The sequence below is a fragment of the Haemophilus sp. THUN1692 genome, assembly GCF_059704395.1.
Genome location: NZ_AP046579.1, coordinates 288,357 through 403,699, shown reverse-complemented (window position 1 = coordinate 403,699; position 115,343 = coordinate 288,357). Strand labels below are relative to the sequence as shown.

Genomic DNA, 115,343 nt, shown 5'->3' with positions numbered 1-115,343 from the left:
TGATCTTAACAAAGAAAAGAATTTTATTGTATTACATCAGAGAGGTTCACATGGTCCTTATGCTGAATACCTAACCGAAGAAGAAAAAATATTTAAAGATGGTTCACCATTAGATAATTATGACAGCACAGTATACAATACAGATCAATTAATCCAGAAGGTATACAATTATCTAGAAAAACGTGGAAAAGACGATTATATTCTAATATATACTTCAGACCATGGACAATTTGTCACAAAAAATCATTATAACCAAGGAACAACAGCGGAAGATCAATATCTTGTACCAGTATTTATTTATACAAAAAATGAAAAGCTCCAACAAAAATTAAAAGAATTCGATCAGTGTAAGCGATTATTCCATCAACAACTTTCAACTTTAGTTATCAATATTATGGGATTTGATATGCCTATATCTAGTTGTGAAAATGGTGTCATTAATTCACACATGATTACTGGTGATTATGGCTATCTTTCTGTTAAACCAGCAAATCCACCAGCTTTTATTAATCCTAATAGAAAATAATACTTTATCTTGATAAAAAGTTTAAATTGAAAAAATATTAAAGAAAGCTCAGTAGATATTTCTGCTGAGTTTTTTTATTCAGAAAAAACGCTCTAAAAGTGCGGTTGATAATTCAAAGATAAAAAACCGAACCCAATCGGATTCGGCTTTAATTATGTTGTGTTTGATAATTATTCTTTATGTATGATTACTTACGCCAGTTCCGCACGTAATTTTTTGGTTACATCCACCATCACTTTTAGTTGGTCAATAGTTTCTATCCAACCACGTGTTTTTAAACCACAGTCTGGATTTACCCATAAGCGTTCTTTTGGAATGACATTTAATGCTTTGCGTAATAAATGTTCTACTTCCGTTGCCGTTGGTACACGAGGGCTGTGAATATCGTAAACGCCTGGGCCAATATCATTTGGATATTTGAAATCTGCAAATGCCGTTAATAATTCCATATCTGAACGCGAAGTTTCGATGGTAATCACGTCTGCATCTAATGCCGCAATGGCAGGTAAGATATCGTTAAACTCGGAATAACACATGTGAGTGTGAATTTGCGTATCATCTTGCACGCCCATTGAGCTTAAACGGAATGCTTCGCCCGCCCATTGTAGGTATGCATCCCAATCTGCACGTTTAAGTGGTAGCCCTTCACGAATTGCTGGCTCATCGATTTGAATGACTTTAATGCCCGCTGCTTCTAAATCTAACACTTCATCAGATAACGCTACGCCGATTTGTTTACATACGGTTGAACGTGGAATATCGTTACGCACAAATGACCATTGTAAAATAGTCACAGGGCCTGTGAGCATTCCTTTCATTACACGGTTTGTGAGGCTTTGTGCATATTGAGACCAACGCACTGTCATTGGCTCTGAGCGAGTCACATCACCGTAAATCACTGGTGGTTTAACACAACGTGAACCGTAGCTTTGCACCCAACCAAATTTAGTGAATGCGAAGCCATCTAATAATTCCCCAAAGTATTCCACCATGTCGTTACGCTCTGCTTCGCCGTGGACTAACACATCTAAATCTAATTCTTCTTGGCGACGTACCACATATTCAATTTCTTTTTTCATTGCCGCTTCGTAATCTGCAAGAGATAACTCACCTTTTTTGAAACTTGCACGGGCGTGACGAATTTCGGTCGTTTGTGGGAATGAGCCAATGTTTGTAGTTGGCAGAAGCGGTAAATTTAACCACGCATTTTGCTTAATAATACGTTCTGCAAATGGCGATTTACGTTGATCCGCACCTTTTGGCAAGTTTGCTAAACGTTCTGCCACTTCAGGACGATGAATTTCTTTTGAGGTTGCACGTGCATCTGCTGCCGCTTGGCTTGCATCTAATGCTACTTGTACAGACGCTCTGCCATGATTTAACGCTTGTTTTAATACGTTTAATTCTTCCACTTTTTGTAGCGTGAAAGATAACCAGCTATAAAGTGCGGTATTTTTTTCTTTTAATTGTACTTCCACTTCTAAATCAAATGGGGTGTGCAATAATGAACAGCTTGGTGCAATCCATAAACGCTCACCTAATTTTGCTTTTAATGGCTCCAATACATCTAACACTTTGTTTAAGTTTGCACGCCAGATATTACGGCCTTCAATCACACCAGCTGATAACACTTTGCTGTAATCTTCAAAGGCTGCAAGTTGTTCTGGCGCACGCACTAAATCTAAATGCAAGCCTGCAACAGGTAAGGCTTTTAATAATTCAGCGTGTTCTGCAACTGAACCAAAATAAGTGGCTAATAATAATTTTGCGTTCACTTTGCTTACTTCAGCGTAAACAGATTTATAAGCTTCAACCCATTCTGTAGGTAAATCCAATGCTAATGCCGGTTCATCAATTTGAATCCACTCCGCACCTTCAGCCACCAATGCGTTTAAGATTTCAACATAAACAGGCACTAATTGATTTAACAAATCGAAACGGTTAAATGCTTCGCCTTTTTCTTTACCTAACCATAAGAATGTTAATGGGCCAACAATCACCGGTTTGAAGTTTAAACCTAAGGCTTTTGCTTCACGGATTTGATTTACATAATGTGCTGGATTAGCTTTGAATTGTGTATTTTTATGAAATTCTGGCACAAGATAGTGATAGTTGGTATCAAACCATTTGGTCATTTCAATTGCGAATTGATCTTTGTTACCACGCGCAAGTTGGAAATATTGATCAAGGGTTAAATTTTGGCTATCAAAACCAAAACGAGCAGGAATTGCCCCTGTTGCCACTTGTAAATCTAAAATATGATCGTAGAACGTGAAATCGCCCACCGCAACGAAATCCGCATTCGCCGCTACTTGATGTTTCCAGTTTTTTTCACGCAACGCTTTCGCTAAATCTAATAAATCTTGCTCGGCTAATTCTTTACGCCAATAACGTTCTTGTGCAAATTTTAATTCACGTTTTGCCCCTACACGAGGAAAGCCTAAGATGTGTGATGTTGTCATAATAACTCCCATTTTAAAGTAATCTTCTTAATCATTTAGACGGCTAAACGTCTGTACGGGTATAGAATGCGTCATCTCAATATATTATGCAAGCTTATTATTTTCTGAATTTGTATGAAATAAATTAATATTAAAACCCCATATAAAACAAAGGGGCATATTAAATGCCCCAAAAACTATTGCAAAATTTACCGCACTTTTATGCGTTTTTATCCTTATGCTGAATTTCTTTTATTACATCGCCAATTAATCGACCAAAATCAACAGCATTTTTAGAAGTAATAACAGGCTGTCCCGTTTCTTGTTCTAGCGTCTCTTTCGCAATTTTTGCGACATTGCCTCCCCTTTTAGCGACTCTTTTATTTTCTTCAAAACCTTGAGGATTTGATGTATTAGCAATATCTTTGGTAGCGGTTTCCGCAAGCATATTTAAGATTAATTCAGTGGTGGACATATTGTCTCTTAAATTTTGTTTTTTCAGCCCTTTAAAATCTTTATATTCTCTTGTCGTCATTCCACTCCATGCTTTAGAGATTTCATTGGTAAGAATGGCATATTCTTTCCCTTCAGCTACGCCATGAGCTTGCCAAGTATCTGTAAGCTCTTTTCTTACTTGTATGGCTTGCAGCCTTTGATTAATCCATTCTCGGCTGTAACCTTTTTGAAGATAAGTTTCTAAGGCTCTATCAATGGTTAATTCAGGATCAATGATTTCATCAATTCTTTCTTTACCGACTTCAGCTAACCACATTTTGAAAGGTTCCGCTTTAGGTGAGGGAACAGATTGAATAATACGGAAAATACCTTGCATATCAGCAACATCAGTTTTGTACATTTTACCGTCTTTAGGTGATTTCATTTTCAGTTGGTTACAATATGTAACCGACTCACTTCCTTCATCTTTCAATCTCTTTTTCAATACTTTCCAATAGTTATTTGGATTTTCACTCTCAGTCAAAACCCCTACTACATCCACCACAGAAAAATACCATTCTTCTTTTTCATTATCCCAAATAGAACGGACTTCATTTCCTTCAAATAATTTAATTTTATTATCCAAACTAATTTTCCTTTTAATCTGTAGCAACTCAACTTACTGTAACGCTTTCTCAATTTTTTCAAATAAATCTTTTGAAAGATTTTCTACAATGCTTAGGCGTTCTAAAGCACGTTTCATCAGCGTTTGACGTTGGGCATCAAAGCGAGAAAAACGAATTAATGGCTCGATTAAGCGCGCAGCCACTTGTGGATTACTTTCATTTAAACGGATTAACACATCCGTTAAGAAACGATAGCCAGCTCCGCTTACATTGTGGAAGGCTTTTAAATTGTGATTTGCAAAGCTGCCTACTAATGCACGTAAACGGTTTGGATTGTTGAAGTTAAAACTTGGGTGATCCATTAATAACTGAATAATTTCCAATACATTTTCATCTGGGCGAGTGGCTTGTAATGCAAACCATTTATCCATCACTAATCCATCCTGTTGCCATTTTTGTTCAAAATCAGCTAATAACGCATCTCTACAAGGTAATGCCGCTTTAGTTGCAACACTTAATGCAGCCAATGTATCTGTCATATTATTCGCATTATTGTAGTGTTTTTGTACTAGGTTGTTGCCCAAATTGGTATAAGCCAAATAAGTTAAGCAAAGATTACGCATTGCACGCAAGGCGATGTCTTGTTGCGTAACTTGATAATCATCAAGACGAATATGGGTATAAACACGCAAGAAATCATCTTTTAACGATTCTGCAATTTGCGCTTGCATAAATGCTCTTGCGGCTGAAATGCCATCAGGATCGATAGTTTTGAAACCTTCCGCAAATTCCATTTCTTTTGGAAGGGTGAGAATTAAGGTTGCCAGTTCAATATCTTTCTCATAATGGTTCAGAACATAAGAAAGTGCGGTCAACATTTCAGGCGAAATTTCTAGTGGCTCGCCTTGTTGGAAACGCACAACATTACGATGTAATTCTTGCGTAAATAACATTTGTGCCGCATCCCAACGGATAAATTGATTATCTGCAAATTTCAGCAAGCCTAATAACTGCTCGGTTTTGTAATCATAATCCAGTTTTACCGGCGCGGAGAAATCACATAACAATGCTGGAATTGGGCGACCATAAATGCCATGAAACTCGAAGACTTGGTCTTTTTCAGTGACATTTAATACATCACTCAACAATTCACCATTATGTTGTAGCATTTGTTTCGTGCCATTCACATCATAAAGCGCCACTTTTAATGGAATATGTAAATTCACTTTTTCCATTTGATCTGCGGTTGGCGGAGTGGATTGAGAAACCGTTAAACGATAAGTATGCGTTTTTTCGTCATAAGCATCGCTAATCAATAATTCGGGTGTACCCGATTGGCTATACCAACGGCGGAACTGGTTTAAATCGAGGTTATTTGCCCGTTCCATCGCAGAAACAAAGTCTTCACAGGTTGCCGCTTTGCCATCATTTTCAGCAATATAACGCTGCATCCCTTTTTGGAAGCCTTGCTCCCCTAATAAAGTGTGCAACATACGAATCACTTCTGCCCCTTTTTCATATACGGTTACGGTATAAAAATTATTCATTTCAATCACTTTTTCAGGGCGAATTGGGTGTGACATTGGGCTTGCATCTTCGGCAAATTGCACAGTGCGTAAAAATTTCACATTATTAATACGATTCACCGCACGCGAACCTGTATCTGAAGAAAATTCTTGATCACGGAAAACCGTTAAGCCTTCTTTCAAACTTAATTGGAACCAATCTCGGCAAGTAACACGGTTACCTGTCCAGTTATGGAAATATTCGTGCGCAATCACGCTTTCAATGGCAAGATAATCCTCATCTGTTGCCGTTTGTGGATTGGCTAATACAAATTTAGAATTAAAAATATTCAACCCTTTATTTTCCATTGCACCCATATTGAAGAAATCGACAGCAACGATCATATAAATATCTAAGTCGTATTCTAAATTAAAGCGATCTTCATCCCATTTCATCGCTTTTTTCAAACTTTCCATTGCCCAAGTTGCACGGTTAAGACTACCGCGATCCACATAAAGCTCTAACGCAACTTCACGGCCACTTTTAGTAATAAATTTATCTTGTAATAAATCAAAATCCCCTGCCACTAAAGCAAATAAATAGCTTGGTTTTGGGAATGGATCATTCCATTCCACCCAATGGCGACCATCTTCTAATTCGCCACTTGCAATGCGATTGCCATTAGAAAGTAAGTAAGGATATTTAGTCTTATCTGCCGTAATTTTGGTTGTGTAACGCGCTAACACATCAGGGCGATCAAGCATAAAAGTGATTTGACGGAAACCTTCCGCCTCGCATTGCGCACAAATACCCTCGCCAGACTGATACAATCCTTGTAATGAAGTGTTTTCGGCTGGTACAAGGAAGGTCACAATTTCAAGTTCAAATTCTTCCGCACTTTTGCCTTTTAAATCGAGCGTTAAACTCTCGCCATCTTGTTGATAGGCGGAAAATGGCTCACCATTAAATTTAATAGAAGAAAACTGGAAACTATGCCCATCTAAACGTAAAGAAGTCGCTTCATCATTTAAGCGTTGGAATTTTGTGGTTGCCGTCACCACAGTATGTTTAGGATCGAGTTGAAAATCTAAATAAATGTCTGTGATCGTAAAATCAGGTTGTTTGTAATCTTTTCTATATTTTGCTTTAGCTAACATAATTTGACCTATTCTTATAAAAATTATGCTTAGGATAAAATTTTATCCTTAAAGTTGCAATGGTATTTTCCTATAAAACCCATTTGACAAACGTTTGCTTAATATATGTAAGATGGCTATTCTACACCACGTTTTTAATTAATTGTAGGGTGGGCTTCAGCCCACCTTCTACCTCGCCTTGGTGTTTATTAAAAGATAAAACGCAATGGAATGTTTTGTTGTAGGCGACAAATTACTAATTAACGAACTTGCGCCTCGTGTACATAACAGTGGGCATTGGACACAACTAGGATGTGCTATCAGTTAATTTGAATTACATTTACGTGCGCTACTTGATTTGCCAAAGCCTGAATTACAAATTTTTGCCCCAAGTGTGATGGTGAATTTAATCGGCACAAACCATAACCCAACATGGCTTAATACACCTTTTGCACAACTTCATTGGTATGGTAAAGAAGTGAGAGCTGGGCGTAAAGTTGAGCACCTCAATCTTTCCCATCCTAATAAAGCGGTCATTATTCAACAATTAGAAAAACTTCGCGCTGAATTACCGGAAGATTATCAATCGGGATTAAATTGGACGATTGAAAAACATAAAATAATGTAAAAAATGACCGCACTTTTTTATGAATATTTAAAAATATCAAAGTGCGGTTAATTTTTATAAAAATCTTTCTTGATAAAATAAAACGGCTGAAGTATAAAATTATCCACCACACAACACATACATAAGGAAAAGCTATGTTTGAACATATCAAAGCGGCACCAGCCGATCCCATCTTAGGCTTAGGCGAAGCATTCAAATCCGAAACTCGCGAAAATAAAATCAATTTAGGCATTGGCGTTTATAAAGATGCGCAAGGTACAACCCCAATTATGCGTGCGGTAAAAGAAGCCGAAAAACGCTTATTTGATAAGGAAAAAACGAAGAATTATCTGACTATCGATGGTATTGTGGATTATAACGAACAAACAAAAGCGTTACTTTTCGGTAAAGATTCTGAAGTCATCAAATCTAATCGTGCGAGAACAGTACAAAGTTTAGGCGGAACAGGCGCATTACGCATTGCGGCAGAATTTATTAAACGTCAAACCAAAGCACAAAATGTTTGGATCAGCACACCAACATGGCCAAATCACAATGCTATTTTCAATGCTGTGGGCATGACGATTCGTGAATATCGCTATTATGATGCTGAACGTAAAGCCCTTGATTGGGAGCATTTACTCGAAGATTTAAGCCAAGCAAGCGAAGGTGATGTGGTGCTTTTACACGGCTGCTGCCATAACCCGACTGGTATTGACCAAACCCCTGAACAATGGCAAGAATTAGCCGCACTTTCGGCTAAAAATAGTTGGTTGCCACTCTTTGACTTTGCTTATCAAGGTTTAGCCAATGGCTTAGATAAAGATGCTTACGGTTTACGTGCTTTTGCGGCAAATCATAAAGAATTATTAGTGGCGAGTTCATTCTCGAAAAACTTTGGTTTATACAATGAGCGTGTAGGTGCCTTTACGCTTGTGGCTGAAAATGCAGAAATTGCTTCCACCTCTTTAACACAGGTAAAATCAATTATTCGTACACTCTACTCTAACCCTGCATCTCACGGTGGCGCAACGGTCGCAACCGTATTAAATGATCCACAACTTCGTCAAGAATGGGAAAATGAATTAACTGAAATGCGTGAACGTATCAAAAAAATGCGTCATTTATTCGTTCAGTTATTAAAAGAATACGGTGCAGAACAAGATTTCAGCTTTATCATGGAACAAAACGGTATGTTCTCTTTCAGCGGTTTATCACCTGAACAAATTGATCGCTTAAAAGAAGAATTTGCGATTTATGCTGTTCGTTCTGGTCGTATCAATGTGGCCGGTATCACTGAAGATAATATTCGCTATTTATGTGAAAGCATCGTTAAAGTACTTTAATTAACGCAATCAGACAGCCAATAATGGCTGTCTGATATTTTTATACATTTTCAGTTAATTCATCTATACTTTGTACAACCCGATATTCCAAATCAGCGTAATCTCTATGGAGATGTTCAAAATTCTTTCTGGCATAAGCAATTTTCATTTGTTCTGAAGGATCCAACTTGCTTTCATCCACACCACGTTGAATACCCTTACTGGTATTTTTGGTTTCCGCCACAAAGTAAACTTTATTCTGCCCTTTAAATACTACTGCCCAGTCGGGATTATAATTCCCCAATGGCGTTGGAATTTTAAAATTTTTCGGTAACTTAAAATAAAACTCGACACCTTCACTGCTTTCACAATGGCGGGCAAACGTATTTTCCGTGTTGGAATCTAGGGCAATATAGCCCTCATAAATGGTTTTTGATTGATTACTCACAGAAAAACTGTATTGATTAAGATAAAACTCAAAATCCTTAAATAACGTCATTTCATAGGTGCGATCCGCAATGCGGTGATATTCCACACCATCCGCCATAATTTGACTTAACGCTTCATTAATTTTTTCTGCAACCAAATCAATAAAACGTTGTGGATTATGATAAATCTCAGCCAATCGTTTTGATTTTTGCAAAATACGGCAAATGGTTTGACGGGTTAGCCCGGTTTTCTTCTGTAATTCACCCAACACATCGGGAATATCCCAGTGAGTTTTTGAGGTTACCTGATTGGAAGAACGATATTCTGTCGTCACACCTTTTTCATTAATCGCAAAGGCGACCTTTTCATGTCGAATTTTCACCTCATCAATACGTGGCATTTTGACCAAATTTTTGACCGCACTTTCGATCAGATCATCCTGTGAAAAATTGACCCGATAAGTCGTTTGGTGCTTAATGCGTTCCCAAATTGCGGCAAATTCAGGGTGTTGGCTAAAATCTTTGCGATAACGCACATATTTTCGATCCAGCTTATTTTTAATTTGTCTCTTATCGAAAGACACACCGCAATCTTCTTCAATTTCCCGTTGTAATTTGGTCGCAAATTCCTCATAGCTTTCATTGGCAATCACTGTCAGGATATTTTTATCCCGATCATGACTTCTTACACCAAACCGGTTCACTGGCAGGCGCAATCCACGTCCAATTTCTTGTCGTTTTTTAATTTCCGAATGGGTATCGTTCAACGTACAAATTTGAAACACATTCGGATTATCCCACCCCTCACGCAAAGCAGAGTGAGAGAAAATAAAACGTAATGGCTTATCCAAAGACAACAAGGTTTCCTTATCCCGCATAATTAAATGATACATGTCATTATCCGCCTGTGTCGTGCCGTTGGTATCTTTCAAGACGCCTTTTTTATCTTTGGAAAAATAACCTTCATGCACGCCAACGGGGTCTTTTCCATGGGTTAATTCACGATAAATTTCCTCAAACCATTGATAAAATTTGCCGTCGTTTCGGTAGTTATCCACTTTATCAATAAAAAATAGCGACAATACTTTAATGCCTAATGGATTTAAGATTTTTTCCTTGCGTAAATGTTCTTCTATTGTGCGACGAATTTGCATTTTTTGAATGTCATCTTTCAAGAGAGAATTATCAACGCCTTTCGTCACTTTTAATCCGCCAGAAAACTCAATCTGTTGTTCCTCAACATTCATTCCTTCCAAAATATAACCACTGCGATAAACTTCATTTTGTCTGGAAAGATCAAATAAGTCTTGATTCGGCTTAACAGTGACGACTTTCTTCTTCATCGACTTATCATTTACCAAGATTTCCACTTTTGCCGACCAACTTTTCGTGCCTGCGTTAATTTCTTTTAACGCCACATAAGCGCCATTCACATCATTATCCGCCAACACACTATCCACTTCGATTTGCTTCACTAAGCCTAATTCATACGCCTGCACGGGATTGAGGCTAAAAATCGGGTTATACGCGTTTTTATGAGTTGCCGAATAGCGCAGAGTGAATAAAGGATTGAGACTTGCGATAGCATGACGGCGAATATCCGTTTCCATATTCTGCGGTTCATCAATAATCACTATAGGATTGACGTTTTGGATATAACGAATGGGCGCATCGCCACTTTCATTTTGTGTATTAATCACATTGCTTTCTTTGGCAAAGGCATCAATATTCATCACCAAAATTTCAATATGATTGCCGGTAGCAAAGGCTTTTAAGCGGGAAAGTTGATTGCTTTTATACTCATATTTCGGGTTCACGCTCGGGTTATCAAACAAGGTGGCAAAGTGGCTACGCGTTGTTTCCAAGGTATGCAATACGCCCTCACGAATAGGCACGCTAGGCACCACAATCACAAATTTCTGCCAACCATATTGACGATTCAATTCAAAAATCGTGCGCAAGTAAACATAGGTTTTCCCCGTGCCGGTTTCCATTTCTACGGTAAAATTTCTACCCTGTTCCTCAATTAAAGTGCGGTAAAAATTAAACTTGTTTTGTTGCTTAGCCAAGTTTTGTTGTAGCTGTTCATCATTAATTTGTAACGGCAAATTCGCCACGAAACGCATATCATTCTGCGCTTTCAAACCGAATTCCGTTTGCTGATTAGGCTGTCCGATGAACAAATCCACCGCAGCTTGAATCGCATGCATTTGGTAATCCAAGGCTTCAAATTGAAGTTCCATTTTGCCTCCTTAAAGCACAAAGAAGGCAATGCCTGCATCATTCATTTGCAACTCGGCATTTTTCTTTAAGGCATCATCGCCATTAAACAACGAATCTAACGTCACGACCTTTTTCGGCTGGACAGAAATCACCTGATCCAATAAATCCGCACTCAGGGTTTCAAGCAACAAGGCAAACTGTTGCCCGCTTTCATCACTCACCCAAAACACCTGATTTTCCGACCGCACTTTTGCCGTTAATTTCAAGCCCAAGCGTAATAAAATTTCATAAAGCATGGCGTTAGGTGTTGCCTCTTTCCGCACAGGATCGACAAACAATTCGATTTGCTGCGCTAAATTTTCTGCTGAAGGCGATTGCCATTGTTTAAAGTAACTGTCAGTCAGTTTGAACACTTTAAAACCAATATCCAGTTGTTTGTCAGGATAATTTTCGGCAATTTGTTTGCCTGCTCGGCGGATGCGTTCTTTAGAAATTTCAGCAATATTTTTAAAACTCGCTTTAAAGGCTTCGGATTTTTCATCCATGACTTCCGGGAGTTGCACGCAAATAAAACGACGATTGCCGTTATCTTCGGCGTTAAGTTGCATCACGGCGTGGGCAGTTGTACCGGAACCCGAGAAGAAATCGAAAATTAGTGAGTCTTTATCTGATCCAATACTTAATAGGCTTTTAATCCATGATACAGGTTTAGGAAAATCAAAATATCGTTTCTCAAACAGCGCCTCTACCTCTAAACTTGCCCGCTGATTTGTACCATATTCAATTCCCCAGAAGTCATTTGGGATTTGTCCTTTACTATCAGATAGATAAATTTTTCCATAAGGTTGCTCATCTCCACCACTCGTCCAGTAAATCAGATTATTCTCTTCTAATGCTTTAAACTGTTCAGCATTGATCATCCAAGGACCAGTTAGTATTTTTCCTGATGTAGTTTTAACAGGATATGAATGTCGCCCTCTTGTTTTATGCAACAAAATATTACGTCTAAATTTTCCCTTTTCATCTGAATAACGATATTCTTTTATGGCAGATTCTAATAATGGCAATCGGCCTAATACCATGTTTTCTAAATTTTTTGCATACAGAAGAATATATTCCTTAACCTTTGCCATATTACCAATATTGGATTGATTATCTGTTCTTCGCCATGCTATTTGCCCAACAAAATTCTCCTCCCCAAACACCTCATCACACAATAACTTCAACTGAGCTTGTTCATTGTCATCAATGGAAATAAAAATGATACCGTCGTCTTTCAGCAAATTCTTTGCCAAATGCAAACGGGGGAGCATCATATTTAGCCATTTGCTGTGGAAGTGCCCGTTTTCTTTATTGTTTCTTTTAAATGCCAGTTTGAGCTTGCCTTCCTCATCTAATTCGCCGCTTTGTTCCTGATAATCTTTAAGATCTTGCTTGAAATTGTCGTTATAAACAAAATCATTACCTGTGTTATAAGGCGGATCGATATAAATCATTTTGATGCTATTGAAATAGGATTTTTGTAACACTTTCAACACATCCAGATTTTCCCCTTCAATAAAAATATTTTCAGTGGAATCAAAGTTGACACTTTCCATAGGTTGCGGTGTGAGAGTTTTGCAAGTTTGTGCTTGTAATATGCGATAGGCTTCCGATTTCCCCGCCCAGTTCAACATATAACGCTCCGGCTCGGTGGTGATATGTTCAGAAAAAAGTTGTTGGAATTTTTGAAAATCAATTTGCTCTTCGCAAAAAATTTCAGGTAGAAGTAATTTGAGTTGCGTTAATTTAATGGATAGGTTATCCAAGTGCTGTGCTGTGCTGTGCTGTGCTGTGCTGTGCTGTGCTGTGCTGTGCTGTGCTGTGCTGTGCTGTGCTGTGCTGTGCTGTGCTGTGCTGTGCTGTGCTGTGCTGTGCTGTGCTGTGCTGTCAAGCATGGTAATTGGTCCTTTCTTGTAAATCAATAAAAATTTATTTTATAGTGGTTAATTTACCACTTCTCTAACGCTTCTTTATCGCTTTCTCTCGCTTCAATCCAACGTTCACCTTGATGGGTTTGTTCTTTTTTCCAGAACGGCGCTTTAGATTTTAAGAAGTCCATAATAAATTCATTAGCATGGTAGGCATCACCTCGGTGAGCAGAACTAATACCCACTAAAACGATCTCATCGCCAGTCTGTAAAAGTCCAACACGATGAATCACCGACACTCGTTGGATATCCCAACGGGCTTTTGCTTGTTCTACAATTTCACGTAAAGCTTTTTCTGTCATCGCGGGATAATGTTCCAGATATAAGCTAGATACCTCATCACCTAAATTAAGATCGCGAACTTTACCCACAAAAATAACCGTTGCGCCAACCGAATTTTGCTCAGATAGCCATTGGTAAACGGCATTTTGATCAAAAGGTTGTTCTTGTACTGAAATTTGAATATCCGTCATTTAGCCCCCTGTTACCGGTGGGAAAAATGCAATTTCATCGCCATTTTTCACCGCACTTTCTAACGGCATCAAAGTTTGATTAATCGCAACTAAAAGTTTACCTTTTTCCAGTGCCAATGCCCACTTATCGCCTTTTTGAGCAAGATGTTCACGCACCGCTTCCGCAGTGGCAAAATCGCCTTCAAGCTGAATTGAATCTTCACCAATTAATTCTCGAGTTTGAGCAAAAAATAAAACATTTAACATCTTATTTTTCCTCCGCAATAAAATGGCCAGATTTTCCACCGCTCTTTTCTAACAGGCGAACATGCTCAATCACAATATCTTTTTGTACGGCTTTACACATATCGTAAATGGTTAAGGCTGCTACGCTTGCTGCCGTTAATGCTTCCATTTCTACACCTGTTTTTCCGGTTAATTTACAAAGAGATTGAATACGAACTTGATTGGTTTCAAGTAACGGTTCTAAATTCACTTCTACTTTAGAAAGTAACAATGGATGGCAAAGCGGGATAAGTTCCCAAGTACGTTTTGCCGCTTGAATACCTGCAATACGTGCTGTAGCAAAAACATCGCCTTTGTGATGTTTGCCTTCCACGATCATGGAAAGAGTTTCTTTTGACATAGTCACAATGGCTTCAGCACGAGCTTCACGAACGGTCTCTGCCTTTGCAGAAACATCCACCATATTGGCTTCGCCTTGAGAATTGATATGCGTAAATGTAGTCATAATAAAATAAAGTGCGGTTAAAATATTGAATGTTTTACATGTGTGACAAAAGCAAAATAAGTGAACAGTAAAAGTCACCTATTTTCTTTTAGCCACCGATAGAAGCTAAATGATTTCTTACGCCACTATCACCGATATGCAAATAATGATGTTCACGTTTGCCTTGCAATGCAGAAAAAATACGTGCTTGCAAAATATCTTGCTGTTCATGGGATTGCAATAAATCACGTAATTCAATGCCTTCTTCGCCGAATAGACAGAGATGAAGTTTGCCCTTCGCTGATACTCTGAGACGATTACAGCTTGCGCAGAAATTCTTCTCATAAGGCATGATTAAGCCAATTTCGCCTGCATAATCAGGATGCGTGAATACTTTAGCAGGTCCATCAGTATGGGATTTGTGTTGCAATTGCCAACCGTTTTGCAGCAATTTATCAGCTAAGACTTGTCCTGAAAGATGGAATTTATCAAAGAAACTATCCATTTCGCCCGTTTGCATGAGTTCGATAAAGCGCATTTGAATTGGGCGATCTTTCACCCAAACAAGGAATTGCTCAAACTCTTTGTCATTCAAATTTTTCATCAAAACTGAATTGACTTTAACTTTGTTGTAGCCTACTTCAAATGCACGATCGATACCACGCATCACGTCATCAAATTTATTGATACCTGTAATTTGATGGAACATTTTAGGATCTAAGCTATCAACACTGACGTTAATGGACGTAATCCCTGCTTTCTTCCAATCAGCCACATCTTTTGCCATGCGATAGCCGTTTGTCGTGACAGCTAATTGACGGATTCCATCAATATTAGCAATACTTTCAGCAATAGAAATAAAATCTTTGCGTAAAGTCGGTTCGCCACCCGTTAAACGAATTTTCTCTGTGCCCATTTCAGCAAACGCTTGAGCAAGATGGGTAATTTCTTTTAAGGTTAAGAAACTTGGTTTGTTAGCTTCGGGTTGATAACCACCAGGTAAACAATAGGTACAACGAAAATTACACTGATCGGTAATCGACAGTCGTAGATAGTAATATTGGCGTTGGAAAGGATCGACTAAGCGAGACTCTCCTACGTTCTTGATAGGAATGGATTGCATTTTACACCTTTCTAAATATGGAGAGGATAAACCGTTTCCAGCGTATCCCTGAATAACATACCGCGTTATTGGCTTGCCGCCGTATTTCTATGAAACTTAGGCCAAACAAGCTCGGAGTTATGCGTTAAATTTGATTTAACGTCATTCTAAAAGATTTCACTTCATAAACACAATCAATAATATTGATGAAAATCAGTATTTTCCTAAATTCTTAAAAATCAATTATATAAAAAAATACATAATGAATTTAAAGCGGGCTCATTAGTGATAATTAATCCTATTTATGTAAATAACCATCAATTTTGAGCTGATTATTATGAGGTATTTTTATTGATTTAAATCATAATTTAATCAATAAATAAATCGCCCTACTTTTCATAATCAGAAAAGTATCCTACCATTTTTATCGGATTTATTTTTACTTAATCAATATAGGAGTGATTTATGTCTTTTGCCCAACAAAAACTTAGCGAACTCGCTGTTTCAATTCCAGGTGCAACTAAAATTTTTCGTGAATATGATTTAGATTTTTGCTGCGGAGGTTCTGTATTATTAGAAGTCGCAGCACAACAAAAGAATCTTAACCTTGCTGAAATTGAAAAACGTTTAACTGATTTACAACAAAGTAAAGCAGAAAATAATGATAAAGATTGGACTTCAGCATCTTATGCAGAGATGATCGATCATATTATTACTCGTTTTCATAATCGCCACCGTGAACAACTCCCTGAACTAATTACATTGGCGGAGAAAGTAGAAAATGTACATGGTGATCGTGATGATTGCCCTGTCGGCGTAGCCGCACAGTTAGAAAAAATTTATGCTGAACTTAGCCAGCATTTAATGAAAGAAGAACAAATTTTGTTCCCTATGATCAAAATGGGGAATTATGCTATGGTCTCAATGCCAATTCGTGTAATGGAAATGGAACACGATGAAGTAGGGCAAGATGTGGAAGTGATCAAATCGCTTACTAATAACTGCACGCCACCAGCAGATGCTTGTTTCAGTTGGAAAGCCTTATATAGCGGTATCAATGAATTTATTGATGATTTAATGCACCATATTCATTTGGAAAATAATATTTTATTTCCACGTGTATTAAACGAAAAATAATTCAATTTTCATCAAAAAATAACCGCACTTTAATCTATTTCGAAAAACAAACTAAAGTGCGGTCATTTCCACAAAAATTTTGAGTTGGTCGATAAGCCGAGTTCTGTCGTGGACAATCATTCCTCTAGGCGACAAATTACTCTGCCGCTCAAGCAACCTACCCGAATCCTGAGCGGGCCACTCATTGGATTCCTATTTGGTCTTGCTACGAGTGGAGTTTACCCTGCTGCCAACCGTTACCGGAGGCACGGTGCGCTCTTACCGCACCCTTTCACCCTTACCGTTTACACGGCGGTCTGCTCTCTGTTGCACTGGTCGTCGGCTCACGCCGCCCGGACGTTATCCGGCACTCTGCCCTGTGTAGCTCGGACTTTCCTCTCGTTTACTTATCACACTAGGTCGTATAAATACGGTTAAGGGCTTCAATAAACCAGCGATTGTCTAACCAACTCGGCGCGTAGTATAGGGGCAATCATTAGTGCGGTCAATAAAATCCCCAATTTTTAGATATTGCTCATCAATCTTATAAACAATAATGCCTAATTTTTCATTCGTATTTTTTTATGATTCCGCTAAAATAGCGCCAATTTCAACTGCTCTTTTAGGAAGAAGAATGAACTATCTAAAAATTGCACAGGATTCCCTTTCAGTGGAAAGTAACGCACTTTTGCAACTTAGCCAACGTTTAGGCGAGGATTTTAATCAAGTCGTAGATTTAATTCTTGCTTGCGAAGGACGATTAGTCATCGGCGGGATAGGGAAATCTGGTTTAATCGGCAAAAAAATGGTGGCTACATTTGCCTCTACGGGCACCCCAAGTTTCTTTTTACATCCTACAGAAGCCTTCCACGGCGATTTAGGTATGTTGAAACCAATTGATATCGTGATGTTAATTTCCTATAGCGGTGAAACCGATGATGTCAATAAACTGATTCCAAGTTTAAAAAATTTTGGTAATAAAATTATTGCCGTGACGAGTAACAGAAATTCCACGCTCGCACGCCATGCAGATTATGTTTTAGACATTATTGTTGAGCGTGAAGTGTGTCCAAATAACCTCGCGCCAACAACATCCACACTTGTAACGCTGGCACTTGGCGATGCACTCGCCGTATCGCTCATTACTGCACGTAATTTCCAACCAGCTGACTTTGCCAAATTCCATCCAGGTGGCAGTCTTGGTCGTCGTTTATTATGTAAAGTGAAAGATCAAATGCAAACTCGCCTACCAACAATTTTACCCACCACCAATTTTACTGACTGCCTCACAGTCATGAATGAAGGGCGAATGGGCGTTGCCTTAGTGATGGAAAATGGGCAACTTAAAGGCATTATCACAGATGGCGATATTCGCCGCGCACTTACAGCCAATGGTGCAGAAACGCTGAATAAAACAGCCAAAGACTTTATGACAAGTTCACCAAAAACTATTCATCAAGACGAATTTTTATCAAAAGCAGAAGACTTTATGAAAGCGAAAAAAATTCACTCGCTAGTCGTTGTTAATGATGACAATCACGTAGTAGGTTTAGTGGAATTTTCAAGCTGAGGAATCCCAATGCAACAAAAATTAGAAAATATTAAATTTGTCATTACTGATGTAGACGGCGTACTCACCGATGGACAACTTCATTATGATGCCAATGGTGAAGCTATCAAAAATTTTCACGTGCGTGATGGTTTAGGCATAAAAATGCTGATGGATGCGGGTATTCAAGTGGCTGTGCTTTCTGGTCGCGACTCCCCTATTTTACGTCGTCGCATTGCCGATCTTGGTATTAAATTATTCTTTCTTGGCAAACTTGAAAAAGAAACCGCTTGTTTTGATCTCATGAAACAAGCAGGCGTCACTGCCGAGCAGACCGCTTATATTGGCGATGATAGCGTAGATCTCCCCGCTTTTGCTGTTTGTGGCGCATCTTTTGCTGTGGCTGATGCCCCTATTTATGTGAAAAATGCCGTTGATTATGTACTTTCCACCCATGGAGGCAAAGGTGCTTTCCGTGAAATGTCAGATATGATTTTACAAGCGCAGGGAAAATCGTCTGTGTTTGATAGTGCCCAAGGTTTCCTTAAATCAGTGAAAAACATGGGGCAGTAATAACTCATTCGTCAATATTATTGCTTAATAAAAAATAAAGTGCGGTTAATTTTCAAGGTGTTTTAAAATCTCTCAAAAATCAACCGCACTTTTATATTTATAATGTTCCTATACTTTGATAGCTTATTCTTTTAACAAGACTCTTTCCTAAAATACTCATAGAACTGCGGTAAGAGTTGGGTAATCAAATTCAATTGCTGATACGGTAAACTAAAGACGGCACGTTCTTCTGCGGTCATCTCTTGTTTTTCCAATTCTTTTAAATGTGTTTCGATACTTTCTTGCTGTTGGTTAAAAATAGCTTCGGGTATTTCTTCAATGTGTTCTAAAGTATAGATAATTTTCTTTGCCACAGGATAAAAACCAGATAAAAACTGTGCGGTCTGTTGCAAATTTTTCATTCTGTTGCGATAAGCGCCAAGGGCCGAAATATAGCTTAATAGAGAATAATTAAGCTTGAGCAAATCAAAACCTTTCTGTAAATATGCCTTGTATTTTACTGGCTCATTATTCATATTAGAAAGTGTTGTACTCAGTGCGGCCGCATATTGATGCGCATTGCGACGTGCTATGCGATATTTAAGATCGTCACTTTTACCAAATTGTAATTGACTAATAATATGCAATAAATACACCGCATCACTACGCAATGCTTGATGGCTCACTTTATCAAGTTGCAAATATTTCCAATCTGGCCATAAGTAAGATACGGCAAACCATGAAATCGCGGTACCAAGTAAAGTATCGAGTAAACGAGGCATTAACGCGGCTGCCGTATCGAATCCCATGACATCAAAACTCAGCAAAACTTGTAGTGTAATGAAAAAGGTTGAAAAACTATAATTATTACTACGGAAGAAAAAGAACAGCGTACTTGTAAGCACCACAAGACCCAGTTTTAGTTCTAAGGTTGGATTTAAATAAGGTAATAATGACCCCACCACTACACCTAATATCGTACCAATAATGCGCTGACGTAAACGTACTTTAGTTGCAGAATAGTTTGGCTGACACACAAATACAGTGGTCAATAAAATCCAATAACCAAGATTAAATTGGAAAAACTCAACAATTGCACAGCACAGAAATACCACAATAGATAAGCGTACTGCATGACGGAACAACGGTGACTCAAAAGTAAAATGGCTAAAAATCACCGCACTTATATTTTTTAACCCAGTGATTTGTTCCGTATGAATTTGAGCCAATTGTTCTGTATCCGTCGTTTCTTGTGCCAATTGGCGAAGTTGCCAGTTGATGCTTTGTAAATTATCTAACAAAGTTTGGATATCAATCAGTTCATCTTGATCATTGAGATGTTGTGCTCGATATAGATCAAAGGAATGCAACGTGCCTAAAAGTGCACTTTCGACACGTTCATTAAAATGATAAGGTTTATTTTCACGCAAACTCGCCATGATTTCTTTACAGGATTGTGCTTGTAGCTCTAACAAACGTTGAATACGGAAAATCAAATCTGTATTTTTTAGTTTTTCCGTTATTTGTTGATAATCAAAATGCATAGAATTGGCGCGCTCATGAATGTCTTGTGCGGCAAAATAGTAACGTAACATTCTCTGAGTGCAAGGATGGCGATGTTGCCCTCTAATACGGTAAAAAAGTGCGGTACGCACAATATTAAATGTCGTGACAACATTCGCATTTTTCATCGCAAAATTGAGGTGTTTTTTTTCAATCTCAGCCACTTCGTCAGGATCAAAAAAACAGGATTTAGTATCTAAATATTCGCCCAACGCACAAAACGCTTTAGCGACACTTTCTTGCACGGGGCGATTTGGGAAAAACAGGTAAACAATCAGAGTCACCACGCTATACAGCAATGTACCGCATAAAATCATTACGGGATTAATAAACCATACATTTCCTTCTGGCACATAAGTCAGCGTGGTATAAAGCGCAACCACTAATGAACCAAACGCAATCGTACTATAACGCTGCCCCACGGCGCCAATCATGGTGAAAATAAATGTCAGCACCGTCATTAACACAATATATTGGATAGGCTTACCAATATGTAACTGAACAATAAAGGATGAAATAGAAAAGGCAATGAGCGTGAAAAATATGTTTTTCAATCGTCCAGTTAAACGGTTATCCAAATCCACTAAAGCACCTGCCATAATCCCTAGAATCAAAGGCATTGATTGCGAAGAAATATCAAAAGCCCATATTCCTACTGCCGCAATATTTACGGCAATAAAAATAGGAATCGCAGCGATTACTTTGGCATTTAACCGAATATTCATTTCAAATCCTTATCAAAATAGAAAAGTGAGCAACAAGGCTCACTTTTTATGTATAAAGTGCGGTAATTATTTATGGGATTTTGCCCAATTTAAGAAACGTGTTTGAGTTTCTTTATCAGCTTGTTGGAACCAATATTGAAGCTGTTGTTCTGCAATGTTTTCACCTTGAACAACCACTTTACCTTTATTCGCTTTTGCATTGCTTGCTGGAGTAGCGACCATTGGACTAGCAGCTGTGGTTGTAGCAAATGCAGCAACAGATGCAGTTGCACCAGACGCATTATATTCAGCAAGATCATTCACCACATTAGCACTTGGGAATAAACCTTCTTGTTTTAACACATCCACTTTTGCTGAAAGCGTATTACCAGATTTTGTTTTTACGATAATGCTTGGCATTTCATTGAATTTATCACCTTCTGAATGACCACGAATAGCTGGCGCCGAAATAACAAGATCCTCAGCATTACCTTGGAATGTGACGATTACTGGGTTAGATTCAAAAAGAGTTTGATTAGATCCAGAACCAATAATTTCACTTAAACGAACAACAACCTGATGGTTTTGAGTGTCATTCACAGCAAAGGTTTTAGCATCCTTCGCAAGAGATTTAGATGCCTTTTGACCATCAATGGCTAAAAGCTCAAGGTTAGATGAAGTAGAAACCATGCCAGCAAAAGTCGCTGTGCTAGCACATAATGTTGCAAGACCTAATACAACAGCACGTAATTTCATAATTACTCCTTTTTATAAATGAAAATGAAATCGTTCCTTATGCTATGCTAAATCAGCAGAAATGAAAATAAAAAAAGTAAGAATTAGTTTAAAAAATCTTTGTTGTAATAGCACAAATAGTCACAATATTTTATTATGCTGATGTCTAGACTAATCACGACTAGTATCAAGCACAATGTAATCTATAAAATATCAATAGGAGTAACAATGTTAAACGATATTTTAACTGGCTATGGAATTTTTATTCTGGAAATTTTGACAATTTTATTACTCATTCTTGCTATTGTTGGTTTGGTGATTTCTTATCGTCAACATAACAAATCTAAAATAGGGGAATTAGAAATTAAAGATTTATCTGAAGAATTTGATCATCAAGTTCGTCTATTGCGTGATTTTAATCTTTCAGAAGAAGAGCTAAAACAGCAAGCTAAAGCAGAGAAAAAAGCTGAAAAACAAAAGGCAAAAAAACGTAAAGAGAAATTAAAAAAAGGTGAAACCTTAGATGACGAAAAGAAAAGCTGTGTGTATGTCTTAGATTTTCATGGTGATATTTCAGCATCAGAAACGACCGCACTTCGAGAAGAAATTTCAGCCATCTTAAAGGTAGCAAAATCAGAAGACGAAGTATTATTACGTTTAGAAAGCCCGGGCGGTATTGTTCATGATTATGGGTTTGCAGCCTCTCAGTTGTCTCGTTTGAAACAAAAAGGCATAAAATTAACCATCGCTGTAGATAAAGTCGCGGCAAGTGGCGGTTATATGATGGCTTGTGTAGCAGATAAAATTGTATCTGCGCCTTTTGCTGTTATTGGTTCTATCGGCGTCGTAGCACAAATCCCAAATGTTCATCGTTTATTGAAAAAACATGATGTTGATGTGGATGTGATGACAGCGGGTGAATTTAAGCGCACAGTAACTGTATTAGGTGAGAATACCGAAAAAGGCAAACAAAAATTTCAACAAGAGTTGGAAGAAACACATCAATTATTCAAACAATTTGTCTCACAAAATCGCCCTTGTGTAGATATTGATAAAATTGCGACAGGGGAACATTGGTTTGGCCAACAAGCTATCGACTTGAAATTAGTCGATGAAATTTCAACCAGTGATGATTTAATTTTAGAAAAAATGAAAGAAAAAGATGTAGTAAGCGTGAAGTACCGCTTGAAAAAATCCTTGATAAAAAAATTAGGTCATCAAGCTGAAGAAAGTGCGGTAAATATTGTTCATCGTTATACTACAAAGCGAGCAAATGATTTTATACATTAAATATAGATATCTTTACATTCCTTTACAAAAAGAGGGCTAATTTACTGATTTTATTATTTACAAGGCGATTTTTTGCCATTAGTATATGCGCTCGAAACTTTAACAGTTTTGTTATATTTAATTCGTAAAGTTTAGTTATGCCCTTTTAGGGTTTCTAACAAATAAAAGGTAAAACCAATGAAATTATCTCGTATTTTATTATCAACAGTTGCTATCGCAACTGCTGCAGCTTGTGGCAACTTAAGCAAAGTGACTGACGCAGGCACTCCAGAATATAAAGACGTAAATGGTGAACAAGTACCTCAATTAGTATGGCCTAAAATTGATTCTGCGACCTTCAACCACGATGGTAGCCAATTCGGTAGTTGGCCAAATTGGGATAACGTACGCATGATTGAAAATGGTATGAACAAAGACCAAATTCGCCAATTAATTAGTAATCCACATTTTACAGAAGGGTTGTATGGCGTGTCTGAATGGGATTATGTATTCAATTATCGTGAAAACGGCACCCATAAAATTTGTCAATATAAAGTATTATTTGACAAAAATCATAATGCGCAAAGTTTCTTCTGGTATCCAAACGGTTGTAACGGAAATTCAGCATTCAATTTGAGTGGCGACTTCTTATTTGATTTTAACAAAGATACTTTAACAGCTCAGGGGAAGAAGGTAGTTGATAGTGTTGCATCTCAATTAAAATCTACTGGAGCTAAAGAAGTTAAGGTTGCTGGTTATACAGACCGTTTAGGTTCTGATGCTTACAATTTGGATCTATCTCAACGTCGTGCAAATACCGTTAAAGCTCGTTTAGTTGAAGATGGTGTGAATTCTCTGATTACTGCTGTGGGCTATGGTAAAAATCCGCAAGTGAAAGCTTGTGAGGGTGTTAATGGACAAGCGTTAAAAGATTGTTTACGTCCTAATCGTCGTGTTGAGATCACTGCCTCTGGTTCTGAATTAAAACTACAAGAAGGTGGAAAATCTAACGGTGGTACTCAAGGTCCAACAAAACTATATCAAAAATAATTGATATTGAACTTCAAACAGTACGCTACTCACATAAGTCAAGTTGAGTATCATTATTCAAATATTACGCAGCTAATAGTTTAAATGATTAGCTGCGTTTTTTATTCATATCTAATAAAACGTGAAAATCTCAATTTTCTCTTTCTCCTACCCCAAATTTTCTATTGTTATCACACCTATAAATGAGGATAATAGCCCACTTATACACAAGGCAGAAAGCAATGACACACTATATTTTATTAATTATCAGTACTGCACTGATTAACAACTTTGTATTGGTGAAATTCTTAGGACTTTGTCCTTTTATGGGCGTATCCAAAAAAATTGAAACCGCAGTGGGAATGGGGTTAGCAACAATGTTTGTATTAACCGTCGCCTCCCTTTGTGCATATTTAGTTGATCATTATATTCTTGTTCCCTTAAATGCTACTTTTTTACGCACATTAGTATTTATTTTGGTTATTGCCGTAATTGTACAATTTACCGAAATGGTGATAAATAAAACTAGCCCAACACTGTATCGTTTACTTGGAATTTTCTTGCCTTTGATAACCACAAACTGTGCAGTTCTTGGTGTTGCATTATTAAATGTAAATCTTGCTCATAATTTAACGGAATCTGTCATTTATGGTTTTGGTGCATCTCTTGGGTTTGCACTTGTATTAGTGCTTTTTGCTGCACTTCGTGAACGTCTTGTCGCGGCCGATGTACCTTTAACTTTCAAGGGTTCATCTATCGCACTTATCACAGCTGGTTTAATGTCTCTCGCATTTATGGGATTTACAGGACTAGTGAAATAATAAAATGATCTATCTTTTAATGGCTATTACCATTTTGATTTTATTTATTGGGTTCTCTCAATATTTTTCAGGAAAAAGAAAGAAATAATGACCCTTCTATTCATCGTAATCACTTTACTCGCTTTAATTTTCGGTGCGATTTTGGGCTTTGCTTCACTTAAACTCAAAGTTGAAGCTGATCCCATTGTGGAAAAAATCGACTCTATTTTGCCACAAAGCCAATGCGGACAATGTGGTTATCCAGGCTGCAAACCCTATGCTGAAGCTATTTGCAATGGAGATGAAATCACAAAATGTATTCCTGGCGGTCACCCTACCATTGTAAAAATTGCAGAGATTTTAGGTGTTGATGTGCCTGCTATGGACGGCGTAGAAGAACCTATCGAGAAAGTCGCTTTTATTGATGAAAATATGTGTATTGGCTGCACGAAATGTATCCAAGCCTGTCCTGTTGATGCCATTATTGGTACAAATAAATTCATGCATACGATCATTCCAGATCTCTGTACTGGTTGTGAACTTTGCGTTGCGCCCTGCCCGACAGATTGTATCTCAATGATTCCCGTGAAAAAAAATATCGATAATTGGGTTTGGAAGTTTGATGCAAAATTAGTCATTCCAGTAATGAATGTAAATGGTACTGAGAAAAAATTGGTTGTGGGGGAATAAATGGCGGACGTATTATCTCGTTTCAATTCCGGTAAATTATGGGATTTCAAAGGTGGCATTCACCCGCCTGAAATGAAATCACAATCTAATTCACAACCATTACGTCATCACCCTTTAATCACGGATTTTTACATTCCTCTTAAACAGCACGCAGGAACAATAGGTAACCTTTTAGTAAAGGAAGGCGATTACGTATTAAAAGGTCAACCTTTAACGCAAGGCGATGGCTTGCGTATGCTACCCGTTCATGCGCCAACTTCAGGCACAATCAAATCGATTAAACCTTATGTCGCTGCACATCCGTCAGGTCTTGATGAACCAGCAATTCATTTGCAAGCAGATGGCTTAGATCAATGGCTAGCGCGTAATCTTATTGATGATTTTTTGACACTCTCGCCGGAACAACTCATTAACAAAATCTATCAAGCGGGTATAGCTGGCTTGGGCGGTGCAGTATTTCCGACTGCCGCTAAAATTCAATCAGCAGAGAAAAAAGTTAAACTCTTAATTATCAATGGTGCAGAATGTGAGCCTTATATTACTTGTGATGATCGTCTTATTCGTGAACGAGCCGATGAAATCATTGAAGGCATTCGTATTTTGCGCTATATCCTACGACCTGAAAACGTAGTCATTACCATTGAAGATAACAAACCTGAAGCAATAGAGGCAATCCGCAAAGCGCTACAGGGAGCAAATGACATTAGCATTCGAGTGATTCCAACAAAATATCCTTCGGGTGCCGCAAAACAGCTTATTTATTTGCTTACAGGAATAGAAGTGCCAAGTGGTGCACGTTCTTCTAGTATTGGCGTACTGATGCATAATGTTGGTACAGCCTTTGCAATTAAAAGAGCGGTGATAAATGACGAACCTTTAATTGAACGAGTGGTCACCCTTACTGGTGATAAAATTCCTGAAAAAGGTAATTATTGGGTTCGACTTGGTACACCAATTTCTCAAGTATTGACGCACGCGGGTTATCAATTTGATGAACGTTATCCAGTGTTTGCGGGTGGCCCAATGATGGGATTGGAACTTTCAAACCTCAATGCACCAGTGACAAAAATTGTCAACTGCTTGCTTGCACCAGACTATTTTGAATATGCAGAACCAGAGCCTGAACAGGCTTGTATTCGCTGTTCTAGCTGTTCTGATGCCTGCCCAGTCAACTTGATGCCACAGCAACTCTACTGGTTTGCGCGTAGTGAAGATCACAAAAAATCGGAAGAATACGCCCTCAAAGATTGTATCGAGTGTGGGATTTGTGCCTACGTATGCCCAAGCCATATTCCGCTGATTCAGTATTTCCGCCAAGAAAAAGCAAAAATTTGGCAAATCAAAGAAAAACAGAAAAAATCGGATGAAGCCAAAATTCGCTTTGAAGCCAAACAAGCGCGAATGGAACGTGAAGAACAAGAGCGTAAAGCACGTTCACAACGTGCAGCAGAAGCACGTCGAGAAGAATTAGCGCAAACCAAAGGTGAAGATCCTGTTAAAGCAGCACTAGAACGCTTGAAAGCGAAAAAAGCCAATGAAACAGAATCAAAACAAGTTAAAACGATTACCTCAGAAAAAGGGGAAGTTTTACCTGATAACGCTGATTTAATGGCACAACGTAAAGCTCGTCGTCTGGCTCGTCAGCAAGCGGAATCTCAAGTTGAAAACCAAGAACAACAAACTCAACCAACCGATGCGAAAAAAGCAGCAGTTGCAGCCGCACTTGCTCGAGCAAAAGCGAAAAAACTTGCACAAGCAAATGAAACCGCTGAATCAGTCTCAAATACTCAAACCGTAGAAAGTGCGGTAGAAAAAACAGACGAAAATTCAACCGCACTTGATCCGAAAAAAGCATCGGTAGCTGCAGCGATTGCCCGTGCAAAAGCGAAAAAACTTGCGCAAGCAGGAACAACAGAATCAGTTCCAAGCACTCAAGCCTTAGAAAGTGCGGTAGAAAAAACAGAAGAAAATTCAACCGCACTTGATCCAAAAAAAGCGGCGGTAGCTGCAGCAATTGCCCGTGCAAAAGCGAAAAAACTTGCACAAGCAAATGAAACCTCTGAATCAGTCTCAAATACTCAAACCGTAGAAAGTGCGGTAGAAAAAACAGACGAAAATTCAACCGCACTTGATCCGAAAAAAGCAGCGGTAGCTGCAGCGATTGCCCGTGCAAAAGCGAAAAAACTTGCGCAAGCAGGAACAACAGAATCAGTTCCAAGCACTCAAGCCTTAGAAAGTGCGGTAGAAAAAACAGAAGAAAATCCAACCGCACTCGATCCGAAAAAAGCAGCCGTAGCCGCGGCTATTGCTCGAGCAAAAGCAAAGAAATTGGCAAAAACACAAGCAACATTAGAAAATAATCAGGAATAAAATAATGTTTAAAATGGTTAGCTCTCCTCATACTCATTCGGGGAAACTCACTGCGCGTATTATGCTTTGGGTAATGTTGGCAATGATGCCAGCTTTTTTCACGCAAATTTACTATTTTGGGTTTGGCGTGGTGTTTCAATCTGTATTAGCCATTGGTACAGCAATCATTGCGGAATTTATTGCAATAAAATTACGCGGTAAAAAGCCATTAAATTATCTTTCAGATTTCAGCATATCCCTGACTGCTTTAATTTTGGCAATGGCTATTCCACCTTATGCACCTTATTGGGTCATCATCATTGGAACACTTTGTGCAGTTTTATTAGGTAAACAGGTTTATGGTGGCTTAGGACAAAATCCATTCAATCCAGCGATGATTGGCTATGTAATTCTTCTAATTTCATTTCCGTTACAAATGACAACTTGGATGCCACCAATTAATTTATTACAGGAACCACCGACTTTTTCAGATGCGTTTTCATTAATATTTTCAGGTTTAACCACTGACGGATTTACACTTTCACAACTTACACATAACATTGATGGCATCACCCAAGCAACACCTTTGGATAGCGCAAAAATTTTCTATAAAAGTCACACTCAATTAAATGATTTTTATGAATTAATTAAACTGCCGATTTTTATGGGTAATGGAACCGACTTTGCTCAAGGCTGGTGGCAAGTCAACGTGGCTTTCTTAGCGGGCGGAATTTTCCTTATTTTAAAACGTGTCATTCATTGGCAAATTCCAGTGGCGATGCTTGTCACCTTTTTCTGTTTAGCCACTGCAACCGCTTTTACTGGCTTCACGCATTTAAGTGCGATTAGCCAACTCGTGAGTGGCGCAATGATGTTTGGCGCATTTTTTATTGCGACAGATCCTGTCACAGCTTCCATTACACCACGAGGAAAAATTATTTTTGGCGCATTAGTGGGGTTATTTGTCTATCTCATTCGCTATCACGGAAACTTTCCAGATGGTGTAGCATTCGCAATTTTATTAAGTAATATTTGCGTTCCACTTATCGATCATTACACGCGTCCACGAGTATCTGGTTATCCAACAAAAGGGAAAAAATAATGGGTACAGTAAAAATCACATCGCGTTACGGCATATTGTTAGGCTTTGTCGCCCTACTCTGCACAACAATTTCTGCGGGTATTTTTTTCCTAACAAAAGATAAAATTGACGCGGTGATGGCGGCACAACAACGAGAATTACTTTTACAGGTCATTCCACAAGATTATTTCAATAATAATTTGCTAGAAAGTGCGGTTATCCCTCAAGATAAAAATTTGGTGGGCATTCAGAAAATTTATTTTGCGAAAAAAGATGGAAATATTTCTGCCTATGCCTATGAAACCACTGCACCTGATGGCTATTCTGGCGATATTCGTTTGCTTGTGGGATTAGATCCGAAAGGTGAAATATTAGGTGTACGAGTAATCGAACACCATGAGACTCCTGGCTTAGGCGATAAAATTGAACTCCGTATTTCCAACTGGATTCTAAATTTTACTCATCAATCGATTAATGAGCATAATTTGAGCGAATGGACGATAAAAAAAGATGGCGGAAAATTTGATCAATTTTCTGGTGCAACTATTACACCTCGCGCAGTGGTGAATCAAACTAAACGATCAGCATTAATCATGCTAAATAACCAAGCCTTGTTACAACAGCTTTCAACACAAGTGAAATAATATGACAGATTTAACTGAAAAAAATACCGCACTTGAAGAAGAACAGATAGAAAGTGCGGTTGAAAATCAACAAAAATCCATGTGGAAAGAAATCTTTGCTCAAGGAATTTGGAAAAATAATCCAGCGGTTGTCCAATTTCTCGGGCTCTGTCCGCTGTTAGCGGTGTCTAGCACCGCCACCAATGCACTTGGTTTAGGTTTAGCGACAATGCTTGTGCTCACTTGCACAAATACGGTTATTTCGCTTTTCCGTAAATATATTCCGAATGAAATCCGCATTCCAATCTACGTGATGATCATTGCGACAACAGTAACTGTTGTTCAACTTTTAATGAATGCTTATACCTATACGCTTTATCAATCACTTGGGATTTTTATTCCACTCATCGTTACCAACTGTATTGTGATTGGTCGAGCAGAAGCATTCGCCTCAAAAAACAGCTTACTCCATTCCGTTTGGGATGGGTTTTCAATGGGATTAGGAATGACGCTTAGCTTGACAGTACTTGGCGCATTGCGTGAAATCATTGGGCAAGGTACAGTTTTTGATGGCATTGAAAATCTATTTGGCGAACAAGCGAAATTTTTAACGCTCCATATTAACCATACAGACAGTAGTTTTTTACTTTTCATTCTGCCTCCAGGCGCATTTATAGGATTAGGCTTGCTCCTTGCAATAAAAAATCAAATTGATAAATAAGATGAATAAATTAAAAAGAATCGAAATATTAACCCGATTAAGAGATCAAAATCCCCACCCGACCACAGAATTACAGTATAATTCGCCCTTCGAATTATTAATTGCGGTAATTCTATCGGCACAAGCAACTGATAAAGGCGTAAATAAAGCGACAGAAAAACTATTCTCTGTTGCAAACACGCCACAAGCGATTTTAGATTTAGGATTAGATGGTTTAAAAAGCTATATCAAAACTATCGGGCTTTTTAATAGCAAAGCAGAAAATATTATCAAAACCTGCCGCGATTTAATTGAAAAGCACAACGGTGAAGTGCCTGAAAATCGCGAAGCCTTAGAGGCATTAGCAGGTGTGGGCAGAAAAACAGCCAATGTTGTACTAAATACGGCATTTGGTCATCCAGCCATTGCGGTAGATACCCATATTTTCCGTGTATGCAATCGAACTAATTTTGCACCGGGTAAAGACGTGGTAAAAGTGGAAGAAAAACTGCTTAAAGTCGTACCTGATGAATTTAAAGTGGATGTTCACCATTGGTTAATTTTACACGGGCGATACACTTGTATAGCACGTAAACCTCGTTGTGGCTCATGCATTATTGAAGATCTGTGTGAATATAAAGAAAAAATTGAGTTTTAATTTTTGCGGTAAAACACTCTAATTATTTACCGCACTTTTATTAAAAATAGGATAAAAAATGACAACAAATAATAAACAGCGACAAACTTGGTCAAGCCGCCTCACTTATGTCATGACGGTCGCAGGCGCAACTGTCGGCTTCGGTGCGACTTGGCGTTTCCCTTATCTTGTGGGGGAAAATGGTGGCGGTGCTTACGTTCTACTTTTTTGTATCGCAATGATTGTAATCGGTATCCCAATGATTTTAGTTGAAAACGTGATAGGTCGCCGCTTACGTGTAAATTCCATTGATGCATTCGGCGATAAAATTCTCGACAAAGGAAAAGGCATTTCTAAATATTGGAAAATATTAGGTTATATGGGCTTACTCGGCGCATTTGGCATTATGGCGTATTATATGGTGCTTGGTGGTTGGGTTATTTCTTATATTATCAGCCTAATTAGCGGTACATTAGACATTTCAACCCCCATCACAAAAGACATTGCCAAAAATTTCTACGATCTTTATATCGGTAATAGCCCTTATGAAATTATGTTGTACACCTTCTTATTTGTTGTGGTGAATTACATTATTTTAGCTAAAGGTATCATTGGCGGAATTGAGCGTTCTGTAAAATATTTAATGCCATTGCTATTCATCTTCCTCATTGGAATGGTTATTCGCAACGTAACATTACCTGGTGCAATGGAAGGAATTACATTCTATTTAAAACCAGATTTCAGAAAAATTACGCCACAATTATTTATCTTCGTTTTAGGTCAGGTATTCTTCGCATTAAGCCTTGGTTTTGGCGTATTAATTACCCTTTCCAGTTACTTAAATAAAGAAGAAAACTTAATCCATACCGCAGTGATTACAGGTTTCACCAACACAATTATTGCTGTACTTGCGGGCTTTATGATCTTCCCATCACTTTTCACCTTTGGGATTGAACCAAACGCCGGCCCAACTTTAGTATTCCAAAGTTTACCTATCGTATTCTCTCACTTATGGGCGGGTAAATTCTTTGCAATTATTTTCTTCGGCTTATTATTAATTGCTGCGCTAACTACTTCTATCACAATTTATGAAGTGATCATTACCGCATTACAAGAAAAGCTCAGAATGCGCCGTGGCAAAGCGATTGTATTAACCCTTGGTGGAATTTTTGTCTTAGGTAATATTCCAGCAATTTTAGGGGATAATGTATGGAAAGATGTTACCATTTTTGGCAAAAGCATTTTTGATTTCTATGATTATATTAGTGGAAATATTCTCTTTATGCTGACCGCACTTGGTTGTGCTGTTTTCGTTGGTTTCGTATTAAAAGATGAGGCGAAAAAAGAACTTTCTCCGACACCTGACTCAACATTCACTAAAATCTGGTTTAACTATGTGAAATTCGTTGTGCCAGTGATTATTTTAGTCATCTTTATCAGCAACCTATTCTAAAAAAGAAAAACCGAGTCTTTACTCGGTTTTCTTTTTTTAAAGGAAATGTTTATAAAAATATTTGTGCCTTTAAGCCAATTCGCTGCCCTTCTTTTATAACATTTTCTAACCGCACTTTGAATCCATGTAATTCCGCAATTCGCATGACAATAGAAAGCCCTAAACCACTGCCCTTTTCATTTTGCCCAGCTGGACGATAAAAACGCTGACCAAGTTTTTTCAAATCTTCAGGTTCAACGCCACCGCCATTATCTTCAACAATAACCTGAGAGGATGCTATTTTCACTGAAACGGTTGTATCTTCAGAACAATACTTAATGGCATTATCGAGTAAATTTCTAAACATCAATGAAACTAAAATTGGTTGCCCTTGTTTTGACTTTGGTTCAGATTCTTTCTCAAAAGCCAACGTAATTTTACGCTTTTCTGCCACAAAATAACGATCTGCGATCAGCGATTGAATGATGCCTTCCCAATCAATAGGCTGTAATTCTTCCAATTCTTGTAAATTATCCAGTTTTGAAAGGGTCAATAGTTGTTCAATTAACTGCGATGCACGATCAATCCCTTGTGTTAAATGCAAAAGTGCTTGTTCTCGTAATTCGCTATCATCACCAGCCAGTTGAGCAACTTCGGTTTGAATACGCAGTGCCGCCAATGGACTACGTAATTCATGGGCTGCATCAGAGGTAAAACGACGTTCGCGTTGTAACATAGCCGAAGTGCGGTCAAAAAATTGATTTAAATTTTTTACTAAGGGTAAAATTTCAACGGGTAGCCCCTCAGTATTCAGTAATGACAGATCACCAGATTTTCTCGTTCGTACTTCTTGGCTTAAACGTTTAATCGGTCGAAGTTCTTTATGAATCAACCATCCTAAAACAATAATCAAGATAGGCAAGCTAGCAAACCAAATCCACATTTGCCCAAAGATCATTTCTTCAATTAAATCTTCACGGTAGTCAAGCTCTTGCCCAACGGCAATAATCAAATTTCCATTTGCTACAGGCTGCAGAAAATACGCCATTCATCGTCATCATTCAGCATATAGCCTTTCGCAAAGCCAATTTCATTATCAAACACAAAATTATCGCCATTACGCCCATCTGTTAATAAACGTTTTCCATCCTTAGAAAAAATAGCAAAAGCCAATGCGTCATCATCATAGTTTTTTTGAACGAATGTGGCTGGATTTTATTAATATTTTCCACATGCTCTAACAGAATATGACTAAGATCTGGATTGGCAAGACGTTCAGCAAAAAGAATTTGTTGGGCATCGAAAACATCATTCACTTCACTACGCACCTGCCACCATGCGACAGCAGTAGATACGCCCCACACAAAAAGTGCGGTGAAAGAAAGAACAGAAATAAGACGAAAACTTAAACGTTTGTTTTTCATTTATTGGGTTACTCCCAACGCATATCCAACTCCGTGAACTGTTCGAATAAATTGCTTACCTAATTTCTGACGCAAATTATAAATATGCACGTCTAACGCTCCGCTGCTAATTTCTTCATCCCAGCTTGATAATTTTTCTTCAATAGATAAGCGAGACAATACGCGATCTTTATTCAGCATAAATAATTCAAGCAATTTATATTCACGGCTTGTTAAAGAAATAGGTTGATTATTTAGCCAAACAGAACGCTGATTTGGATCGAGTTTAACGCTTGCGTGCTCAATCACCGAATGATTATGGCCATAACGACGACGAATCAGTGCTTGCAAACGCGCCGCAACTTCAGCCAAAGCAAAAGGCTTGCAAAGGTAATCATTTGCACCACTTTGTAAACCTTTAACACGTTCATCTAAGGTATCTCGGGCAGTCAAAATCAATACGGGTACATCTTGATGTTTGGAACGCCATTGTTGTAATACCTCTAATCCATCAAGTTTAGGCAATGTCAAATCCAATACCACCGCATCATAAGGCGCAAACGCTAAGGCATCCATTCCTGTTTTACCATCTGTAAACCAATCCACCGTAAAACCAAGTTTAGTTAAACCAATCTGTAAACCATTGCCGATTAGATTATCGTCCTCTATCAATAAAATTCTCATAAAAATTGACCGCACTTTATAAATAAAAACAGCGAGCTAATGCTCGCTATCTTCAAAGATAATTATTCTGCTTTTTCGATACGCAATACATCAAGTTCTGCTTTCTCAAATACCTCGTTATCCAATTTTCCATAAATTTTCACTTTATCCTTTGAATCTACGTTTAAACCATTCCAAATGCGTTTTTTGATTTCAATCTTGATTTGCCCAGTCCCATCAGTAAACCAGAATTCATCGTCATCAATTTGTTGTGTGATATTACCCACTAAAGTGATCATTGAATTATCTGCCGCAGATAAAGCTTGTTTTACACTAATTGCTGAAGGGGTTGCTTGTTGAAAACCGCCTTGAGCATTTCCGCCATTAAAACCTGCAAATGCAGAAGTGGTTGCTAATACGAAGATTGTTGCTAATGCAAATTTTTTCATAATGTTTCCTTTTTAAGTCAGTTAATTTCAAGCACCATTGCTTGGATGTACGTATTAAAACAAATAAATCTTAAGAAAAGATTAAGAAACATAAAAAAAACTAAATTTTTTTAATTTAGTTTTTTCATAAATTAAAGTTTATTTAGCTGCTCAATAGATGGTGCGTAATAATAAGCACCCGTTACAGCCTTAGTAAAACCTAAAATGCGGTCAGTTTTTCCGTCTTTTTCACCAAACATATTCAGCAACTGTTGTTCAATGTTATAAAGCGTTGCACAGTAAGCAATAAAGAATAATCCGTGCGTACCGCTCGCCGTACCATAAGGTAAACTCTGACGTAAGATTTTTAATCCCTTGCCATTCTCTTTTAAATCTGTACGACCAACATGAGAAGTATCTGCCTTATCTTCCATTTCTACGCTATCCGTTTTGGTGCGTCCGAACACATTTTCTTGTTTTGCTGTATTTAATTTTTCCCATTTAGCGAGATTATGTTCATAACGTTGAGTAAACACATAACTCCCATCTTTATCATTGCCATTTGAAATTAAGGCAACTTCTGATCGTTGTGCATCCTTTGGATTTTCAGTTCCGTCAATAAAACCAGTGAGATCTCGTTCCTCCACCCAACGGAAACCATGAATTTCTTGCTGAACATCAGTAGCTTGAGCAAAAGCATTCACTGCAGCTTGTGCAACAGAAAAATTAACATCAGGGCGTAACGATTGAATATGTACTAAAAGATCAGTTTGTGTACTTGGCGCAGTTAAATCACCTTTTCCTAAAGTGATAAAAGGTTTAAGTTCTGGTGCATCCTGCCCACCAAGGGTTTTCCAAGCTTTATCGCCGAAAGCAACTACTGCTCCCAAACGTGCATCGGGATAAGTTTGTTGAAGCTGTTCTAAGCGAGTAAGGAATTGGCGAGCCGCCGCTGGAATCTGAGAATAATCTGAGATATTTGCTTCTAAAAATACGCCTGCTTTGCAACCATCAAGCAAAATACCAGTTTGTGCTGTCATAAAAATCTCCTAAAAGGACAATTGGAAAACGCTTGCATTATACATAATGTCATTAAAAAATCTTAAATATTCAAATAAAACTTGATCTAAGTAGCAAAAACTCAAATTTATTGTTGAGATTTTTTCTCATTAGATATATCTTTCAAATACGAATAGATTTCATTTATAAAGTTATTAGTTCTATGCCGTACCTTTTACGTTATATCAGCATATCTTTACTATTTTTATTTTCTCAAGCAGTCTTTGCCGATAACTATCAAAAATGGGTAGATGACATCACTCAACGCTTGAATCACACCGAACAACTTCTTAAAGAAAACAAAATTGATGATGCCAAAACCGAAGTACAAATGGCTTATTTTGAAGTATTTGAAAATTTAGAAGGCCCCATTCGAATTAATTTTTCTGCGCAAAAAAGCTATCAAATGGAAGCCACTTTTGGTGAAATTCGCAAAATGATTGGCGAAGGTAAACCAATGAATGAGGTTCAAGCCAAAATCAACGGTTTAAAAAAGGAATTACAAGAAGTTTTACCTTCTCTTGTTGAAGGGCATCAACTCAATGCTGATAGTCAGCACGGCGTTTATGATAATCAAGCCATCAAACCTTATTGGCAACAAAGTTTCAAAACCATTGATGATCTCGTCGCACAAGCCATTACCGCCTATGAAAACGGTGATTTTGCCAATGCTAAAAAAGCATTCCAACAAGCTCAATATGACGGCTACAAAAATTCTGAAATGGAAATGTCGGTTAGAACCAACCGCTCTTCTGAAATTTCTGCGGCGATCAATCAACAATTCTATAATTTGATTCGTTTGAGTGAGCAGCCTGATCAAATTACAGAAATTGCTTACCAAAGCACACAACTCTTGCAAGATATTGAAGAACAGCTTCCTAATTTGCCAACCACTCGCGATGAGCAAAACACTCAAGCGACACAATCACAAGCGCAAACTTCAGATAAGGTTGCAGAGCAAGATTGGACAAAAATTACGACTGAAATCAACCAACGTATTCAACAAGCTATCGCCCTTTATGAACAAGGCGATGCGAAAAAAGCCATGCTTGCGGTGCAAGACACTTACTTCGATGTATTTGAAAGTTCTGGCATGGAAAACAAAGTAGGCTCGCGCGATAGCAACTTTAAAGCAGAATTAGAAGGTTATTTCACTCGTTTAGTCAGCCTGATGAAAGCGGGAAATGGCGACAAATTACAAGAACAAGCTACAGGTTTAAGCCTAAACTTAGCGAAAGCCGTTCAAATATTGCAAGGTGGCGAACAGAGTGATTGGTCCATGTTCTTATATAGCTTGCTTATTATTTTACGTGAAGGCTTAGAAGCGTTGTTAATCGTTGCCGCTATTGTGGCTTATATGGTGAAAAACAATCATCACGATAAATTGCCAGTTATTCGCCAATCCGTTTATGTGGCGTTAGTGGCAAGCGTAGTTACCGCATTCATATTCCAGCTTATTTTTGAAAACTCAGGGCAAAACCGCGAATTGCTTGAAGGTTTCACAATGATTATTGCAGTCTTCATGTTATTTAGTATGAGTTACTGGTTGCTTTCTAAAGTCGAAGCACAAAACTGGAAACGCTATCTCGAAGGCAAACTTTCAACGGCATTAACAGCAGGCTCTCTATTCGGCTTATGGCTTACCAGTTTCCTTGCTGTATATCGTGAAGGCGCAGAAACCGTATTGTTCTATTATGCCCTAGCTGGTGATGCGAAAAGTGCGGTCAGTTTAGCCTATCTTTTTGCTGGCTTTATTTGCGGGGTGATTTTACTGGCGATTTGTTACTTTGTGATGCGTTACACAGTAGTGAAATTACCACTTAAGCCATTCTTTATGTTTACAGGTTCATTTATGTATTTAATGGCATTTGTATTCGCCGGCAAATCTGTACTTGAACTTATTGAGGGTAAACTGTTTGAACCAACATTAATTAACGGTGTACCAGAAATCTCGTGGTTAGGTGTTTATCCTTATGTGGAAACCCTTGTACCACAAGCAATCTTAATTCTTGCTGCTATTTTTGCTTTGTTTGTTATGAAATATCAAAGCAAAAAAGCGGTTTTAAATTAACTCAAAACTCATCTCAGGAGAGAAACTATGAAAAAAGCACTTCTTAGCGCAAGTTTATTAGCAGGAATGTTTGCAGCAACTTCTGCTTACGCATTCCAAGAATATCCAATCGGTGAAGCGGTTACCATGAATGACATGGAAATTGCAGCGGTTTACTTAAAACCAGTGGATATGGAACCTCGCGGTATGGGCTTACCTGCAGCAAAATCTGATATTCACTTAGAAGCAGATATTCACGCGGTGAAAGGTAACAAAAACGGTTTTGGTGAAGGTGAATGGATGCCTTATTTAACCATCAACTATACCTTAGTCAATACCGATACTGGTGCTAAACAAGAAGGTACCTTCATGCCAATGGTTGCTGGCGATGGCCCACACTATGGCGCAAATATCAAAATGATGGGCGTGGGTAACTACAAATTAACTTATCATATCGATCCGCCACCAAAAGCAGGTATGCACCGCCACACTGACGAAGAAACTGGCGTGGGTCGTTGGTGGAAACCATTTGATGTAAATTATGAATTTAAATTTACTGGTTTAAAATAATAGTGCTGTAGGGTGGGCTTCAGCCCACCAATTAACAATCAGACATAAAAAACGGTGGGCTAAAGCCCACCCTACCATTTAAAATACGCTTTCTATGACTTATTTTTTCATTTTTGTTCTGCAAGCTCTTTTGCCAATTTCGCTTTTACTCGGTGCATCTTGGGCAATTAAAAAAGGCAATATTTCGCCTAAAACGCTTATTTGGTTAAGCCTTATTGGCTTGGCTTTGGGTGTTGTCCTACGACTAAATATTCCTAATGGACAAACCACCAATCTTATTCTAACCATCTGCTTTTTAATTATCTTCTTACTTTTTGCAATCAGCCAATGGAGCAAATCATCAAATCTTGCCGCATTCTGGCAATTTGCATTAATGCTTATCGCAGGAGCAACTTGGGCGAAAGATCCAAACATCACCGCACTCACCAACACAGATGTCATCAACACTGATTTTATTTTAAATATAAGTGCGGTCATTTTTGGCGTAATCTTTAGCTTAGCCTCAAGTGCATGGCTCTATTTCTTACTTAAACAGCAACAAAAAACACAAGGAAAATCTACCGCACTTTTTGCACTCACCTTTTTACTTTTTATCGCGTTAATTCTTCCGCTTATAGCAGAACTACTGCTTACCTTGATGAAATTACAACTCATTGAACTCACCAAAGTGCGGTTAAGTTTTGTGGCAAAATCAGGAGAAATCTCCGCTTGGCTCAATATCATTTGTGTTGCGTTAATGTCAGTTATTTTGTGTATTTTTACCATTCAAACACATTCAAAACATTTAAGAGAAGCAAAAGCCGAAAAAGATCTGATTGAAAAACGCAAAAGATTAGCCTTCGTACAAACATCAAAACGCACAATTTACTGGGGCATATTTGGTATTTTATTTGTGGCTGCAAGCCAACTTTATTGGGAAAAAGTTGCCTCTCAACCGCCACAACTTTCTGAAGCAGTTCCAGTACAACTTAATGACAAAAATGAAGTGCATTTAGCACTAGAGCCACTTAAAGACGGTAAACTTCACCGTTTCGTTTGGATTGCTGATGATGGCAAAGCCGTACGCTTTTTCATTATCAATCGTCAACCGAATAAAGTCAGTATGGCGGCAGTATTCGATGCTTGCCTACTCTGCGGCGATCAAGGCTATGTCATGCAAGGCAATCAAGTGGTCTGCGTTGGTTGTGGCGTGCATCTCTTTATTCCATCTATCGGTAAACCAGGCGGTTGTAACCCTGTACCTATTGAAAATTGGCAACAAACTGAAAATGAAATCGTGATTTCTCGTAAAAGTCTTGAAGATGGCTTAAATCTATTCAGTACGATTGTAGAAATTGAAGTACAAGATCCGATTAGTGGCGCCAAACTCAAAAACACTAAAACTGAATATAAATATAGCCACGAAGGGCATACTTATTTCTTTGAGAACGAAAAAAATCTCGATTTATTCCGCGATAATCCCGATAACTATCTCAGCATTAACAAAAACGAAAATCCAAAAGGGGAATAACAATGCTTGCTAGAATGTTATTTCAATCTTGGCGATTTGGTATCAAACGTAAATTGCTCGCCATTATCACTATTTTCTTAGCCGCTGGCTTAGTCTCTGCGCTACTTGCTATTTCCATTGATATTGGTGACAAAATGGCGAAAGAGCTGAAATCTTACGGTGCCAATATTTTGGTGGAGCCAGCCAACAATGCGGCATTGCCTGATGAACTCAGCCATAGTGCGTCATTATCTAGCCAAGATTTTTTAGATGAAAAAGAGCTTCCCAACATCAAAGATATTTTCTGGCGAAACAATATCGTGGGGTTTGCCCCGTTGCTTTCAGCAAATGTGCAAGTGACAAAATATTCACAAAATTCCACCGCACTTTCAGCCTCAAAAACGATTAATGCGCTTGGTACCTTTTTTGATCATAATATTGCCATACCTGATGAAGAGGATTACCACACAGGACAACGAATCATTAGCCCTTATTGGAAAGTGGAAGGGGAATGGGTTGATGATTTAAACAATGACTTTGGCGAAATCGTCCCTGCACTTGCTGGCGAACAACTAGCCAAAAGTAATGATTGGAAAATTGGCGATAAACTTAGCTTAAGCTACACAAACGATAACGGCGAAAGCCAACAAAGTGCGGTAGAAATTAAAGGAATTTTAAGTACAGGTGGAACAGAAGATAATCAGCTTGTGATGCCCCTAAGTACGGTACAAAATTTGCTGGGTTTAGAAGGCAAAGTGCAATCCGTCCGTGTATCTGCCCTCACCGTGCCTGAAAATGATCTTTCCCGTAAAGCGCGTGCCAATACGGATGCCTTAGATGCGGAAGCCTATGACCGTTGGTATTGCACAGCTTATGTTTCGTCAATTTCTCATCAATTAGAAGAAGCGATTTCTGGCGCAATGGTTCGCCCAATTTGGCAAGTTGCTGCCTCTGAAGGTGTAGTCATTGGTAAAATCCAACTCTTACTGGCGGTCGTTACCTTCGTGGCATTAATCGCTGCGGCAATGGGTATCGCTTCCTTAATGAGCGCAGGAATTATCGAACGCTCAAAAGAAATAGGCTTAATGAAAGCACTAGGCGCTTATCAATGGCAAATTACCTTACTGTTCTACTGCGAAGCGGTGCTAAGTGCATTAGTAGGCGGAATATTTGGCTGTTTAGCTGGATGGGGATTAGCCAAATTTATCGGTGCCGCATTATTCGGTGCGCCTCTTGATTTCGCTTGGATCGTCGTCCCTTGTGTTCTCGTACTCTCTATTCTTATTGCGGTGATTGGCACTTGGTTCCCAGCACATAAAATCGCTAAACTTTACCCTGTCGAGGTGCTTTATGGCAGAGCATAAAAGCGCAAATACTCAAAGCATGTTCTGGCGATTAATTTTCCGCGCATTGCGATTACGCCTCCAACGAGTATTCATTATTTTCACCGCACTTACTGTGGGCGCAAGCATTGTCACTGCAATGGCAGCGGTTTACTTCGACATAAACGCCAAAATGAGCCAAGAACTGCGTACTTTCGGAGCAAATTTCTACATTGGTTCAGCTGATGGCGGAATGATGAATCAAGCAGAGTTAAACGCAATTTTACAAAAAGCACCCGATGGTTTTATCACCGCAGCCAGTCCTTATCTTTATGGTGTCGCACGCAGTGATTTAGAAAAAATTGTTCTGATGGGCGTAAATTTTGATGCGATGCGAATCCTCGCCCCTTACTGGCAAATTACAGGTTCTGCAATCAACGTAAACTTTGACGACCGCAATGCAATGATTGGGAAAACCCTTGCTGAACGATTACATGTTAAAGTGGGCGATAGCCTACAACTGTCTAAAAATGCCGTAGAAAAACACAGTTTCAACATTAAAGGAATTGTAGAAACTGGTGATGCAACTGACAACATGCTTATTGTAAATGTTGAATTTGCACAAAATTGGTTAGATAAAGAAGGCGTAGCAAACAACGCATTACTCAATGTGCAAAATGAGCAAGGCGCCAATACAGTGGATCAATTTGCCGAAAAAATCATGCAACAATATCCCGATTTAACCGCACGCCCGATCCGTAAAGTTTCCGCCTCAGAAGGGCGGATTTTAGAAAAAATTAAAGGCTTAATGTGCTTAATTTCCCTTGTGATTTTGGTGCTTGCAACCTTATGTGTGAATACCACCTTAATTGCAATTGTCGGCGAACGATCCAAAGAATTTGCCTTACAAAAATCACTGGGTGCGAAAAAATTTGACATCATTCGCCAAATCAGCACCGAAATTTTAATTATCGCTTTCTGTGCCATTATTATCGGACTTGGCTTGGGTTATTTATTAGCTCAAGTATTGGGAATAACTGTATTCAAATCTTATATTGATATGCGACTTCCTGTATTGCCAATTACGATTGTACTTTCGTTATTAGTGACATTTGTGGCTGTTATTATTCCAACACGTCGAGCATTAAGTATTAATGTTGCGAATGTGTTGAAGGGTGAGTAAAAGTGAAATGCTTATAAATTAGATAATAAAAGAGAAAAACCATGACTAACTTTGTAATAGAAACCCAACATTTATATAAACGCTTTGGGCAAGTTACCGCCCTTGAAGACATAAATATTCAAATCAAACAAGGGGAATTTGTTGCTATTATGGGGGCATCAGGCTCTGGTAAAACCACGCTGATGAATATTTTAACGGGCTTAGATACCGCTAGCGAAGGAAAAGTCATTTTAGATGGCGTGGATGCGGCCCAATTAGATGAAGTCGGTCGTCAACGTTTCCGCGCAGAAAAAATTGGCTTAGTGTTTCAACAATTCCATTTAATCCCTTATTTGACTGCTCTTGAAAACGTGATGCTGGCACAACATTATCACAGCGTGATTGATGAAGCATCTGCCAAAGCGGTATTGGAACAAGTAGGCTTAGGCCATCGCATTGATCATCGCCCTAGCCAACTTTCAGGCGGTGAGCAACAACGTGTTTGCATTGCGCGTGCATTAGTGAATCAACCGCCCGTTATCTTTGCCGATGAACCAACGGGAAATTTAGATGAGCAAAATGAATCTTTAGTTTTAGATTTGCTCACAAAACTTAATCAACAAGGGCGCACTATTGTAATGGTGACGCATAATCCAGAGTTAGGTAAACTCACCGATCGTGTTATTTATTTACATCACGGAAAATTTGTAAAGGACGAAAATCATGCGAACAAATAAACTATTGAAATTAGTTGCCATAAGTGCGGTTATTTTTGGCGCTGTTTCTTGTAAAGATGAAGTTGCCTCAGTAGGGCAAAAAGCACCTGATATTGCTGCCTATGATCTTCAAGGTAATCCTGCAAACCTTGAGAATTGGAAAGGCACACGATTACTTATTTTTTGGTCAGAAACTTGCGGACGTTGCATCGCAGAGTTAAAAGAATTTGAAAAACTCGCAGAAGAGAATCCTGGCAAAGTTTCACTGATTGCGATTAATGTGGATAGCGATAAAATGGACACCAAAGCCGTCGTGGCTAAACGTGAACTCCATTTGCCTGTAATTAAAGATCAAATGAAAATTACAGCTGAACGTTATCAACTTATCGGCACGCCAACTTCATTTGTCATTAGCCCTGAAGGAAACATTCAAGCTAAATATGAAGGAAAAATACCCGAATCGGATCTAAACAAATTATTCAAAGGATAACCAATGAAACGAATTTACAAAGCTACTCTATTCTCTTTAAGTTTACTTACTGCCAGCCAACTTGTATTGGCTGATATGAATGCGGAACAAGCTGAAAATTTTTATAAACGAACCTGTGCGACTTGCCATGGGAAATCCGCTGAAAAATCAGCATTGGGACAATCCAGAATTATCAATACGCTAAATTCAGAGGAAATTTACACCGCACTTTCCGATCGTAAAAGCGGAAAAATACAAGGTGCAGGCAACATGGTAAAAAGCAGATTGAGTGAAAAAGATATAAAAATGCTGTCTGAGTTTGTGCCAATCCTAAAAAAATAAAACCTTTCAATTTCTTCCATTTTTACAAAAAGACTGTGTATTTATCATCATTTTTATGGCAAAATACCATACACCACTCCTTTAAAAAGGAGTAAAAGATTTTTGATTTCTTTATGAAATTCAGATATGAGCAATAGTAGTACTAATGTATTGCTATTTTTACCAGTTATTTTTTAGGAAACTAATCAATGAACAAAATTTTTAAGATAATTTGGAATAAAACGACCCAACGATTGGAAGTCGTTTCTGAATTAGCAAAATCGCAAGGGAAAGCAACAGTAAGCACGGATAAGCGAGCCGAAGTAACGAGTGCGGTTGATTTTAAGAAATCCACATTATTTAGGGCAATATCCCTTGCTCTAGGGTTAAGTGCTATTTCTTTACCTGCAGGTGCTGCCTCTTTTACAGATAACTACACTGAGGGTTGGTCGACAGCTTGGGGGGCAGGAAACAAATATGGAGAACGTATTTCTGCTAAAGATTTTCCAATTGTTGTAGGACGTAACAACAATCTTGCGCCAAAAAATTCGCGAGCAGAAGGTAATCCAGCTTCTGCGACTGTGATGGGGCGAGATAACAATATTACTAGTGGTTTGGCATTTACTGTATTTGGTGACCGAAATCAGTTGAATACAGGTAATGTATCAACTGTTGTTGGTATCTATAACCGAATTACCGGTGGGAAAACTAATAAATATCTAACAGTCCTTGGTAATAATATTTATGCTCAAAACCCAACTGAGAGTGGGCTTTATATCGGTAATAATCTAGAAGCCAATGCCTCACCGATTGCTATTGGTAATAATGTATATTCCGAAATTGGTGGTTCTATAATCGGTCATAATGCTTCCGTTCGAGCTCGTCATGCTGACGGTGGTGGTTTTTTAACTCAAGACTCTGGTTTTGCAGTTGGTGATAATATTAAAGGATACGGTAACCACGTCTTCTTTGGTCGAGGAATTAACCTAGAAGGCGGAAAGATTGCTAATGTAGCCACAGCTGACAATAAAAAAGGGGTTTATGTTGGTCAAGATATTACTTCAAAAGGCGCGAAAGAAGGCGTTCTTTTGGGTACTAACTTGACTTCAAATGATGATGTTGCACACTATTCTGTGGGTGTGGGTTCAAACATCAATATGACAGGCAATGCTGAAAACGCAACAGCAGTTGGTCAGCATATCACCTTAAACGGTAAAAAATCTGTTGCGGTAGGTCATAACATCACTGTTTCTGCAGAAGATTCTGTTTCTCTTGGTAGTGGTTCTAGAGCGGCAAAACAAGGCGATGTGGTACTTGGTGCGGGTTCTGCGACAACCGCAAACACCAACAGTAATTTATCTGGTTGGACAGTGTCTGGAACTAACCTAACAGCTAGTTATGCGACATCAGTTAAACAAACTGCTGGTAAAGGCGTCGTTTCAGTAGGTAGTGATTCGGTTAAACGCCAAATCAAAAATGTTGCCACAGGTGATGTGTCAGCAACATCAACCGATGCGGTGAACGGTGCGCAGCTATATGCATTGTCCACAAAAATTGGAGAAAGTAGCTCAGAGTACTTCCATGTAAACTCAAACAAAACTGGTAATAAAGGCAAGACAGCGACAGGTGCAACTGGGTCAAACTCTGTGGCAGTTGGTCCGAATGCAAAGGCTTCTTCTGAAAGTGGAATCGCAATTGGTGATGAATCAAAAGCGGCAGGAAGCCAAGGTGCTCTCGCTGTTGGCCAAAATGCAAATGCAGCCCATAACAATGCAACAGCAATTGGTCGCAATTCCGTTGCAAACGGAACTGACTCTGTTGCTGTAGGTTTAAATGCGATAGCAAGTGGCTCAAGTGCTATTGCAATGGGTAAATCAGCAAACTCTAAAAATAATAGTACTGTTGCTTTAGGGCAAGAGGCGAATGCAACAGGTATAGCCGGTACAGCTTTAGGTTATAGATCACAATCAACTGGAGACTGGACTGTGGCTGCAGGGCCAGATGCTAGAGCATTGAAAAACTTTGCTGTTGCAGTGGGTAACAATGCGAATGCAACTGAAGTAAATGCAGTAGCAGTTGGTAAATCATCAACAGCAGGAAAAGATAGCTCATTAGCACTAGGTAATAACGCAACCGCTAATGCTGCAAGTGGTGATATTGCACTAGGTGCTTCATCTGTTACTGCCACAGCTAATAATATTACTGATTTCACTATTGGCACAACGAAAGTGTCTGACAGCTTCGTGAAAGCAAAAGGCAATCAAGGCGTTGTTTCTGTAGGTAGTACAACCGTTAAACGTCAGATCCAAAATGTAGGCGCAGGTGATGTATCTGCAATCTCAACGGATGCGATCAACGGCTCACAACTTTACCATGTTGCAACCGCATTAAATACATTAGCTACAGATGCTAAAACTGCAGCAGTAGCAGCTGATGAGAAAGCAGGTGCAGCATCAACTGCAGCTTCAACAGCTGCTTCTAAAGCTGATGCAGCACAAACCACAGCAAATAAAGCGAAAACAGCAGCTGATGGCGCAGCAGCGGCGGTTAATAATAGTTACTTACACGTAAACTCAAGTAAAACAGGTAACCGTGCTGCCTTAAATGAGACAGCGAATGCAACAGGTGAGAATTCTATTGCGTTAGGTCCTAATGCAACTGCTTCGGGTACAAGTTCTATCGCAATTGGTGATGAGGCTTCAAGCACAGCTTCAGGAACCGTATCTATTGGCCAAAATGCTATCAATAGAGCCAATAATTCAACCGTTATCGGACGTAACGCACAAGTAACCAAAGATTCAACCGATTCTGTTGCAATTGGTTTGGGGTCTATTGTAACCTCTACATCCGCAACGGCGATCGGTAAAAATGCAAATGCATCAGGTGCAAGCTCAATCTCAATTGGTCAAAACACATTAACTAAAAATTCAGCAACAATTGCTGTTGGTTATAATATTACGGCTGTAGCCAATAATGCGACAGCTGTCGGTTCATATACCAATGCAACTGGAGAAGCTTCTGTTGCTCTAGGTTATAAAATTGAGGCAGGCTCTTGGGCTACTGCGGTCGGTTCAAATACAAAAGCAACGGGAAGCACAAGCGCAGCATTTGGTAATAATGTTATTGCATCTGGTGAATCTTCTCTTGCGTTAGGTTACCAATCTAAAGCAACGGCTAACTGGGCTGTTTCAGTTGGTGGAGGCTCTCAAGCCAATGGTGTTAATTCAACCTCAGTTGGTCGAGGTGCTTTAGCTGCAGGTGAGCAAGCAACTGCTATCGGTGCTGTAGCTAACGCAGGTAAAGACAAATCATTAGCATTAGGTCGTGGCGCAACAGCGAATACAGCTGAAGGCGATGTGGCGATTGGTGACTCATCCTTAACTGCTGAAGTTAATCCTATTTCAGAACTTACTATTGGTAATACAAAAGTTTCAGATAGTTTCCAAAAAGCAACAAAAAATGGGGTTGTTTCTGTTGGTAGAAATGATAAAACCAGAATTAAACGTCAAATCCAAAACGTGGGTGCTGGCGATGTATCAGCGACATCTACCGATGCGATCAATGGCTCACAACTTTATCATGTTGCAACTGCATTAAATACATTAGCTACAGATGCCAAAACTGCAGCAGCAGTAGCTGACTCTAAAGCAACTGTGGCTTCAACTGCGGCATCTACTGCAGACAGCAAAGCAACTGTAGCGTCAACTGCAGCAGCAGTAGCTGACTCTAAAGCAACTGTGGCTTCAACTGCGGCATCTACTGCAGACAGCAAAGCAACTGTAGCGTCAACTGCAGCAGCAGTAGCTGACTCTAAAGCAACTGTGGCTTCAACTGCGGCATCTACTGCAGACAGCAAAGCAACTGTAGCGTCAACTGCAGCAGCAGTAGCTGACTCTAAAGCAACTGTGGCTTCAACTGCGGCATCTACTGCAGACAGCAAAGCAACTGTAGCGTCAACTGCAGCAGCAGTAGCTGACTCTAAAGCAACTGTGGCTTCAACTGCGGCATCTACTGCAGACAGCAAAGCAACTGTAGCGTCAACTGCAGCAGCAGTAGCTGACTCTAAAGCAACTGTGGCTTCAACTGCGGCATCTACTGCAGACAGCAAAGCAACTGTAGCGTCAACTGCAGCAGCAGTAGCTGACTCTAAAGCAACTGTGGCTTCAACTGCGGCATCTACTGCAGACAGCAAAGCAACTGTAGCGTCAACTGCAGCAGCAGTAGCTGACTCTAAAGCAACTGTGGCTTCAACTGCGGCATCTACTGCAGACAGCAAAGCAACTGTAGCGTCAACTGCAGCAGCAGTAGCTGACTCTAAAGCAACTGTGGCTTCAACTGCGGCATCTACTGCAGACAGCAAAGCAACTGTAGCGTCAACTGCAGCAGCAGTAGCTGACTCTAAAGCAACTGTGGCTTCAACTGCGGCATCTACTGCAGACAGCAAAGCAACTGTAGCGTCAACTGCAGCAGCAGTAGCTGACTCTAAAGCAACTGTGGCTTCAACTGCGGCATCTACTGCAGACAGCAAAGCAACTGTAGCGTCAACTGCAGCAGCAGTAGCTGACTCTAAAGCAACTGTGGCTTCAACTGCGGCATCTACTGCAGACAGCAAAGCAACTGTAGCGTCAACTGCAGCAGCAGTAGCTGACTCTAAAGCAACTGTGGCTTCAACTGCGGCATCTACTGCAGACAGCAAAGCAACTGTAGCGTCAACTGCAGCAGCAGTAGCTGACTCTAAAGCAACTGTGGCTTCAACTGCGGCATCTACTGCAGACAGCAAAGCAACTGTAGCGTCAACTGCAGCAGCAGTAGCTGACTCTAAAGCAACTGTGGCTTCAACTGCGGCATCTACTGCAGACAGCAAAGCAACTGTAGCGTCAACTGCAGCAGCAGTAGCTGACTCTAAAGCAACTGTGGCTTCAACTGCGGCATCTACTGCAGACAGCAAAGCAACTGTAGCGTCAACTGCAGCAGCAGTAGCTGACTCTAAAGCAACTGTGGCTTCAACTGCGGCATCTACTGCAGACAGCAAAGCAACTGTAGCGTCAACTGCAGCAGCAGTAGCTGACTCTAAAGCAACTGTGGCTTCAACTGCGGCATCTACTGCAGACAGCAAAGCAACTGTAGCGTCAACTGCAGCAGCAGTAGCTGACTCTAAAGCAACTGTGGCTTCAACTGCGGCATCTACTGCAGACAGCAAAGCAACTGTAGCGTCAACTGCAGCAGCAGTAGCTGACTCTAAAGCAACTGTGGCTTCAACTGCGGCATCTACTGCAGACAGCAAAGCAACTGTAGCGTCAACTGCAGCAGCAGTAGCTGACTCTAAAGCAACTGTGGCTTCAACTGCGGCATCTACTGCAGACAGCAAAGCAACTGTAGCGTCAACTGCAGCAGCAGTAGCTGACTCTAAAGCAACTGTGGCTTCAACTGCGGCATCTACTGCAGACAGCAAAGCAACTGTAGCGTCAACTGCAGCAGCAGTAGCTGACTCTAAAGCAACTGTGGCTTCAACTGCGGCATCTACTGCAGACAGCAAAGCAACTGTAGCGTCAACTGCAGCAGCAGTAGCTGACTCTAAAGCAACTGTGGCTTCAACTGCGGCATCTACTGCAGACAGCAAAGCAACTGTAGCGTCAACTGCAGCAGCAGTAGCTGACTCTAAAGCAACTGTGGCTTCAACTGCGGCATCTACTGCAGACAGCAAAGCAACTGTAGCGTCAACTGCAGCAGCAGTAGCTGACTCTAAAGCAACTGTGGCTTCAACTGCGGCATCTACTGCAGACAGCAAAGCAACTGTAGCGTCAACTGCAGCAGCAGTAGCTGACTCTAAAGCAACTGTGGCTTCAACTGCGGCATCTACTGCAGACAGCAAAGCAACTGTAGCGTCAACTGCAGCAGCAGTAGCTGACTCTAAAGCAACTGTGGCTTCAACTGCGGCATCTACTGCAGACAGCAAAGCAACTGTAGCGTCAACTGCAGCAGCAGTAGCTGACTCTAAAGCAACTGTGGCTTCAACTGCGGCATCTACTGCAGACAGCAAAGCAACTGTAGCGTCAACTGCAGCAGCAGTAGCTGACTCTAAAGCAACTGTGGCTTCAACTGCGGCATCTACTGCAGACAGCAAAGCAACTGTAGCGTCAACTGCAGCAGCAGTAGCTGACTCTAAAGCAACTGTGGCTTCAACTGCGGCATCTACTGCAGACAGCAAAGCAACTGTAGCGTCAACTGCAGCAGCAGTAGCTGACTCTAAAGCAACTGTGGCTTCAACTGCGGCATCTACTGCAGACAGCAAAGCAACTGTAGCGTCAACTGCAGCAGCAGTAGCTGACTCTAAAGCAACTGTGGCTTCAACTGCGGCATCTACTGCAGACAGCAAAGCAACTGTAGCGTCAACTGCAGCAGCAGTAGCTGACTCTAAAGCAACTGTGGCTTCAACTGCGGCATCTACTGCAGACAGCAAAGCAACTGTAGCGTCAACTGCAGCAGCAGTAGCTGACTCTAAAGCAACTGTGGCTTCAACTGCGGCATCTACTGCAGACAGCAAAGCAACTGTAGCGTCAACTGCAGCAGCAGTAGCTGACTCTAAAGCAACTGTGGCTTCAACTGCGGCATCTACTGCAGACAGCAAAGCAACTGTAGCGTCAACTGCAGCAGCAGTAGCTGACTCTAAAGCAACTGTGGCTTCAACTGCGGCATCTACTGCAGACAGCAAAGCAACTGTAGCGTCAACTGCAGCAGCAGTAGCTGACTCTAAAGCAACTGTGGCTTCAACTGCGGCATCTACTGCAGACAGCAAAGCAACTGTAGCGTCAACTGCAGCAGCAGTAGCTGACTCTAAAGCAACTGTGGCTTCAACTGCGGCATCTACTGCAGACAGCAAAGCAACTGTAGCGTCAACTGCAGCAGCAGTAGCTGACTCTAAAGCAACTGTGGCTTCAACTGCGGCATCTACTGCAGACAGCAAAGCAACTGTAGCGTCAACTGCAGCAGCAGTAGCTGACTCTAAAGCAACTGTGGCTTCAACTGCGGCATCTACTGCAGACAGCAAAGCAACTGTAGCGTCAACTGCAGCAGCAGTAGCTGACTCTAAAGCAACTGTGGCTTCAACTGCGGCATCTACTGCAGACAGCAAAGCAACTGTAGCGTCAACTGCAGCAGCAGTAGCTGACTCTAAAGCAACTGTGGCTTCAACTGCGGCATCTACTGCAGACAGCAAAGCAACTGTAGCGTCAACTGCAGCAGCAGTAGCTGACTCTAAAGCAACTGTGGCTTCAACTGCGGCATCTACTGCAGACAGCAAAGCAACTGTAGCGTCAACTGCAGCAGCAGTAGCTGACTCTAAAGCAACTGTGGCTTCAACTGCGGCATCTACTGCAGACAGCAAAGCAACTGTAGCGTCAACTGCAGCAGCAGTAGCTGACTCTAAAGCAACTGTGGCTTCAACTGCGGCATCTACTGCAGACAGCAAAGCAACTGTAGCGTCAACTGCAGCAGCAGTAGCTGACTCTAAAGCAACTGTGGCTTCAACTGCGGCATCTACTGCAGACAGCAAAGCAACTGTAGCGTCAACTGCAGCAGCAGTAGCTGACTCTAAAGCAACTGTGGCTTCAACTGCGGCATCTACTGCAGACAGCAAAGCAACTGTAGCGTCAACTGCAGCAGCAGTAGCTGACTCTAAAGCAACTGTGGCTTCAACTGCGGCATCTACTGCAGACAGCAAAGCAACTGTAGCGTCAACTGCAGCAGCAGTAGCTGACTCTAAAGCAACTGTGGCTTCAACTGCGGCATCTACTGCAGACAGCAAAGCAACTGTAGCGTCAACTGCAGCAGCAGTAGCTGACTCTAAAGCAACTGTGGCTTCAACTGCGGCATCTACTGCAGACAGCAAAGCAACTGTAGCGTCAACTGCAGCAGCAGTAGCTGACTCTAAAGCAACTGTGGCTTCAACTGCGGCATCTACTGCAGACAGCAAAGCAACTGTAGCGTCAACTGCAGCAGCAGTAGCTGACTCTAAAGCAACTGTGGCTTCAACTGCGGCATCTACTGCAGACAGCAAAGCAACTGTAGCGTCAACTGCAGCAGCAGTAGCTGACTCTAAAGCAACTGTGGCTTCAACTGCGGCATCTACTGCAGACAGCAAAGCAACTGTAGCGTCAACTGCAGCAGCAGTAGCTGACTCTAAAGCAACTGTGGCTTCAACTGCGGCATCTACTGCAGACAGCAAAGCAACTGTAGCGTCAACTGCAGCAGCAGTAGCTGACTCTAAAGCAACTGTGGCTTCAACTGCGGCATCTACTGCAGACAGCAAAGCAACTGTAGCGTCAACTGCAGCAGCAGTAGCTGACTCTAAAGCAACTGTGGCTTCAACTGCGGCATCTACTGCAGACAGCAAAGCAACTGTAGCGTCAACTGCAGCAGCAGTAGCTGACTCTAAAGCAACTGTGGCTTCAACTGCGGCATCTACTGCAGACAGCAAAGCAACTGTAGCGTCAACTGCAGCAGCAGTAGCTGACTCTAAAGCAACTGTGGCTTCAACTGCGGCATCTACTGCAGACAGCAAAGCAACTGTAGCGTCAACTGCAGCAGCAGTAGCTGACTCTAAAGCAACTGTGGCTTCAACTGCGGCATCTACTGCAGACAGCAAAGCAACTGTAGCGTCAACTGCAGCAGCAGTAGCTGACTCTAAAGCAACTGTGGCTTCAACTGCGGCATCTACTGCAGACAGCAAAGCAACTGTAGCGTCAACTGCAGCAGCAGTAGCTGACTCTAAAGCAACTGTGGCTTCAACTGCGGCATCTACTGCAGACAGCAAAGCAACTGTAGCGTCAACTGCAGCAGCAGTAGCTGACTCTAAAGCAACTGTGGCTTCAACTGCGGCATCTACTGCAGACAGCAAAGCAACTGTAGCGTCAACTGCAGCAGCAGTAGCTGACTCTAAAGCAACTGTGGCTTCAACTGCGGCATCTACTGCAGACAGCAAAGCAACTGTAGCGTCAACTGCAGCAGCAGTAGCTGACTCTAAAGCAACTGTGGCTTCAACTGCGGCATCTACTGCAGACAGCAAAGCAACTGTAGCGTCAACTGCAGCAGCAGTAGCTGACTCTAAAGCAACTGTGGCTTCAACTGCGGCATCTACTGCAGACAGCAAAGCAACTGTAGCGTCAACTGCAGCAGCAGTAGCTGACTCTAAAGCAACTGTGGCTTCAACTGCGGCATCTACTGCAGACAGCAAAGCAACTGTAGCGTCAACTGCAGCAGCAGTAGCTGACTCTAAAGCAACTGTGGCTTCAACTGCGGCATCTACTGCAGACAGCAAAGCAACTGTAGCGTCAACTGCAGCAGCAGTAGCTGACTCTAAAGCAACTGTGGCTTCAACTGCGGCATCTACTGCAGACAGCAAAGCAACTGTAGCGTCAACTGCAGCAGCAGTAGCTGACTCTAAAGCAACTGTGGCTTCAACTGCGGCATCTACTGCAGACAGCAAAGCAACTGTAGCGTCAACTGCAGCAGCAGTAGCTGACTCTAAAGCAACTGTGGCTTCAACTGCGGCATCTACTGCAGACAGCAAAGCAACTGTAGCGTCAACTGCAGCAGCAGTAGCTGACTCTAAAGCAACTGTGGCTTCAACTGCGGCATCTACTGCAGACAGCAAAGCAACTGTAGCGTCAACTGCAGCAGCAGTAGCTGACTCTAAAGCAACTGTGGCTTCAACTGCGGCATCTACTGCAGACAGCAAAGCAACTGTAGCGTCAACTGCAGCAGCAGTAGCTGACTCTAAAGCAACTGTGGCTTCAACTGCGGCATCTACTGCAGACAGCAAAGCAACTGTAGCGTCAACTGCAGCAGCAGTAGCTGACTCTAAAGCAACTGTGGCTTCAACTGCGGCATCTACTGCAGACAGCAAAGCAACTGTAGCGTCAACTGCAGCAGCAGTAGCTGACTCTAAAGCAACTGTGGCTTCAACTGCGGCATCTACTGCAGACAGCAAAGCAACTGTAGCGTCAACTGCAGCAGCAGTAGCTGACTCTAAAGCAACTGTGGCTTCAACTGCGGCATCTACTGCAGACAGCAAAGCAACTGTAGCGTCAACTGCAGCAGCAGTAGCTGACTCTAAAGCAACTGTGGCTTCAACTGCGGCATCTACTGCAGACAGCAAAGCAACTGTAGCGTCAACTGCAGCAGCAGTAGCTGACTCTAAAGCAACTGTGGCTTCAACTGCGGCATCTACTGCAGACAGCAAAGCAACTGTAGCGTCAACTGCAGCAGCAGTAGCTGACTCTAAAGCAACTGTGGCTTCAACTGCGGCATCTACTGCAGACAGCAAAGCAACTGTAGCGTCAACTGCAGCAGCAGTAGCTGACTCTAAAGCAACTGTGGCTTCAACTGCGGCATCTACTGCAGACAGCAAAGCAACTGTAGCGTCAACTGCAGCAGCAGTAGCTGACTCTAAAGCAACTGTGGCTTCAACTGCGGCATCTACTGCAGACAGCAAAGCAACTGTAGCGTCAACTGCAGCAGCAGTAGCTGACTCTAAAGCAACTGTGGCTTCAACTGCGGCATCTACTGCAGACAGCAAAGCAACTGTAGCGTCAACTGCAGCAGCAGTAGCTGACTCTAAAGCAACTGTGGCTTCAACTGCGGCATCTACTGCAGACAGCAAAGCAACTGTAGCGTCAACTGCAGCAGCAGTAGCTGACTCTAAAGCAGAAGCAGTGAAAGAAACTATTAATCGTTCAGGTTTAGAAATTGATGGTCAAAATACGAAGATCGGAAGTGGATCAACCTACGCAGGCGGTTCAAATGCAACTGCAATTGGTGGATCAGCTAAAGCAACTGCGGAAAATACAACTGCAGTGGGTCAAGGATCTGAAGCGACTGCAAAAGGTGCAACAGCAATTGGTCAAGGTGCGAAAGCAACCGCTGAAAATGCTGTAGCAATTGGTACTGGCTCTGTAGCTGCTGAGGCAAATACAGTGTCTATCGGTTCACAAGGTAATGAACGTCGAATCACGAATGTCGCTGCAGGTGTGAATCCAACCGATGCGGCTAATGTTGGTCAAGTCAATGCGGTAGAAAACCGTATCAATAATAAACTTGGTAAATTTGATAAGAAACTCCGTAGTGGTGTTGCAAGTGCAGTGGCAGTTGCAAACATTCCACAAGTAACCATCCCTGGAGCTAACATGGTTGCACTTGGCGTAGGTAACTACAAAGGTCAAAGTGCCGTAGCTGTCGGTTACTCAAGAGCAAGTGATAGCAACCGAGTTATTATTAAGATGACTGCAGGTGCAAGTACACAACGTGATTACACATTCGGTGCTGGTATTGGTTACCAATGGTAATACTAAATAGTAAATCTAAATTAGTTGATTAACTGAAAAAGAGCGGTATTTTTGTCATTTATTTGGTAAAATAACCGCTCTTTTATTATATGGGTATTGAGAATAAATATGTCTAAGAAATATAACGTAGGTATTACATTTAATTTAGAAAGCCAAATTAGAGATATTTGGTCTAATGGTGCTAATCAAAATTTAATTTTTTTATATCAATTATTTGAAGCATTAGATATTGTAAAAAATATTACCTTTGTTTGTTGGGGACCGGAGGGCATAACAACACCAGATAAAAATTTTATGTTGGAAGATTTAAATCTTAAATTCTCACATATTGATGATGTTATTGAAGATTTAGATCTTTTGATTGAAGGATCATTGTCTGTCGAGCCCAACCAAGCTGAGATTATTCATAAAAATGGCGGTAAAGTTATTTGTTATAAAATGGGAAATGATTATATCTATGATATTGAGGCCGTAATACATAATAAATCACCAATAAGAATATTTAATGGTACAAAATTTGATGCTAATTGGATGATCCCTCAACACATAAATACAAATTTCTCTTATTTTTCTATTATGCATCGTTGTTTAACTAGGGAAGTTCCTTGTATTTGGTCTTCACTTTTCTGTGATAAGGAAATAAAGAATTTAAATAATAAGTTTGGTTATATAAATAATGTAAATAGATCAAAAAAATCTCGTAGAATTTCTTCTTTCGAAACCAATACAATAATTCTAAAAAATAGTTTTACTGATATTTTAATTGCAGAACAAGCATATCGACAAAGACCTGATTTAATTGAACATGTTTATATGTGCAATACTTATGATATTAAAGATCATCCTACTTTTTTTAATTTTATAGGTAGAACAAATTTAGTCAAAGATGGCATTATGAGTGTCGAAAAACGATTTGCCATGCCATTATTTTTATCAGAATATACAGATATTGTATTGAGTACTCAATGGGAAAATGGATTAAATTATGCATACAATGATGCTCTTTATGGTGGCTATCCATTTATTCATAATTCTAAATTATTACCTAAAGGCGTGGGGTATTATTACGATCAATTTGATGCATTTGAAGGCGCAAGAGTATTAATTGATGTGATTGAAAATCATGATAAATATCACGATGCTTATGTTCAACGTGCGAATGAGTATTTATATTCCTTACACCCGCATAATCCTATAAATTTAGCGGTTTATGAACTTGAATTAAAGCGTTTATTTGAATAAAAGAGTAAAAGAATGAGAAAGTATAAGATTGGTATTACATTTAATTTAGAAGGGAAAACAAGAGACATTTGGGCTAATGGCGCAGGGCAAAATATCATTTTTCTCTATAATTTATTAGAAAGCTTAGATTGTGTTGAATCTGTTGTTTTAGTGAGTGATGGGCCGAATAAAATCACTGTACCTGATAAAGGTTTTATGCTTGATGATTTTGATTTATCTTTTGCTTATATTTATGATGTGATTGATGACTTGGACGTCTTAATTGAAGGGACGTTAACTATTGAACCTGATTATGCTAATCGAATTCATCAAAGAGGAGGAAAAACAGTTGTTTATAAAATGGGGAATGATTATATCTATGATATAGAATCAACCATACATAATAAGCCTCCTATTCATCAATTTAATGGTGCAAAAATTGATGCGAATTGGATCATTCCTCAACATATCAATACAAATTTATCCTACTTTTCGATTATGCATTCTTCTCCAGTACGTGAAGTTCCAGCTATTTGGGCTACAACTTTTTGTCTAAAAGCTATTAAAGAAAGACCAGATTTATCTTTTGGGTACATAAGAAACACGAAAAGGAAAAAATACAGAGTGTCATCATTTGAATCCAACACTATTATTCTTAAAAATAGTTTTACCGATATTTTAATTGCTGAGCAAGCATACAGAGAAAGACCAGATTTGATTGAGCATGTTTATATGTGCAATACCTATGATAAAAGAGAACATAGTACTTTCCATAATTTTATTGGTAGAACAGATCTAGTAAAAGACGGGGTGATGAGCGTGGAAAATCGCTTTAGAATGACAGATTTCTTGTCTATTTATACTGATATTGTCCTCAGCACTCAATGGGAGAATGGATTGAACTATGCCTATAATGAAGCACTTTATGGAGGATATCCGTTAGTACATAATTCTACCTTGCTTCCAAAGGGTATTGGATATTACTATGATCAATTTGATGCATTTGATGGGGCAAAAAAATTAATTTATGCTATAGAAAATCATGATAAAAATTATGATGAATATATGCAAAAAGCAAATGATTATTTAGATTCATTAAATCCTTATAATCCAGTTAATTTAGCCATTTATGAAAGAGAATTAAAACGTTTATTTAAGTGAGAAAAAATGAAAAAATATAACATAGGTATTACATTTAATTTAGAACATAAAAATAAAGATATATGGTCTAACAGTGTTCATCAAAATTTGTTTTTTTATATCAACTTTTTAATGCATTGGATTGTATTGAAGATGTTATATTTGTAAGTTAGGGACCTGAAAATATAAGCGATCTTAAAGAATGGAATATGCTATCAGATCTTAATCTAAAATTTTATCAAATTGATGAAAAGATTAATGAACTAGATATTTTAGTAGAAGGTTTTTTATATATTGAACCGCGTCACGCAGATATTATTCGAAAGAATGGTGGAAAAATTGTTTGCTATAAGATGGGAAACGATGTTATTTATGATGTTGAGGCATTTTTACATAATAAACCATCATCAAGTAGTTTTAATGGCACTCTGTTTGATTCACATTGGTTTATACCACAAATGTGGAATACAAATTCCTCCTATTTTGCAATTATGCAACGTTCAGAACCACGTTTAATTCCTTTTATTTGGTCTCCGTTATTTTTAGATAAAGCCATAAAAGATTTATCGCAACCATTTGATTATCTAAATAATAAAGATAATTCTAAAGAAACAAGACGAATCTCATCATTTGAGCCAAACATTTCTATATTTAAGAATTGTTTTATAGATATCCTAATTGCAGAACAGGCATTCAGAGAAAGGCCAGAACTCATTGAACATGTTTTTATATGTAATACTTATGATAAGAGAGAAATACCTGCTTTCCGAAACTTTATTGGACGAACAGACTTATTAAAAAATGGAAAGATCTCAGTATAAGGGCGTTTTAATATGGCTTATTTCTTATCTAAGTATACTAGTACTCAGTGGGAAAATGGTTTAAATTATGCTTACAATGAAGCTCTTTATGGAGGCTATCCATTTATTCATAATTCTAAACTTTTACCTAAAGGTGTAGGATATTATTATGATCAATTTGATGCTTTTGATGCGGCGAAATTTTTAATTGATGTCATTGAAAATCATGATAAATATCATAATGAATATGTTGCTAGAGCAAATGATTATTTAGCTTCGTTACATCCACATAATCCTGTTAATCTTGCTATTTATGAAAATGAGTTAAAACGATTATTTTCATAAAAATACATTAAAATTAGGAATAGTATGACTAATTTTTTACTTTTAAACAAATAAAGAGAATTTTATGATTAATATATTAATTGTTACTCTACGTTATCGCCTCCATTTGGCAGAGGCGGAGTTGAAACTGTCTTAATTTCATACCTAAAGATATTTTCTAAATTAGTAGATTCAGAGAATTATAAAGTTGATTTGTTACTTCTAAAAGAAGTAACAGAGAGCGATTTATCATTTATTCCTGACAATATTAATACTAAGTTTAATTTTAGAGGATTAAGTTCATTTGAAGAAATGTTTCAAATATACTGTTCTATAGAGAGAAAGAAAATTATTCTTCTAAAGAAAAAGCATTTTTTGAAAGTTGGGATGATGCTATCACAAATTATTGTAATTCAGCTATATTAGAGGTTATCAATTCTGGGGAATATAATCTAATTATCAATTTTGATCATTACTTGGATTCTTTCTTAAAAAAATATGATATTACCAATAAACTTCCTGTTATACGCTGGATTCATTCAGATAATAATTTTACTATATGGAAGAATGATTGTGGGCTATATAAGTATTTGTTAAATAAACATAGCCATTTTATCAATATTTGTGACGAGATGACCAAAAAATGTTCTGAGGTGTTATTAGATTTAGGGATTAGTAAATCTGTTCTCACCTTAGTAAATCCTATTGATAAAGCCTCTATAAAAGAAAAGTTATCTTATCAAGAAACACACGTGTCAGACAGTGATAAAGTATTACTTTCTCAAAATTATATTTTACAAGTTGCACGCTTATTTGATTATAACATTTTACGATGCTAGATATATATTTTCAATTAAAGCAAAAAGGTATAAAAGAAAAGTTATATATTATTGGAACTGGACCAAATTATTCAAAATTAGAAGAACAAATTAAAGAGCTTGGTCTGGAAGGTGACTGTTTATTACTAGGAAGACGAGATAATCCTTATCTATTCATGAAACATGCAAAACTTTTTATTCATACATCTTTTTCTGAAGGATTACCTACCGTATTTTTAGAAAGCATGGTATGTGGAACACCTGTTGTTTCGATGGATTGCCCTACTGGACCTAAAGATATTTTAGGAAATGGACGATTTGGTTCGTTAGTTCCTTTAGGAGATAAAATAACGTTTGTAAATCAAGTTTATGAACTATTAAATAATAATGAAAAAAGAAAGATTTATATCCAGAGCTTACCAGAAGCAATTGAACGTTTTAATATTGATAGAGTTAGTAGTGAACTAGAGAAGTTATTAATAACTATCTCAAAATCAGCATAATAAAGAATATGGCATACTAAATAAAGATTTACTATTTTTTAGTATACCATAATGTTTATTCACTGAATTGTCAAACTAAGTGCTACACCTTATTCAGATAAACTTCATAAGGTTTTTCCAGCCTAAAAACCTACATAATCAATAATTAAATTTATCAACTACGGTTGATGTATCGTGCTCATAACATTTAGTACGACGACTTTTCCCTCTATGCCGTAATTTAATCACAGCCTTCCTTGAAGCATCGTGATACTATATTGAGCGATAGTATCATCATTTGATGATGACCGACTTATTTTTCCTATAAATGCATTTATTCCTAATAAGGGATAATATATTTTCACGTATTACCTCAATAAAACAACAGATGAAAAAATAATTGCTGCACCGACTATAATGCTCCCTATCATACCTAATTTTGATTGATGAATGAAATATATGACTAAGGTAGTATTAGAAATTAAAGTAATTATTTTTTAAAATTTATTATTGATATTTAATTAACTACATAGAAATATCAATAAAATTGAGTATAAAACAACCACCGAAGATCTGTAATCGACTAAGTTAGGGAGGTTTAATGAAGATTCATTATAAATATTGAAATAATCAATAGTTATTTTAGTTCCCCAATTTATTGTAATAATTATTATAACCCAAGCTAAGAGTTTATATTGATTTAACTTATTTTCTTTTAATTTAGAAATAGTTGTACCAAATAAATACATAATGGCTAACCATAATATGCTATATCCTGCATTTAAGATGAAAGGATCGCCTTTCCCAATAAAAATGGGTAGTATAGACATGACGATAAAAATCAATATAAGATGTAAATATAGGGCCTTACTGTCTGTATTCTGTAAATATTTATTGAGAACAGGCATTAATAAAATACACCAACGTAAGCTGTGATATACCAATATTGATGGGTAAGAATTGGAAAAAAAGCATTAACCCAGTTACTTTCAGAGCCATTTAAAAAGCTATATATTAATGTGATACTGATTGTGTAAAAAACAACTTGAATCCATAATAAAACTAATTTATGGTAGCGAATGCTGTTTTTCCAATTTACATAACCACTAATCATCGCATAACAGTCTACCGCCCCATAGCAAAGGATTTCTAAAAACCAAGCCACAGAATAATGAGAGTAAAAGAAATTATCTTGGTTAAATGTTAATTTCCTACTAAATAAAATTCCACCATGGCCTTCTGTATGTAAGATAGTAATCATAAACATAGCAAGTATTTTTTAGATATCTATCCCGTAGTTTCTTTGATTATTCTGATTAATTTTTATTCCTAATTTATCATTTATTCTATAAAATCATACCAAGAAAATAATTGTTCTTCTTTTACACATTCAATTCTGAGTAATATGTCAATAAACTTCTGATTAGAAATGTCATGACTATAATATTTTTTATCAGTAAACACAACGTGATCAATATTCTCTTTGGGTAAAGAGAAAAAAATGGAACTATTTACTCCACCAACCTTACTAGGGAGTAAACCTGTTATTAACAGTGCTTCTGTGGGCAGCTCTTTTGGAATTTCTACCATATTATTAATAGTTTGTAATATAGGACGATTAAATTTATCGGAAAAATAAGCTGGATGAGGTTTAAAGAATAATGCATCATAATCACCAGATATTGATTTTTTTGCTATTTTTAATAATTCATTCGCATAATTAATTTCATAGTTACCTAGATAATAGGTTATTCCACCGATGAACATAAACCCATTGAGACTTTTTTTAAGTTTATTTTGAAGTTGCTCATTTAGCCCCACCATTTTACATAAACAATCTTTATTTTGTGCAGAAAGTGCTTGTCCTGAAAAATCAATAGACAGACAGTTTTGCTCAATTTGTTGAAAAATAGGTTGAATAAAATCAGTTTTTATAAAATAGTCTTTTTTTAGTAGATGATAGGTAGTTGGATAGAAATGTCCCCAAAGGTATTGGGCTATAATCGGGTTCGTAAGAGTAACGCCTGCCTTTTTTAAATAGGCATGCATATCCATTAAGCTTACATTTAATAAATAATGTAAGTTTGTGTGTTTGAGTGATTCCAAATCGAGGTATTCTTTACTGCCATCATCATAAAGATGAAGATAGTCAATATGAATATTTTTATTTTTTTTTGCAAGTTGTGTTATTGGGGCGATAAGGGTCAGCGAATGCCCTAAGTTCGCGTGAATTTCCAGAGATATATTTTCTTTTAGTGCGCAATCACTAATTAATGTTAAAACACTTTCAGGGCAACATGGCCACATGCCACTTTGTGGAACGTTAGAAAAGAAAGCCTCAATCCCCATTTCATTTCTGATCACATTTTCTAATAATGGATAGCGGTTATAACAAAATATTCTAAAGGACTCCTCCTCTTTATTCTGTAAAAAATGGATAAGCTGCGCTAAAGCAGGTAAGGTCGCTGGATCTAAGTAGAGTGTGATTTTTTTCATAACCTAAAACATAATAAATAAATTCTGTAGCATTGTATCTCAATATAACCAAAATTTACAGATATTAACTATTTAAATAAGCTATTGATCATTTCATTAGGTTATCTTTAATCCGTTCAGCAAACATGCCAATACTCAATGCAAAATAATTAGATTTATTCCAATCTAAAATAGTGCGGAAATTATTTGAAACTAAAAACGCTCTGCCCGCTTCGCGATCAGGGCGAACTAGCCAAAGCTGAGCATTTTCAAGTGTACTTAATTTTGCTTGATCCTGTGGATTGGCACTTTTTAATATTAGCCCCATCGCTTGCCAATCTTTTAAAGAGCGTGCTTTATTGCTTTCTGTACCAGAATAACTCAAATCAATAGGTTGCGTAAGCATCACCTCTACGCCCCAAGGGGGGCTATTATCCCAGCCTACTGTATGCAAATAATTTGCGATAGAAGCGAAAGTATCAAATTGGTTTTTCCAAATATCTTTTACGCCATCATTATTTCCATCAGCCGCATAACGTAAGAAAGTGCTTGGCATAAACTGAGTTTGTCCCATCGCGCCCGCCCATGAACCTAACATACGTTTACGTTGAATATGATCTTTTTCAAGCATTTTCATGGCTGAGATAAATTCTTTCGTAAATAATTTTTCTCTACGACTTTCAAAAGCCAAGGTTGCCACTGCAGAAAGTACATCATATTTTCCTTGATAATGCCCGAAACTACTTTCCATTCCCCATAACGCAAGCAAATACTCCTGCTGAACACCATATTTTTGGCTTACTTTTTGCAATGGCGCTTGTACTTCCCAGTAACGCTCACCCGCGACATTCACTTTATCTTGAGTAAGTACTCTATTGAGATAATTGCTCGTGCCATTCGGATTAGCCACTGGAGGTGAATTAGGATCTCTTTTACGAATTTTACCAGCTTGTTCACGATCTAAATCTACTGCCTTTTGCATATAGAGAATATTATTTTGAGCATTCAATACCGATAATGACACACCTTCAGCGGCGACCTTACCTTTTAAAAATTGAACATAATCATTAAAATTTTCTGGTGTTCTTTGCTTAGTATAACTGGTGTTATTGACCACTGGCTTAATATCAGGCGAACTAGAACAGCCAACTAAAAAAAAGTGCGGTGGATAATGCAGAAATTTTAAATAACATATTCAATTTCATCGGATTTCCTATTTACGTAAAAAAGTTTGATAAAAGTTTTTCAATAACGAGGTTGGCAATAAACGAGAGCCAAAACGCAATGCAAAAGTAAATAATCCAGCTAACAAACCTTGAATACCCAAACGATATTTTAATTTGAACAAACGCCATTCTGCCTTGGCTTGATTGACACCACAGCGGCGACTCACCATGCCATTTCCTACTCGCGCATAAACTAAAATATCTGGCAAATTCGCGACATATAAACCTTGTGCGACAAGTTTTATCCACAAATAATAATCTTCTTGAAGATCTTCATATCCACCACAATTAATGACCGCACTTTTTTGATATGCCACCGTCATATGATTAAACGGACAACGTTTTTGCGTGAATTTGATAATTTCTTGAGCCGACGTTGGCACATTACGATATGCCACAATATCATTTACATTTTCACCAAATTCAGCAATTTGTCCGCCAAAAATGATGGTTTCAGGGTGCTGTTCAATAAATGCCACTTGCTTTTCAAAACGCTCAGGCACGCAAATATCATCGGTATCCATACGGAAAACCCAGTCATAAGCACAATACAATAAACCCTCGTTTAAGGCTTTACCTAATCCTCGATTTTGCGGCAATTTAACTAATTTTAATGGCAGTTTTGTTTCAAACTCCGTCACAACAGATTCTAATCCTGGCGTTACTGCGCCATCAAAAACCAATACAATTTCATCTGCTTGACGAGTTTGTGCTACAAGACTTTCAAAACACTCCCGCAAGAATTGAGGATTTTCCTTAATATATAAAGACATTAGGACTGAAAATTTCATTTTATTTTCCTACATAAACCGTTTTAAATTAATGGCTAATTTTGGCGAAATTAAAATAACCAAAGTAATAATGAATTGCTTAATGCTTTTTGTTTTCTTAAAAAGATCAAAATAATATTTTGCCGCTTTACGCGATAAATTCATGATATGGGGATAAGCCAAAATATAGCTCGCGTTAATATCAAAATTACGAGCTTGCTCTACCGTTTTCACATAATGCTCACGAATATAATCAATGGCTTTTTGCGTGTTGGTAGTATCCGTAGACACACTTGAACGTTTAGTATGGAAAGTACAATAAGTCAGTGGTTCATTAATTTTATAAGGTTTAAAACTCGGCTCCTTTAGCAGTTTTAACAAGAAATCATAGTCCTCCAAAGAACGAAGTGCGGTCGATAATCCGCCTATTTTTAAAAACATCTCTTTTTTAATCGCAACCATTGGCATTCCGCCAATCTTATTGGCTAACAAAATACGTTCTGGCGAGATTTCTTGAGGTTCAATCGGTTGAGTCACATAAGTAAACCCTTCATTGACCATTTCACACTTAGCTGGATGATAAATAAAATTAATATTCGGATTTTGCTCAATCACTTGTAATATTTTTTCGCATTTTTTCGGCATAAAACAATCATCATCATCGAGAAAAAATAACCAATCTCCCTTTGATGCACGCGCGCCAATATTACGACTTTCTGCTGCACCTTGATTGGTTTCGTTACGAATCACTGTAACTGGAAAAGAATAGCTTTGCTCAACGACGACTTTTTCTTTGGAGCAATCATCCACAATAATCACTTCAAAATGAGTCGATGTTTGTTGAGTTAAACTTTCTAATAAAGCTGGTACTTCTGCTTTTCGATTATAAGAAGGCACAATAATGCTTAACATAATTCCTTCCTTTAATTAGCCAAATTTTTCTTAATCGCAAAGATTTTTTTCAATGGATATTTCATTAATTTTTTAAACAAATTATTGGATAAAGATCCACGAACACTTTCTAAATTGCTTATCAATACAGGATTTTCAATAACCATGAGAGGGCGAACCACTTTATTTTTTATATTAAAATCCTGTTCAAAGAGTAAAAAATCATCCGCTAACCAAAATGGTTTGTTTTGAGAAATTTGCTGGATAAATCTTCTTGCTGCTGATTTTTTAATAAGATAGCCCACCGTGCCAGCAAAATAACTTTTATAAGGAAAAGCGTAATTTACATTGCCTGTTTTTTTGCATAAAAAAGAGAAGGTTGTCGGATAATTAATTTCTAAATCATCGTCGTTGAAATCATTAATTTTTGACTGCCCAACCAATATAATTTCAGACTTGAGTTTTTCTGATAAAAGTGCGGTTAAATTTTGCTGAAAATCTTGGTGGAATAAAGCATCGTCTTCACAGACTAACGCATAGCTATCTTCAGCAATATCGTTGTCTTCAACAATTTTTTGGTACACAGAAAGATGGCTTAATGTACATCCTATTTCGCCCTTAGTGATATTACGGCCATAATGTGCTTTAAATTGTTCAATATTAAAAATAGAGGCTAATTCATCCCAATCTTTTTGCATGGTATTAATGGCAGAAAAAATTTGGAAATCCTCAGTATTTTTTTGAGAAAAGAATAATTCCCGACGTTGAATATCTTTATCTAAAGAGATCAAATATTTTTTTAACATAAAATTATTCCTTATAAAATCGCTTTCCATTCTTCAATAATTTTTTCAATGCCATAATCTTCACTCATTACACGAGATTTGTTTGACATTTGTTGATAAAGTTCAGGATTATTCATTAATAAATCTAAACCGTTAACCATTTCTTCAATATTATTTTTTTCACAAAGAAAACCATTTTCTTTATGTTCCACTAATTGCTTGACGCTCGGAGAACAATTAAAGGCAACAATAGGCAAACCAAATGCCATCGCTTCAATAACAACTAAAGGCAAGCCTTCTGTTTGTGAAGGTAAACAATAAATTGAACTGCTTTCATAATAAAAAGCGACATCATTGGTACGAGGAATAAAATTAACTGAATCTTCAATATCCAATGCTTTAGCAAGATTTTTTAAATTATCTTCTTCCTCACCCGATCCCACTATTTTTAAATTCCAATCTGGGTGATTTTTTGCTAAAACTTGCCAAGCTTTTAATAAATAATCAAAACCTTTATAAGAAAATAAATGCCCTACAGATAAAATAGTTTTATTTTCCCATTTTGCTAATTTATTCTTTGGCAAAAGCGTATTTGGATTAGCTATACTGATTATATTGTTCGTTTTAAATTTTTCTTGCCACAGTGTTTTTTCTGACTCGGTTAATGTGACGACTTTATCACATCTTGTTGAAGCTAAATATTTGCCAAGCGTACGAACTAGACGATTGCCGGTAAAGTTAAAAGAATAATGCTCCCATAAAATATGCTTTACATGTAAATTGACCAACGCCAAAGCAGAAAAAAGCATAATCGCCCCATCAACCACAATTAAGGTATCCAGCTGTAATTCTTTAACCAATTCTCTTAATTTTTTTGTAATAGAAAAATAATCTTTTTTCAATGAATAGGGCAATTTATTCATTGCGTAAATATTAATTTTTTCATCGACTTGGAAAAAAGGCTTATTACCGCCAATGCTAATAAAAGAAACATCATATCCCTGTTTAGCGAGAGCATTGGCAACATTAATAGAAACGCGCTCCGTTCCTCCCGCACTTTCGATATTCATAATAAAGAAACCAATTTTTTTCATCTTAAATTTCCTTATAAATCGTTAATCCAAGGTCTGGAAATGAATCGTAATAGAATTGCCATCTTGGAATACTCGTTCTAATAAAACGAATTTCTACATTAGGGTGACTTAATAAATTAAACGCAACAGAACTGAAGAACGTGTAAATAATCACCTTTTTATCCGATAAATTCTTAAATACGTAATCTTCAAAAATGAGTTCTGATTCAACATAATTTACCCCGTCTACTCGGTAATCTTCTGCTGGATGAGGGAAATAATAGTCAAAAGGAATCTGATCTTTTAGTTTTTTTATTAATGAGATGTTTTCCTCTTTTGTATTTAACAATGGTTGCCCAATAAAAAATGAGACCTCTCCATCTATATCGCAATCTATTTGATTATCCCATAGAGATATTGCTTCAATATTGGAAACAATATTTTTGTAATTAGGATAAACCGTATAATGTTTTTTTATTTTTTTAAATAATTTATGCATATTATATTTATTACCAATAAAGGCCTTAATCAGTTTATATTTAAATGTGTCAGGCTCTCTCAATAAATTGGGGTGTGGGAAAATATTATCTGAACCATCATCAAAGGTATAAAGCTCTTTAAATGAAACATGGCTAAGATAGGTTTGTAGCCATAATGAATTAAGATTGGCGAGAAAAACCTTATCAAAACCTTTGTGCGTAATTTTATTCTTGATCTGGCGCATTAACTTGAGAGAATCAAAACCTTTTAGATCTTTTCCCGTATCAATGTTCATCGAATCATTACAAACTTCCGCTAATTTACTCGCGTACAAGGTTCTTTTTTTATCCCATACACCACCAAACATGACGCCAAAGAATTGCTCGTTAGGATGTAATTCAATTATTTTTCTCGCAATTAATACTTGCAATGGTGTGCAACAAAGAATGAGATTCATAGGGTTTTACTCACTTTAGATGTCATAAAATAAAGAATAGGAATAATGAAAAGCGAACCAATAATTCCAGCATAAGGGATATATTTAATTTCTGTAAAAGTTAAAGCCACAAGGCTCGCTACATAAATGATTGTAGATAAAACGGAACATTGGGAAATAAGTTTATTTTTTCCATAATAGAAAAGATAATTAACTAAAATCAAATAAGGAATACTTAATGTGGTCGAAATTAAAAATAAAATAAAATAATATTTCGTTCCCACAAATTGGCTACCTAAAATCCAAACTAGCACATCTTCAGGAATAATCCACATAACTAAAGCAGGAATAGGTATCAGCAAAAAGGAAAATAACACCCATTTATGTAACTGTTGAATCACTAATTTTTTTTGTTTTAAGGCTTCATAAAAATAGGGGATGATCGCTTTATTAAGTGCTTGAATCGCAATAGAAACGACCAAAGCAAGTTGAGCGCCCATGGCATAAAGCCCTAAATCTGTTTCACTGAATTTATGATAAATAAAAATACGGTCTAACTGCCCTTTTAAGAAAAAGCTCGCATGATGCAAAATAAGCGGCAATCCAAATCCTAAAATATAAAATAATGCGGATTGATAATGTTTAAATTGATATTTTTTAGATGTCGCACTCTTTCTGTAAAGAAAATAAGAAAAAAACCAAACGACTAAATTACTCAATAAAATAGCCAAAATTCTTTTTTTAACAAGATCATTTTGATAATACTCGAGCAATGCGACGGTAAATACCGCACCAGTAACAGTGAGTGAAAATTGAATAAAAGCATAAGACCAAGCCTTTTTCTGGCATTGTCTTACACTTAGCTGAACATTTAAGAAAGATTGAAAAATTGAGGAAAGTGCAGCATAGAATAATATTTCAGACTGAACAATCCAACACCCCATTAAAATAATACTGCCAATTATCGTGGTATAAGCATATCCGGTATTCACTACTAAATTTAATGAACGTTTTCCGTAAAAATAAAAATAACGGGAAATTGCGCCCTCTTGAGTTAAAGAAACCACAATTAAAAATAAACTTAAAAAAGTTTGATAATAAGAAAGTGAGCCATACCCTTCTACGCCCAATTTACGCGATAAATAAGGCAAAAGTAAAAAAGGAACTAACTTTGACGATAATTCCCCAACAAGGTAAATGACACTGTCTTTAAAAACTTTCATAAATATAACCGCACTTTTGATGAATTCGAGCGTTTGTTTATCAAAAAATAAGGGGGCTTATTTTAACAAAATCAACATGGACAAGCTATGACTAATCATTATAATGAAACCGCACTATATCAAGGATCTTATCTATGTTAGAATTAGGAAAACTTCTTACCGCACTTATCGCACCACCTCTCAATACCTTTGTATTACTGATTATTGCAGCGATTCTTTATCGTGTTCATTTTAAAAAATTAGCCAAATTTATTGCGCTTATCAGTTTCACTTGGCTTTATGTCATGAGTTCGCCTTTTACTGGTTTATTGCTAACAGATAATGATGACACTCCAGCCCTTACCCTAGATGACTATAAACAAGCTCAAGCCATCGTCATATTAGGAGGTGGATCTTACCCAACCAAAGAACTATATGCAGAAACGGCTTCTGGTGCACCGCAACTAGAACGTTTACGTTATGCTGCATTTTTACAAAAAGAAACGGGCTTACCTGTTTTAACCACGGGCTATTCTTTGATAGGCATTTCTGAAGGCGACTTAATGGCAAAAGAGCTTAACCAATTCTTTAATGTGCCAACACAATGGATCGAAAATAAAGCCCGTAATACGGAAGAAAATGCCAGTTTTACTAAAAATATTTTAGTTAAAGATAATATTCAAAAAATTATTTTAGTAACAAATCAGTGGCATATGAAACGAACCAAATACCTTTTTGAAAAACAAGGATTCGATGTACTTCCTGCTGCAGCGGCAAGCTATGGCAGCAAAGGAAATCTATCTGCAAAATCTTTTATTCCTGACTTAGGTGCGTTAAATAGCAATATGGTTTTATTAAAAGAGTGGATTGGTTATTGGAAAGCCCATTACCTAGAATAATTTGCTTATAAAAACGAATCTTCTTTGATGAAAATCACAGCTTACACATATATTTTCGGTTACCATAAAAATCACTCAATTTGATGTAGAGAATAAGTTATGAACGGAATCGAATTACGCATTAAAGGCAAAGTGCAAGGTGTGGGATTTCGCCCTTTTGTGTGGTTATTAGCAAATGAATATGGCCTAAAGGGCGATGTAAATAATGATGGACAAGGGGTATTAATTCGATTTATAAATCCAGAAAAAGAAGCACTCACACATTTTTTAAAAGATTTACAGGAAAAACTACCGCCCTTAGCACTAATCTCAGATATTCAGCAATGTGAAAAACACTGGGAAAATCTACCGCACTTTGCTGAATTTGTAATCCGAGAAAGCGAAAACAATGCGATGGACACACAAATTGTGCCTGATGCCGCCACTTGTCCCGCTTGCGTAGAGGATTTATTCAATCCTGAAAATCGTCGTTATCACTACCCTTTCACTAATTGCACCCATTGCGGGCCTCGTTTTACGATCATCAAAAAAATTCCTTATGATCGTAAAAATACATCGATGTCGGATTTTCCTTTCTGTCCAGATTGTGAACATGAATATAAAAATCCAGCAGATCGCCGATTTCATGCCCAACCTAATGCCTGCCCAGTTTGTGGCCCGCATATTTGGTTACAAGATACCGAACATCAACTTGCAACACATCAAACAGCCTTAAAACAAACCGCACTTTTGCTGAAAGAAGGAAAAATTTTGGCAATCAAAGGGATCGGCGGTTTTCATTTAGCTTGTGATGCACAGAATTTCGATACAGTTCAATTACTGCGAGATCGTAAACATCGTCCAAGCAAACCTCTTGCCGTAATGGTGCCTGGTTTAGATTTTTTGCAAAATTTAACAGAAACCGAAATCAAACTACTCACTAGCACAGCTGCACCAATCGTTTTGTTACAAAAAAATAAAGTGTCCAATCTCGCAGAAAATATCGCCCCGAATCTAAATGAAATTGGGGTGATGTTACCGAGTAATCCATTACAGCATTTGCTTTTACGTGAAATCAATCAACCGCTCGTCATGACATCTGCCAATCCTAGCGGCGAACCACCTGTTTTAGATAACGAAAGTGCGGTGAAAAAATTGAGTAATTTGGCAGATTTCTATCTTTGTCATAATCGCGATATTTTGCAACGCGCTGATGATAGCTTAGTGAGAGCTTCTTTTGATGACGTGGAAACGCTACGCAGAGCACGTGGCTACGTTCCTGATGAAATGCTATTGAAAACGGAAAATACAAAAAATATCTTAGCGTTGGGTTCTGATCTTAAAAATACATTTTGCCTACTAAAACAAAATAAAGCCGTTGTTAGCCAACATATTGGTGATACCTCTAATGAACTTGTGCAACAACAATTAGAAAATAATATCGACTTATTTTGCCAAATTTATCAATTCAAACCAGATTTAATCACGGTGGATGCTCACTTAGGTTATTTTTCATCAAAAACAGGGAAAAATCTCGCAAAAAAATTATCGGTACCCTATGTAGAAGTTTTACATCATCACTCACATATTACAGCTGTATTAGCCGAACATCATTGTCATGAAAAAGTGATTGGTCTAGCTTTAGATGGTATTGGAATGGGGGATAACGGGCAACTTTGGGGCGGTGAATGTTTATTAGTGGATGGCGAACAATCTCAACATTTAGGTGGATTACCCGCCGTTGCGTTACCAGGTGGCGATCTTGCCGCCACCCAACCTTGGCGTAATTGGCTTGCTCATCTTCAAAAATTTGTACCTAATTGGCGTGACATCGCGGCTAAAACTTGTTCCGAATTGCCTTGGGAAATTCTTTCCAATGCCATCGAACGTAATCTTAATTCTCCGCTCATTTCATCGGCTGGGCGACTATTTGATGCGGTAGCTTATGGGTTAGGTATTGTGGGTGACAAACTCTCTTGGGAGGGTGAGGCAGCTTGTTATTTAGAAGCGCTAGCGACAAAATCTGACTTTATCAAAGATGAGAAAGGTGCTGTCAATATTCAGGTTAAAATGCCAATCCAAAATAATCAGTTGGATTTAGCCACATTTTGGCAAAATTGGTTGGATTACGATGATTCCAAAGAAAACAAAGCATTTATTTTCCATTATGCTCTGGCAAAAGGTTTTGCTGAATTAGCTCGTCAGCAAGCAAAACGCCACAATTGCAAAACCATTGTGCTTTCAGGCGGTGTAATGCATAACCAATTATTACGTCGTTTATTAAAACAAGCGCTTGTAGAATTTAATGTGTTAAGTGCACATCAATATCCAATGGGAGATGGCGGATTAAGTTTAGGGCAAGCGATGATCGTAGCAAACTTCTCCAACTAATACCAAATTAATTAAGGTAAATGTTCTTATTTGCATATAAAAAACGATCGCAAGTTAAGCGATCGTTTTTTATGAATGAAAGCAATTACAATCGAGTAATTTCGCCTAAATCGCCCTCATCCTTCAAAAAATCATAGAAAAATTCTACCGCACTTTTTACAGCTTCACTCATCGGAAAACCAAAGGAAACAAGATCAGGCTGGATACCAATAAAAATAACCTCAGGAATATCTTCCTCTAATTGCTCGATTAAAAAATTAAGTGGCAAATTATGCGTGCTGACGAAGAACATTTCTGCAATGAGTTCTTTGTCGATAATACGAATTTTGCCAACGGGCAGTTCCATTTCTGTTGCATCAAAGATAATTAAACGCTTTGGTTTCATGGCTCGGATCTGATGCACAAGATTTTCCGGTGCTGAACCACCATCAAGTGCAGTCAAATTTAGCAATGGATTTTCAGCACAAAGCTGGGCAAGATAAGGGCCTGCACCGTCATCGCCCATCATTGTGTTACCAACAGTTAAGATTACATTTTCATTCATCACGACGTTTCACCATTATGTACATCACAGGTTCACGCTGGATGGAAGCTAGCGTATCCATTAAAATATCGACCCATTTTTGATGTTCAGGCGAAAAATTGGCTCGATTTTCATCAAGTGCCTTAGCCAATAAATTCACATGACTTGAATCAATCACTATTTCACCAAATTTCATTAAGCCCGCAAATTTACGTTTTGTATCCCCTTCAGGGAAGGTATCTACAAAACGTTGGTAATCGGCATAATCACAAATTAGCAATTTTTTAAAGCAGTCAATCACACCAACATGGTGACCAATCGCAAGGGAATAATACATTACTTGCTTGGCTTGCTCTGGAACTTGCTCATCGTTTTCAACAAAACGCTCATTGAGTAAATAGAAAAAAACTTGGGTTGTCATGGTACGTCCTATAAAACTTGTAGAATAATAACGTAATTTCTTCGCTAATCAATACTGCCAAATCTCCCCTTACCCCTCTTTGCTAAAGAGGGGGATTTTTCTTTAGCAATAAAGTATCTTCTCTCATTTTAGTTTTCTATTGTTAATGCAGAAAACTAGATTGAAATCGACTGCTCTTATATCTCTCTTAGCTAAAGAGGGAATTCTTCTTTAGCAATAAAGTATCTTCTCTCATTTTAGTTTTCTATTGTTAATGCAGAAAACTAGATTGAAATCGACTGCTCTTATTTCTCTCTTAGCTAAAGAGGGAATTCTTCTTTAGCAATAAAGTATCTTCTCTCATTTTAGTTTTCTATTGTTAATGCAGAAAACTAGATTGAAATTGACCGCTCTTATTCCCCTCTTTAGCAAAGAGGGGTAAGGGGAGATTTAGCAGAAATCAAAACGGAGCTATTAGTTTATTTAGCAATCGTTAGACTATCCCGAAAACGGCATACTAATTGCATGCAATCGGTTTACGATTTCACTCAAGCGTGGATCCGCTTCACGTTCCAAAAATTCGCCAAGACGAACACCAAATGGAACCTGATCTTTTTCAGACATCATACTCATAAATTGATTAGCAATATCTCCACCTTGTCGATAGCCCGCCAAACGACGCGCTTCACGTTCTAATTCCACGCGTAAATCTAATGGAATATTTGGGAAACGTAATTTAGCCTCAGCATTAGGATCGGCAATTTCTTGTTTACCTTTGAGTTTTTGATCAAGTAAACCAAGTGCCATTGCAAAACCATAAATAGTCGCGGCTGGAGTTGGAGGACAACCAGGAATATACACATCAATTGGCACAATTTGATCGCTACCGCCCCACACGCAGTACAAGTCATGGAAAATACCACCACAGCCGCACGCCCCATAAGAAATACAGATTTTTGGATCGGGGGCAGCTTGATAAGCACGCATTGCCGGTGTACGCATTGCACGAGTTACCGCGCCAGTAAATAATAAAATATCCGCATGGCGAGGTGATGCAACAACCTTAATTCCGAAACGTTCTGCGTCAAAGGTTGGTGTAATGGTACTAAAAATTTCAATTTCACAACCATTACAACCGCCACAGTCAACACGGTAAACATAAGCGGAACGTTGAATATTTTTCAACAAAGTTTGTTTCATTTTCGCAATGTTTTCATCCACACTAAATGGCGTTGAAATACCATTCACGGGCATTGGGATTTGTGTGTTCATCTTGCAATCTCCCTAACGTGATCAAATAACGCCAATTTCACGCGCATATTGGATTCCATATCGGCGGTTTTTTCCAAACTGTTTTGGCGTTTACAGGTTGGGCAAGTATTGAGCACCGCTAATTTATGTTTAACCAGTTCATCGTTATCCAATGTTTGTTTGAATAAATCTACTGCATAATTGAGTTCTTTATGAGAAACGAAAGGTTGACCACATTGATGACAAATCGTTGTAGTGAAGGTTGTTTCTTGATAAAGATCCTGTTTATTGCTGACTGATAATTCAAAATCTTGGCTTAAACGAATGGCTTTTGTCGGGCAAACTTCTTCACAACGGCCACAGAAAATGCAGCGGCCTAAAAATAATGACCACGTACGTTCGCCTGTTTCTGGATCGGTACGCATGGTAAGCGCATTAGCTGGACATGCCATTGTACAGGCGGCACAAACAATACATTGATCAGAATTCAGTTCTGGTTTACCACGGAAATCAGGATCAACTTCATAGGGTTTAAACGGATATTTAGTGGTAACATCCCCCGCATTTAATACGGTTTTAAGTAATTTAAACATTGTGCGCCCCCTATTTTAATGGTGAATTTTTACGTTCAATGCCGTAGCGTTCGATTTCTTTGTAAGAAACCGTTTGAGCTTTGCGTTTACGTACATCCACCACAGTCACACGGTCAGTACAAGAATAGCAAGGGTCAAGGCTACCAATGATAAGTGGCGCATCTGATACCGTATTGCCACGCAACATATAACGTAAAGTTGGCCAGTTTGCATAAGTCGCTGCACGACAACGCCAGCGATATAATTTTTGGTTATCACCAACCATTGACCAGTGAATATCTTCACCACGCGGTGCTTCCGTAATACCTAAGGCAAAACGTCCAGGGGTGTAATTGAAACCTTCAGTGATAATCGCACCAGTTGGCAAGTTATCCACCATATAATCAATGATATTCATGGATTCAAATACTTCATTTACCCGCACTTTCACACGAGAAATGACATCGCAACCGTCTTCAGTGAAAACATTGAATGGTACATCGCCATAGCCTGAGAATGGATGAACTTTACGCACATCACGGGCAAAACCAGAGGCACGAATTAATGGCCCAACAGGACTGAAATCACGTGCTACTTGGCGTTCTAATTTACCTACGCCCACAGTACGTTGTTCCATATTTGGCGTATTGAGTAAAATATCTACCAAAGTTTTAAGCTCTTCACGCATTTCTGCAATAAGCTTAATGCATTGTTCACGTTGGTGTTTCAACATATCACGGCGTACACCACCGATTAAGTTGATACCATAGGTTTTACGTGCACCAGTAAGCACTTCCGCAAGTGTCATCGATTTTTCACGAACACGGAAGAATTGCATAAAGCCAGTATCAAAACCAGTAAAGTGGCTAGATAAACCTAAGTTCAATAAATGACTGTGCAAACGTTCAACTTCCAACAAAATTGCACGAATCCATTGTGCCCGTTCAGGAATTTGAATACCTAACGCATTTTCTACTGAGTTAGCATAAGCAACGCTATGGGTAAAACCACAGATACCGCACACACGGTCAGCCAAGAAATTGACTTGATCGTAATCCATTCGAGTTTCTGCCAATTTTTCCATGCCACGGTGTACATAGAATAAACGGTAGTCTGCATCAATAATATCTTCCCCATCAACAAACAAACGGAAGTGTCCCGGTTCATCTGATGTAATATGGAGAGGACCGATAGGCACAATACGCGCTTCACCTTTTTCGTTAATAAACTCGTAGGTTTCCGTTGCCGTAGTCGGATCTGGACGTAAACGGTAATCCATCGAATCTTTACGTAATGGGTAAAGATCATCTGGCCAGTCATCTGGTAACACTAAACGACGTTGATCGGGAAGACCGACGGCTTTTAAACCGTACATATCAAATAATTCACGTTCGCCCCACACCGCCGCTTTGACTTTTGGTGTCACGGAAGGAAATTCGAGTGTAACAGGATCCACGAGTGCTTTAATCGTCACAAAAGTCTTGACGACACCTTCCATAGAAAGCACATAATAAACAGTATAATGACCATGAATTGAACGTTCATCGTTACCAAAAACTAATGGCAACCAGCCTTCATGTTGATAGTAAAGATATTCCACCACATCAGGTAACATATTGGTTTTCACCGTTAAAGTTACTTGATTCGGTATAGACCACTCCTCATCTAAAATGGTATTCGGAAATTTTGCATTGACGGCTTCAATATAATTTTTGCCGAGCATTTTTACCGGATCGACCGATGTCTTTTTAGTTAATTCCATTTTTTCCCCCAGTTGTCGATCATTTCGCTAAACTTTGCCAAGGTAAAACTAGCATATCGCCAAAGGATACATGTTCAGATCCAAGCACAATTCCTACCGCACTTTTTAGTAACTGCAAGATTGGCTCTGCAATATGGATACCCATTACAAACATTAACAACAATAGTATGGCCATTGCCGCCAAAGAGACTTTACTGACTTCGCCTGCTTCAACATTGTCAGGTTGTTTGCCAAGCACTGTTTTTAATAGCATTAAGGCAAGTCCTGCAAGCACAATAGTGAGTAAAATTAAGCATAAAATAACTAACCAAGTTTTACCCGCTGTAATCCCTGCGACCACAACACTAAATTCACTCACAAATACGTTAAATGGAGGGATACCGCCCAATGCCAACGCACCACCTGCGAAAAGCACCGCACTCACTGGTGCAACACGCCATAATCCACGCACTTGATTCATATCACGGGTTTTATATTTCAATAGAATATTACCCGATGCACAGAATAATAAGGTTTTCGCAAGACTGTGGTTGATAGTGTGAAGTAAACCTGCAAATACCCCAATTGGACCACCAAGACCGAAAGCAAAGCTGATTAAGCCCATATTTTCGATACTTGAGTAAGCAAGCATACGTTTAATATCAAATTGCACGATGATAAATAACGCCGCTACAAGCACTGAAAGTAAACCAAAGATCAACATTAAAGTTTGTGAAAATTCTGCGCCAACTGCTTTTGAAACCAATGTGTAGTAACGCAACACCACAAGCATTGCACAGTTTAATAACACCGCTGATAAAATTGCACTCACTGGGCTTGGTGCCTCACTGTGTGCGTCTGATAACCAAGTATGCATTGGAAATAGACCGCACTTCGTGCCGAAACCAATCAATACGAAAGCGAATGCGATATACATCAACATTGGGTTTAAACCTGTGGCTTGTTGATTTACGGCTGACCAGAAAATCGCTTGGCTTGGATCGGCAAGCACGCCATTTGCATTAGCAAAGGTTAAAAGTGTGCCGTATAAACCGAATGCTACCCCCACAGAACAGATGATGATGTATTTCCACGCGGCTTCAAGGGATGTTTTTTGTTTGTAAGTACCGACCAAAAACGCAGAGCTTAATGTTGTCGCTTCAATGGCAACCCACATTAAAATCAAGTTATTGGTGATAACTGACACAATCATCGTAAAGAAGAATAAGTGTAAGAAACCGTGGTAATGTGCATAGGTTTTAAAATCAATATGCCCTTCTTCCAATTCTGTGTTCATATAACCGATGGAATACACACCAGCAAGTGAACCCACGACAGCAATTAAGCCTAAGAAAATGGCAGAAAGACTATCAACATACACCCAGTTGTTAAATGCACTGATACTGCCTTTTTCCAACACGCCAGAAATGACTTGTACGGAAAAGAACAACATCAAAATTAACCCGGTAATATGAAATGCGGTACAAACTGTCCGATTTTTTGTTCCGCGTAGTGCAAAGCTTTCAAAAGCGATGACTAAAGGTGCGATTAATAACGCAATTATCCATTGTTCATACATAGCGTTACCCCTTCAAACTCATAAGTTGTTTAGCATCAACAGTGTTGAAAGTGCGGTAAATTTTATTCACCAATACGACCATAATGATGACCGCAAAAATCGCATCGGTGGCAATGCCGATTTCAACTAACTCTGGTGCATTGTTGGCAAGTAAAGCCAATGTTAAATGCGCACCGTTTTCCATTAAACAATAACCGAAAACTTGTTTCACAATATTGCGTTGGCTCACAATACACACTAAACCTAAAAGGAAGTGGCTAAGTGATACTGACAACGCTGGTTTTAAATGTTCAACTAACGGTAAATTCACTGGAATGACAACAAAGTAACATAAGCAAACGATGATAGATGTGATCGGGATCAACCAAGCGATATTCATTCCTGCAGGAGTTTGACTTTCGTCAATTTTTCGTAAAGAAAAGATTAAAATTCCTGGCACTAATAATACTTTCGTGATGAATGCACTAATCGACCACATATAAAGTTCGTGAGCTTGCATTTCAAATGCCAAATAAACGAATAACACCACCAATACAAGAGACTGTAAGCCATAGCATAACGCGGATTTTTTTGCGGTTTTTGCCATAATGACACAAAGCGATGTAATGATGAGTAAACTCGCTAATACATTGATCATTAACATAATTCTCTCCTTAACCCGCAAGACCTAACCAATAGGCAGCGATAAAGCTAGAACACACAGACATCACCATTAAAATCACTAAAACAAATGTCATAGAGAATGGCAATGGTTGCGCATTTTGCACGTCTTCAGATGGTTTACCGATAACGCATTGACCAAATTTATAAAGCAACCAAACAAATGTTGCCGTAGATTCAATCAACGCAATCACCATTAACCAAGTTACCCATGAATATTCTTGCCCGAGGTCGAAACCAGCGGCAAACAATGGGAATTTGCTGAAGAAACCGTTAAACGGTGGCACACCAGCAATAGCCAATGCGGCAATACCAAATCCTGTACCAACCACAGGCATGGTGCGCATAATCCCTTGTAAACGAGGCATTGAACGTGTGCCAGTGGCATAACTCAATGAACCCGCTACCAAGAAGAATAAGCTTTTCGCAAAGGCGTGGTTAAAGATATAAGCAATCGCTGCAACAAAAGCTAATTTAGAACCTAATGCTGCAAGAGAAAGCCCGATGAAAATGTAAGAAAGTTGAGTAATAGTTGAATACGCAAGTAAGCGTTTTAAATCCGCTTGTGGCAAGTACATTAAGAAACCATAAATCAATGTAATCATTGCCATCACAATTCCCACTTCACCCACAATGTGAGGAATTTCACCAGCAGACATCACGGAACGAGCGAAAATATAGACGCCCACTTTTACCATTGATGCGGCGTGCAAATATGCACTGACTGGTGTTGGTGCTTCCATCGCATTTGGTAACCAAATTTGCATTGGAAGTTGTGCTGATTTACCCCATGCGGCAAACATCACCCCAAACAACACAATAGTTTTCGCTTCTGGCGCAAGATGTTCTAACGCGGTGATAGAGAATGTGCCAGATTGGCTAAATAAATAAGCCGCAGCAAGATATAAACCTAATGAACCTACGTGAGTGATAATCAACGCTTTCATCGCAGCCGCCATTGCTTTTTGGCTTTGATAATAGCTGATTAATGCCCAAGAACATCCCCCTGTGATTTCAAAGAAAAGCAACTGACCCGCTAAAGTTGATGAATACACCAAGCCTGCCATTGCACCAATGAAAATCAATAAGAAAGCATAAAAACGAGGTAATCCATTATGTGGATGTTCGCGGTTTTTATCGGTTAAATAACCACAAGAATATAAGCAAATTAAGAAACCTAAACCCACAACGGCAAAGGCAATTAATGTACTCACTGCATCTAAGGTCACGCCGAAGATGGCAGTATCACCAAATTTAACTAAATCATAGGTGACAGATTGTGCGCCATTTGCATACCACTGCCCCGCCACAGCAAGTGTGCCAAGGGTAGCTAGTGCGGCAAAAATTGTGGCAATTTTAGGGAAAGATTGTTTGTTCACCCCCACAATAAACGCACCGACAAACGGCAAAATGATTGTAATTAGTGCTAAACGTTCCATATTTCCTCCTTACAATCCTGTGAAGTAAAACACAAACGCCAACACTGAAATGCCGAAGCCGACCACAGTTAAACGTCCTGTTAGCATAAAGCGGGTACGTGCCAATGTGTTTTCAAACACACATGCGGCGATAAATACCACGAGTAATTTCACAAAGAAAGAAACGATACCTAAAATGACCGCACTTACCGTGAACTCTTGTGCTGCACCGAATGGGAAAAGCACGCTCACAAAGATAGAGGCAACCACCATTGATTTTAAACTCAAACCGACTTTTAATAAGGCGAAAGAAGGGCCTGAATATTCAGTAAGTGGGCCTTCTTGAAGTTCTTGTTCTGCTTCAGCCAAGTCAAATGGAATTTTGCCCATTTCAATAAAGATCGCAAAAGCAGCGGCAACTAAGGCAATTACTGTTGCAACGGGATATTGCCAAGGTTGGCTAGAAAGTGCGGTGCTAATTACTGCAAAATTTGTAGAACCTGCAATTAAAGCAATCACAATGAATGCCAACATTAAGATAGGTTCAACAAGTACGCCTAATGTCACCTCACGGCTTGCACCTAAACTTGAGAAAGTACTGTTAGAATCCAAACCCGCAATTGAAAAGAAAAAGCGGAACAACGCGAACAAATAAATAACGGTGATTAAATCACTGCCTGCCCCAAAAGGTGAGTGATGAGTAAACATGGGTAAACTCATTGCAACCACCATGACTGTGCTAATTAACACATAAGGCATAGCACGAGATACCCAACCCGCATTATCTGGCCAAATATTTTGACGTGTCATTAATTTAGCAATGTCGCGATAATCTTGTAACAAGCCCGGGCCACGACGGGATTGAATACGAGCCCGAATCATCCGTGAAATGCCTGAAAAGAGCGGTGCCAAAGCAAGAAGAATTAACGCTTGCACAATGGCTAAAAGGAACATTCCAGCGGAAGTGGAAATTTCTGAAGGTAATGAAATCATAATTTCCTCCTACATCAACGCAATGGAAAGTAATAACACAACCAAGGCAATCACGAAGTACACGCAATAAACGCGGAAGTCGCCTTGTTGTAGCCATTGAATTTTACGACCTAACCATGGGATAAAATGCGCAATCGGCATTGTTACTTTTTCTTCCCAGAATGGTTCTGTTTTGGTCGCACCTGAAATTAATGCATTGATACCTTTTGCACCAGCAGGCGCAGGATCAAGCACTTGACGCAAGGTATAAAGTGGCTTGAAGATGATACGAAGCGGACGAGTAAAACTACCCGCAGAGGCTGCCATATCCATTTCGTAAGCATAACCACAAGCCCAAGGATTGCCTTTTGTACGATCTGCCATACGATTGCCTTTGGTATAAGCGTAATACATAAACGGCAGCACAAAGAATGCAATCAACATAATGCTCACCATTGGTGTAGAAAGCGCCGTATTCGGTGTATTGCTTGCTACCACTACGCCATTTTCTGCTAAATTAAGCATTTCATTATGAGAAAGTGCGGTTGCAATATTGGCAATTATTGGAGTGACCACAGAAGCGCCTACGCCTAAAAGTACGCAGAATAATGCCAAGATTGCCATTGCAATCACCATTGGTTTTGGCACTTCGCGTGCATGTGCTGCTTTTTCGCTGCGTGGTGCACCACCAAAGCTAATGCCATACACTTTCACGAAACAAAGTGCGGCAAGCGCACCTGTTAAGGCAAGCATAATGATTGCAACAGGGCCTGCGATACGTAATACCACATCATTGTGTTGGCTTAAGTCGAATAAAGATTGATAAGTAAACCATTCACTCACAAAACCGTTAAACGGTGGTAATGCTGAAATTGCCATAGTACCAATCAAGAAACAGAAAGCAGTAAATGGCATTAATTTTCCAAGTCCGCCCATTAAATCCATATCTTTTGAATGTAAACGGTACATCACAGAACCAGCGCCCAAGAACAATAAGCCTTTGAATACCGCATGGTTAAGTAAGTGATATAAACCGCCAAGTAAACCGACAATAGCAAGCACAGGATTATGAATGGCCATACCAATCATACCGACACCCACACCCATCATAATAATGCCGATGTTTTCTACGGTGTGATACGCCAAAAGTTTTTTGATGTCATGTTCTGCTAAGGCATAAAGTACGCCAAGCACAGAAGAAACTGCGCCAAAAGCAAGCACAATCACACCAAACCACATATTGTGTGCGCCAAGTAGATCAATACCAACTTTGATAATCCCAAAGATACCGATTTTAACCATCACACCAGACATCATTGCAGAAGCATGAGAAGGTGCAGCTGGGTGAGCTTTTGGTAACCAGCTATGCAATGGAATCATCCCTGCTTTTGCGCCAAAACCAAGAAATGCCAAAATAAATACCGTAAAGGCTAAAGGCATTGAAAGCTCTGTGTGGCGGAAGGCTTTAAATTCAAAGCTACCTGCGTAGCAATAGAAAATAAAGAAAGCGATCATAATCAACACAGAACCAGCGTGAGCAATGAAGAAATACAATAAGCCCGCATTGGTTGCGTTGTCATCTTGTTCGGTCAGTACTAAAAAGTAAGATGCCAAAGACATCATTTCAAAGAACACTAAAAAGTAGAAAGCGTTATCGCTGGTGACTAAGGCAACCATTGAGGCGATGAACAAATTCATAAAGAAACCCATTGTGCCAGCGCCTTTGCCAATGTATTCTTTCACATAGGAAAAGGAATAAAGTGCGGTGATAATAACCATTAAAGAAATTACACACACCATAAACGCAGCTAATCCGTCAATGCGGATTGAAAATTGGGCGAAGTCGAAAGGGGTTGAAAACACATCAACGACCGTATCGTTGCTGATAAGCACGGGAATGCAGGCAACAATGCCTAACAAGCCACCAAGTACACCAGTCATGCCGGATATATTGATTGAAAGTTGTTCATTTTTTCGCACAGCGAGAGAAATAAACGCACCAATGACATAAATCAACAAGGACGTGATGAGTAAACTGATTGAAGAACTCATAATTTCACTCCATTGATTAACGAGTAAACAAACAATAAACTTTTATCTTGGCACGACAGGAGAACCCATCATTGCCATTTCGCGTTTTTTGCGATTTGCTTGTTCGATACTCTCATCACTAATTAAGAATAAAGTTTTTGTTGGGCAAGTTTGCATACAAGCAGGACCTTCTTCACGGAAATAGCAAAGGTCGCATTTCACTGCGATAGCTTTTACACCAGGTTCCCATGCAAGCATATTATGAACATCGGTATTATTCGGTGCAGTGCGAATATCACGTTTTACCGCATCAGTGAAAGAGAAACTGTTGTAGTGATTTGGTGCATCTAATGGTGCGCTACCGTGTTGAGTAATCGCCCCGAATGGACAAGCAATGGCGCAAAGTTTACAGCCAATACACAAACCTTCGTTTAATTGAATAGTGTCATTTTCGTGCTTAATTGCATGTACAGGGCATACCGTAGCACAAGGTGAATCATCACAATGACGACATAAAATCGGCACAGTAATATCGTCGTTACGCATTACTTGTAACCGCGGAAAGGATTGTAATCCAAAAGTTTTGTGTACTTCGCTGCAAGCAGCCATACAGGTATTGCATCCAATGCAATCTTTCGGATCACCTATAACAAAACGGTTCATATTTTCCCCCAAAGTATGTATAGATAGAAACAGAAAGTAGGTGGAAGGCATTACGCCAATACATCACAATAACCACTCTGGAAATAAGGATACTCCTTCAGAGTTACCCAAACTAGAGTAAAACGATTGTTTTATTGACTGAGATCATAAATTTTTTTATTTTTATCGAAGGGAAAATTTCGTATTGAGATTGACTCTCAATTCAATTTGTTAAGATTGTAAGTGATTGATACTATTAAACTAATTATTGAAAAATAATTGCTAATGCAATGTTAAAATCCTGTTGGCATTTTCTCATTTAGCACAAAAGTGCGGTAGATTTCCCGCAAGTTTTGGAGACTGCTTTGAAGTAGATTTTCATCATAAAAATCCTCTTTTCTAAATGAGAATAAATAAAAAAGACATAAAAAAACACCGCACTTTGCGGTGTTTTTTCATTATGTTTTCGCTACCAGCTGATTACCATTGGTAACCTACGCCAGCAGCAACGCCAGTTTTACCTTGAGTATTTGCCGTACCAGATAAACGGATGATGATCTTACCGTTATCAGAAATACGAGACATACCTACTGCAAGACCATTTTGCCCTTGGTAGTTACCAGCTGCAATACTAACTAAGCTCTTACCTGGTGTATAAGCTTGCGGAATAGTCGCCGCTGCTAATGCACTTGCAGTACCCGCATCTGCTCGTTTACCAACACGGTTGATCTGTTATTCAAATCGCCAAGTCTATGGCCAACACCAGCAGCTATTGCATGTAACTGGCTACCATTCACAGCATCTTTTGAAGTTGATGAAATTTCACCTGGAGCCACACCTGTAATTTTAGTAGGTGTTTCACCATCTGAACCACTTACATTGATATTTTAAACCCGAGCGAGATAACCACCACAAAAAAAGCGAGATAAATCAATTATCAAAAAACTTTCATATATTGAAACGTTATTACACAAAAAAGGCTTTTACTATAAGGAAAGTAAAAGCCTTTTTCGCTTTTTAACGTCTTTAGTGACGATCTTCAATCAACAAGGAAATTTTTGTAAAGGTGTAAATAAACAGATAATTGAAAGATTTTATCTATTGTTCACTAGTTCTATTTAATGCAACCTGTAATCAAATACCCCGCAGGTTTACCCACTAAATGCGGGGCGTGAATATCGGTACAACGGATAATTTCTACTTTACCGCCTTTTTCTTGGTAGGTGTCCACAAATAAGCCATTTTGACGGCGGACGGTGTAGCCGTAGGACGGCTCAAAAATGTTGCGTTCTTGCTGGTTACCTTGTTTTACTTCTTTTTGCGGAACGTAAGCTAAAACAATGCAATTAGACCAAATTTTTTCTAATTTACCGTTCTTTTCTTGCGAGGCTGAACCAATTTTTACTACATCAACCCCAATCAATTCCGCAAAAATTGCAGGCGTTAAAATGCCCGTGCGGGTGTATTTAATGCGTTCTAATAATACTTCATTTTCTTTTAAGGCTACCCACACATCAGAGGCAATTACGCACACATTCGGCACTCTACCAATAACCGCAGCAACAGCATTTAAGCCTTCATCAATAATTTTTAACGGATTAGATTTTGCATTCGTAAATTGACTATTTCCCGATAGCACAATTTTATTTGAATCCAAATAATTATCAGGATTTTGAGCAATTTTTGCCACTTCTACTTCACGCCCTAAAGCGATCACATCTTGCACCGTGCGAACCACAAAGCGTTTTAATGGATAGCTTGCATCATTATCTTCACGATAATCAATCGGGTATTCAATATCGTGTTCTTTTAACTCAATCGCTAAAGAGGTGACATCTTCAGGCGTTAAGCGGTTAGAATCGCCGTGCAATTCACGCACCGTTGAACGCACTTGGAACGCTAAACGCCCAAATTGCGGAATGCGTCCCGCTTCTTTTTCAATTTCAACTACCGGCATTAAGGCTTCGGCGACTAACTCATTATTATAATAACCTTGAGCTAATTCGGTTAAAACAGGATCTTGAATACGTTTATCGGCTAAACTCATTTTTTATTTTCCTCTTGGTTTACAGATAATATCAAATGCTTCGGTGTAACTGATTTTGTTCACTTTGGCATAGGTTCGGATTTTCTGATCTAATTCAATCATTTCAGGCGGGGTATTTTCCGCATATTGAATAAAATCTTCTTCTGTTTTGCTTACTGCATTTTCTTTCGTTGCGACTTCGACAAATGTAATAATTTGCGGTTGAGCGGTTAAAAAATCTTGTACTTTTTGTAGCAGGCTTTCGCCCTCATTAAAGTCTAGCGTTTCGCCTTTTCCTATACGTTCGGCATAATGCAAAATTGCTTCCGCTTCTTTTCGCACTTTGGGGGCTAATTTTCCTTGCTTAATTAAATTTTCGGTAAAATCTGAAATCTGATTTTTACTTAATTGATTTTTTAAGCGTGCATTTTCGGCTTTTAATTTTTCCAGTTCTGACGGTTCATTTTCATAATCTGAAAAATCCACCACGCCCGCTTCATTTTCGGCAAAAATCGGATTTTTCAACCCTTTCACCGCTGGCGGTACCGCCCCTAAAAAGCCAACGTGACGCAAATAGAGAAAACCTTTTTTCGGATTGCTTTCACTATCAGGCAAATAGAACGAGGCGGAAACCTTTTTAAATCGCCCATTCTCCACCATTTCAGAAAAAGCGGGATCGACTTGGTGAAATTCCGCTTTTAATACATCATTATCGAGCCTCAAACCTTTTACCCACGCATAAGCAGGGTGATTATGTTCTGGGTGTCCAATCACCGCAGGGGCTTCAAATGTATCCACATCGTAAGCGTTTACCGCTTGTTGCAAATCGGCGGGCGTAATTTCTACTTCTACGCCGTTAGCGTCTTTCCGCTTGCCCGCTTTAAAAATTTCAATCCAATTCATAAGGTTGTTTCTCTTTTACAATTTTATAAATCCATTGAAGGCTTACGCCATATTTCATCGCTAGTTCAGTATGATTTGCACCGTTGAATTTTTTTCTGATTAAGTTATTTCTAGCAGTATTCATAACCGCACTATATTGCCCTTTAGGAATATAAACATTTAAGCCAGCGTTATATTTATAGAAATGTTCAAGGAAGATTTTCTGAAATTCCCCTTTATTGTTATTAGCTCCTTCATAGGCTTTTTCTATGCAATCTTCCAAAGATTCAATAAAGTGTTTATAAGAACGTTCAGATTGTGTTGTACGCACTCTAATTTCTCCATTTACCCAATCAATGAAGTTATCTTAAAGCGCTTTAAGAAAACCGCCTTTTAAACTGCTTTAAGAAAACCAACACACAAAAAAGCCCCACGTATTCAACAGAAAAGCAAAAAGAGAAGAAAATAGGCGTTTATAAACAGGCTAAACAGGTAAAGACGGGGAAATATAGCGGATAAGCTGAACCGCCCGTTTAGGGCGTTAAATTGCAAATAGTGAGAATAGAGAAATGAAGGCTAGTCTATTAGGATAATAGTCTATATACGCATTTTTCAGACATACAGAAATTTTAAAAAATGAAATCAATAAAAATCAATGAGTTATGAGATTTATTCAGAAATTTTTCAGACTGTCTGAAAAAATCATTTGATGTTTACATTAAATGTAACGTTTCAACTTTCGTTTAAACATAAAGTAGATAAAAATCAATAAGTTATGGTTTTAGTATATTCAAAAAAAGGTGTAATTGCTACATTTTTTGCTATTAGCTATTGATTTATTGAATTGGCTAGCGTATAGTTGTTCTCAAGGTGTCGAAACCTTACTACAAAGCGGATAACCGCACCCGATAGACAAGCGGTTTTTTTGTACCTGAAATTTACCAAATTTTAGGGCGAAAATATACCATTTTTTAAACTCAATGCCGAGAGGGCGAGGAATACAACACCCGAAAGGGAAATAACTCCAGCCGTCTTTGTAGGGCTTTCGAACCTCTTGGCACCCTTATTTAAGGGAAAAATTTCGAAAATTTACAAAGGAGTTCACAATGAACACATCAACCTGCCCCGCCTTTACTTCGCTTTCTCAAGTGATTAACGGTAAACATCAAGCTGTTTTTTCGGTGAGTGAATTTAGTACTAAACTTGGTTTACCTTTCCGCCCACCTGTGGCACTCAATACCCTGCTTAATCATTTACAATTTCGATTAAATGTTGATTATGTTCCGTTTTATGGCTTAGACGGAAAAGGCGTCATAGATTACCGCTTAACAGCTGAAGCAATGTTGCTTTATATTCAAAAAATGACCGATGAAGTCAATCATAGCGTGAAAGCTTGCGTGCATTTTGTGTTAGAACGTATGCAAGCCAGCCCGATTGAGCAAACCATTCAACAACAGCAATTTAATACAGAAACGCAAGCCTTTTTAAAAGCATTTTTTCATACTGAATATCATTATTTATTAAGTGAAGATGACTTCATCAATATGGAAAGAATGAAAAACGCCTTTTTTATGGTTGAAACGTTATTAACGAGAGTAAGTCCGCAATCTACCTTAGATTACGACCATTTAGCCGATCTGATTTCAAGCGTTATTAGCCCTTTATATGATTTACTTAATCGTACAAATGAAACGGCTAAAAAAACCGATCAACAAGTAAAAAGATTAAATCAATTAGCCGAAAATTTACAAGGGGCGTAAAAATGACGACTCAATCAATGATCTTAGACTGTCAAGAATTAGCCTACGACTTGCGGGATCAAATTCACGCCCTTGAAACGCTAGATGATTTACTTTCTTCTTTTAATGGACGAGAGCAAATAGATAGCGGAGGCGTAGCCCGCTTGATCCGTGCGATTGCAAACACTGCAAGTAAACAAATAGAGCAATTAGACGTGTTATTAGAAGATTTAAAAACCGTAAATTAACCCCAAAATCAACCGCACTTTAGCCGATAAAGTGAGGTTATTATTAACACCATAGGAGAATACACAATGGAACAACAAGAAGCACAATCTGTTTTATCTAAAATGGAAAATGACTTTAATAGAGAAAAAGCGGAAGCCTATATTTTATTAGGACGGGTAGAAGCCTTTAATTTTGCTAAAAGATTTCTAGAATTTGGAGAATTAAAAACGATTGAGAAAATTAAAGAGAAAAAGGCTTACAAAGGTTTATTAGTTATAGATAAAAATACTGGTGAAGAGAAAAGAATAAGTACATTTAAAGAATTTTGCCAACATTTAGGCATTTCTTACGAAACAGTAAATAACCACTTGAATTATTTGCGAGATTTAGGTGAACCACTATATAAAGAAAGCCTACGATTAGGCGTATCAGACAGAGAAATGCGCCGTTTAAGAAAACTACCCGATGAAACGCTCATTGATATCGCAAAAATAGATTTTTCAGAAGATGAAGATAAAAGCCGATTAGTAGAAAAATTGGCGGAAGCTGAAAAAATGATTGAAAAATTAAGTGATACCATAGAAGAACAAGCCGAAGAATTAAACGAAGCAAAACAACAACTAGAAGAAACAAGGGAAAACTACTACGCTCAAGAGCGTTTTATTCAAAACAAAAACGATCATATTGATAGAATTTCTTCAGATTTAGCAAAAGCACAACGCCTTATCGAAACAATGACACCCGACGAGGAAGGGGCGAAGCTTAGGGAAGAAGCTACTACTTTAAGTTATCAAGCGGAAGCAATTTTGAGAGGTAAAGTATATGCCGCTTTTAAAGCTTTAACAGAGCATAGCGAGCGAACAGGCATTGCCCATAAACAATTTATGAGCGGAATGTTGGCGGAGTATCAGTTGATACTATCGGAATTAAAAACAGAGTTTCAAATTAATGATACACCGAGTGATAGTGATTTACCCGAATGGGCGAAAGAAGGTTATAACGGCGTAGAACTTGATGAAAGAATGAACAGTATTTTAGATGCCAAAATTCTAGGATAAATAATTAAATTACTTTAATTTTAAAAGTTTCTATTTTAAAAATAATTCCCTAGTAAGCCCGATTTATTCGGGCGTTTTATTATCTAGGAGAATTAAAAATGGCAAAATTAGCAAAACTTCCCCCGCAAGTACTCACCGAGCTACAAGAACAAATTAGGGCGAACCACTACCAACACTATCACGCTCTTAGCGATTGGTTAAAACAACAAGGCTATTCAGTAAGTAAAAGCACTATTCACCGCTACACCCGCTATTTAAAAGAAATTGACGGCTACACAGCCAAAGGCAATTCAAACGAACTCCTAGCCCAAATCACAATAGAAAATTTTGATAGCCTTTCTCTATCATCACTCTATAAAAAGCTAGGCAAGCTAGAACATGAAAAGCAAAAAACGCTAAACCAAATCAACCAACTATTAAACGAAGAAAAAGCCTAAATTTTTAGGCTTTCCGTTTTTCAAATAGTGTAATGAGATTACATATAGTCCCATTTCTTCAGAGAACTTCCCACATCAAAAGCCCATTTATCTTACATTATTTGTAGTGGTTATGTTGGATCTCTTTACGCTTAATGCCCCTGGATTCACGCCTGATTGTGCGGCAATCTCGCGCTGGGTGTAGGTTTGGTTGTCTAAAAATTGCTTGATTTGTTCAATTAAAGTCATGTTTAACGCGCCTTAAATACGGCTTAAAGCCCTTTTTCCTTTTTCAACATTGCAAGCCCTTTTTGCCAGCCTTGTTCAAAATCGTTGGTATCTTCATCGTCATCTAATACTGCTTCGTGTTTGCGCACTGCGTTACCATCTTGTCGGAATAGCTCGATGATTTTCGGTTCTAGTGGTTCTTCTTCCTCGAATTGAGGCTGATAACGCGCAGCTTCTTGTGCATTCATAGTGAGGGTGGCTTTCGCTACCGCTTTCACCGCTTTCACCATTTGTTTGCGTGCTTTATCGTGCTCACGACCTTTCGCTTTATCACCAAATGCCACCGCTTCAGTACATTTCGCTTCGGCTAAGAACACACCATCCAAACCGTAAACCCACACTTTGTTGTGCAAGTCTTGCGGGTCGAATTTCACCACCACCTTGCGGTGCGCGGTGGCAATCAGCTCGCTCGCTAAATAGCGGTTTTTGCGATTATTGACCTTGCCACCAGCATCTAACTCAAATGTGCCGTCTTTTCTCAATGTAACGGCTTCGCTCATCAACATTAAAAAACGCATTTGTTCTGCGCTTGCCTTGCGAATTTGCGCCTTGGCATAATCGCGCTCAAACACTTGGCTGAAGCTGTAAATGCCTTGGCAAATTTCCGTTTGTCTGCCTTCACGTTCATTGAAAGTGCGTATGCCATCTTCTATGGCTAAAATAAATGTGTCGTAATCTACGCCGTCTTTACCGCCGTTATAGTTGTCAGGCTTGTTATAAACGTTCTCGCCTGCGTAAAAGCCTGCAAGACTTGGGTGTTTATCAACTAATTCGCCTAAACCACCATGGGAAAAGGCACGTTCAATCGGTTTTGCTTGTCCGTGGCCTTTGCCAAATTGCACCGATGTCCACAACAATTCGATGCCAAGCATCGGGATAATCCCAGTCACATCATCTTCTTTCACTTTGAAGCGGTAGCGGTTTTTCACGCCGCCAGTCATCCATTTGTTTGCCGCTGCACGAGTGTTATCAATGGTGCATTTTTTCGGAATGCCGTATTTCCAAATCAAATCCATTAAGCTCAAGCGAATGGTGTCGCTGTTTTCGCTCAAATCCACGCGATATGACAAGATTTTACGGGTGCGAATGTCTTGCCAAATCCAGGTTTTAGGGCGGACAATCTCACCGTTATGCCAACGCACGAACACGTTGTGTTGATAGCCGTCGCCGTTGATCCATTCAAGGGCTTCAATTTCCGCAACTGTGCGACGCATTGAAGGGTAATATTGCATCACAGCATGGTCGCCTTCACGTAACTGTACTTGCACTAATTTTGGTACGTCGCGTATGATTTTGCGTTTAATGCTGCTCGCTGATGGTATTGACCAGCCGTTTTCTCGTGCGGCACGTTTTAAGCGTTCATAACAACTGCCAAATTGCGGTTGTTCGTTACGGAAATAATCTGCTTTAAAGGCTTCCCAGGCATCTTCCGTAAATGCCGCTTCCTTACCAGATTTCTTGTTATTGTGTTTAGCAATCAATAACGGTAGCCAATCCGGACGTTCAAACGACCGCACTTGGTAATACCAACGTTTGAGCGATCCTTTCGCAATGTCGCATTCTTCCGCGACAGCATCCAAAGCAGTCATCAATTCCAAGCCATTTCTCACTAAATCGTCTAATTTATGCAGTGGCGCAAGTTTCGCTTTGACGTGTTCCCTTTGTTTATCAGTCGCCTTTTCATAAGGTTTCCAAATCACTTCGGGCAAATAGTTGAGTTCTTTTCTCGCGCGGGGTGTTTCTGAAACGTTGTCGATTTCCACCGCACTTTGTTTTAATAAAAGCTCTGCTTGGGTTGCTTGTGGGAGAGAGGAGAAGGCGTATTCGTAACCACCACCTTTTCCTTGGCGAGCTTGGAATTACCAACTTTCTCGTTTTGCCATTGTTAAAATAGCTTTTTTAGTTCTTGGCAAAGAGAGCAAACTAAGATCAACCAACTCTTGCGCAGAGTAATGTGATTTAAGTTCATTCATATGAATCCCTAACAATCAATTTGAATATTTAACTTGAGTGCAATTTCTCTTTCTCTTCCATAATTCAATTTAGATTTTCCACTTAGAACTCGGCTGATCTCATTTGAACTGTAACCGTTTCTTCTCCCCCATTCAGTTTGCGTGATATTTAGCTCCTCGAGCCACACTTTTACTTCCTCTCTTGTTCTTTTTTTCATAAATCTCACCTCTTTTATGGACTAAAATCATTTAATGAACTAAAATCAATGATCTAATTTAATATTAAATCATATAGTTCATTATTGTTTACCTAGTTCATGTTAATATGAATTTTATGAATTGCAAGGTTTTTTTATGAAAAATTTCACAGATATCGTCAATAGATTAAAAACTGAACTTTCCGTAACTATGGATAAAGATGTGGCTGAATTTTTAGGCATGTCTAAAAGTGCTTTCGCAGAAAGAAAGCGTAGAGGAGCGTTTCCAAAAGAAGCTTTAATGTTAGCTGATTTACAACACTCCGAACTAAAGCTCGATGTCGAATATATTTTGACTGGTAAAAGAGGAGATGAACTGAGCCAGTTTTTATCTAAAACTGCGAAAGAAAAAATTGAACAGCATATAGGGATGGACGATATTCCAAAAGAGGAGCAGCCAATTACGCCAAAAGATGCTGACTCATACGTTTTAGTAAATATGGAAGAAAAAATATTACTTAACTGGTACAGAAGAAGTGATACAAAAGGCAAAAAACTCATTTTTGATCTTGCAAAGATGACTCATGAAACATTATTGGCTCAAATGAAGCTTATTGAGTACACAGAAAATAAAATGTTTAACAACACAGAAAGAAAAAGAGTTAAAAAAATAACTAATAAATTCAAATAATTATAGTATTTATATGCTACATAGAAAATTACACAGAATAAATGTTTACTGTGTAGTCTTTGAAGACGGCGATCAGATGTTGGTGGATTTAAAAAGAAAGGAAATCAAAGGCGATAAAATCTATTTAGTGCAAAACGGAGCAAGCGTGTGGGTGAAACGCGTGAAAATTCGTTGGGACGGCGTGGAACTGATTTCAGACAATAGAGAAGAATATCCCCCAATCATACTTTCAAAGGATGAAGCCGAAAATCTTCAAGTTATAGGACAACTCGTCCACCTCGGCAAAAATATGATTTAAACACCATTTAAACCCGCTTTAACGTTTCCCAAATTTAGCGGTTAAATTGGCAAGTTTTGGGAAATTTTTCCCATTTCATTATTTCTGTTTTTCTTCCAATAAAAAAGGGGCTGGCACACCGCCAAGCCCCGTTTTATCTATATCCATCCCACTTATTCCCGAAAATTTCCGCCCAATCCCTATTTGTTTCTTTGTTTCTCATATTAAGTGGTTGGATACAGCGGTGAAAAATCACCGCACTTTTTCTTTTATATCATTGAGATTAAAGCCGAAAAAGAGTAAAGTAAACGGCTGTTCATTTGACTAATTTAACCGAATAAAAGGCGGAAATTATGGGAAAAAGTGTTGTTATCTTAGGCGCTCAATGGGGCGATGAAGGTAAAGGGAAAATCGTCGATCTTCTAACGGATCGCGTAAAATACGTAGTTCGTTACCAAGGCGGTCACAACGCAGGTCACACACTTATCATTAATGGAGAAAAAACCGTATTACGTTTAATTCCATCTGGTATGTTACATCCAAACGTAACTTGCTTAATTGGTAATGGCGTTGTGGTTTCGCCTGAAGCATTAATGAAAGAAATGGGCGAACTTGAAAACCGTGGTATTAAAGTTCGTGAACGTTTGTTAATTTCTGAAGCATGCCCTTTAATCTTACCCTATCATGTGGCTATGGATCACGCCCGTGAAGCAGCACTCGGCAAAAAAGCTATCGGTACGACTGGTCGTGGTATTGGCCCTGCTTATGAAGATAAAGTGGCTCGTCGTGGTTTACGCGTAGGCGATTTATTTAATAAAGAAGCTTTTGCCGAAAAACTCAAAAACATCCTTGAATACTATAATTTCCAATTAGTGAACTACTACAAAGTTGAACCTGTCGATTATCAAAAAACCTTAGATGATGTAATGGCAATTGCCGATGTAATCACTGGTATGGTGGCAGACATCACTACAATTCTTGATACAGCACGCAAAAATGGTGAGCACATTTTATTTGAAGGTGCACAAGGTACCATGTTGGACATCGACCACGGTACTTATCCGTATGTAACCAGTTCAAACACAACGGCTGGTGGTGTTGCAACAGGTTCTGGTTTTGGCCCACGTAACTTAGACTATGTACTTGGTATCATCAAAGCTTACTGTACTCGTGTAGGTGGAGGTCCATTCACAACAGAATTATTTGATGATGTGGGTGCTGAAATTGCGCGTAAAGGTAACGAATTTGGCGCAGTAACAGGCCGTCCACGTCGTTGCGGTTGGTTCGATGCCGTAGCCATTCGCCGAGCAATTCAACTTAACTCTATTTCTGGCTTCTGTATGACCAAATTAGACGTATTAGATGGTTTTGATGAAGTAAAAATCTGTGTTGCATACAAAATGCCAAATGGTGAAATCGTTGAATATGCGCCGTTAGCGGCGAAAGATTGGGAAGGGGTAGAACCAATTTATGAAACATTACCGGGTTGGAAAGAAAATACTTTCCGCGTCACAGATGTAAATAAATTACCACAAAACTGCATTAACTATATTAAACGTATTGAAGAAGTAACTGGCGTACCAATTGATATTCTTTCAACTGGCCCTGATCGTGTAGAAACCATGATTTTACGTGATCCGTTCGCTGCTTAATTTCTTTAAATTTCTGACCGCACTTTAAAAGTGCGGTCTTTTTTATTATTTTTTACTATTCTTCGATAGAACGTAATAATTCGTTGATGCCCACTTTGCCTAAAGTTTTCGCATCCACTTTTTTCACGATCACTGCGCAATATAAGCTATATTTTCCACATTTTGATGGAAGGCTACCAGATACCACCACAGAACCAGCTGGTACACGGCCGTAGTGAATTTCACCGGTTTCACGATCATAAATTTTAGTTGATTGACCGATGAATACACCCATTGAAATAACACAGCCATCTTCTACAATGACGCCTTCTACCACTTCTGAACGTGCACCGATAAAACAGTTATCACCGATAATGGTTGGATTGGCTTGTAATGGTTCTAATACTCCACCGATGCCTACACCACCAGATAAGTGAACGTTTTTACCGATCTGTGCACATGAACCTACCGTAGCCCAAGTATCGACCATGGTGCCTTCGCCAACATAAGCACCAATATTTACATAAGATGGCATTAATACGCAGTTTTTAGAAATGTATGCCCCCTTACGCACCGTTGCAGAAGGTACAACACGGAAACCTTCTTGAGCAAAACGTTCTTCGGTGTAATCCGAAAATTTTAATGCCACTTTGTCGTAATATTTTGTTTCTGCACCATCAATGATTTGGTTGTCATTAATACGGAATGAAAGTAAAACCGCTTTTTTTAACCATTGATGTGTTACCCATTCGCCATCAATTTTTTCTGCAACACGGTATTTACCCGAATCTAATCCTTCGATTACTTCTTCAATTGCCGCGCGCGTTTCTGCATCAACGGTTTTTGGTGTAATTTCTGCACGTCTCTCAAATGCAGCTTCAATAATTGCTTGTAAGTTTGACATTGTATTTCCTATGTTTTGTGTGAATAAGATGGAATCTGTTTTATCATATTTTCGCTTGCTGCGCAAAAACACCTAAAAAAATCACCGCACTTTGTATTAAAACAAACTGCGGTGATCCTGAAACATAATTGATTAAAAAATTGAAAGCGCTAAACCACAAACGACTGACATACTCAATACAACTGCAATCATTGCATAACCAAAATCACTCATGTTTTTCTCCTCACTAAAAATGAGACCACATTGTAACAAGATTGTTTTAAGAAAATCACCTCTTTTACAAAAAAATTTCAATAAAAGTAACGAAATTTTTTACAAACCTTTATAATAGGCAAAAATTTTTGGGGATCGAAATATGGCAACAATTAAAGATGTCGCAAAAATGGCTGGCGTGTCCACCACAACCGTATCTCATGTTATTAATAAAACCCGCTTCGTTGCAAAAGATACGGAAGAAGCGGTGTTATTAGCGATTAAGCAACTTAACTATTCACCCAGTGCCGTGGCGCGCAGTTTGAAAGTCAATACCACGAAATCTATCGGGATGATTGTGACGACCAGTGAAGCGCCGTATTTTGCCGAAATCATTCATTCTGTTGAAGAACATTGCTATCGACAAGGTTATTCATTGTTCTTGTGTAATACACAAAATGAACCTGAAAAAGTCAAAAACCATTTGGAAATGTTGGCGAAAAAACGGGTAGATGGTTTGCTTGTGATGTGTTCTGAATATACGCAAGACTCCTTAGATTTGCTTTCATCATTTTCCAGTATTCCAATGGTTGTGATGGACTGGGGCCCAAATACTAATACAGATGTAATTGATGATCATAGTTTTGATGGAGGATATTTAGCAACCAAACACCTCATTGAGTGCGGTCATAAAAAAATCGGTATTATCTGCGGTGAACTCAATAAAACCACTGCAAAAACTCGTTATAAAGGCTTTTTAAAAGCGATGGCAGATGCGAATCTTGAAGTGCATGAACCTTGGATTTTCGAAGGTGCATTTGAGCCTGAAGATGGTTATGAATGTATGAATCGTTTACTGGCTCAGGAGGAATTACCAACTGCCCTATTCTGTTGTAACGATGTGATGGCGCTCGGTGCAATTTCTGCACTGACAGAAAAAGGGTTGCGCGTGCCCGATGATATGTCTATTATCGGCTATGATGATATCCATGCTTCACGTTTCTATGCGCCACCATTAACCACCATTCACCAATCTAAGCTACGATTAGGCAGACAGGCAGTGAATATCTTATTAGAGCGTATTAGCCAAAAAGATCAAGGCGTTCAGCAATATAGTCGTATTGACATTGGTCCTGAGCTTATTATTCGAAAATCCATTAAATCAATTTTATAAAACTTATTAAAAATAAACCGCACTTTTTAAACAATCCATAAAAAGTGCGGTTCTTTTTTATCTATTTTTTAGCTTTTCTTGATTATCTTCAATGTTTCTATGAATACCATTTGCCCTATCTTCCGTTTTTAGCTATATCTATCGCCAACTTATGAATTTTATTTTTACTTTTAGGAGTTCCTATGACACAAGAGTACACCACTCTGCGCAATAACATTAGTATGTTAGGGCGTTTTCTCGGAGAAACAATCAACGATGCCCAAGGTGCCGATATTCTCGAATTAATCGAAAATATTCGTAAACTTTCTCGTAATTCTCGGGCTGGTGATGATAAAGCAAGACAAGAATTGCTCGACACGCTCGGTAGTATTTCTAATGAAAATATTATTCCTGTTGCACGTGCTTTCAGCCAATTTTTAAACCTCACAAACATTGCTGAACAATATCAAACGATTTCTCGTGAACATTCTCTAGCACAAAGTTCTTCTCAATCCTTAAGCGAACTTTTCAAACGCTTAAAAGAACAAAATGCCTCTGTGGAAGACGTGCATAAAACCGTCGAAAAATTATTAATTGAGCTTGTTCTGACTGCACATCCAACAGAAACAACACGTCGTTCACTCATTCATAAACACATTGAAATCAATAAATGTTTAAGCAAGCTAGAACATCATGATTTAACTGAAAAAGAACGCAATATTATTGAACGTCTATTACTTCGCTTAATCGCAGAAGCATGGCATACCAATGAAATTCGTACTGTTCGCCCAACACCATTTGATGAAGCCAAATGGGGCTTTGCGATGTTGGAAAACAGTTTGTGGCAAGCTGTGCCAGAATTTTTACGCCAACTCAACGAAACTGCCCGTGAATTTTTAGGTTACGATTTGCCAGTAGGATTAAAACCCGTACGCATTTCCTCTTGGATGGGCGGCGACCGTGATGGAAATCCATTTGTCACCGCACAAATCACCCAAAAAGTGCTTTATTTTGCCCGTTGGAAAGCGGCGGATTTATTCTTACAAGACATTAGCAAATTAGCCGATGAACTTTCAATGGTGAAATGTAGCGATGAATTTCGTGCTAAATACGGTGAACATTTGGAACCCTATCGTTTTGTGGTGAAAAATTTACGCAATCAGCTTACGGCAACATTAGCTTATTTTGATGATCTCCTATCAGATCGCACACCGCGCGTATCCGAAAGCGAGATTATTTTAGAAGATAATCAACTTTGGGAGCCGCTTTACGATTGTTATCAATCTTTAATCCAATGCGGTATGCGCATTATTGCCAATGGTTCATTGTTGAATATTTTGCACCGTATTAGTTGTTTTGGCGTAACGCTTTCTCAAATGGATATTCGCCAAGAAAGCACACGTCACACTGATGCCATTGCTGAAATCACACGCTATATTGGTTTAGGCAATTACTCTCAATGGACGGAAGACGATAAACAGGCTTTCTTAATTCGCGAATTAAGCTCTCGCCGTCCATTGATTCTGCAAAACTGGACGCCATCGCCAGAAACCAAAGAAATTTTAGATACTTGCAAAGTCATTGCTCAACAAAAACAAGGCGTAATAGCTTGTTATGTCATTTCTATGGCACGCAGTGCATCTGATGTTTTAGCCGTTCATTTACTCTTAAAAGAAGCGGGCGTGCCATATCATATTCCTGTCGTGCCATTATTTGAAACCTTAGACGATTTAGATGCAGCCGAAAAAGTGATGACTCAACTTTTCAATGTGGGTTGGTATCGTGGCGTTATCAATAATCGTCAAATGGTGATGATTGGCTATTCGGATTCGGCAAAAGATGCGGGAATGATGGCTGCCTCTTGGGCGCAATATCGTGCACAAGAAGCCTTAGTGAATTTAACAGAAAAGCTTGGCATTGAACTCACTTTATTCCATGGACGTGGTGGCACGATTGGTCGTGGCGGTGCGCCAGCACATGCGGCATTACTTTCACAGCCACCTCGTTCCTTAAAAAATGGTTTACGTGTAACAGAACAAGGCGAAATGATTCGTTTTAAACTGGGTTTACCGGCTGTAGCGGTAGAAACCTTTGATCTCTACGCCAGCGCCATTTTAGAAGCAAATCTTTTACCGCCACCAGAACCGAAACCAGAATGGCGCACTATAATGGATGAGCTTTCCACGATTTCTTGCAATATTTATCGCGGTGTGGTGCGTGGTGATAAAGATTTCGTTCCTTATTTCCGCAGTGCGACACCAGAACAGGAACTCTCCAAATTGCCACTTGGTTCTCGCCCTGCAAAACGCAATCCAAATGGCGGCGTGGAAAGTTTACGCGCCATTCCTTGGATTTTTGCGTGGATGCAAAATCGCTTAATGCTACCTGCTTGGTTGGGCGCGGGTGCCTCTATCCGTCAGATTATTGAACAAGGCAAAGGCGAGGTCTTTCATGAAATGTGCGAAAACTGGCCATTCTTTTCAACGCGAATCGGAATGTTGGAAATGGTCTTTAGTAAATCAGATGCTTGGCTTTCCCAACAATATGATCAACGATTAGTGAAAAAAGAACTTTGGTATTTAGGTGAAAATTTACGTAAGCAACTTAAAGATGATATTCAAACTGTGCTTTCACTTTCTCACCAAAGTGAACTGATGTCTGATTTACCTTGGATTGCAGATTCAATTGCATTGCGTAATATCTACACGGATCCACTCAATCTACTGCAAGTGGAATTGCTTCACCGTTTCCGTGAAAATCCAGAGCAAATCAATCCCGATGTGGAACAAGCATTGATGATTACCATCACAGGTATCGCGGCTGGGATGCGCAATACGGGCTAGCAAGATGAAAAAAGTGCGGAAAATTTTCCGCACTTTTTTATTCAAATCGATCACTTAATAAAAATTGTAAAACCGCATCCATTCTCAAATGAGGAATTGTTTTGCCCTGTTCTAAAGGCTGAGGTTCAAAACTATCGAAATCAAAGTGCGGTTGTTTTTGCCAAAATTCTGTTCTTGGTAATTTACTTGGCACCGTTCCTGGATAAAGCGTAATCGGCTGTTTATCAATAGAACGAATCCCTTGAATTGCTTTAATTTCTTTTCCTTGCTGATTCACAATTACTTGCTTTGTGGTACGAACTGCCGCAATGGCGGTATATTCCGTATCGATTCCTTCAAATTCCACATGGCGACCACCCTCTTGCACAATTTGGCGCATTAAACTCACTAAATTAGGAATTTGATCACGAGTAATATGATCCGCCTTCGTCGCAACAAACATTAATCGATCAATTCGCGGAGAAAACAAACGATGAAGAAAATTTCTGCTGCCATAATGGAAATTATTAAATAACTGATTTAAGCCCATTTGCATATCTAAAAAGGCTTGCTGGCTATGATTTAAAGGCGTTAAACAATCCGCCAAAATCACTTGACGATCAAAGGTAGAAAAATAATTTTCGTAAAAACCTTTCACAATTTTATTGCGATAATAATCATAACGTTTTGTCAACACGGCAAAATAGCTATTCGATTTGACTGTTTTTTTCAAGGTTTTCCACTGTTCTTCTGAAAGATGAATCAATGGGAAAAATTGCAATGCTGGCGCCCCCTCTAAATCACTTGGCAATACAAATCGCCCAGGCTGAATAAATTGCATGCCTTGTGACTTACATTGGTGTAAATAATCCGTATAACTTTTCTCTATCTTGGCTAAAACATCTTCATTTGCGACCGCACTTAAATCCAAATTCTGTAACATGGAAAACCAATTCTGCGCCAATTCTTCACGAACGCCAGTTGTGACCTTGATTTGCTCTTGTGACCATTGTTGAAAATCTAGATTTAATAACGGCAAATCGAGCAGCCATTCACCTGGATAATCAAAAATATCCAGATAAAGCGTGCCGCGTTCTTTCAAATGACGTAGCAAGCTAGATTGACGTTGAAAACGAATTGCTAAACGCGTTTCACTCACGCCACGAGTAGACTGAAACCATTGAGGCGGATTTTGTGACAAATTATTTAAATTACTTTCATAATCAAAACGTGGCACGCTGAGATCTTGTTGGGATACACGTTTGACCGCCAAGATTGCACCATTTCTAGCCGCCTCAAACAAGGGCAAGTGCTGTGATGAATTTTGATTAATGGAGAGAAGTTGATTGATTAAACTTGTAATAAACGCCGTTTTTCCACTCCGACTTAACCCTGTGACCGCCAAGCGCAAAGTGCGGTCAAAACCACGATTAATAATTTGATTGATTTCGTTTTGAACCCTATTAAACATTCAATATCCTAGCCATTTTTACTAATATGCCTTACAATTTGGCACATAATTTATCACAATGCATTTGTTATGTTACGCAAAAATCTTACGTTTTTCTGTTTTCTATTTGGTATTGGTTTGAATTCCCAACTTCAAGCGGCTCCGCGCGTACCAGAACACCTAACAGAAAACGGATTAACTTATTGTACTAATGCCTCTGGATTTTCTTTTAATCCGCAAACTGCTGACGCTGGCACAAGTATGAATGTGGTAACAGAGCAAATTTATAACAAACTTTTTGAAATAAAAAACCATAGTGCGAACGTTATGCCCGTGCTTGCACAATCCTATTCAATTTCACCAGATAACAAAGAAATTTTGATTAATTTACGCCGTGGGGTGAAATTTCATCATACGCCTTGGTTTACCCCAACTCGTGATTTTAATGCGGAAGATGTGGTGTTTTCAATTAATCGTGTGTTGGGTCATGATACTTACTTGCCAACTTTATCGGAAACCGCAATTACCTATAAAAACCCACAATATAAAGTGTTTCACGAGCAAGCAAGAAAAGTCCGCTTTCCTTATTTTGATAGCATTAAGCTTAATGAAAAAATTAAATCAGTGACCGCACTTTCACCTTATCAAGTGAAAATTGAATTATTTGAGCCTGATTCGTCGATCTTGTCGCATCTTGCCAGTCAATATGCCATTATTTTTTCACAAGAATATGCCTATCAATTAAGCGCTGACGATAATCTCACTCAATTAGATACTCACCCAGTAGGCACAGGGCCTTATCAAGTAAAGGATTATGTGTATAACCAATATGTTCGCTTAGTGCGTAACGAAAACTATTGGAAAAAAGAAGCAAAAATTGAAAATATTATCGTGGATTTATCTACTGATAGAAACGGGCGACTTGTCAAATTTTTCAATAATGAATGTCAAATAGCCTCTTATCCTGAAGTGAGCCAAATTGGCTTATTAAATAGCGATGATAAGCACTACTATATGCAATCCACTGACGGAATGAATCTGGCATATCTTGCCTTCAATTTTGAAAAACCATTGATGCAGGATCGTATCATTCGAGAAGCTATCTCACAAAGTTTGAACCGTGCACGTATTATTCATAACATCTATCACAATACTGCGACAGTGGCGAATAATATTATTCCTGAAATATCTTGGGCTTCTAGCGTAAACACGCCAGAATTTGACTTTGATTACAATCCAAAAGCCGCGAAGAAAAAATTAGAAAATAAACATCTTTCACTCAATTTATGGGTGATTAATGAAGAACAAATGTATAACCCAGCCCCTTTTAAAATGGCGGAAATGATTAAATTTGATTTGGATCAAGTGGGGGTAAAAGTGAAAGTACGGACAGTAACACGCACATTTTTGAGTGAGCAACTCCGCAATAAATCAGAAAGTTACGATTTAATTTTAGCTGGATGGTTAGCAGGAAATCTTGATCCTGATGGATTTATGCGCCCTATTTTGAGCTGTAATACGCAAAATGAAATCACAAATTTATCTAACTGGTGTAACGAAGAATTTAATAATTTAATGGATCGCGCGATTGCCACCTCTAATTTATCTGAACGAGCGCGTGCTTATAATGACGCTCAAGAACTGATTCTACATGAATTACCGATTATCCCTATCGCGAATGTAAAACGCATTTTGGTGGCAAATAGCCGAGTAAAAGGCGTGGAAATGACACCTTTTGGTAGTCTTAACTTTTCTGACTTACGCTTACACAAGGAGAAACCCTAATGTTGTGGTCTGTTATTCGCCATACCCTTTGGGTAACCTTGCTCTTGCTTGTGTTATCTTTGCTAAGTTTCGTGATTTTATTGCGAGATCCGCTTAATGCAGATCTCGTCACGCACAATATTTACACCAGTTATTTTAATTATTTAAGCACCTTATTACATGGCGATTTTGGCATTACTTATAACGGTGGAAAATCGCTCATAGATTTAATTTTAACGGTACTTCCACCCACATTAGAGCTCTGTTTTACCGCACTTTTATTGGCATTCATTCTCGGCGTGCCGCTTGGCATTATAAGTGCGGTAAATTCTCAACATATTTTTGCCAAGAGCTTAAAAAGTTTATCCTATGTTGGTTTGTCGATCCCAATATTTTGGCTCGCACCGATTTTACTTTATGTCGCAGCGGTGAATCATTGGGAAATCGCCTCTATTGGACAATACAATTTACTCTATGAAATAAAACCGATTACCGGTTTCCCAGTCATTGATGTTTGGTTTATGGATGTGCCTTATCGCACCAAAATTATACAAAATGTTTTGCAACATTTAGCCTTACCAACACTGGTGCTTTGCATTTTGCCAACAATGGAAATTATCCGAATTATTCAACAACGAGCAGAATATGTTTTGAACCAAAATTTTGCCAAAGTTGCCACGACACGGGGTTGGTCAAAATGGAAAATTCTCCATCAATATGTATTCCGTAATACGTTTCCTCTGCTTGTTCCACAAGTACCTCGCGTGTTTACCCTAGTATTAACTCAATGTATGTTGGTAGAAACGGCTTTAGGTTGGCCTGGAATTGGTCGCTGGCTGATCGATGCCGTAACGCAACAAGATTACAATAGTATTTCTGCGGGTGTAGTTGTCATTGGCGTTTGCATTATTTTGATCGACACATTCATTAAAGCGCTTACTTTCGTGCTCGATCCATTTAAAAAGAAAGGTTGGTATGCAAGATAAAGAACCTGAAGAATTTCGAGAAAATACCTCAATATTCCAAATATGGCTACTATTTCGCAAAAATACCGTTGCGTTGTTCAGCTTTTATTTATTAACGTTGTTAATTCTAACCGCACTTTTCAGCGGTTGGATCGCACCTTATGCTCATAATATGCAGTTTGTCGGGCAAGAATTAATGCCACCATCTTGGGTCGAAAAAGGTCAAATTGCCTTTTTCTTTGGTACTGATGATTTAGGCCGTGATGTACTAAGCCGACTAATTATGGGCACAAGTTACACTATTGGATCATCATTGCTAGTCGTACTTGCCGTTGCCTTAATTGGTGGAACCCTTGGCATTGTTGCTGGTATGTTGAAAGGCTTAAAAGCGCGTTTTGTTGGTCATATTTTCGATGCCTTTTTATCTCTCCCTATTTTGCTCATTGCTATCGTAATTTCCACACTGATGGAACCGAGTTTATTGAATGCAATGTTCGCAACACTTTTAGCGATATTGCCGTATTTCATCCATGCAATTTATCGCGCAATTCAACAAGAATTGAAAAAAGATTACGTGCTGATGTTAAAACTTGAGGGCATTTCTAATTGGGAATTATTAAAAAGTACCATTTTGCCTAATATCACCGTAATCTATGTTCAAGAAATTGCACGCGCATTTGTTGTCGCCATATTGGATATTAGCGCCTTGAGTTTTATTTCTCTTGGTGCACAGCGACCAACCCCAGAATGGGGCGCAATGATTCGAGATTCTTTAGAACTACTCTATCTTGCACCTTGGACGGTATTACTCCCAGGCTTTGCAATTATTTTTACCATTTTATTAAGCATTATTTTTAGCAATGGCTTAACTAAAGCTATCAACCAATATTACGAATAATTTATGGCACTACTAGACATCCGTAACCTAAATATCGAAATACAAACCTCAAACGGCCTCGTTAAAATTGTGGACGGCGTAAACTTATCGGTCAATGAAGGGGAAATTTGTGGGCTTGTTGGCGAATCAGGTTCTGGTAAAAGTTTAATCGCCAAAGTAATTTGTAATGCTATCAAAGAAAACTGGATTATTACCGCAGATCGCTTTCGCTTTCATGATATAGAGTTGCTAAAACTTAGTCCCAATAAACGCCGGAAATTGGTGGGTAAAGAAATATCCATGATTTTCCAAGATCCCCTTTCTTGTCTTGATCCAAGTCGGAAAATTGGTAAACAATTAATCCAAAATATCCCGAATTGGACATTTAAAGGAAAATGGTGGCAATGGTTTGGTTGGAAAAAACGCCGTGCCGTTGAATTATTGCATCGTGTAGGGATAAAAGAACACAAAGACATTATGACAAGCTATCCTAATGAATTAACGGAAGGTGAAGGACAAAAAGTCATGATTGCTATTGCAGTAGCAAATCAGCCCCGCTTGCTTATTGCCGATGAACCAACTAATGTATTAGAAGCAACAACAGCATTACAGGTATTTCGATTACTTTCTAGTATGAACCAAAACCAAGGCACAACCGTTTTATTGGCTAGCAATGACATCAGAAGTATTAGTGAATGGTGCGATCAGATTTCTGTACTCTATTGCGGACAAAATACGGAATCAGGCCCAACGCAAATGTTGCTTGAAAGTCCTCATCATCCTTACACACAAGCATTAATTAATGCCGTGCCTGATTTTACGCAGCCTTTGGGATTTAAAACTAAACTAAGTACCTTAGAAGGTACCGTGCCAATTTTAGAACAAATGCCTATCGGTTGCCGTCTTGGCCCTCGTTGTCCTTTTGCACAGAAAAAATGTATTGAAAAACCAACTCGATTCAAAATAAAACAACATGAATTTTCTTGCCATTATCCAATTAATTTACGCGAGAAAACCTTCAAAGAAAAAGCAATGAGTTTGCCATTAACACTTGCAAGCAAAGGAAATGAATAATGCCGTTATTACAAGTAGAAGATTTGACTAAAACCTTCAAAGGCCGCAAGCGTTTATTTGGTACGAGTGACTTTAATGCGGTAGAAAACGTAACTTTTTCTCTTGAGCGCCAACAAACCTTAGCAATTATCGGCAAAAATGGTTCTGGGAAATCAACATTAGTAAAAATGATCGCGGGCATTACACAGCCCACTTCTGGCAGAATTTTATTTAACGATCATGAATTGCAATTCGAGGATTTTCAATACCGTGCACAACATATTCGAATGGTGTTCCAAGATGCGAATTCAGCGTTTAATCCTCGCTTAAATATCGGTGAGGCATTAGATGCGCCGCTACGTTTAGCAACAGATTGGGATGAAGAACGTCGCAATCAAAAAATCTTTGAAACACTGCTACTTGTAGGGCTTTACCCTGATTACACAAATCTAAAAATTAAAAATCTTTCTATCAGCCAAAAACAGCGTATTGCTTTGGCACGCGCGCTGATTTTAGAACCTGAAATAATTATTATAGATGATGCACTAGGTAATTTAGATGCCTCGGTGCGCATTCAATTACTAAATTTAACTCTTGATCTGCAGCAACGTTTAGGTATCTCTTACATTTATGTAGGGCAAGACCTCGGCCTGATTAAACATATTGCAGACACAGTCATCGTGATGGATAAAGGGAAAATGATCAAGAGCGGTACGCCTAAAACGCTATTTACCGATCCACAAACAGATGTAACTGGCCGTTTAGTGGAAAGTTATTTTGGCAAAATTTTAGATGAAGCCGCTTGGGTAAAAGACAAAAACACTCACTAAGGAGAGAAAAAATGAACACACGTCCCTTTTATTTCGGACTTATATTTATCGCGATTATCGCTGTACTTGCTAACTATTTAGGAAACACTGATTTTTCCCATCATTATCATATCAGTGCTTTAATTATTGCTATCCTACTAGGTATGGCAATCGGAAATACCATTTATCCGCAATTTTCAACACAAGTGGAAAAAGGCGTTTTGTTTGCCAAAGGCACGCTTCTTCGCACTGGCATTGTGCTGTATGGTTTTCGACTCACCTTTGGCGATATCGCCGATGTTGGATTAAATGCTGTTGTCACTGATGCAATCATGCTAATTTCAACCTTTTTTCTTACCGCACTTTTGGGCATTGGTTATCTAAAAATGGATAAACAATTGGTTTATCTCACTGGGGCTGGATGTAGCATTTGTGGGGCGGCAGCAGTGATGGCGGCAGAGCCTGTTACCAAAGCAGAATCCCATAAGGTTTCAGTGGCGATTGCTGTAGTCGTCATTTTCGGGACACTTGCTATTTTTACTTACCCCTTTTTCTACACTTGGTCGCAAAATTTAATTGACGCCCATCAATTTGGTATTTATGTTGGCTCTAGCGTGCATGAAGTGGCTCAAGTTTATGCGATTGGGGAAAATATTGATCCTATCGTGGCGAATACTGCCGTCATTTCCAAAATGATCCGAGTGATGATGCTCGCCCCATTTTTATTAATGCTTTCTTGGTTATTAACACGTAGTAATGGGGTATCAGAAAATACATCACACAAAATTACAATTCCTTGGTTTGCTGTACTTTTTATTGGCGTTGCGATTTTTAATTCTTTTGATTTATTACCAAAAGAACTCGTGAAATTATTCGTTGAAATCGATTCTTTCTTATTAATTTCAGCGATGGCTGCGCTTGGCTTAACGACGCAAGCAAGCGCAATAAAGAAAGCAGGATTAAAACCTCTTATTTTAGGGATACTGATTTATTTATGGCTAGTGATTGGTGGATTTTTAGTGAACTACGGAATATCAAAATTAATATAAATTCACTTAAAATTGACCTCACTTTTAAAGTGCGGTCTTTTTTTATGAAGAATATTTTCAGATATGGTTATTTAAAACATGAAATTACGCTTTATTTCAAAGTACGATTTAACAAACCATCCTCTAAAAATAAAGGACCAATTGGGCGTTTAGGAATATCAAACTTTTGCGGATAAATCACATCAACCAAATACAATCCATCGGGTTTTGCTGTTGGTGCGGCAAGCTGACGATTTTTCTGCTCAAGTAGCCATTGCATCCATTCAATCGGCTGATTTCCAACACCGACCTCAATTAAACTTCCCACAATATTGCGCACCATATGATGCACAAAAGCGTTTGCCTGAATATCAACAATAATATATTTTCCAATACGAGACACATTCAAATGATGCACATTACGCCAAGGGGTATGAGACTGGCATTGTGCAGCGCGGAAAGAGGAAAAATCATGCTCCCCTAATAAACATTGCCCTGCCTGATGCATTTTTTCGGCATCTAAATCTAAATGGCAATGAGTCATTCCTCCCGCTAAAATCGCAGAGCGTAATTTATTACAATAAAGAATATAGCGGTAACGGCGTGCTGTTGCAGAAAATCTCGCATGGAATTCATCATCGACTTGTTTTGCCCAACTCACTGCAATGTCATCAGGTAAATGAGCATTCGTACCAAAGGCCCAAGCCTTCTCTGGACGAATTGCATTGGTTTCAAAATGAACAACCTGGCCCGTTCCACTCACACCAGAATCCGTTCTGCCAGCACAAAATATGTCAATTTTTTCATTCGCAATACAAGAAAGCGCCTTTTCTAATTCTTCTTGTACAGTGCGGACTTTTTCTTGTCTCTGCCAACCATAATAATTTTGCCCGTTATACTCAATGCCTAATGCGATTTTCATTTTTTACCTTTTGGCTTAATAAAGTGCGGTTATGGTAGCTCAAGTTTATTTGGAGCGCAAATTCACAAAATCGCTCCAGAATTTATTAACAAATAAGTAATAGCTTCCAAAAATTACAGCAATAAATGTGACATTTTTGTGATAAAGATCTCATTCTGATAATCTATCGTTAGAGTTTACACTCCAAATTACCTATAATTAATCAACATATTATGAAAAACTAAAAGGAAAATTATGAAAACATTGAGTGAATTTATTGTTGAACGCCAAGCAGAATACCCAAATGCAAAAGGGGAATTGAGCGGTATTTTGTCATCAATTCGTCTTTTAGCGAAAATTATTCACCGAGATATTAATAAAGCAGGCTTAACAAATATTCTCGGCCAATCTGGTGTTGAAAACGTACAAGGCGAAAGTCAAATGAAACTTGATTTATTCGCCCATAACACGATGAAAGCGTCATTAATGGCGCGTGAAGAAGTGGCTGGTTTTGCATCTGAAGAAGAAGAAAGTTTTATCGCATTTGATACAGAACGTGGACGCAATGCAAAATACATTATTTTAACGGATCCTCTTGATGGTTCTTCGAATATTGATGTAAACGTATCCGTCGGTACAATTTTCTCCATTTACCGTCGCGTATCTCCAATTGGCACACCTGTCACCTTAGAGGATTTCTTACAACCAGGGAATAAACAAGTTGCCGCGGGTTATATTGTTTACGGTTCATCAACTATGTTGGTATATACCACTGGTAATGGGGTTAATGGATTTACTTATGATCCATCAATCGGTACATTCTGTCTGTCACACGAAAATATGCAAATGCCAAAAACTGGACGCATTTATTCCATCAATGAAGGGCAATACCTCAAATTCCCACAAGGCGTGAAAAAATATATTAAATATTGCCAAGAAGAAGATAAAGCGACTCATCGTCCTTACGCCTCTCGCTATATTGGTTCACTTGTAGCAGACTTCCACCGCAACTTATTAAAAGGCGGCATTTATATTTACCCAAGTGCAACCAACTATCCAAATGGAAAACTCCGTTTATTATATGAAGGCAATCCAATTGCATTTTTAGCGGAGCAAGCGGGCGGTGTCGCAACAGATGGTTATCGTCGAATTTTAGATATCGAACCAACCGCACTTCATGAACGTGTTCCATTATTTGTTGGTTCAGAGGATATGGTGAAAAAAGCACAAGAAATGATGGAAGAATTTAAAGAATAATAAAAATCTCCTCGATTAAAAGAGGAGACTTTTATCAATAAGCTGATCAAAAAACTGAACTTAATGTTCGGTTTTCTTTTTCATTACATGATACGGCGAGATTGAGTGTAAGTTCTAGCCCAGTATTCTTCATCAAGGGAACTTATCGTCACGCCTTGCCCTGTACTTGCATGCATAAATTGGTTGTTACCAATATAAACACCGACGTGGTTATTTTTACGGAAGAATACTAAATCGCCTTTTTTCAACTCTGATTTACTAATTTGTTTACCTAAATAACGTTGTTCAGCTGTCGAACGAGGCAACTCAATGCCAAATGCGTCAGAAAAAGTCGTTTGCATAAATGCAGAACAATCAATACCACGTTTGGTTGTACCGCCCATACGATAAGCGGTTCCCACCCATTCATTATACACACCAGCTAAAGCCTTATCACCCATTAAAGCTGATGAACGGTTTGTTCTCACTTTATGGAAAATCCCTGAACGATTACCTTTTTCTAAATTACTAATCAAACCGGTTAATTGAGCATCATCACTTTCTGAAATAACCTGATGATTTGCCGTTCGTGGGCCATTAGAACAAGCGGTTGCGAGTGTCGCTAAACCAATAATAACTAAAATTCTTTTTAACATAATTTAAAATAATTAAAAGATATAAAATAAAATCCTGCCCGAGACTATCAAAATTTGAATAAGATTGCCAGTAAAAATCCAATTTTAATGGGATTTTTGTGATCTTTTGCGCAATTTTGGTTTAATTTGTACCACCAACGGTAATTTCATCAATTTTTAGTGCTGGCTGTCCAACACCGACAGGCACACTTTGCCCTTCTTTACCACAAACGCCAATACCTAAATCCAGTTCTGATTTATCTGCAACCATAGAAATTTTTTGCATCACTTCAATACCGCTACCGATTAAAGTTGCGCCCTTCACAGGTTTCGTGATTTTTCCCTTTTCAATTAAATAAGCTTCTGAAGTAGAAAATACAAATTTACCAGACGTAATATCCACTTGACCGCCACCAAAGTGCGGTGCATAAATCCCCTGTTCTACAGAAGCAATCAAATCATCAAACTGACTTTGTCCAGCAAGCATATAGGTGTTGGTCATTCTAGGCATTGGTAAATGGGCATAAGACTCGCGACGTCCATTCCCCGTAGGTACTACGCCCATCAAACGAGCATTCATTTTATCTTGCATATAACCTTGCAAGATCCCATCTTTGATAAGTACATTGCACTGGCTTGGCACACCTTCATCATCAATAGTCAATGATCCTCGACGATTTTCAATCGTACCATCATCCACAATCGTACATAACGGTGAAGTCACTTGTTCACCAATCTTGCCTGTGAAAAGTGAACTTTCTTTACGGTTAAAATCCCCTTCTAAACCGTGCCCTACCGCCTCGTGTAACAACACGCCAGGCCAACCAGCACCTAATACAACTGGCATTAATCCAGCTGGTGCTGCAACTGCGCTAAGATTTACTAAAGCTTGACGAACCGCTTCTTTAGCAAATCGTACTGCTCTAATATCGCCATCAATCACTTCAAAGAACCAATCTAAACCCAAACGCCCACCAGAACCACAACTGCCTCGTTCACGTTTGCCATTTTCCTCTACTAACACAGAAATAGATAAGCGAACTAAAGGACGAATATCTGCAGCTAGCGTACCATCCGTCGCCATGACTAATACTTCTTCATAAACGGAACTAAGACTTGCTGATACGCGGGTTACGCGATGATCTTCTGCGCGTGCTGTACGATCAACCAAATGTAATAGCTCAATTTTTTTCTCTTTAGTCAAACTTTCCAAAGGATTAATCGCTGCATAACGAGCAATAGGATTTACAACATTAAAAGCGGATGGCGAAATCAAATTCCCCTGTTTGACTTGCGCGATCCCCTTTACCGCCTCCGCACATTGCTGCAAAGAGGCGAGATTAATTTGATCAGCATAAGCAAAACCTGTTTTCTCACCAGAAACTGCCCGCACGCCAACACCACGATCAATATGAAAACCGCCTTCTTTTATAATGCCATCTTCCAATACCCAACTTTCATCTTGGCTAAGTTGAAAATACAAATCAGCATAGTCAATATTACGATGCGACATCATGTCGAAAATATTGAGCAATGCTTTAGTTGAAAGATTACTTGGTGTCAGTAATGTATTTGAAACTTGGTTTAACATATTTTTTCCAGTTTAAAAGTAGGTATCTAATGAAAATTTATATCTATTTAGTGCAACAATAATTAAAATCTGATTCATAAAGTGCGGTTGATTTTGAGGTTACTTTTCCAAATGCGCTAATCCAAATTGATACAAAGCATTCTTCTTATAACCATACAACTCAGCAACAATAGCAGCTGCTTTTTTTAACGGTAATTCTTCTGCAATTAATTCAAGTGCCTTCACCGCTTGTGGAGAAATTTCCTCGTTATTGTCAGACTTTGGTTTGCCTTCCACAATCAAAACCATCTCGCCTTTTGTACGATTTGGATCTTCTAAAAGCCATTCTCGTAAATTTTTAATCGTATTACCCGTAATCGTTTCCCAAGTTTTAGTAATTTCACGGGCTAACACAATATATCGTTCTTCCCCCAGCACCAATTGCATATCTTCTAGCGTATCTAAAATACGGTGAGTGGATTCATAAAAAATCAAAGTGCGGTCTTCTTCTGCGATATTTTCTAATTTATCTTTGCGGGCTTTACTTTTTGCTGGTAAAAAACCCTCAAAACAAAATCTATCAGAAGCAATCCCCGATGCGCAAAGTGCGGTAATTGCCGCACATGCCCCGGGCAAAGGAACAACGCGGATGCCAGCCTCACGGCATTGGCGCACTAAATGAAAACCAGGATCACTAATTAATGGCGTCCCCGCATCAGAAATCAAAGCAATATTGCTACCTTGCTTGAGTTTTTCCACCAAAATATGAACTTTTTCTTGTTCATTGTGATCATGCAAAGCAAAAAAGGGCTTTTTGATACCATAATGGCTTAATAAAAGGCCACTATGACGGGTATCTTCTGCTGCAATTAAATCAACTTGAGCAAAAGTATCTAAGGCACGCTGGGTAATATCTTGTAAATTGCCAATGGGTGTGGCAATAATGTATAAAATTCCGGTTAAATCAGTCATTTTTGTTTGCTTTTAAGTTATGAGATAAGTAAGATCTGCTACAACTATTGTCTGTTTATGATGGAGCAAAGATGTCTATTCTATTACAAGGCGGACGTTTTAAAAAACGTTTAATGCCAATTTTATTGTCAATGGCTTTAGCTAGCTGTTCAAATCTACTTGGTAGCAATTTCACGCAAACTTTACAACAAGATGCAAATGCAAGTTCTGAATTTTATATGAATAAATTAGGACAAACACAAGAACTTGAAGATCAACAAACCTATAAATTGCTCGCAGCTCGTGTGTTAATCAGTGAAAATAAAGTTGAACAATCAGAAGCGTTATTAAGTGAATTAGGTGAATTAAATGATGCGCAAAAATTAGATCGCATATTAATTGAAGCGAGAATTTCTGCTGCAAAAAATGCCAATGAAGTCGCTCAAAATCAATTACGAGCATTGGATTTAAATAAATTAAGCCCGTCACAAAAATCTCGTTATTACGAAACCTTAGCTATTGTTGCTGAAAACCGTAAAGACATGATTGAAGCCGTAAAAGCGCGGGTAGAAATGGATAAGAATTTAACAGATGTACAACGTCGTCAAGATAACGTTGATAAAACTTGGGCATTGTTACGTTCAGCAAATACAGGTGTAATCAATAATGCTTCAGATGAAGGTAATGCGGCTTTAGGTGGCTGGTTAACGTTAATCAAAACCTACAACGATTATATTCGTCAACCAGTTCAATTAAGCCAAGCATTACAAAGTTGGAAAAATGCTTATCCAAATCATTCAGCCGCAACATTATTCCCAAAAGAATTGCTTACATTACTTAATTTCCAACAAACAAATGTGTCACAAATTGGTTTACTATTGCCATTAAGTGGTGACGGACAAATTCTTGGTACAACTATTCAATCTGGTTTTAACGATGCAAAAGGCGATTCTATGATTCCAGTACAAGTATTTGATACCTCAATGAATTCTGTCCAAGAGATTATTGCACAAGCAAAACAAGCGGGGATTAAAACGTTAGTGGGCCCATTACTAAAACAAAATCTTGATGTAATTTTAGCGGATCCTGCACAAATTCAAGGTATGGATGTGCTTGCGTTAAATGCGACACCAAATT

94 protein-coding genes, 1 other RNA gene, 5 pseudogenes and 1 riboswitch (2 of these 101 cut by a window edge) are annotated in these 115,343 nt (G+C 38.7%); of the genes and pseudogenes, 49 read left to right on the top strand and 51 right to left on the bottom strand.

The features are described 5' to 3' along the window. Window positions 1-526: the final stretch of a phosphoethanolamine transferase gene (locus AC6H0A_RS01810; RefSeq protein ID WP_005642366.1), read on the top strand. The gene continues 1,067 nt to the left of window position 1, outside the view; the window shows 526 of its 1,593 coding nt (coding positions 1,068-1,593); its start codon lies beyond the left edge, outside the window; it ends in the stop codon at window positions 524-526. Between the two features lie 191 nt (window positions 527-717). On the opposite strand, the gene metE is transcribed toward AC6H0A_RS01810, so the two are convergent. The 3 genes from metE to pepN all read right to left on the bottom strand — a co-directional run bounded on the left by metE (window position 718) and on the right by pepN (window position 6,691). Next, on the bottom strand, window positions 718-2,988 hold the full coding sequence (gene metE, locus AC6H0A_RS01805) for a 5-methyltetrahydropteroyltriglutamate--homocysteine S-methyltransferase (RefSeq protein WP_044233082.1): 2,271 nt from the start codon (window positions 2,986-2,988) through the stop codon (window positions 718-720). 199 nt (window positions 2,989-3,187) lie between these two features. Next, the gene (locus tag AC6H0A_RS01800) at window positions 3,188-4,048 is read right to left on the bottom strand and encodes a BRO family protein (protein WP_005642368.1); all 861 of its coding nucleotides are present in this window, start codon (window positions 4,046-4,048) and stop codon (window positions 3,188-3,190) included. Window positions 4,049-4,081: 33 nt separating this feature from the next. Beyond that, the gene (pepN, locus tag AC6H0A_RS01795; RefSeq protein WP_497512311.1) at window positions 4,082-6,691 is read right to left on the bottom strand and encodes an aminopeptidase N; all 2,610 of its coding nucleotides are present in this window, start codon (window positions 6,689-6,691) and stop codon (window positions 4,082-4,084) included. Between the two features lie 202 nt (window positions 6,692-6,893). Here pepN and AC6H0A_RS01790 point away from each other — a divergent pair. Together AC6H0A_RS01790 and AC6H0A_RS01785 are read left to right on the top strand one after the other, a co-directional pair. After that, a pseudogene (locus AC6H0A_RS01790) lies at window positions 6,894-7,298 on the top strand (ATP-grasp domain-containing protein); the annotation flags it as partial. A gap of 134 nt (window positions 7,299-7,432) precedes the next feature. Next, entirely contained in the window at window positions 7,433-8,623 is a 1,191-nt protein-coding gene (locus AC6H0A_RS01785; protein ID WP_005642371.1) for an amino acid aminotransferase, read from the top strand. Window positions 8,624-8,663: 40 nt separating this feature from the next. Here AC6H0A_RS01785 and AC6H0A_RS01780 read toward each other — a convergent pair whose 3' ends face one another. The 6 genes from AC6H0A_RS01780 to moaA form a co-directional block, all read right to left on the bottom strand. Beyond that, complete coding sequence (locus tag AC6H0A_RS01780) at window positions 8,664-11,273, bottom strand: restriction endonuclease (protein ID WP_005642372.1); 2,610 nt, start codon at window positions 11,271-11,273, stop codon at window positions 8,664-8,666. A 9-nt stretch (window positions 11,274-11,282) separates the two neighbouring features. Further along, complete coding sequence (locus AC6H0A_RS01775) at window positions 11,283-13,061, bottom strand: site-specific DNA-methyltransferase (protein WP_005642373.1); 1,779 nt, start codon at window positions 13,059-13,061, stop codon at window positions 11,283-11,285. Between the two features lie 182 nt (window positions 13,062-13,243). Further along, window positions 13,244-13,696: a molybdopterin synthase catalytic subunit MoaE gene (moaE, locus tag AC6H0A_RS01770; protein WP_005642375.1), complete on the bottom strand. Its 453-nt coding sequence runs from the start codon at window positions 13,694-13,696 to the stop codon at window positions 13,244-13,246. Then, window positions 13,697-13,942: a molybdopterin synthase sulfur carrier subunit gene (gene moaD / locus AC6H0A_RS01765; protein WP_005642376.1), complete on the bottom strand. Its 246-nt coding sequence runs from the start codon at window positions 13,940-13,942 to the stop codon at window positions 13,697-13,699. Window position 13,943: 1 nt separating this feature from the next. Beyond that, complete coding sequence (moaC, locus tag AC6H0A_RS01760) at window positions 13,944-14,426, bottom strand: cyclic pyranopterin monophosphate synthase MoaC (protein ID WP_005642378.1); 483 nt, start codon at window positions 14,424-14,426, stop codon at window positions 13,944-13,946. Window positions 14,427-14,514: 88 nt separating this feature from the next. After that, window positions 14,515-15,528: a GTP 3',8-cyclase MoaA gene (gene moaA / locus AC6H0A_RS01755; protein WP_005642380.1), complete on the bottom strand. Its 1,014-nt coding sequence runs from the start codon at window positions 15,526-15,528 to the stop codon at window positions 14,515-14,517. Then, window positions 15,517-15,657, bottom strand: a riboswitch (molybdenum cofactor riboswitch). Its footprint overlaps the gene before it by 12 nt. A 315-nt stretch (window positions 15,658-15,972) precedes the next feature. Here moaA and ytfE point away from each other — a divergent pair. After that, window positions 15,973-16,644 carry an iron-sulfur cluster repair protein YtfE gene (gene ytfE, locus AC6H0A_RS01750; protein WP_005642381.1) on the top strand — a complete coding sequence of 224 codons (672 nt, stop codon included), beginning with the start codon at window positions 15,973-15,975 and terminating at the stop codon, window positions 16,642-16,644. A gap of 76 nt (window positions 16,645-16,720) precedes the next feature. Here the strand turns inward: ytfE and rnpB are convergent. Next, window positions 16,721-17,097: RNase P RNA component class A (gene rnpB, locus AC6H0A_RS01745), an RNA gene on the bottom strand. Window positions 17,098-17,257: 160 nt separating this feature from the next. Here rnpB and AC6H0A_RS01740 point away from each other — a divergent pair. Continuing rightward, window positions 17,258-18,193, top strand: coding sequence for a KpsF/GutQ family sugar isomerase (locus AC6H0A_RS01740; RefSeq protein WP_044233084.1), 936 nt, complete (start codon window positions 17,258-17,260; stop codon window positions 18,191-18,193). A gap of 9 nt (window positions 18,194-18,202) precedes the next feature. Next, window positions 18,203-18,745, top strand: coding sequence for a KdsC family phosphatase (locus tag AC6H0A_RS01735; protein ID WP_005642384.1), 543 nt, complete (start codon window positions 18,203-18,205; stop codon window positions 18,743-18,745). 131 nt (window positions 18,746-18,876) lie between these two features. On the opposite strand, the gene yccS is transcribed toward AC6H0A_RS01735, so the two are convergent. Continuing rightward, entirely contained in the window at window positions 18,877-21,012 is a 2,136-nt protein-coding gene (gene yccS / locus AC6H0A_RS01730) for a YccS family putative transporter (RefSeq protein ID WP_005642386.1), read from the bottom strand. A 66-nt stretch (window positions 21,013-21,078) separates the two neighbouring features. Further along, a complete protein-coding gene (locus tag AC6H0A_RS01725; protein WP_005642387.1) occupies window positions 21,079-21,747 on the bottom strand; it encodes a curli polymerization inhibitor CsgI-related protein in 669 nt (222 codons plus the stop codon). A gap of 207 nt (window positions 21,748-21,954) precedes the next feature. On the opposite strand from AC6H0A_RS01725, the gene sohB reads away from it, so the two are divergent. The 10 genes from sohB (at window position 21,955) to AC6H0A_RS01675 (ending at window position 32,357) form a co-directional block, all read left to right on the top strand. Continuing rightward, window positions 21,955-23,016, top strand: coding sequence for a protease SohB (gene sohB / locus AC6H0A_RS01720; protein WP_005642389.1), 1,062 nt, complete (start codon window positions 21,955-21,957; stop codon window positions 23,014-23,016). Window positions 23,017-23,193: 177 nt separating this feature from the next. Next, window positions 23,194-24,045, top strand: a complete 852-nt coding sequence (locus AC6H0A_RS01715) for an OmpA family protein (protein WP_005642391.1) — start codon at window positions 23,194-23,196, stop codon at window positions 24,043-24,045. 221 nt (window positions 24,046-24,266) lie between these two features. Then, window positions 24,267-24,845 carry an electron transport complex subunit RsxA gene (gene rsxA, locus AC6H0A_RS01710; protein ID WP_044233087.1) on the top strand — a complete coding sequence of 193 codons (579 nt, stop codon included), beginning with the start codon at window positions 24,267-24,269 and terminating at the stop codon, window positions 24,843-24,845. Between the two features lie 87 nt (window positions 24,846-24,932). Next, window positions 24,933-25,514 carry an electron transport complex subunit RsxB gene (gene rsxB / locus AC6H0A_RS01705; RefSeq protein WP_005642396.1) on the top strand — a complete coding sequence of 194 codons (582 nt, stop codon included), beginning with the start codon at window positions 24,933-24,935 and terminating at the stop codon, window positions 25,512-25,514. Next, window positions 25,515-27,884 carry an electron transport complex subunit RsxC gene (gene rsxC / locus AC6H0A_RS01700; protein ID WP_497512305.1) on the top strand — a complete coding sequence of 790 codons (2,370 nt, stop codon included), beginning with the start codon at window positions 25,515-25,517 and terminating at the stop codon, window positions 27,882-27,884. It begins immediately after the preceding gene. Window positions 27,885-27,888: 4 nt separating this feature from the next. Next, window positions 27,889-28,965 carry an electron transport complex subunit RsxD gene (rsxD, locus tag AC6H0A_RS01695; RefSeq protein WP_005642399.1) on the top strand — a complete coding sequence of 359 codons (1,077 nt, stop codon included), beginning with the start codon at window positions 27,889-27,891 and terminating at the stop codon, window positions 28,963-28,965. After that, complete coding sequence (gene rsxG, locus AC6H0A_RS01690; RefSeq protein WP_005642401.1) at window positions 28,965-29,588, top strand: electron transport complex subunit RsxG; 624 nt, start codon at window positions 28,965-28,967, stop codon at window positions 29,586-29,588. Before rsxD ends, rsxG begins: the two co-directional genes overlap by 1 nt. A 1-nt stretch (window position 29,589) precedes the next feature. Further along, window positions 29,590-30,288, top strand: coding sequence for an electron transport complex subunit E (locus AC6H0A_RS01685; protein WP_005642403.1), 699 nt, complete (start codon window positions 29,590-29,592; stop codon window positions 30,286-30,288). A gap of 1 nt (window position 30,289) precedes the next feature. Next, a complete protein-coding gene (nth, locus tag AC6H0A_RS01680; RefSeq protein ID WP_005642406.1) occupies window positions 30,290-30,925 on the top strand; it encodes an endonuclease III in 636 nt (211 codons plus the stop codon). 58 nt (window positions 30,926-30,983) lie between these two features. Then, a complete protein-coding gene (locus AC6H0A_RS01675) occupies window positions 30,984-32,357 on the top strand; it encodes a sodium-dependent transporter (protein ID WP_005642408.1) in 1,374 nt (457 codons plus the stop codon). A gap of 49 nt (window positions 32,358-32,406) precedes the next feature. Here AC6H0A_RS01675 and qseC read toward each other — a convergent pair. The 4 genes and pseudogenes from qseC to AC6H0A_RS01655 all read right to left on the bottom strand — a co-directional run bounded on the left by qseC (window position 32,407) and on the right by AC6H0A_RS01655 (window position 35,870). Beyond that, window positions 32,407-33,760 (bottom strand): annotated as a pseudogene (gene qseC, locus AC6H0A_RS01670) (quorum sensing histidine kinase QseC). Further along, window positions 33,761-34,423 carry a response regulator gene (locus AC6H0A_RS01665; RefSeq protein WP_005642412.1) on the bottom strand — a complete coding sequence of 221 codons (663 nt, stop codon included), beginning with the start codon at window positions 34,421-34,423 and terminating at the stop codon, window positions 33,761-33,763. 62 nt (window positions 34,424-34,485) lie between these two features. Beyond that, window positions 34,486-34,851: a YgiW/YdeI family stress tolerance OB fold protein gene (locus tag AC6H0A_RS01660; protein ID WP_005642414.1), complete on the bottom strand. Its 366-nt coding sequence runs from the start codon at window positions 34,849-34,851 to the stop codon at window positions 34,486-34,488. A gap of 131 nt (window positions 34,852-34,982) precedes the next feature. Continuing rightward, window positions 34,983-35,870: a Dyp-type peroxidase gene (locus tag AC6H0A_RS01655; RefSeq protein ID WP_497512301.1), complete on the bottom strand. Its 888-nt coding sequence runs from the start codon at window positions 35,868-35,870 to the stop codon at window positions 34,983-34,985. A gap of 182 nt (window positions 35,871-36,052) precedes the next feature. Between AC6H0A_RS01655 and AC6H0A_RS01650 the strand changes: the two genes are divergently transcribed. From AC6H0A_RS01650 to AC6H0A_RS01585, 14 genes and pseudogenes are all read left to right on the top strand, one after another. Next, complete coding sequence (locus tag AC6H0A_RS01650) at window positions 36,053-37,960, top strand: FTR1 family iron permease (protein WP_044233089.1); 1,908 nt, start codon at window positions 36,053-36,055, stop codon at window positions 37,958-37,960. A 27-nt stretch (window positions 37,961-37,987) separates the two neighbouring features. Continuing rightward, window positions 37,988-38,509, top strand: coding sequence for an iron transporter (locus AC6H0A_RS01645; protein ID WP_005626197.1), 522 nt, complete (start codon window positions 37,988-37,990; stop codon window positions 38,507-38,509). 94 nt (window positions 38,510-38,603) lie between these two features. After that, window positions 38,604-40,019: a Fe-S-containing protein gene (locus AC6H0A_RS01640; RefSeq protein ID WP_005642419.1), complete on the top strand. Its 1,416-nt coding sequence runs from the start codon at window positions 38,604-38,606 to the stop codon at window positions 40,017-40,019. A gap of 2 nt (window positions 40,020-40,021) precedes the next feature. After that, window positions 40,022-41,362: an ABC transporter permease gene (locus AC6H0A_RS01635; RefSeq protein WP_005642421.1), complete on the top strand. Its 1,341-nt coding sequence runs from the start codon at window positions 40,022-40,024 to the stop codon at window positions 41,360-41,362. Then, window positions 41,349-42,503: an ABC transporter permease gene (locus AC6H0A_RS01630; RefSeq protein ID WP_497512298.1), complete on the top strand. Its 1,155-nt coding sequence runs from the start codon at window positions 41,349-41,351 to the stop codon at window positions 42,501-42,503. The genes AC6H0A_RS01635 and AC6H0A_RS01630 overlap by 14 nt, the downstream gene beginning before the upstream one ends. Window positions 42,504-42,544: 41 nt before the next feature. After that, entirely contained in the window at window positions 42,545-43,219 is a 675-nt protein-coding gene (locus tag AC6H0A_RS01625; protein WP_497512296.1) for an ABC transporter ATP-binding protein, read from the top strand. Then, a complete protein-coding gene (locus tag AC6H0A_RS01620; RefSeq protein ID WP_005642427.1) occupies window positions 43,206-43,688 on the top strand; it encodes a TlpA family protein disulfide reductase in 483 nt (160 codons plus the stop codon). Before AC6H0A_RS01625 ends, AC6H0A_RS01620 begins: the two co-directional genes overlap by 14 nt. Before the next feature lie 3 nt (window positions 43,689-43,691). Beyond that, a complete protein-coding gene (locus AC6H0A_RS01615; protein ID WP_497512294.1) occupies window positions 43,692-44,009 on the top strand; it encodes a c-type cytochrome in 318 nt (105 codons plus the stop codon). Between the two features lie 188 nt (window positions 44,010-44,197). Continuing rightward, window positions 44,198-55,330 (top strand): hypothetical protein, encoded by an 11,133-nt coding sequence (locus AC6H0A_RS01610; RefSeq protein WP_497512293.1) that lies wholly within the window; start codon window positions 44,198-44,200, stop codon window positions 55,328-55,330. Window positions 55,331-55,438: 108 nt separating this feature from the next. Continuing rightward, a complete protein-coding gene (locus AC6H0A_RS01605; protein WP_070047043.1) occupies window positions 55,439-56,572 on the top strand; it encodes a DUF2827 family protein in 1,134 nt (377 codons plus the stop codon). Window positions 56,573-56,584: 12 nt separating this feature from the next. Further along, window positions 56,585-57,712 (top strand): DUF2827 family protein, encoded by a 1,128-nt coding sequence (locus AC6H0A_RS01600; protein ID WP_005640606.1) that lies wholly within the window; start codon window positions 56,585-56,587, stop codon window positions 57,710-57,712. A 188-nt stretch (window positions 57,713-57,900) separates the two neighbouring features. Further along, window positions 57,901-58,836, top strand: a pseudogene (locus tag AC6H0A_RS01595) (DUF2827 family protein). 611 nt (window positions 58,837-59,447) lie between these two features. Further along, window positions 59,448-59,654 (top strand): hypothetical protein, encoded by a 207-nt coding sequence (locus tag AC6H0A_RS01590; RefSeq protein ID WP_083034777.1) that lies wholly within the window; start codon window positions 59,448-59,450, stop codon window positions 59,652-59,654. Beyond that, window positions 59,648-60,136 (top strand): glycosyltransferase, encoded by a 489-nt coding sequence (locus AC6H0A_RS01585; RefSeq protein ID WP_005640583.1) that lies wholly within the window; start codon window positions 59,648-59,650, stop codon window positions 60,134-60,136. Before AC6H0A_RS01590 ends, AC6H0A_RS01585 begins: the two co-directional genes overlap by 7 nt. Before the next feature lie 886 nt (window positions 60,137-61,022). On the opposite strand, the gene AC6H0A_RS01580 is transcribed toward AC6H0A_RS01585, so the two are convergent. From AC6H0A_RS01580 to lsgA, 9 genes and pseudogenes are all read right to left on the bottom strand, one after another. After that, entirely contained in the window at window positions 61,023-61,382 is a 360-nt protein-coding gene (locus tag AC6H0A_RS01580; RefSeq protein ID WP_052299314.1) for a hypothetical protein, read from the bottom strand. Window positions 61,383-61,456: 74 nt separating this feature from the next. Further along, on the bottom strand, window positions 61,457-62,611 hold the full coding sequence (locus AC6H0A_RS01575; RefSeq protein WP_070047041.1) for a hypothetical protein: 1,155 nt from the start codon (window positions 62,609-62,611) through the stop codon (window positions 61,457-61,459). Window positions 62,612-62,699: 88 nt separating this feature from the next. Further along, window positions 62,700-63,795: pseudogene (locus AC6H0A_RS01570) on the bottom strand (lytic murein transglycosylase). An 8-nt stretch (window positions 63,796-63,803) separates the two neighbouring features. Continuing rightward, on the bottom strand, window positions 63,804-64,607 hold the full coding sequence (gene lsgF / locus AC6H0A_RS01565) for a lipooligosaccharide biosynthesis galactosyltransferase LsgF (RefSeq protein ID WP_005640573.1): 804 nt from the start codon (window positions 64,605-64,607) through the stop codon (window positions 63,804-63,806). A gap of 9 nt (window positions 64,608-64,616) precedes the next feature. After that, window positions 64,617-65,498, bottom strand: coding sequence for a lipooligosaccharide biosynthesis N-acetyl-glucosamine transferase LsgE (lsgE, locus tag AC6H0A_RS01560; RefSeq protein ID WP_497512289.1), 882 nt, complete (start codon window positions 65,496-65,498; stop codon window positions 64,617-64,619). 11 nt (window positions 65,499-65,509) lie between these two features. Continuing rightward, complete coding sequence (gene lsgD, locus AC6H0A_RS01555) at window positions 65,510-66,283, bottom strand: lipooligosaccharide biosynthesis galactosyltransferase LsgD (RefSeq protein WP_044232332.1); 774 nt, start codon at window positions 66,281-66,283, stop codon at window positions 65,510-65,512. A gap of 11 nt (window positions 66,284-66,294) precedes the next feature. Continuing rightward, a complete protein-coding gene (gene lsgC / locus AC6H0A_RS01550; protein ID WP_005640565.1) occupies window positions 66,295-67,356 on the bottom strand; it encodes a lipooligosaccharide biosynthesis family 4 glycosyltransferase LsgC in 1,062 nt (353 codons plus the stop codon). 1 nt (window position 67,357) lies between these two features. Next, window positions 67,358-68,272, bottom strand: coding sequence for a lipooligosaccharide biosynthesis sialyltransferase LsgB (gene lsgB / locus AC6H0A_RS01545; protein WP_070047040.1), 915 nt, complete (start codon window positions 68,270-68,272; stop codon window positions 67,358-67,360). Next, window positions 68,269-69,474, bottom strand: coding sequence for a lipooligosaccharide flippase LsgA (gene lsgA / locus AC6H0A_RS01540; protein WP_005640557.1), 1,206 nt, complete (start codon window positions 69,472-69,474; stop codon window positions 68,269-68,271). Before lsgA ends, lsgB begins: the two co-directional genes overlap by 4 nt. 134 nt (window positions 69,475-69,608) lie before the next feature. Here lsgA and AC6H0A_RS01535 point away from each other — a divergent pair, with 134 nt between their 5' ends. Both AC6H0A_RS01535 and hypF read left to right on the top strand, forming a co-directional pair. Then, window positions 69,609-70,352: a YdcF family protein gene (locus AC6H0A_RS01535; RefSeq protein WP_179230738.1), complete on the top strand. Its 744-nt coding sequence runs from the start codon at window positions 69,609-69,611 to the stop codon at window positions 70,350-70,352. A gap of 99 nt (window positions 70,353-70,451) precedes the next feature. Next, entirely contained in the window at window positions 70,452-72,722 is a 2,271-nt protein-coding gene (gene hypF, locus AC6H0A_RS01530; RefSeq protein WP_005640553.1) for a carbamoyltransferase HypF, read from the top strand. An 85-nt stretch (window positions 72,723-72,807) separates the two neighbouring features. On the opposite strand, the gene hycI is transcribed toward hypF, so the two are convergent. From hycI to AC6H0A_RS01450, 16 genes are all read right to left on the bottom strand, one after another. Then, window positions 72,808-73,266, bottom strand: coding sequence for a hydrogenase maturation peptidase HycI (gene hycI / locus AC6H0A_RS01525; protein ID WP_005640551.1), 459 nt, complete (start codon window positions 73,264-73,266; stop codon window positions 72,808-72,810). Next, window positions 73,259-73,666 carry a formate hydrogenlyase maturation HycH family protein gene (locus AC6H0A_RS01520; RefSeq protein WP_005640549.1) on the bottom strand — a complete coding sequence of 136 codons (408 nt, stop codon included), beginning with the start codon at window positions 73,664-73,666 and terminating at the stop codon, window positions 73,259-73,261. Before AC6H0A_RS01520 ends, hycI begins: the two co-directional genes overlap by 8 nt. Before the next feature lie 477 nt (window positions 73,667-74,143). Continuing rightward, entirely contained in the window at window positions 74,144-74,917 is a 774-nt protein-coding gene (locus AC6H0A_RS01515; protein WP_497512286.1) for an NADH-quinone oxidoreductase subunit B family protein, read from the bottom strand. After that, entirely contained in the window at window positions 74,914-75,489 is a 576-nt protein-coding gene (locus tag AC6H0A_RS01510) for a formate hydrogenlyase complex iron-sulfur subunit (protein ID WP_005626087.1), read from the bottom strand. The genes AC6H0A_RS01515 and AC6H0A_RS01510 overlap by 4 nt, the downstream gene beginning before the upstream one ends. 10 nt (window positions 75,490-75,499) lie before the next feature. Beyond that, window positions 75,500-77,230 carry a hydrogenase large subunit gene (locus AC6H0A_RS01505; protein ID WP_005640545.1) on the bottom strand — a complete coding sequence of 577 codons (1,731 nt, stop codon included), beginning with the start codon at window positions 77,228-77,230 and terminating at the stop codon, window positions 75,500-75,502. A 19-nt stretch (window positions 77,231-77,249) separates the two neighbouring features. Further along, window positions 77,250-78,788, bottom strand: a complete 1,539-nt coding sequence (locus AC6H0A_RS01500; RefSeq protein WP_005640543.1) for a hydrogenase 4 subunit F — start codon at window positions 78,786-78,788, stop codon at window positions 77,250-77,252. Between the two features lie 4 nt (window positions 78,789-78,792). Beyond that, a complete protein-coding gene (gene hyfE / locus AC6H0A_RS01495; RefSeq protein WP_005640541.1) occupies window positions 78,793-79,431 on the bottom strand; it encodes a hydrogenase 4 membrane subunit in 639 nt (212 codons plus the stop codon). Between the two features lie 10 nt (window positions 79,432-79,441). After that, complete coding sequence (locus tag AC6H0A_RS01490) at window positions 79,442-80,887, bottom strand: hydrogenase 4 subunit D (protein WP_005640539.1); 1,446 nt, start codon at window positions 80,885-80,887, stop codon at window positions 79,442-79,444. Window positions 80,888-80,896: 9 nt separating this feature from the next. Next, complete coding sequence (locus AC6H0A_RS01485) at window positions 80,897-81,859, bottom strand: respiratory chain complex I subunit 1 family protein (RefSeq protein WP_005640537.1); 963 nt, start codon at window positions 81,857-81,859, stop codon at window positions 80,897-80,899. A gap of 9 nt (window positions 81,860-81,868) precedes the next feature. Further along, window positions 81,869-83,890 (bottom strand): hydrogenase 4 subunit B, encoded by a 2,022-nt coding sequence (gene hyfB, locus AC6H0A_RS01480; RefSeq protein ID WP_497512283.1) that lies wholly within the window; start codon window positions 83,888-83,890, stop codon window positions 81,869-81,871. 42 nt (window positions 83,891-83,932) lie between these two features. Then, complete coding sequence (locus tag AC6H0A_RS01475; protein ID WP_044232328.1) at window positions 83,933-84,532, bottom strand: 4Fe-4S dicluster domain-containing protein; 600 nt, start codon at window positions 84,530-84,532, stop codon at window positions 83,933-83,935. Between the two features lie 459 nt (window positions 84,533-84,991). Beyond that, window positions 84,992-85,141 (bottom strand): YadA C-terminal domain-containing protein, encoded by a 150-nt coding sequence (locus AC6H0A_RS01470; protein WP_290438347.1) that lies wholly within the window; start codon window positions 85,139-85,141, stop codon window positions 84,992-84,994. Window positions 85,142-85,191: 50 nt separating this feature from the next. Continuing rightward, window positions 85,192-85,308, bottom strand: coding sequence for a hypothetical protein (locus AC6H0A_RS01465; protein WP_290438348.1), 117 nt, complete (start codon window positions 85,306-85,308; stop codon window positions 85,192-85,194). A gap of 317 nt (window positions 85,309-85,625) precedes the next feature. Continuing rightward, window positions 85,626-86,558 (bottom strand): hypothetical protein, encoded by a 933-nt coding sequence (locus AC6H0A_RS01460; protein WP_005640530.1) that lies wholly within the window; start codon window positions 86,556-86,558, stop codon window positions 85,626-85,628. Window positions 86,559-86,561: 3 nt separating this feature from the next. Continuing rightward, the gene (locus AC6H0A_RS01455) at window positions 86,562-87,440 is read right to left on the bottom strand and encodes a hypothetical protein (protein ID WP_005640527.1); all 879 of its coding nucleotides are present in this window, start codon (window positions 87,438-87,440) and stop codon (window positions 86,562-86,564) included. Then, window positions 87,427-87,750, bottom strand: coding sequence for a Mor transcription activator family protein (locus AC6H0A_RS01450; protein WP_005640525.1), 324 nt, complete (start codon window positions 87,748-87,750; stop codon window positions 87,427-87,429). The genes AC6H0A_RS01455 and AC6H0A_RS01450 overlap by 14 nt, the downstream gene beginning before the upstream one ends. Window positions 87,751-88,525: 775 nt before the next feature. Between AC6H0A_RS01450 and AC6H0A_RS01445 the strand changes: the two genes are divergently transcribed. The 4 genes from AC6H0A_RS01445 to AC6H0A_RS01430 all read left to right on the top strand — a co-directional run bounded on the left by AC6H0A_RS01445 (window position 88,526) and on the right by AC6H0A_RS01430 (window position 90,881). After that, window positions 88,526-89,179: a hypothetical protein gene (locus AC6H0A_RS01445; protein WP_005640523.1), complete on the top strand. Its 654-nt coding sequence runs from the start codon at window positions 88,526-88,528 to the stop codon at window positions 89,177-89,179. A gap of 2 nt (window positions 89,180-89,181) precedes the next feature. Then, window positions 89,182-89,406, top strand: a complete 225-nt coding sequence (locus tag AC6H0A_RS01440) for a hypothetical protein (protein ID WP_005640520.1) — start codon at window positions 89,182-89,184, stop codon at window positions 89,404-89,406. Between the two features lie 66 nt (window positions 89,407-89,472). Next, window positions 89,473-90,444 (top strand): hypothetical protein, encoded by a 972-nt coding sequence (locus AC6H0A_RS01435; RefSeq protein ID WP_497512279.1) that lies wholly within the window; start codon window positions 89,473-89,475, stop codon window positions 90,442-90,444. Window positions 90,445-90,542: 98 nt separating this feature from the next. Next, entirely contained in the window at window positions 90,543-90,881 is a 339-nt protein-coding gene (locus tag AC6H0A_RS01430; protein WP_005640515.1) for a phage protein Gp27 family protein, read from the top strand. 87 nt (window positions 90,882-90,968) lie between these two features. Here the strand turns inward: AC6H0A_RS01430 and AC6H0A_RS01425 are convergent, their stop codons facing one another. From AC6H0A_RS01425 to AC6H0A_RS01410, 4 genes and pseudogenes are all read right to left on the bottom strand, one after another. Beyond that, on the bottom strand, window positions 90,969-91,109 hold the full coding sequence (locus tag AC6H0A_RS01425) for a hypothetical protein (RefSeq protein WP_497512277.1): 141 nt from the start codon (window positions 91,107-91,109) through the stop codon (window positions 90,969-90,971). A gap of 23 nt (window positions 91,110-91,132) precedes the next feature. Continuing rightward, a complete protein-coding gene (locus tag AC6H0A_RS01420) occupies window positions 91,133-91,654 on the bottom strand; it encodes a Mu transposase C-terminal domain-containing protein (RefSeq protein ID WP_497512655.1) in 522 nt (173 codons plus the stop codon). Window positions 91,655-91,711: 57 nt separating this feature from the next. Next, window positions 91,712-92,992 (bottom strand): annotated as a pseudogene (locus AC6H0A_RS01415) (transposase domain-containing protein); the annotation flags it as partial. Between the two features lie 137 nt (window positions 92,993-93,129). Then, entirely contained in the window at window positions 93,130-93,318 is a 189-nt protein-coding gene (locus tag AC6H0A_RS01410; RefSeq protein WP_005640509.1) for a helix-turn-helix domain-containing protein, read from the bottom strand. Window positions 93,319-93,454: 136 nt separating this feature from the next. On the opposite strand from AC6H0A_RS01410, the gene AC6H0A_RS01405 reads away from it, so the two are divergent. The 3 genes from AC6H0A_RS01405 (at window position 93,455) to purA (ending at window position 95,917) form a co-directional block, all read left to right on the top strand. Next, on the top strand, window positions 93,455-93,988 hold the full coding sequence (locus AC6H0A_RS01405) for a helix-turn-helix domain-containing protein (RefSeq protein ID WP_044232325.1): 534 nt from the start codon (window positions 93,455-93,457) through the stop codon (window positions 93,986-93,988). Between the two features lie 13 nt (window positions 93,989-94,001). Next, a complete protein-coding gene (locus AC6H0A_RS01400; RefSeq protein WP_005640506.1) occupies window positions 94,002-94,286 on the top strand; it encodes a S24 family peptidase in 285 nt (94 codons plus the stop codon). Between the two features lie 332 nt (window positions 94,287-94,618). Next, window positions 94,619-95,917 (top strand): adenylosuccinate synthase, encoded by a 1,299-nt coding sequence (purA, locus tag AC6H0A_RS01395; protein WP_005640503.1) that lies wholly within the window; start codon window positions 94,619-94,621, stop codon window positions 95,915-95,917. 55 nt (window positions 95,918-95,972) lie between these two features. Here the strand turns inward: purA and dapD are convergent, their stop codons facing one another. Then, window positions 95,973-96,800: a 2,3,4,5-tetrahydropyridine-2,6-dicarboxylate N-succinyltransferase gene (gene dapD / locus AC6H0A_RS01390; RefSeq protein WP_044232323.1), complete on the bottom strand. Its 828-nt coding sequence runs from the start codon at window positions 96,798-96,800 to the stop codon at window positions 95,973-95,975. Window positions 96,801-97,155: 355 nt separating this feature from the next. Here dapD and purR point away from each other — a divergent pair, with 355 nt between their 5' ends. Both purR and ppc read left to right on the top strand, forming a co-directional pair. After that, window positions 97,156-98,166 (top strand): HTH-type transcriptional repressor PurR, encoded by a 1,011-nt coding sequence (purR, locus tag AC6H0A_RS01385; RefSeq protein WP_005640499.1) that lies wholly within the window; start codon window positions 97,156-97,158, stop codon window positions 98,164-98,166. 182 nt (window positions 98,167-98,348) lie between these two features. Continuing rightward, a complete protein-coding gene (gene ppc, locus AC6H0A_RS01380; RefSeq protein WP_005640497.1) occupies window positions 98,349-100,988 on the top strand; it encodes a phosphoenolpyruvate carboxylase in 2,640 nt (879 codons plus the stop codon). Window positions 100,989-101,025: 37 nt separating this feature from the next. On the opposite strand, the gene AC6H0A_RS01375 is transcribed toward ppc, so the two are convergent. Then, complete coding sequence (locus tag AC6H0A_RS01375; protein WP_005640495.1) at window positions 101,026-102,438, bottom strand: YcjX family GTP-binding protein; 1,413 nt, start codon at window positions 102,436-102,438, stop codon at window positions 101,026-101,028. Window positions 102,439-102,507: 69 nt separating this feature from the next. Between AC6H0A_RS01375 and AC6H0A_RS01370 the strand changes: the two genes are divergently transcribed. From AC6H0A_RS01370 to AC6H0A_RS01345, 6 genes are read left to right on the top strand one after another with little or no spacing between them, the layout of a single operon-like run. Next, entirely contained in the window at window positions 102,508-104,202 is a 1,695-nt protein-coding gene (locus tag AC6H0A_RS01370) for an ABC transporter substrate-binding protein (protein WP_005640493.1), read from the top strand. Then, on the top strand, window positions 104,202-105,167 hold the full coding sequence (locus AC6H0A_RS01365; protein ID WP_005640491.1) for an ABC transporter permease: 966 nt from the start codon (window positions 104,202-104,204) through the stop codon (window positions 105,165-105,167). Before AC6H0A_RS01370 ends, AC6H0A_RS01365 begins: the two co-directional genes overlap by 1 nt. Beyond that, window positions 105,157-106,044, top strand: coding sequence for an ABC transporter permease subunit (locus tag AC6H0A_RS01360; protein ID WP_005635811.1), 888 nt, complete (start codon window positions 105,157-105,159; stop codon window positions 106,042-106,044). Before AC6H0A_RS01365 ends, AC6H0A_RS01360 begins: the two co-directional genes overlap by 11 nt. Window positions 106,045-106,047: 3 nt before the next feature. Beyond that, the gene (locus AC6H0A_RS01355; RefSeq protein WP_005640490.1) at window positions 106,048-107,097 is read left to right on the top strand and encodes a peptide ABC transporter ATP-binding protein; all 1,050 of its coding nucleotides are present in this window, start codon (window positions 106,048-106,050) and stop codon (window positions 107,095-107,097) included. After that, window positions 107,097-107,906 (top strand): peptide ABC transporter ATP-binding protein, encoded by an 810-nt coding sequence (locus tag AC6H0A_RS01350; RefSeq protein ID WP_005640489.1) that lies wholly within the window; start codon window positions 107,097-107,099, stop codon window positions 107,904-107,906. The genes AC6H0A_RS01355 and AC6H0A_RS01350 overlap by 1 nt, the downstream gene beginning before the upstream one ends. Window positions 107,907-107,917: 11 nt before the next feature. Next, window positions 107,918-108,934 carry a YeiH family protein gene (locus AC6H0A_RS01345; protein ID WP_005640488.1) on the top strand — a complete coding sequence of 339 codons (1,017 nt, stop codon included), beginning with the start codon at window positions 107,918-107,920 and terminating at the stop codon, window positions 108,932-108,934. A 91-nt stretch (window positions 108,935-109,025) separates the two neighbouring features. Here the strand turns inward: AC6H0A_RS01345 and truA are convergent, their stop codons facing one another. Beyond that, window positions 109,026-109,835 carry a tRNA pseudouridine(38-40) synthase TruA gene (truA, locus tag AC6H0A_RS01340; RefSeq protein ID WP_005640487.1) on the bottom strand — a complete coding sequence of 270 codons (810 nt, stop codon included), beginning with the start codon at window positions 109,833-109,835 and terminating at the stop codon, window positions 109,026-109,028. A 234-nt stretch (window positions 109,836-110,069) separates the two neighbouring features. On the opposite strand from truA, the gene fbp reads away from it, so the two are divergent. Further along, the gene (gene fbp / locus AC6H0A_RS01335) at window positions 110,070-111,071 is read left to right on the top strand and encodes a class 1 fructose-bisphosphatase (protein ID WP_005640486.1); all 1,002 of its coding nucleotides are present in this window, start codon (window positions 110,070-110,072) and stop codon (window positions 111,069-111,071) included. An 83-nt stretch (window positions 111,072-111,154) separates the two neighbouring features. Here the strand turns inward: fbp and AC6H0A_RS01330 are convergent, their stop codons facing one another. The 3 genes from AC6H0A_RS01330 to rsmI form a co-directional block, all read right to left on the bottom strand. Next, window positions 111,155-111,706, bottom strand: coding sequence for an NlpC/P60 family protein (locus AC6H0A_RS01330; RefSeq protein ID WP_005640485.1), 552 nt, complete (start codon window positions 111,704-111,706; stop codon window positions 111,155-111,157). A gap of 121 nt (window positions 111,707-111,827) precedes the next feature. Next, entirely contained in the window at window positions 111,828-113,276 is a 1,449-nt protein-coding gene (gene tldD, locus AC6H0A_RS01325) for a metalloprotease TldD (RefSeq protein WP_005640484.1), read from the bottom strand. A gap of 99 nt (window positions 113,277-113,375) precedes the next feature. Further along, the gene (rsmI, locus tag AC6H0A_RS01320; RefSeq protein WP_179230739.1) at window positions 113,376-114,227 is read right to left on the bottom strand and encodes a 16S rRNA (cytidine(1402)-2'-O)-methyltransferase; all 852 of its coding nucleotides are present in this window, start codon (window positions 114,225-114,227) and stop codon (window positions 113,376-113,378) included. A gap of 71 nt (window positions 114,228-114,298) precedes the next feature. Between rsmI and AC6H0A_RS01315 the strand changes: the two genes are divergently transcribed. Next, window positions 114,299-115,343, top strand: partial view of a penicillin-binding protein activator gene (locus AC6H0A_RS01315; protein WP_179230740.1) — the 5' portion only. The gene runs 683 nt beyond the window's last position; 1,045 of the gene's 1,728 nt are visible here — the first part of the coding sequence; the start codon lies at window positions 114,299-114,301; its stop codon lies beyond the right edge, outside the window.

Bases quoted from the DNA above. Each gene is read 5' to 3' on its own strand.
- hyfB (WP_497512283.1), bottom strand. From the start codon at position 83,890: ATGAGTTCTTCAATCAGTTTACTCATCACGTCCTTGTTGATTTATGTC.
- sohB (WP_005642389.1), top strand. From the start codon at position 21,955: ATGTTAAACGATATTTTAACTGGCTATGGAATTTTTATTCTGGAAATT.
- AC6H0A_RS01410 (WP_005640509.1), bottom strand. From the start codon at position 93,318: ATGAAAAAAAGAACAAGAGAGGAAGTAAAAGTGTGGCTCGAGGAGCTA.
- AC6H0A_RS01400 (WP_005640506.1), top strand. From the start codon at position 94,002: ATGCTACATAGAAAATTACACAGAATAAATGTTTACTGTGTAGTCTTT.
- AC6H0A_RS01665 (WP_005642412.1), bottom strand. From the start codon at position 34,423: ATGAGAATTTTATTGATAGAGGACGATAATCTAATCGGCAATGGTTTA.
- dapD (WP_044232323.1), bottom strand. From the start codon at position 96,800: ATGTCAAACTTACAAGCAATTATTGAAGCTGCATTTGAGAGACGTGCA.
- AC6H0A_RS01625 (WP_497512296.1), top strand. From the start codon at position 42,545: ATGACTAACTTTGTAATAGAAACCCAACATTTATATAAACGCTTTGGG.
- AC6H0A_RS01535 (WP_179230738.1), top strand. From the start codon at position 69,609: ATGTTAGAATTAGGAAAACTTCTTACCGCACTTATCGCACCACCTCTC.
- pepN (WP_497512311.1), bottom strand. From the start codon at position 6,691: ATGTTAGCTAAAGCAAAATATAGAAAAGATTACAAACAACCTGATTTT.
- rsxG (WP_005642401.1), top strand. From the start codon at position 28,965: ATGGGTACAGTAAAAATCACATCGCGTTACGGCATATTGTTAGGCTTT.
- AC6H0A_RS01455 (WP_005640527.1), bottom strand. From the start codon at position 87,440: ATGAATTGGATTGAAATTTTTAAAGCGGGCAAGCGGAAAGACGCTAAC.
- AC6H0A_RS01740 (WP_044233084.1), top strand. From the start codon at position 17,258: ATGAACTATCTAAAAATTGCACAGGATTCCCTTTCAGTGGAAAGTAAC.
- AC6H0A_RS01600 (WP_005640606.1), top strand. From the start codon at position 56,585: ATGAGAAAGTATAAGATTGGTATTACATTTAATTTAGAAGGGAAAACA.
- AC6H0A_RS01435 (WP_497512279.1), top strand. From the start codon at position 89,473: ATGGAACAACAAGAAGCACAATCTGTTTTATCTAAAATGGAAAATGAC.
- moaC (WP_005642378.1), bottom strand. From the start codon at position 14,426: ATGACTACATTTACGCATATCAATTCTCAAGGCGAAGCCAATATGGTG.
- AC6H0A_RS01630 (WP_497512298.1), top strand. From the start codon at position 41,349: ATGGCAGAGCATAAAAGCGCAAATACTCAAAGCATGTTCTGGCGATTA.
- AC6H0A_RS01475 (WP_044232328.1), bottom strand. From the start codon at position 84,532: ATGAACCGTTTTGTTATAGGTGATCCGAAAGATTGCATTGGATGCAAT.
- AC6H0A_RS01350 (WP_005640489.1), top strand. From the start codon at position 107,097: ATGCCGTTATTACAAGTAGAAGATTTGACTAAAACCTTCAAAGGCCGC.
- AC6H0A_RS01510 (WP_005626087.1), bottom strand. From the start codon at position 75,489: ATGTTTAAATTACTTAAAACCGTATTAAATGCGGGGGATGTTACCACT.
- AC6H0A_RS01430 (WP_005640515.1), top strand. From the start codon at position 90,543: ATGGCAAAATTAGCAAAACTTCCCCCGCAAGTACTCACCGAGCTACAA.
- AC6H0A_RS01330 (WP_005640485.1), bottom strand. From the start codon at position 111,706: ATGTTAAAAAGAATTTTAGTTATTATTGGTTTAGCGACACTCGCAACC.
- AC6H0A_RS01605 (WP_070047043.1), top strand. From the start codon at position 55,439: ATGTCTAAGAAATATAACGTAGGTATTACATTTAATTTAGAAAGCCAA.
- lsgC (WP_005640565.1), bottom strand. From the start codon at position 67,356: ATGAAAAAAATTGGTTTCTTTATTATGAATATCGAAAGTGCGGGAGGA.
- AC6H0A_RS01500 (WP_005640543.1), bottom strand. From the start codon at position 78,788: ATGTATGAACAATGGATAATTGCGTTATTAATCGCACCTTTAGTCATC.
- AC6H0A_RS01645 (WP_005626197.1), top strand. From the start codon at position 37,988: ATGAAAAAAGCACTTCTTAGCGCAAGTTTATTAGCAGGAATGTTTGCA.
- fbp (WP_005640486.1), top strand. From the start codon at position 110,070: ATGAAAACATTGAGTGAATTTATTGTTGAACGCCAAGCAGAATACCCA.
- AC6H0A_RS01585 (WP_005640583.1), top strand. From the start codon at position 59,648: ATGCTAGATATATATTTTCAATTAAAGCAAAAAGGTATAAAAGAAAAG.
- AC6H0A_RS01650 (WP_044233089.1), top strand. From the start codon at position 36,053: ATGCCGTACCTTTTACGTTATATCAGCATATCTTTACTATTTTTATTT.
- AC6H0A_RS01515 (WP_497512286.1), bottom strand. From the start codon at position 74,917: ATGAACACACAAATCCCAATGCCCGTGAATGGTATTTCAACGCCATTT.
- metE (WP_044233082.1), bottom strand. From the start codon at position 2,988: ATGACAACATCACACATCTTAGGCTTTCCTCGTGTAGGGGCAAAACGT.
- AC6H0A_RS01780 (WP_005642372.1), bottom strand. From the start codon at position 11,273: ATGGAACTTCAATTTGAAGCCTTGGATTACCAAATGCATGCGATTCAA.
- AC6H0A_RS01360 (WP_005635811.1), top strand. From the start codon at position 105,157: ATGCAAGATAAAGAACCTGAAGAATTTCGAGAAAATACCTCAATATTC.
- lsgF (WP_005640573.1), bottom strand. From the start codon at position 64,607: ATGAAATTTTCAGTCCTAATGTCTTTATATATTAAGGAAAATCCTCAA.
- AC6H0A_RS01405 (WP_044232325.1), top strand. From the start codon at position 93,455: ATGAAAAATTTCACAGATATCGTCAATAGATTAAAAACTGAACTTTCC.
- AC6H0A_RS01440 (WP_005640520.1), top strand. From the start codon at position 89,182: ATGACGACTCAATCAATGATCTTAGACTGTCAAGAATTAGCCTACGAC.
- nth (WP_005642406.1), top strand. From the start codon at position 30,290: ATGAATAAATTAAAAAGAATCGAAATATTAACCCGATTAAGAGATCAA.
- AC6H0A_RS01460 (WP_005640530.1), bottom strand. From the start codon at position 86,558: ATGAGTTTAGCCGATAAACGTATTCAAGATCCTGTTTTAACCGAATTA.
- purR (WP_005640499.1), top strand. From the start codon at position 97,156: ATGGCAACAATTAAAGATGTCGCAAAAATGGCTGGCGTGTCCACCACA.
- hycI (WP_005640551.1), bottom strand. From the start codon at position 73,266: ATGAATGAAAATGTAATCTTAACTGTTGGTAACACAATGATGGGCGAT.
- ppc (WP_005640497.1), top strand. From the start codon at position 98,349: ATGACACAAGAGTACACCACTCTGCGCAATAACATTAGTATGTTAGGG.
- AC6H0A_RS01420 (WP_497512655.1), bottom strand. From the start codon at position 91,654: ATGTTGATGAGCGAAGCCGTTACATTGAGAAAAGACGGCACATTTGAG.
- AC6H0A_RS01375 (WP_005640495.1), bottom strand. From the start codon at position 102,438: ATGTTTAATAGGGTTCAAAACGAAATCAATCAAATTATTAATCGTGGT.
- yccS (WP_005642386.1), bottom strand. From the start codon at position 21,012: ATGAATATTCGGTTAAATGCCAAAGTAATCGCTGCGATTCCTATTTTT.
- rsxB (WP_005642396.1), top strand. From the start codon at position 24,933: ATGACCCTTCTATTCATCGTAATCACTTTACTCGCTTTAATTTTCGGT.
- AC6H0A_RS01620 (WP_005642427.1), top strand. From the start codon at position 43,206: ATGCGAACAAATAAACTATTGAAATTAGTTGCCATAAGTGCGGTTATT.
- lsgA (WP_005640557.1), bottom strand. From the start codon at position 69,474: ATGAAAGTTTTTAAAGACAGTGTCATTTACCTTGTTGGGGAATTATCG.
- AC6H0A_RS01445 (WP_005640523.1), top strand. From the start codon at position 88,526: ATGAACACATCAACCTGCCCCGCCTTTACTTCGCTTTCTCAAGTGATT.
- ytfE (WP_005642381.1), top strand. From the start codon at position 15,973: ATGTCTTTTGCCCAACAAAAACTTAGCGAACTCGCTGTTTCAATTCCA.
- truA (WP_005640487.1), bottom strand. From the start codon at position 109,835: ATGAAAATCGCATTAGGCATTGAGTATAACGGGCAAAATTATTATGGT.
- AC6H0A_RS01580 (WP_052299314.1), bottom strand. From the start codon at position 61,382: ATGTTTATGATTACTATCTTACATACAGAAGGCCATGGTGGAATTTTA.
- rsmI (WP_179230739.1), bottom strand. From the start codon at position 114,227: ATGACTGATTTAACCGGAATTTTATACATTATTGCCACACCCATTGGC.
- AC6H0A_RS01685 (WP_005642403.1), top strand. From the start codon at position 29,590: ATGACAGATTTAACTGAAAAAAATACCGCACTTGAAGAAGAACAGATA.
- AC6H0A_RS01505 (WP_005640545.1), bottom strand. From the start codon at position 77,230: ATGGAATTAACTAAAAAGACATCGGTCGATCCGGTAAAAATGCTCGGC.
- AC6H0A_RS01485 (WP_005640537.1), bottom strand. From the start codon at position 81,859: ATGATTTCATTACCTTCAGAAATTTCCACTTCCGCTGGAATGTTCCTT.
- rsxA (WP_044233087.1), top strand. From the start codon at position 24,267: ATGACACACTATATTTTATTAATTATCAGTACTGCACTGATTAACAAC.
- AC6H0A_RS01425 (WP_497512277.1), bottom strand. From the start codon at position 91,109: ATGACTTTAATTGAACAAATCAAGCAATTTTTAGACAACCAAACCTAC.
- AC6H0A_RS01675 (WP_005642408.1), top strand. From the start codon at position 30,984: ATGACAACAAATAATAAACAGCGACAAACTTGGTCAAGCCGCCTCACT.
- lsgD (WP_044232332.1), bottom strand. From the start codon at position 66,283: ATGTTAAAAAAATATTTGATCTCTTTAGATAAAGATATTCAACGTCGG.
- lsgB (WP_070047040.1), bottom strand. From the start codon at position 68,272: ATGAATCTCATTCTTTGTTGCACACCATTGCAAGTATTAATTGCGAGA.
- AC6H0A_RS01490 (WP_005640539.1), bottom strand. From the start codon at position 80,887: ATGGAACGTTTAGCACTAATTACAATCATTTTGCCGTTTGTCGGTGCG.
- AC6H0A_RS01575 (WP_070047041.1), bottom strand. From the start codon at position 62,611: ATGAAAAAAATCACACTCTACTTAGATCCAGCGACCTTACCTGCTTTA.
- AC6H0A_RS01655 (WP_497512301.1), bottom strand. From the start codon at position 35,870: ATGACAGCACAAACTGGTATTTTGCTTGATGGTTGCAAAGCAGGCGTA.
- AC6H0A_RS01615 (WP_497512294.1), top strand. From the start codon at position 43,692: ATGAAACGAATTTACAAAGCTACTCTATTCTCTTTAAGTTTACTTACT.
- AC6H0A_RS01590 (WP_083034777.1), top strand. From the start codon at position 59,448: ATGACCAAAAAATGTTCTGAGGTGTTATTAGATTTAGGGATTAGTAAA.
- rsxD (WP_005642399.1), top strand. From the start codon at position 27,889: ATGTTTAAAATGGTTAGCTCTCCTCATACTCATTCGGGGAAACTCACT.
- AC6H0A_RS01365 (WP_005640491.1), top strand. From the start codon at position 104,202: ATGTTGTGGTCTGTTATTCGCCATACCCTTTGGGTAACCTTGCTCTTG.
- AC6H0A_RS01735 (WP_005642384.1), top strand. From the start codon at position 18,203: ATGCAACAAAAATTAGAAAATATTAAATTTGTCATTACTGATGTAGAC.
- AC6H0A_RS01345 (WP_005640488.1), top strand. From the start codon at position 107,918: ATGAACACACGTCCCTTTTATTTCGGACTTATATTTATCGCGATTATC.
- moaD (WP_005642376.1), bottom strand. From the start codon at position 13,942: ATGTTAAATGTTTTATTTTTTGCTCAAACTCGAGAATTAATTGGTGAA.
- hyfE (WP_005640541.1), bottom strand. From the start codon at position 79,431: ATGTTAATGATCAATGTATTAGCGAGTTTACTCATCATTACATCGCTT.
- AC6H0A_RS01785 (WP_005642371.1), top strand. From the start codon at position 7,433: ATGTTTGAACATATCAAAGCGGCACCAGCCGATCCCATCTTAGGCTTA.
- AC6H0A_RS01520 (WP_005640549.1), bottom strand. From the start codon at position 73,666: ATGACAACCCAAGTTTTTTTCTATTTACTCAATGAGCGTTTTGTTGAA.
- AC6H0A_RS01715 (WP_005642391.1), top strand. From the start codon at position 23,194: ATGAAATTATCTCGTATTTTATTATCAACAGTTGCTATCGCAACTGCT.
- moaE (WP_005642375.1), bottom strand. From the start codon at position 13,696: ATGACGGATATTCAAATTTCAGTACAAGAACAACCTTTTGATCAAAAT.
- lsgE (WP_497512289.1), bottom strand. From the start codon at position 65,498: ATGTTAAGCATTATTGTGCCTTCTTATAATCGAAAAGCAGAAGTACCA.
- purA (WP_005640503.1), top strand. From the start codon at position 94,619: ATGGGAAAAAGTGTTGTTATCTTAGGCGCTCAATGGGGCGATGAAGGT.
- rsxC (WP_497512305.1), top strand. From the start codon at position 25,515: ATGGCGGACGTATTATCTCGTTTCAATTCCGGTAAATTATGGGATTTC.
- AC6H0A_RS01370 (WP_005640493.1), top strand. From the start codon at position 102,508: ATGTTACGCAAAAATCTTACGTTTTTCTGTTTTCTATTTGGTATTGGT.
- moaA (WP_005642380.1), bottom strand. From the start codon at position 15,528: ATGCAATCCATTCCTATCAAGAACGTAGGAGAGTCTCGCTTAGTCGAT.
- AC6H0A_RS01660 (WP_005642414.1), bottom strand. From the start codon at position 34,851: ATGAAAAAATTTGCATTAGCAACAATCTTCGTATTAGCAACCACTTCT.
- AC6H0A_RS01610 (WP_497512293.1), top strand. From the start codon at position 44,198: ATGAACAAAATTTTTAAGATAATTTGGAATAAAACGACCCAACGATTG.
- hypF (WP_005640553.1), top strand. From the start codon at position 70,452: ATGAACGGAATCGAATTACGCATTAAAGGCAAAGTGCAAGGTGTGGGA.
- AC6H0A_RS01355 (WP_005640490.1), top strand. From the start codon at position 106,048: ATGGCACTACTAGACATCCGTAACCTAAATATCGAAATACAAACCTCA.
- tldD (WP_005640484.1), bottom strand. From the start codon at position 113,276: ATGTTAAACCAAGTTTCAAATACATTACTGACACCAAGTAATCTTTCA.
- AC6H0A_RS01640 (WP_005642419.1), top strand. From the start codon at position 38,604: ATGACTTATTTTTTCATTTTTGTTCTGCAAGCTCTTTTGCCAATTTCG.
- AC6H0A_RS01725 (WP_005642387.1), bottom strand. From the start codon at position 21,747: ATGAAATTACGTGCTGTTGTATTAGGTCTTGCAACATTATGTGCTAGC.
- AC6H0A_RS01635 (WP_005642421.1), top strand. From the start codon at position 40,022: ATGCTTGCTAGAATGTTATTTCAATCTTGGCGATTTGGTATCAAACGT.